At 63.4% G+C, this 96,258-nt stretch carries 93 protein-coding genes; 56 read left to right on the top strand and 37 right to left on the bottom strand.

Features of this window, described 5'->3' with window-relative positions; genetic code table 11:
* Positions 1 to 91: 91 nt before the first annotated feature.
* The 3 genes from ald to J0909_RS15620 all read right to left on the bottom strand — a co-directional run bounded on the left by ald (position 92) and on the right by J0909_RS15620 (position 3,395).
* Positions 92 to 1,204, bottom strand: coding sequence for an alanine dehydrogenase (gene ald, locus J0909_RS15630; protein ID WP_207264252.1), 1,113 nt, complete (start codon positions 1,202 to 1,204; stop codon positions 92 to 94).
* Positions 1,205 to 1,251: 47 nt separating this feature from the next.
* Positions 1,252 to 1,734, bottom strand: a complete 483-nt coding sequence (locus J0909_RS15625; protein WP_207264251.1) for an Lrp/AsnC family transcriptional regulator — start codon at positions 1,732 to 1,734, stop codon at positions 1,252 to 1,254.
* 224 nt (positions 1,735 to 1,958) lie between these two features.
* A complete protein-coding gene (locus tag J0909_RS15620; protein ID WP_207264250.1) occupies positions 1,959 to 3,395 on the bottom strand; it encodes a HoxN/HupN/NixA family nickel/cobalt transporter in 1,437 nt (478 codons plus the stop codon).
* Positions 3,396 to 3,558: 163 nt separating this feature from the next.
* On the opposite strand from J0909_RS15620, the gene J0909_RS15615 reads away from it, so the two are divergent.
* From J0909_RS15615 to J0909_RS15605, 3 genes are all read left to right on the top strand, one after another.
* Positions 3,559 to 4,251 carry a substrate-binding periplasmic protein gene (locus J0909_RS15615; RefSeq protein WP_207264249.1) on the top strand — a complete coding sequence of 231 codons (693 nt, stop codon included), beginning with the start codon at positions 3,559 to 3,561 and terminating at the stop codon, positions 4,249 to 4,251.
* A 91-nt stretch (positions 4,252 to 4,342) separates the two neighbouring features.
* Positions 4,343 to 6,277: a sensor histidine kinase gene (locus J0909_RS15610; RefSeq protein ID WP_207264248.1), complete on the top strand. Its 1,935-nt coding sequence runs from the start codon at positions 4,343 to 4,345 to the stop codon at positions 6,275 to 6,277.
* Positions 6,278 to 6,324: 47 nt separating this feature from the next.
* Entirely contained in the window at positions 6,325 to 7,452 is a 1,128-nt protein-coding gene (locus J0909_RS15605) for a glycosyltransferase family 2 protein (protein ID WP_207264247.1), read from the top strand.
* A gap of 171 nt (positions 7,453 to 7,623) precedes the next feature.
* Here the strand turns inward: J0909_RS15605 and J0909_RS15600 are convergent, their stop codons facing one another.
* Positions 7,624 to 9,090: an Rne/Rng family ribonuclease gene (locus tag J0909_RS15600; RefSeq protein ID WP_207264246.1), complete on the bottom strand. Its 1,467-nt coding sequence runs from the start codon at positions 9,088 to 9,090 to the stop codon at positions 7,624 to 7,626.
* 47 nt (positions 9,091 to 9,137) lie between these two features.
* Positions 9,138 to 10,091, bottom strand: a complete 954-nt coding sequence (locus J0909_RS15595) for a radical SAM protein (protein WP_207264244.1) — start codon at positions 10,089 to 10,091, stop codon at positions 9,138 to 9,140.
* Positions 10,092 to 10,261: 170 nt separating this feature from the next.
* Here J0909_RS15595 and J0909_RS15590 point away from each other — a divergent pair, with 170 nt between their 5' ends.
* The 11 genes from J0909_RS15590 (at position 10,262) to J0909_RS15540 (ending at position 25,014) form a co-directional block, all read left to right on the top strand.
* Positions 10,262 to 12,103: a sensor histidine kinase gene (locus J0909_RS15590; protein ID WP_207264242.1), complete on the top strand. Its 1,842-nt coding sequence runs from the start codon at positions 10,262 to 10,264 to the stop codon at positions 12,101 to 12,103.
* Positions 12,104 to 12,172: 69 nt separating this feature from the next.
* On the top strand, positions 12,173 to 13,057 hold the full coding sequence (locus J0909_RS15585; RefSeq protein ID WP_207264240.1) for a tRNA (adenine-N1)-methyltransferase: 885 nt from the start codon (positions 12,173 to 12,175) through the stop codon (positions 13,055 to 13,057).
* Positions 13,058 to 13,494: 437 nt separating this feature from the next.
* A complete protein-coding gene (locus J0909_RS15580) occupies positions 13,495 to 16,056 on the top strand; it encodes a sensor domain-containing diguanylate cyclase (protein WP_207264238.1) in 2,562 nt (853 codons plus the stop codon).
* Positions 16,057 to 16,291: 235 nt separating this feature from the next.
* Positions 16,292 to 16,819 (top strand): RsbRD N-terminal domain-containing protein, encoded by a 528-nt coding sequence (locus tag J0909_RS15575; RefSeq protein ID WP_207264236.1) that lies wholly within the window; start codon positions 16,292 to 16,294, stop codon positions 16,817 to 16,819.
* A 197-nt stretch (positions 16,820 to 17,016) separates the two neighbouring features.
* On the top strand, positions 17,017 to 18,063 hold the full coding sequence (gene dsrM, locus J0909_RS15570) for a sulfate reduction electron transfer complex DsrMKJOP subunit DsrM (RefSeq protein WP_207264234.1): 1,047 nt from the start codon (positions 17,017 to 17,019) through the stop codon (positions 18,061 to 18,063).
* A 45-nt stretch (positions 18,064 to 18,108) separates the two neighbouring features.
* Positions 18,109 to 19,779, top strand: a complete 1,671-nt coding sequence (gene dsrK / locus J0909_RS15565) for a sulfate reduction electron transfer complex DsrMKJOP subunit DsrK (RefSeq protein ID WP_207264232.1) — start codon at positions 18,109 to 18,111, stop codon at positions 19,777 to 19,779.
* Positions 19,780 to 19,785: 6 nt separating this feature from the next.
* Positions 19,786 to 20,166 carry a sulfate reduction electron transfer complex DsrMKJOP subunit DsrJ gene (gene dsrJ / locus J0909_RS15560; RefSeq protein ID WP_207264258.1) on the top strand — a complete coding sequence of 127 codons (381 nt, stop codon included), beginning with the start codon at positions 19,786 to 19,788 and terminating at the stop codon, positions 20,164 to 20,166.
* On the top strand, positions 20,166 to 20,936 hold the full coding sequence (dsrO, locus tag J0909_RS15555) for a sulfate reduction electron transfer complex DsrMKJOP subunit DsrO (RefSeq protein ID WP_207264228.1): 771 nt from the start codon (positions 20,166 to 20,168) through the stop codon (positions 20,934 to 20,936). Before dsrJ ends, dsrO begins: the two co-directional genes overlap by 1 nt.
* 11 nt (positions 20,937 to 20,947) lie before the next feature.
* Positions 20,948 to 22,177 carry a sulfate reduction electron transfer complex DsrMKJOP subunit DsrP gene (gene dsrP / locus J0909_RS15550; RefSeq protein ID WP_207264226.1) on the top strand — a complete coding sequence of 410 codons (1,230 nt, stop codon included), beginning with the start codon at positions 20,948 to 20,950 and terminating at the stop codon, positions 22,175 to 22,177.
* A 174-nt stretch (positions 22,178 to 22,351) separates the two neighbouring features.
* Positions 22,352 to 23,227 (top strand): VOC family protein, encoded by an 876-nt coding sequence (locus J0909_RS15545; RefSeq protein ID WP_207264224.1) that lies wholly within the window; start codon positions 22,352 to 22,354, stop codon positions 23,225 to 23,227.
* Between the two features lie 161 nt (positions 23,228 to 23,388).
* Positions 23,389 to 25,014 (top strand): FmdE family protein, encoded by a 1,626-nt coding sequence (locus J0909_RS15540; protein WP_207264222.1) that lies wholly within the window; start codon positions 23,389 to 23,391, stop codon positions 25,012 to 25,014.
* A 70-nt stretch (positions 25,015 to 25,084) separates the two neighbouring features.
* On the opposite strand, the gene J0909_RS15535 is transcribed toward J0909_RS15540, so the two are convergent.
* From J0909_RS15535 to J0909_RS15500, 8 genes are all read right to left on the bottom strand, one after another.
* Positions 25,085 to 25,753, bottom strand: a complete 669-nt coding sequence (locus J0909_RS15535; protein WP_207264221.1) for an ABC transporter ATP-binding protein — start codon at positions 25,751 to 25,753, stop codon at positions 25,085 to 25,087.
* An 8-nt stretch (positions 25,754 to 25,761) separates the two neighbouring features.
* The gene (locus J0909_RS15530; protein WP_207264218.1) at positions 25,762 to 26,925 is read right to left on the bottom strand and encodes an ABC transporter permease; all 1,164 of its coding nucleotides are present in this window, start codon (positions 26,923 to 26,925) and stop codon (positions 25,762 to 25,764) included.
* Position 26,926: 1 nt separating this feature from the next.
* The gene (locus tag J0909_RS15525; RefSeq protein WP_207264216.1) at positions 26,927 to 27,379 is read right to left on the bottom strand and encodes a DUF2318 domain-containing protein; all 453 of its coding nucleotides are present in this window, start codon (positions 27,377 to 27,379) and stop codon (positions 26,927 to 26,929) included.
* A gap of 245 nt (positions 27,380 to 27,624) precedes the next feature.
* Positions 27,625 to 28,347 carry a substrate-binding domain-containing protein gene (locus J0909_RS15520; protein ID WP_207264214.1) on the bottom strand — a complete coding sequence of 241 codons (723 nt, stop codon included), beginning with the start codon at positions 28,345 to 28,347 and terminating at the stop codon, positions 27,625 to 27,627.
* The gene (locus J0909_RS15515) at positions 28,344 to 29,129 is read right to left on the bottom strand and encodes an ABC transporter ATP-binding protein (protein ID WP_207264212.1); all 786 of its coding nucleotides are present in this window, start codon (positions 29,127 to 29,129) and stop codon (positions 28,344 to 28,346) included. Before J0909_RS15515 ends, J0909_RS15520 begins: the two co-directional genes overlap by 4 nt.
* Positions 29,120 to 30,163: a FecCD family ABC transporter permease gene (locus tag J0909_RS15510; RefSeq protein WP_207264211.1), complete on the bottom strand. Its 1,044-nt coding sequence runs from the start codon at positions 30,161 to 30,163 to the stop codon at positions 29,120 to 29,122. Before J0909_RS15510 ends, J0909_RS15515 begins: the two co-directional genes overlap by 10 nt.
* Entirely contained in the window at positions 30,144 to 31,187 is a 1,044-nt protein-coding gene (locus J0909_RS15505) for an ABC transporter substrate-binding protein (RefSeq protein WP_207264210.1), read from the bottom strand. Before J0909_RS15505 ends, J0909_RS15510 begins: the two co-directional genes overlap by 20 nt.
* 307 nt (positions 31,188 to 31,494) lie before the next feature.
* The gene (locus tag J0909_RS15500; RefSeq protein WP_207264209.1) at positions 31,495 to 32,166 is read right to left on the bottom strand and encodes a D-lyxose/D-mannose family sugar isomerase; all 672 of its coding nucleotides are present in this window, start codon (positions 32,164 to 32,166) and stop codon (positions 31,495 to 31,497) included.
* An 84-nt stretch (positions 32,167 to 32,250) separates the two neighbouring features.
* Here J0909_RS15500 and J0909_RS15495 point away from each other — a divergent pair, with 84 nt between their 5' ends.
* From J0909_RS15495 to J0909_RS15485, 3 genes are all read left to right on the top strand, one after another.
* Positions 32,251 to 32,685 carry a GNAT family acetyltransferase gene (locus J0909_RS15495; protein ID WP_207264208.1) on the top strand — a complete coding sequence of 145 codons (435 nt, stop codon included), beginning with the start codon at positions 32,251 to 32,253 and terminating at the stop codon, positions 32,683 to 32,685.
* A gap of 141 nt (positions 32,686 to 32,826) precedes the next feature.
* The gene (locus J0909_RS15490) at positions 32,827 to 33,297 is read left to right on the top strand and encodes a bactofilin family protein (protein WP_207264207.1); all 471 of its coding nucleotides are present in this window, start codon (positions 32,827 to 32,829) and stop codon (positions 33,295 to 33,297) included.
* Between the two features lie 12 nt (positions 33,298 to 33,309).
* The gene (locus J0909_RS15485; protein WP_207264206.1) at positions 33,310 to 33,468 is read left to right on the top strand and encodes a hypothetical protein; all 159 of its coding nucleotides are present in this window, start codon (positions 33,310 to 33,312) and stop codon (positions 33,466 to 33,468) included.
* 182 nt (positions 33,469 to 33,650) lie between these two features.
* Here J0909_RS15485 and serB read toward each other — a convergent pair whose 3' ends face one another.
* Positions 33,651 to 34,859, bottom strand: a complete 1,209-nt coding sequence (gene serB / locus J0909_RS15480; protein ID WP_207264205.1) for a phosphoserine phosphatase SerB — start codon at positions 34,857 to 34,859, stop codon at positions 33,651 to 33,653.
* A gap of 279 nt (positions 34,860 to 35,138) precedes the next feature.
* Between serB and J0909_RS15475 the strand changes: the two genes are divergently transcribed.
* Positions 35,139 to 36,272 carry an AI-2E family transporter gene (locus tag J0909_RS15475; RefSeq protein WP_207264203.1) on the top strand — a complete coding sequence of 378 codons (1,134 nt, stop codon included), beginning with the start codon at positions 35,139 to 35,141 and terminating at the stop codon, positions 36,270 to 36,272.
* A gap of 300 nt (positions 36,273 to 36,572) precedes the next feature.
* On the opposite strand, the gene J0909_RS15470 is transcribed toward J0909_RS15475, so the two are convergent.
* The 8 genes from J0909_RS15470 to hflK form a co-directional block, all read right to left on the bottom strand.
* Positions 36,573 to 37,196: a LysE family translocator gene (locus J0909_RS15470; protein WP_207264201.1), complete on the bottom strand. Its 624-nt coding sequence runs from the start codon at positions 37,194 to 37,196 to the stop codon at positions 36,573 to 36,575.
* A gap of 88 nt (positions 37,197 to 37,284) precedes the next feature.
* The gene (locus J0909_RS15465) at positions 37,285 to 38,685 is read right to left on the bottom strand and encodes a sensor histidine kinase (protein ID WP_207264200.1); all 1,401 of its coding nucleotides are present in this window, start codon (positions 38,683 to 38,685) and stop codon (positions 37,285 to 37,287) included.
* Between the two features lie 212 nt (positions 38,686 to 38,897).
* Positions 38,898 to 39,098 carry a hypothetical protein gene (locus J0909_RS15460; protein WP_207264199.1) on the bottom strand — a complete coding sequence of 67 codons (201 nt, stop codon included), beginning with the start codon at positions 39,096 to 39,098 and terminating at the stop codon, positions 38,898 to 38,900.
* 147 nt (positions 39,099 to 39,245) lie between these two features.
* Positions 39,246 to 40,304, bottom strand: a complete 1,059-nt coding sequence (locus J0909_RS15455; protein WP_207264198.1) for a hypothetical protein — start codon at positions 40,302 to 40,304, stop codon at positions 39,246 to 39,248.
* Positions 40,305 to 41,192, bottom strand: a complete 888-nt coding sequence (gene panB / locus J0909_RS15450; protein ID WP_207264197.1) for a 3-methyl-2-oxobutanoate hydroxymethyltransferase — start codon at positions 41,190 to 41,192, stop codon at positions 40,305 to 40,307.
* Between the two features lie 133 nt (positions 41,193 to 41,325).
* Positions 41,326 to 42,048 carry a LexA family transcriptional regulator gene (locus J0909_RS15445; protein ID WP_207264196.1) on the bottom strand — a complete coding sequence of 241 codons (723 nt, stop codon included), beginning with the start codon at positions 42,046 to 42,048 and terminating at the stop codon, positions 41,326 to 41,328.
* 281 nt (positions 42,049 to 42,329) lie between these two features.
* Positions 42,330 to 43,181 carry a protease modulator HflC gene (gene hflC / locus J0909_RS15440; RefSeq protein ID WP_207264195.1) on the bottom strand — a complete coding sequence of 284 codons (852 nt, stop codon included), beginning with the start codon at positions 43,179 to 43,181 and terminating at the stop codon, positions 42,330 to 42,332.
* Positions 43,182 to 43,196: 15 nt separating this feature from the next.
* Positions 43,197 to 44,267: an FtsH protease activity modulator HflK gene (gene hflK / locus J0909_RS15435; RefSeq protein WP_207264193.1), complete on the bottom strand. Its 1,071-nt coding sequence runs from the start codon at positions 44,265 to 44,267 to the stop codon at positions 43,197 to 43,199.
* A 99-nt stretch (positions 44,268 to 44,366) separates the two neighbouring features.
* Between hflK and J0909_RS15430 the strand changes: the two genes are divergently transcribed.
* The 7 genes from J0909_RS15430 (at position 44,367) to rnhA (ending at position 49,586) form a co-directional block, all read left to right on the top strand.
* Positions 44,367 to 44,867 (top strand): YkgJ family cysteine cluster protein, encoded by a 501-nt coding sequence (locus J0909_RS15430; RefSeq protein WP_353616786.1) that lies wholly within the window; start codon positions 44,367 to 44,369, stop codon positions 44,865 to 44,867.
* Complete coding sequence (locus J0909_RS15425; protein WP_207264188.1) at positions 44,864 to 45,955, top strand: efflux RND transporter periplasmic adaptor subunit; 1,092 nt, start codon at positions 44,864 to 44,866, stop codon at positions 45,953 to 45,955. Before J0909_RS15430 ends, J0909_RS15425 begins: the two co-directional genes overlap by 4 nt.
* A complete protein-coding gene (locus J0909_RS15420) occupies positions 45,952 to 46,683 on the top strand; it encodes an ABC transporter ATP-binding protein (RefSeq protein WP_207264186.1) in 732 nt (243 codons plus the stop codon). The genes J0909_RS15425 and J0909_RS15420 overlap by 4 nt, the downstream gene beginning before the upstream one ends.
* A 204-nt stretch (positions 46,684 to 46,887) precedes the next feature.
* The gene (locus J0909_RS15415) at positions 46,888 to 47,184 is read left to right on the top strand and encodes a hypothetical protein (protein WP_207264184.1); all 297 of its coding nucleotides are present in this window, start codon (positions 46,888 to 46,890) and stop codon (positions 47,182 to 47,184) included.
* Between the two features lie 135 nt (positions 47,185 to 47,319).
* The gene (locus tag J0909_RS15410; protein WP_207264182.1) at positions 47,320 to 48,549 is read left to right on the top strand and encodes an ABC transporter permease; all 1,230 of its coding nucleotides are present in this window, start codon (positions 47,320 to 47,322) and stop codon (positions 48,547 to 48,549) included.
* A gap of 46 nt (positions 48,550 to 48,595) precedes the next feature.
* Positions 48,596 to 49,108 carry a hypothetical protein gene (locus tag J0909_RS15405; RefSeq protein ID WP_207264181.1) on the top strand — a complete coding sequence of 171 codons (513 nt, stop codon included), beginning with the start codon at positions 48,596 to 48,598 and terminating at the stop codon, positions 49,106 to 49,108.
* A 10-nt stretch (positions 49,109 to 49,118) separates the two neighbouring features.
* On the top strand, positions 49,119 to 49,586 hold the full coding sequence (rnhA, locus tag J0909_RS15400) for a ribonuclease HI (RefSeq protein ID WP_207264255.1): 468 nt from the start codon (positions 49,119 to 49,121) through the stop codon (positions 49,584 to 49,586).
* Between the two features lie 391 nt (positions 49,587 to 49,977).
* Here the strand turns inward: rnhA and J0909_RS15395 are convergent, their stop codons facing one another.
* The gene (locus J0909_RS15395; protein ID WP_207264180.1) at positions 49,978 to 50,463 is read right to left on the bottom strand and encodes a CinA family protein; all 486 of its coding nucleotides are present in this window, start codon (positions 50,461 to 50,463) and stop codon (positions 49,978 to 49,980) included.
* 87 nt (positions 50,464 to 50,550) lie between these two features.
* Here J0909_RS15395 and J0909_RS15390 point away from each other — a divergent pair, with 87 nt between their 5' ends.
* Together J0909_RS15390 and J0909_RS15385 are read left to right on the top strand one after the other, a co-directional pair.
* Positions 50,551 to 50,973, top strand: a complete 423-nt coding sequence (locus J0909_RS15390) for a hypothetical protein (RefSeq protein ID WP_207264179.1) — start codon at positions 50,551 to 50,553, stop codon at positions 50,971 to 50,973.
* 66 nt (positions 50,974 to 51,039) lie between these two features.
* Positions 51,040 to 51,393 carry a DVU0772 family protein gene (locus J0909_RS15385; RefSeq protein WP_207264178.1) on the top strand — a complete coding sequence of 118 codons (354 nt, stop codon included), beginning with the start codon at positions 51,040 to 51,042 and terminating at the stop codon, positions 51,391 to 51,393.
* Here J0909_RS15385 and J0909_RS15380 read toward each other — a convergent pair.
* From J0909_RS15380 to J0909_RS15370, 3 genes are all read right to left on the bottom strand, one after another.
* The gene (locus tag J0909_RS15380) at positions 51,390 to 52,619 is read right to left on the bottom strand and encodes an MFS transporter (RefSeq protein ID WP_207264177.1); all 1,230 of its coding nucleotides are present in this window, start codon (positions 52,617 to 52,619) and stop codon (positions 51,390 to 51,392) included. The two genes, J0909_RS15385 and J0909_RS15380, sit on opposite strands and share 4 nt — an antisense overlap.
* Before the next feature lie 92 nt (positions 52,620 to 52,711).
* On the bottom strand, positions 52,712 to 53,188 hold the full coding sequence (locus J0909_RS15375) for a DUF3124 domain-containing protein (RefSeq protein ID WP_207264176.1): 477 nt from the start codon (positions 53,186 to 53,188) through the stop codon (positions 52,712 to 52,714).
* Positions 53,189 to 53,254: 66 nt separating this feature from the next.
* The gene (locus tag J0909_RS15370) at positions 53,255 to 53,989 is read right to left on the bottom strand and encodes a sulfite exporter TauE/SafE family protein (protein WP_286182071.1); all 735 of its coding nucleotides are present in this window, start codon (positions 53,987 to 53,989) and stop codon (positions 53,255 to 53,257) included.
* A 111-nt stretch (positions 53,990 to 54,100) separates the two neighbouring features.
* Here J0909_RS15370 and argJ point away from each other — a divergent pair, with 111 nt between their 5' ends.
* From argJ to truA, 19 genes are all read left to right on the top strand, one after another.
* Positions 54,101 to 55,282 carry a bifunctional glutamate N-acetyltransferase/amino-acid acetyltransferase ArgJ gene (gene argJ, locus J0909_RS15365; RefSeq protein ID WP_207264174.1) on the top strand — a complete coding sequence of 394 codons (1,182 nt, stop codon included), beginning with the start codon at positions 54,101 to 54,103 and terminating at the stop codon, positions 55,280 to 55,282.
* 91 nt (positions 55,283 to 55,373) lie between these two features.
* On the top strand, positions 55,374 to 55,988 hold the full coding sequence (locus J0909_RS15360; RefSeq protein ID WP_207264173.1) for an HD domain-containing protein: 615 nt from the start codon (positions 55,374 to 55,376) through the stop codon (positions 55,986 to 55,988).
* 197 nt (positions 55,989 to 56,185) lie between these two features.
* Positions 56,186 to 56,965, top strand: a complete 780-nt coding sequence (locus J0909_RS15355; RefSeq protein WP_502757447.1) for an MlaE family ABC transporter permease — start codon at positions 56,186 to 56,188, stop codon at positions 56,963 to 56,965.
* Positions 56,966 to 56,973: 8 nt separating this feature from the next.
* Entirely contained in the window at positions 56,974 to 57,834 is an 861-nt protein-coding gene (locus J0909_RS15350; RefSeq protein ID WP_207264171.1) for an ABC transporter ATP-binding protein, read from the top strand.
* Complete coding sequence (gene mlaD / locus J0909_RS15345) at positions 57,822 to 58,268, top strand: outer membrane lipid asymmetry maintenance protein MlaD (RefSeq protein WP_207264170.1); 447 nt, start codon at positions 57,822 to 57,824, stop codon at positions 58,266 to 58,268. Before J0909_RS15350 ends, mlaD begins: the two co-directional genes overlap by 13 nt.
* A 31-nt stretch (positions 58,269 to 58,299) precedes the next feature.
* Positions 58,300 to 58,932, top strand: a complete 633-nt coding sequence (locus tag J0909_RS15340; protein WP_207264169.1) for a Tgt2/MlaC family protein — start codon at positions 58,300 to 58,302, stop codon at positions 58,930 to 58,932.
* A 29-nt stretch (positions 58,933 to 58,961) separates the two neighbouring features.
* Positions 58,962 to 59,768 carry an MlaA family lipoprotein gene (locus J0909_RS15335; protein ID WP_286182070.1) on the top strand — a complete coding sequence of 269 codons (807 nt, stop codon included), beginning with the start codon at positions 58,962 to 58,964 and terminating at the stop codon, positions 59,766 to 59,768.
* Positions 59,769 to 59,789: 21 nt separating this feature from the next.
* Positions 59,790 to 60,269, top strand: a complete 480-nt coding sequence (locus J0909_RS15330; RefSeq protein WP_207264167.1) for a metallophosphoesterase family protein — start codon at positions 59,790 to 59,792, stop codon at positions 60,267 to 60,269.
* A gap of 133 nt (positions 60,270 to 60,402) precedes the next feature.
* Positions 60,403 to 61,653 carry an ABC transporter substrate-binding protein gene (locus J0909_RS15325; RefSeq protein ID WP_207264165.1) on the top strand — a complete coding sequence of 417 codons (1,251 nt, stop codon included), beginning with the start codon at positions 60,403 to 60,405 and terminating at the stop codon, positions 61,651 to 61,653.
* Positions 61,650 to 64,223 carry an EAL domain-containing protein gene (locus J0909_RS15320; protein WP_207264164.1) on the top strand — a complete coding sequence of 858 codons (2,574 nt, stop codon included), beginning with the start codon at positions 61,650 to 61,652 and terminating at the stop codon, positions 64,221 to 64,223. The genes J0909_RS15325 and J0909_RS15320 overlap by 4 nt, the downstream gene beginning before the upstream one ends.
* A gap of 28 nt (positions 64,224 to 64,251) precedes the next feature.
* Entirely contained in the window at positions 64,252 to 65,598 is a 1,347-nt protein-coding gene (nhaA, locus tag J0909_RS15315; RefSeq protein WP_207264163.1) for a Na+/H+ antiporter NhaA, read from the top strand.
* Between the two features lie 98 nt (positions 65,599 to 65,696).
* Entirely contained in the window at positions 65,697 to 66,431 is a 735-nt protein-coding gene (locus tag J0909_RS15310; protein ID WP_207264162.1) for a hypothetical protein, read from the top strand.
* 13 nt (positions 66,432 to 66,444) lie between these two features.
* Positions 66,445 to 67,842 (top strand): cobyrinic acid a,c-diamide synthase CobB, encoded by a 1,398-nt coding sequence (locus tag J0909_RS15305; protein WP_207264161.1) that lies wholly within the window; start codon positions 66,445 to 66,447, stop codon positions 67,840 to 67,842.
* 123 nt (positions 67,843 to 67,965) lie between these two features.
* Positions 67,966 to 69,153 (top strand): DNA polymerase IV, encoded by a 1,188-nt coding sequence (locus J0909_RS15300; protein ID WP_207264160.1) that lies wholly within the window; start codon positions 67,966 to 67,968, stop codon positions 69,151 to 69,153.
* A gap of 130 nt (positions 69,154 to 69,283) precedes the next feature.
* A complete protein-coding gene (locus tag J0909_RS15295) occupies positions 69,284 to 70,570 on the top strand; it encodes a hypothetical protein (protein ID WP_207264159.1) in 1,287 nt (428 codons plus the stop codon).
* A 98-nt stretch (positions 70,571 to 70,668) separates the two neighbouring features.
* The gene (locus J0909_RS15290) at positions 70,669 to 70,842 is read left to right on the top strand and encodes a hypothetical protein (RefSeq protein WP_207264158.1); all 174 of its coding nucleotides are present in this window, start codon (positions 70,669 to 70,671) and stop codon (positions 70,840 to 70,842) included.
* 30 nt (positions 70,843 to 70,872) lie between these two features.
* Positions 70,873 to 71,313 (top strand): flagellar export protein FliJ, encoded by a 441-nt coding sequence (gene fliJ / locus J0909_RS15285; RefSeq protein WP_207264157.1) that lies wholly within the window; start codon positions 70,873 to 70,875, stop codon positions 71,311 to 71,313.
* Positions 71,237 to 71,944, top strand: coding sequence for a MotE family protein (locus J0909_RS15280; protein ID WP_286182069.1), 708 nt, complete (start codon positions 71,237 to 71,239; stop codon positions 71,942 to 71,944). Before fliJ ends, J0909_RS15280 begins: the two co-directional genes overlap by 77 nt.
* 103 nt (positions 71,945 to 72,047) lie before the next feature.
* Complete coding sequence (truA, locus tag J0909_RS15275; RefSeq protein WP_207264155.1) at positions 72,048 to 72,797, top strand: tRNA pseudouridine(38-40) synthase TruA; 750 nt, start codon at positions 72,048 to 72,050, stop codon at positions 72,795 to 72,797.
* On the opposite strand, the gene J0909_RS15270 is transcribed toward truA, so the two are convergent.
* Both J0909_RS15270 and J0909_RS15265 read right to left on the bottom strand, forming a co-directional pair.
* Positions 72,794 to 74,692 carry a flagellar assembly protein A gene (locus tag J0909_RS15270; RefSeq protein WP_207264154.1) on the bottom strand — a complete coding sequence of 633 codons (1,899 nt, stop codon included), beginning with the start codon at positions 74,690 to 74,692 and terminating at the stop codon, positions 72,794 to 72,796. The two genes, truA and J0909_RS15270, sit on opposite strands and share 4 nt — an antisense overlap.
* Positions 74,693 to 74,837: 145 nt before the next feature.
* Positions 74,838 to 76,100 (bottom strand): BPL-N domain-containing protein, encoded by a 1,263-nt coding sequence (locus J0909_RS15265; RefSeq protein WP_207264153.1) that lies wholly within the window; start codon positions 76,098 to 76,100, stop codon positions 74,838 to 74,840.
* A 258-nt stretch (positions 76,101 to 76,358) separates the two neighbouring features.
* On the opposite strand from J0909_RS15265, the gene J0909_RS15260 reads away from it, so the two are divergent.
* Together J0909_RS15260 and cobA are read left to right on the top strand one after the other, a co-directional pair.
* Positions 76,359 to 79,025 carry a valine--tRNA ligase gene (locus J0909_RS15260; RefSeq protein ID WP_207264152.1) on the top strand — a complete coding sequence of 889 codons (2,667 nt, stop codon included), beginning with the start codon at positions 76,359 to 76,361 and terminating at the stop codon, positions 79,023 to 79,025.
* Positions 79,026 to 79,165: 140 nt separating this feature from the next.
* A complete protein-coding gene (gene cobA, locus J0909_RS15255) occupies positions 79,166 to 80,680 on the top strand; it encodes a uroporphyrinogen-III C-methyltransferase (protein WP_207264151.1) in 1,515 nt (504 codons plus the stop codon).
* Positions 80,681 to 80,939: 259 nt separating this feature from the next.
* On the opposite strand, the gene J0909_RS15250 is transcribed toward cobA, so the two are convergent.
* Positions 80,940 to 81,269 (bottom strand): YegP family protein, encoded by a 330-nt coding sequence (locus J0909_RS15250; protein WP_207264150.1) that lies wholly within the window; start codon positions 81,267 to 81,269, stop codon positions 80,940 to 80,942.
* 265 nt (positions 81,270 to 81,534) lie between these two features.
* On the opposite strand from J0909_RS15250, the gene purN reads away from it, so the two are divergent.
* The 4 genes from purN (at position 81,535) to J0909_RS15230 (ending at position 84,609) form a co-directional block, all read left to right on the top strand.
* Positions 81,535 to 82,239, top strand: coding sequence for a phosphoribosylglycinamide formyltransferase (purN, locus tag J0909_RS15245; RefSeq protein WP_207264149.1), 705 nt, complete (start codon positions 81,535 to 81,537; stop codon positions 82,237 to 82,239).
* 658 nt (positions 82,240 to 82,897) lie between these two features.
* Positions 82,898 to 83,434, top strand: a complete 537-nt coding sequence (locus J0909_RS15240) for a 3'-5' exonuclease (protein WP_207264147.1) — start codon at positions 82,898 to 82,900, stop codon at positions 83,432 to 83,434.
* Positions 83,434 to 84,195, top strand: coding sequence for a precorrin-4 C(11)-methyltransferase (cobM, locus tag J0909_RS15235; protein ID WP_207264145.1), 762 nt, complete (start codon positions 83,434 to 83,436; stop codon positions 84,193 to 84,195). Before J0909_RS15240 ends, cobM begins: the two co-directional genes overlap by 1 nt.
* A gap of 18 nt (positions 84,196 to 84,213) precedes the next feature.
* Entirely contained in the window at positions 84,214 to 84,609 is a 396-nt protein-coding gene (locus J0909_RS15230) for a secondary thiamine-phosphate synthase enzyme YjbQ (RefSeq protein ID WP_207264143.1), read from the top strand.
* Between the two features lie 247 nt (positions 84,610 to 84,856).
* On the opposite strand, the gene J0909_RS15225 is transcribed toward J0909_RS15230, so the two are convergent.
* Both J0909_RS15225 and J0909_RS15220 read right to left on the bottom strand, forming a co-directional pair.
* A complete protein-coding gene (locus J0909_RS15225) occupies positions 84,857 to 86,971 on the bottom strand; it encodes a methyl-accepting chemotaxis protein (protein WP_207264141.1) in 2,115 nt (704 codons plus the stop codon).
* Between the two features lie 149 nt (positions 86,972 to 87,120).
* A complete protein-coding gene (locus J0909_RS15220) occupies positions 87,121 to 88,017 on the bottom strand; it encodes a mechanosensitive ion channel family protein (protein ID WP_207264139.1) in 897 nt (298 codons plus the stop codon).
* A 154-nt stretch (positions 88,018 to 88,171) separates the two neighbouring features.
* On the opposite strand from J0909_RS15220, the gene J0909_RS15215 reads away from it, so the two are divergent.
* Both J0909_RS15215 and J0909_RS15210 read left to right on the top strand, forming a co-directional pair.
* Positions 88,172 to 88,489 (top strand): DUF4389 domain-containing protein, encoded by a 318-nt coding sequence (locus tag J0909_RS15215; RefSeq protein WP_207264138.1) that lies wholly within the window; start codon positions 88,172 to 88,174, stop codon positions 88,487 to 88,489.
* A 1-nt stretch (position 88,490) separates the two neighbouring features.
* On the top strand, positions 88,491 to 88,763 hold the full coding sequence (locus tag J0909_RS15210; RefSeq protein WP_207264137.1) for a cysteine-rich small domain-containing protein: 273 nt from the start codon (positions 88,491 to 88,493) through the stop codon (positions 88,761 to 88,763).
* Between the two features lie 4 nt (positions 88,764 to 88,767).
* Here J0909_RS15210 and J0909_RS15205 read toward each other — a convergent pair whose 3' ends face one another.
* The 5 genes from J0909_RS15205 to J0909_RS15185 all read right to left on the bottom strand — a co-directional run bounded on the left by J0909_RS15205 (position 88,768) and on the right by J0909_RS15185 (position 93,148).
* Positions 88,768 to 89,199, bottom strand: a complete 432-nt coding sequence (locus J0909_RS15205; protein WP_286182068.1) for a hypothetical protein — start codon at positions 89,197 to 89,199, stop codon at positions 88,768 to 88,770.
* 33 nt (positions 89,200 to 89,232) lie between these two features.
* Entirely contained in the window at positions 89,233 to 90,435 is a 1,203-nt protein-coding gene (locus tag J0909_RS15200) for an HD-GYP domain-containing protein (RefSeq protein ID WP_207264135.1), read from the bottom strand.
* A 15-nt stretch (positions 90,436 to 90,450) separates the two neighbouring features.
* On the bottom strand, positions 90,451 to 91,149 hold the full coding sequence (locus J0909_RS15195) for a flagellar brake protein (RefSeq protein ID WP_207264134.1): 699 nt from the start codon (positions 91,147 to 91,149) through the stop codon (positions 90,451 to 90,453).
* A gap of 101 nt (positions 91,150 to 91,250) precedes the next feature.
* Positions 91,251 to 91,808 carry an AmmeMemoRadiSam system protein A gene (amrA, locus tag J0909_RS15190; RefSeq protein WP_207264133.1) on the bottom strand — a complete coding sequence of 186 codons (558 nt, stop codon included), beginning with the start codon at positions 91,806 to 91,808 and terminating at the stop codon, positions 91,251 to 91,253.
* A 17-nt stretch (positions 91,809 to 91,825) separates the two neighbouring features.
* Positions 91,826 to 93,148 (bottom strand): MFS transporter, encoded by a 1,323-nt coding sequence (locus J0909_RS15185; protein WP_207264132.1) that lies wholly within the window; start codon positions 93,146 to 93,148, stop codon positions 91,826 to 91,828.
* Positions 93,149 to 93,248: 100 nt separating this feature from the next.
* On the opposite strand from J0909_RS15185, the gene J0909_RS15180 reads away from it, so the two are divergent.
* Positions 93,249 to 94,046, top strand: coding sequence for a substrate-binding periplasmic protein (locus tag J0909_RS15180; RefSeq protein WP_207264131.1), 798 nt, complete (start codon positions 93,249 to 93,251; stop codon positions 94,044 to 94,046).
* On the opposite strand, the gene cbiE is transcribed toward J0909_RS15180, so the two are convergent.
* Positions 94,043 to 95,287, bottom strand: coding sequence for a precorrin-6y C5,15-methyltransferase (decarboxylating) subunit CbiE (gene cbiE, locus J0909_RS15175; protein WP_207264129.1), 1,245 nt, complete (start codon positions 95,285 to 95,287; stop codon positions 94,043 to 94,045). The genes J0909_RS15180 and cbiE overlap by 4 nt on opposite strands.
* 148 nt (positions 95,288 to 95,435) lie before the next feature.
* Between cbiE and fsa the strand changes: the two genes are divergently transcribed.
* Positions 95,436 to 96,086, top strand: coding sequence for a fructose-6-phosphate aldolase (gene fsa / locus J0909_RS15170; protein ID WP_207264128.1), 651 nt, complete (start codon positions 95,436 to 95,438; stop codon positions 96,084 to 96,086).
* The last annotated feature ends 172 nt before the right edge of the window (positions 96,087 to 96,258 follow it).

The raw sequence follows: 96,258 nt of genomic DNA, 5'->3' as shown, positions 1-96,258 counted from the left end.
AGAAATACGGGAGTCCTTGACATGGGGCCGCATAAGAAAAAGGCCCCGGTCGTTGGACCGGGGCCTTTGTCGTGTGCGGGAGCGACGTCCGCTACATTTGGGCCAGGGCCTCTTCCGGGGTCATGGACTCGATGTTGAGCGCGGCGCCGACGGCCGGGCAGGTCAGGTGTCCGGCCCAGGTGTTCAGGCCGAGGGCCAGGCCGGGATCGGCCTTGAGGGCGTCCACGCCCTTGGCGGCCAAGCGCAGGGCGTAGGGAGCGGTCTGGTTGACCAGGGCGAAAGTGGAGGTGCGGGGTACCGCGCCGGGCATGTTGGCCACGCCGTAATGGACCACGCCGTCGATGACGTAGGTCGGGTTGTCGTGGGTGGTGGCGTGGGTGGTTTCGATACAGCCGCCCTGGTCCACGGCCACGTCCACGATGACCGCGCCTTCCTTCATCAGGGGGAGCATGTCGCGGGTGATCAGGTTCGGGGTCTTGGCGCCGGGCAGCAGGACCGCGCCGATGACGAGGTCGGCCCGCTGGATCATCTGGCGGATGTTGGGCTCGGTGGACATCATGGTGGTGATGCGGCCCTGGAACACTTCGTCCAGGTATTGGAGGCGCTGGTGGGAAAGGTCGAGGATGGTCACGCGCGCGCCCATGCCCATGGCGATGCGGGCCGCGTTGGTGCCGACCACGCCGCCGCCCAGGACAAGGACTTCGGCGGGGTACACGCCGGGCACGCCGCCGAGCAGGATGCCCCGGCCGCCCTGGGTCTTTTCCAGGTAGTGCGCGCCCACCTGGGTGGCCATGCGTCCGGCGACCTCGGACATGGGGGTCAGCAGGGGCAGGGTGCCGTCGGCGGACTTGACGGTCTCGTAGGCCACGGAAGTCGTTCCGGCGTCGAGCAGCGCCTTGGTCAGCTCGGGAGCGGCGGCCAGGTGCAGGTAGGTGAACAGGACCATGTCCTTGCGCAGGTACTTGAACTCGCTCTCCAGCGGCTCTTTGACCTTGATGACCATCTCGGCGCTCCAAGCCTCTTCGGCGGAGACCATCTTGGCTCCCGCGGCCACGTATTCCTCGTCGGCCAGGCCGCTTCCCAGGCCCGCTCCGGCCTCGACCAGCACGTCGTTGCCCTGGCGGACCAGGGATTCCACCGCGCCGGGGGTCATGGCCACGCGGTTTTCCAGCGTTTTGATTTCCTTGGGGATGCCGATAATCATCTGATGCTCCTTTGCAAAGCTCTCCGCCCTCTCCGGCGGCCTTAACGTTATTTGGTGAAGGTATCGATCACGGCGTCGGGCAACAGCAGCCACTTGCGCCGGGATTTCATGACGACAAAGGATTCCGAGGTGTTGATGCCACCCACCTGGGACAGATCCCGGTCCAGAAAATGATAAAGATCATCCATGCCTTCCTGGCAGATGATCTCCACAATGATGTCGTAGCGCCCGGTGACCACCGCCGCCCAGTTGACTCGGGGCAGGGCGCCGATCTGGTCGAGTTTCTCACCGAGCTGTTCGTGGCTCATCAGGCTGATGCCCACCAGGGCCACGGTGAGTCCCTTGACGCGCATGGGGTTGACCAGCCCCGCCACCTTGAGCGCCCCGGCGTGCATGAGGTTCTTGAGCCGTGAACGCACTGTGGGCGCGGTCACGCCCGTGGCCGCACCGATCTTGCCGGGCGACAATTGTCCGTCGCGGGTCAGTTCCGCCATCAGCCTCCGGTCTTGGGAGTCCAGCGTATTTTTCATATTTGTGAGTCCATGGTTTCGTTTTAGAAATCGTAACATGATCTTTTTACCTAAAAGTAAAAAAACATGTCAACGATTTTTTTACGAGCGCAAAGGCATGTCCCGCGCGTTGGGACCGGCATTGCCGTGGGTGGGCCGCGTAGGCGGGGCGAGGGGGCCTGGCGGCGCGGGGGCCGGGGAGAGCGATACCCGGGGGAGGCCGTGACGTGAGCCGGGAAGGGGGATCAGGCGGTCAGGGAGCCGATGAGCAGGGCTGTGCCGAACAGACAGATGGCTGCGGCCCCGCACAGGGACAGTCCGGCGTGGATCGTGTTGAACAGGCGGCGGTTGCGGCCAGACAGGGCCAGGGCGGCCTTGCGGGCCGAGACCGCGAACCAGGCGAAGAGCGTGGTGGTCAGCCCCATGCCCATAGCCATGATCACGAGGGCGGCCACTCCGGTCCAGAAGATGTTCAGTCCGATGGCGAAGGCCAGGATGACCGCCGCGCCGGGGCAGGGGATGAGCCCGGTGACGAAGGATACGGCCAGGATGGAGCGCAGGTCCTCGCCTTCGGGTTCATCGTGGGCGCAGGTGTGGGCCGCGAGGAGCCCGCCCTTGCGCAGGTCGAGCACGGCCTTGGTCAGGAGGAACAGCCCCATAAGGGCGAGCAGCCCGTAGCTCGCCGGCTGGATGGCCCGGCTGGCGGCGGCGAATCCGCCCATGCCCGATGAAAAGAGGAGATAGGCCGCGCCCACGGCCAGGGCGGCCGAGCCCATGTGTACGAAGGTGATGGCGTTGCCCATGAGCGCGCCGCTCCACAACGAGCCGGGATGGCTCAAGAACCAGGAGCAGACCACGGCCTTGCCGTGTCCCGGCCCCACGGCGTGGATCACTCCGTAGACGAAGGACAGACCCAGAAACATCCACAGGGCCGGGCCCCATGGGTCGTCCCTGAGCCGGGTGCCGAACCCGTTGAGCCGCTTGGTCAGCTCCTTCTGGGCCGACCGGACCATGCTCATCAGCCGGGTGAGCACGCCGGGGCCGTCGGCCGCTTCCCGGCGGTCCGCCGTGACCTCCGGCGATGCGCCGGGGGCGACGCTTACGGACATGTGAACGGCGTCCGGCACGATGTAGCGCCAGTAGGTCTGGTCCTTGGCGGGCCGCATGGCGTGGCTGACCGAGATCCCGCCCCTGACGTCGAAGCGCACGCCGTTCTCGGCGTAGATCATGTCCGTATAGTATTCCTTGTCGAACACGGCCATGCGGAAATCGCCGAGCCGGTCCACGGGCAGATTCAGGGGCATGTCGAAATCGTAGACGAAGCGGTTTCCGTCCAGGCTGGCCCGGAAGTGCTCCACTTTGACCGGCAGCCGTTTGCCGCCCGCCTCGACGAGGGTAAAATAATGGTAGTTGGACAGGTACTGGAACGCCCCCTCACGCACGGCCTTCTGCCCCTCGGGCGTGGCCAGGGCGGCCGCGTCCAGCCCCAGGTCGCTCAGGATGGCCCGGGTGAAGATCTCGTCGAAGAGCCAGCTTTGGTGCACGCTCGACAATCCCGCGTCGTTCAGGTGGAAAGTCAGGGAGACGTCCACGTAGACGTGCGGGTGAGCCTCGGCCCGGTGCGGCGCGAGGGCCGGACAAAGCAGCGCGGCCAGGAAGAGAAGGATGATGGTCGTACGCATGGTCGGTTCCGGCACAGATAAGGGAGAGCCGGGGATATGGCAAGGCCGATCTTCGTCGGAGGAGCCCGGCTCGCGTTGCTTTTTCAAGGAATGCAGTCTAAATTGCACCATGCTCCACGGTTCGGCACATATTCCCCGGCAATGGCTTCTGCTGGTATGCGTTTTGTTCGTTCTGTCCGCGTTCCCGGCATTGGCCCAGGCCCGGGCCCTGCGCATCGTGAGTCCTGAGTTGGGCACATGTGGGAGCCTGAAAGAGGGCCGTCCCGCCGGCTTCTGTCTGGAGCTCGGCGACGCCCTCGCGCGCACGGCCGGAATGGAGCCCGTCAACCTGTTCGTCCCCCTGGCCAGGGGCGTGGAGGAGATCCACGCAGGCACGGCGGACATGATCTTCATGCCGCAGCAAGCGGACATTGTCGAACTGGCCGAGGACATCGGGACGGTCAGGCCCCTGACCATGGTGGCCTGGGGGCGCGTGGAGACGCCCCTGCGCACCGTCCGCGATCTGGTCGGCAAGACCGTGGCCGTGGTTCGGGGCTCGCGGCGCGAACTCGACCTGGCCCGGTCGTTGAAGTTCATCCCCTTCCCGTGCAAAAATCATGAACTCGGTTTCCGGATGCTCCTGGCCGGGCGGGTGGACGCCGTGCTCGGTTCGCTCCATGGGCTGACGGGCGAGGTCCAGCGCATCGGCCTGCGCCGTCGGTTTTTGGGCGATCCTCTGGTCCTGGAGCGCAATTCCCTGCGTGCTTACGTGGCCAGGCGGCTGCCCGAGGCCGTGCGCGCCCGCCTGAAGAAGGCCCTGGCCCGGCTTGTCGGGGACGGGACCGTGGCCCGGTTGCGGAGTCGGTATCCTCTATAACTGTGATGACAGGGTGCTGGGAGTCGTGTAGAGCCTGTCGGGAGGATGCGCGATCAGGCAGTCGTCCCATATCCTTTTTTTCGGAAAACAGATGCGAGCAGACAACCCCAAGAGAAAACGGCCTCTCCTGACCAGCAGGTCCATCTCGCGGGACCTGACCTTCAGCCTGGTGGTCATCGTCATGATCATCGCCACGGGGCTCGGCGGGTTCATCTACTGGCAGCAGTCGCAAGAGATGTGGGCCTCGGCCGAGAAAAAGGGCGAGGACACTATTTCCTCGGTGGCCGAAATTCTGGCCGTGCCCATCTGGAACCTCGATTACGACAATGCCCGGCTCATCGGTTCGGTTTACACCCACGACGACATGGTCCAGGGCATCCGCATCTACGGTTCACGCAACGAGGTGGTCTTCGCCCACGAGAAATTCTCGGGCGCGACCGCGGACTTCAGCAAGGTCCGGCCCATCATCTTCGAGGGCCGCACCATCGGCCGGGCCGAGATCGACTTCACCCTGGAGCGCGAGAAGAAGCGGCTGGACGAGCAGATGTTCGTCTCGATCATCATCATCGTCGTGTCCATTTCCGTCATCCTGGCCATCACGGGCCTGCTCCTGCGCGTCTTCCTGAACAAGCCGCTCATGGTCCTTCAGTCCGGCATCGCCCGCGTGGCCAAGGGCGATTTTTCCTACGACTTCGGCGAGGTCTATCATGCCGAGCTGTTGGAAATTGCGAAACGGTTCCGGCGCATGTCCATAGAGATCGAGGGCCGCGAAAACAAGCTCCAGACCATGAACAAGACCCTCCAGGAAGCGGAGGAAAAGTACCGGTCCATTTTCGAGAACGCCATCGAGGGCATTTTCCAGGCCACCCCGGACGGCGTGCTGCGCCGGGCCAATCCGGCCATGGCTCGCATATTCGGCTACGACTCCCTGGACGAATTCCTGTCCAACGTCCGGTCCCTGAGCTCCCGGATCATGGTCAACCCGGATCACATGCTGGGGTTTTTCGACCGGGTGCGCGAGCAGGGCGAGGTCAAACGTTTCGAGGCCGAATATTACCGCCGGGACGGCAAGACCATCTGGGCCTCCCTCAACGCCCGGGCCATCCACGACGAGCAGGGCAACTTCGTCTTCGTGGACGGCATCCTGGAGGATATCACCGATCGCAAGAAGGCCGAGCAGGATCTGGCCGACCTGAACCGCCATCTGGAGCAGCTCGTCCGCGAGCGCACCGAGGATTTGGTCAACAAGGCCCGCGAATTGGAAGAGGCCAACCAGAGGCTGCGCGAACTGGACGAGATGAAGTCCGCCTTCCTCTCCTCGGTCTCCCATGAACTGCGCACGCCCCTGACCTCCATCCTGGGCTTCGCCAAGCTCCTGAACAAGGAGTTCACGCGCAATTTCCTGCCCCTGGTTAACCCGGACAGCGCCCTGGCCCGCAAGGGCAGGCGCATCCGCGAGAATCTGGCCATCATCAGCCACGAGGGTGAGCGTCTTACCCGGCTGATCAACGATGTCCTCGACCTGAACAAGATCGAGTCCGGTTCCATGGGCTGGCGCGACGAGGAACTGGACATGAACGAGGTCATCGAGGTGGCCGCCAATTCGGTTTCCGGCATGTTCGCCCAGACCGCCCTGGAGTTGCGTACCGAGGTCGAGTCCGGCCTGCCGCGCATCATCGCCGACCGCGACCGCATGCAGCAGGTCCTCATCAATCTGCTCAACAACGCCTCCAAGTTCACCGAAAAGGGCTCGGTCACCCTGCGAGCCTTTCCACGTTTCAGCCAACTTCGCGTGGAAGTGGTGGACACCGGCACCGGCATCCATCCCGAGGATCAGTCCCAGATCTTCGAGAAGTTCCATCAGACCCATACCGACGACACCATGGTCAACAAGCCCAAGGGCACCGGCCTGGGGCTGACCATCTGCCGCGAGATCATCGAGCATTACGGCGGCCGCATCTGGGTCGAATCCGAGGTCGGCGTGGGTTCCACCTTCATTTTCACTTTGCCCGCGACGGGCGAATGAACCGTCCCCGGCGCTTGCTGAAATTCAAAAAATAATAAGGAAATACAATGAATTCTGGCCTTACTATAGTTATCCCTTCCTATAACATGGCGACCTGGCTTCCCACCGCCATCGAGTCCTGCCTCGACCAGACGTGCCGGGATATCGAAGTCCTGATCGTTGACGACGGATCAACCGATGCGACCGGGCGGATAGCCGACCATTACGCCGGGCTGGACGACAGGATTCGAGTCGTGCACCAGGAGAACGCCGGGCTCGGCCCGGCGCGGGCCAAGGGACAGGAGTTGGCGAACAAGAAGTATCTCCATTTTCTTGATGCCGATGACGCTCTTTCCCGGGATGCCGCGGCCGTCCTGGTCGGCAAGGCCGAGGAGGACGGCGCCGATCTGGTCTCCGGGAACGCCATCGTCTTTTCCGACCGGACCGGCAATACGCGCAACTATTTCCCGCATCCCGAAGCCTCCAATCTCGTATTCAGGGATGCCCCGCGCTACTGGAAAAGCAAGGTCGTGTGGCGTTGGATTTTCAGAACGGAATTCGTCCGGGAGAACGAGCTCAAGCACCTCCCTTTTCGGATGGGGCAGGATGTCCTGTTCATGTACGAAGCCCTGACCAGGGCGAAGAGTTTTTCCCAGACGTCCCGCCAGATCTATTATTTCCGGCAAGAGCACAAGTCCGCCGACCTGAGCCTCGACACCTACGTCAATCATCTCATCGCCCATTATCTTGAGGCCAAACGGATCCTGTTGGATGCCGCGATGCCCGCTCCCCTGGTCAAGTATCTCAACGAGAATTATTTTCGCGACATGCGGCGGCTCATCCCCACGCTGACGGACGCGGATGAATGGGCCAGAAAGAAGGTGATCGCCGACAGCCTGAGCCTCTTCGATTCCCTGCCCGAGGAATTTTTCACCGAGGATCCTTTCAAGATGGGCATCAATCCGGAAGCTCTTCCCCTGTTTTTGGCGTTGATCAGGAAGGACCTGGAGGCGGTGGACGCGGAATTGACGCGGAGAGAGCAGGCCGGGGCGGTAAAGGACGTAAATAAGTTTACCTTGTTCCACACGGTCCGGCGGCGCATCAAGTCCATGCTCCGGCCCATGTCCATCGCCGTGCGGGGACGGCTGCGGGATCTTGAAGGGCGGGCGAGGGTCAATATGCGGGATTTTGACTAGCTGATCTTTGGCGGCCCGCCCGTTCGGGGCCGCCCTTCATCGGGCACGAGCCTTCGACAGCTCCGGCGACGGGGCGGCGGCTTAGCCCGGTACGGCCGCCATACGCAATGCAAAGGCCCCCGCCCCGAGAGTCTCGGGGCGGGGGCCTGCGATTGCGGTTCGGGAGCACGGCTATTCGTCGTACTCGTATTCGATGTCGATGTGGATGGATTTGTCGTAGCGTTTTTCCAGGTCCGCCAGGATGCCGCGCTTGTTGTTGAGCAGGTAGATGGCCAGCTCCTCCTCGCAGTCGTATTGGACCTCTTCGGAACCTGGCTGGCGCAGGTCGCGGTGGATGTCCTTGAGGGCCTGGAGGGCCTGCCATTCCATGTTCCGGCGGATGCCGGTGCCCTTGCAGCAGGGGCAGGGCTCGGTGGAGATGGCGATGGCCGAGGAGCCGAGGCGCTGGCGCACCAGTTCCATGAGCCCGAAGGAAGAGATGCGCGACACGTCGGTCCGGGCGCGGTCGTTCTTCATTTCCGCGCGCATGACCTTTTCCACTTCGCGGCAGTCCTTGGGGTTCTTCATCTCGATGAAATCGATGACCACCTGGCCGCCGATGTCCCGCAGCCTGAGCTGGCGGGCGATCTCTCGGGCGGCCTCCACGTTGGTTTTGAGGGCCATCTTCTGGAAATTCTTTTCCCCGCCGATCTTGCCGGAGTTGATGTCCACGGCGGTCAGGGCCTCGGTGGCGTCGAAGACCAGTCGTCCGCCCGAGGGCATGGACGCCTCGCGGGAGTAGATTTCTTCCACCTGCTTGACCACGTTGAACCGCTCCAGCAGGGAAAGCTCGTTGTCCTCGTGCAGCCGGACCAGATTGTTCTTGCGCGGGAAGGCCAGTTTGACGAATTGGTGGACCTGCTCATAGGTCTCTTTGTCGTCCACCCAGATTTCGCTGATATCCGTGCTCAGGTAGTCGCGCACGGCGCGGGCGGCCAGCCCGAGTTCCTGGTAGACCAGGGACGGGGCCTTGACCTTCTGGGCATTGGCCCGGATGTCGGTCCACAGCCGGTTCAGGTACTTGAAATCGCGCTCCAGGGCGGCCTTGGATTGGCCCACGGCTGCGGTGCGGGCGATGAGGCCCACGCCCTCGGCGGTTTCAAACCCCTCCAGGGCGGTCTTGAGGCGGCCTCGTTCCTTTTCGTCCTCGATCTTGCGCGAAACCCCGATCTGGCTGCGGCCCACGGTGTAGACGAAGCTACGTCCGGGCAGGGAAAGGTAGGAGGTCAGGAAGGCGCCCTTCTTGCCGGTGGGTTCCTTGACCACCTGGACCAGGACCTCCTGGCCGGGCTTGAGCACCTTCTGCATGAGCGGGAAGCGCTGGCCTTTTTTGGTGGGAACCTCGTTGACGTAGTATTCGGGGTGGACTTCGTCGATTTGCAGGAAACCGTTGCGTTCGGCGCCGTAGTTGATGAACGCGGCCTGAAGCCCGTTGTCGATGTTGTGGATGTAGCCTTTGTAGATGTTACCTTTGGTCTTGGCCTGGTGGACCATTTCAACGTAATATTCGTTGACCTTGCCCTCTTCGGCTATGACGACCTCAACCTGTTCTCCCGGCAGCACGGAGATGAACATCTTCTGCCGTTTCTTTTTGGTCATGGAAACCTCGTGACGAGAAAAGTGTGTGTCTGATCCCGGCGCGCCCATCAGTCTTCGATGACATGGCCCGTTCCGTGGTAAAATGTCTTCCCCCGGTCATCCCGGCGGGTGACGTCGCCCGTTTTTTCAAGGGCTTCCACGGCCTGGCGGACCTTGTCGGGGTCCGCTCCCAGGGCCTGGGCCAACTGTTCGGCGGTCTGGGGCCTGCGGCTCAGGGAGGCGGTCACGGCAGCGGTCATCCGCTCCAGGCTCATTTCCTTGCCCGCATGCCCCGGTCGCTTTTCCTGGCGGGTCCCCCCGCCTCCAAGCGCCAGGCGCCAACGGCTTAAAACCTCCCCGTCCACGGGGCGGACCCCCTTGACCGTGCCCGGACGGGTCAAAGTGACCACATCCACCCGGTCGGGAGCAAGCCGCTGGCAGAAAATCCGTAGCCTACCGAGGTTCTCGTCGGAATCGTTAATTCCTTCGGCAAGCAAAATTTCCAAAAATATCTTTCCCTTGAATTCTTTTTTGAATGCAAGGAGCCCTTCGGCCACGGCCTCGGGCAATATGGTCTCGTCCGGCCGGTTCACCCTGGCGAATTCTTCGTCCACCAGGGAATCCAGGCTGGGCAGGACCACGTCGGCGGCGCACAACTCGCGCCGCACTTCGGGATCGGTCATCAGGCTGGCGTTGGTCAGCACGGCCACGGGAATCCCCGGAAAGAGCCGTTTGGCTCCGAGGATAATCGCCTCCATGTCCGCGTTCAGGCACGGTTCGCCCAAGCCGCCCAGCGTGATCATATCGGGCGGCTCCAGCCCTTCTTCCTTCCACAAGGACAGTTCCTTGAGAATGTCGGCCGCCGGGACGTACACCCTGCGTTCGCAGGTCCGTTCCCTGGTGGCCCCCACCTCGCAGTAGACGCAATCCATGGAGCAGATGCGGTCGCCGAGCAGGTCGAGTCCGAGAGAACGGCCGAGCCGCCCGCTCATCACCGGGCCGAAGACGTATTTGTATGCCATGTCGCGTTGCGTTCCTTGGGAGGAGTCCCTAACTCTAGCCAGCTTATTAAGTACCGGGCCGGTTCTGTCAAGTTCGACGGGAGGTTTCCACCGGCCGGGAATTAATAATTGGAGCGGGCGGCCGGAGGGCGTAGGGTAGCTTTGAGCCCCTTTGGCCGGAGGAACCACGCGTGCTGGAAATAACTCTTGAAATTCTGAGGTTTTTTATTCTCGCCATGGCGCTGGGGCTCTTCATCCGCGCCGATCGGACCGTGAATTACGGCCGCCGGGGCTTTCTGCTCATCAAAATCGGTTTCCTGCTGATTCTCTTCGGGGTCTTCATGGAGATCATCGACATGCTCGGCATCCCGGGGTGGGGCGTGATAGGCGACGTGCGCGTGCACATCTATCTGGCCAAGCTCCTGGGGCAGTTGGCCGGGGCAAGCCTGCTCCTGGCCGGGCTGTGGTTCTGGCTGCCGTCCATGCGGACCATGGACGAGGTCCAGGAGGAGCTGGACCGCGCCCGGAGCGACCTTGAGGAACGTTTCCTGGCCCGGACTCACGACCTTGAGCAGGAAGTGGCCCGGCGGTGCAAGGCCGAGGCCGAAGGGCGCGTCGCGGACGAGCGCCGCCGCATCCTGTTCGAGAACAGTCCGGTGGGCATTACCCACGGCTTCGTGGGCGGCCGGTTCGTGGAACGCAACCTGGCTTATGCCCGCATGCTCGGCTACGAATCCCCTGCGGAAATGGCCCGGATCCAAGCCCTGGCGGGCGATACCTTCTCGCATGTGGTGGACCCGGTTGACGCGGAGCGCATCGTCTCCCTGACCCGGAGCGAGGATTGGGTCCAGGGGCTGATCGTGCGCATGCGTCGCAAGGACGGGGAACTCCGCTGGATCCGCTTGGACATGGCCATGGCCCGCGATCACCACGGACAGAACTACTATTTTTACGCCTTTGCCTTGGACGAGACCGAGAATCGGGAGCGCGCGGACCTCCTGGCTCGATCCAGGCGCCGCCTCTCGGGCATCCTCAACTCCATGCCCGTGGGAATCTTCGTGGTCGATTTCCAGACGCGCACCCTGACCGGTGCCAATCCCGAGGCCTTAAGGCTGGTCGGGTCTTCCCGGGCGGAGCTGCTCGGCTCACCCTGCCGGGAAATTCTATGCGGCGACGCCAAGTCCTGCCCCTGGCATTGCATCGATGGACACGTCAGTGTGGACGAGTGCTACCTGACCCGCAAGGACGGGAGCCGTCTGCCGGTGCTCAAGAACATGGTGGAGGCCACGGTGGACGGCAGGGAGAGCCTGGTGGTCAGCGTGCAGGACATCTCCGAGCAGAAAGGACTTGAAGAATTGCGCGCGGATGTGGACCGCATCGTGGCCCATGACCTCAGAGGGCCGATTATCGGCGTGATCAACGGCTGCCGGTACCTGCTTATCGAGGAGGAGCGCCTGGATGCCGAATTGAGCGAGATGCTGCATCTCATCGAGCACCAGGCGGAAAAGGCCCTGCGCATGATCGGCATGTCTCTGACCCTGTACAAGATCGAGGCCGGGACCTACGCCTACGAACCCGTGTCCGTGGACCTCATGGCCGTGATCCGGGAGACCCTGGGCAACCTGGCCGGGCGGATCGCGGACCGTGACCAGACCGTGACCGTGGAATTCGACGGGGTGCCGGACGACGGGCTGGCCTGCCTGACGATCCCCGCCAATGAGGCGCTGCTTGAGGCCATGGTCTCCAATCTGTTGCTCAATGCGGTGGAAGCCGCTCCGGCGGGAAGCGAGATATCTGTGCGGGCGGCGTCGGGGAAGGAGGTCGTTTTGACCATGGCCAATCCCGGAGTCGTGCCCAAGCCCCTGCGCGAGACCTTTTTCGACAAGTATTCCACCGGGGGCAAGCGGGACGGCACCGGCCTGGGAACCTATTCCGCGCGGCTGGCGGCCGGGGCCATGGGCGGGTCCATCGAGCTTGGGGTCTCGGACGCCGAGGACCGGACCACCCTGCGTGTGACCCTGCCCGGGGCGTGAGCCCTTTTTCTTGACTTCCGGCCTTGCGGACCGTACTCAGGGCCATCATTCTCAGGAGGCCCATTACCTATGATTGAACCGGGACAGCTCATTTTGCTCATCAGCCACAAGGGCAAACGCTACCTGCGCAAGCTTGAGGCAGGCGGCGAGGTCCATACCCATGACGGCAAGCTGCTCATGGACGAGGTGGCCGAGGCGGGCTACGGCCAATACGTCAAGACCCACCTCGGTAAATTGTACCTGGTGCTCAAGCCCACCCTGCACGACCTGATCAAGGGGGTGAAACGCCAGACCCAGATCATGTATCCCAAGGAGATCGGCTACCTGATGATGAAGCTGGGCATCGGCCCCGGCTCCACGGTCATCGAGTCCGGCACGGGCTCGGGCGGCCTGACCACGGCCCTGGCCTGGTTCGTGGGCGACACCGGCAAGGTCATCACCTACGAGCGGCGCGCGGACTTTTACAAGCTGGCAGGGAAGAATCTGGAGCGCGTGGGCCTGGCTCATCGCGTGGAGCAGGTCAACCGGAACATCGAGGACGGTTTCCTGCATTCGGGCGCGGACGCCCTGTTCCTGGATGTGCGCACCCCCTGGGAATACCTCCCGTCCATTCCGAGCGCGGTTATCCCCGGTGCCATGTGCGGCTTCCTGTTGCCCACGGTCAACCAGGTGTCCGACCTGTTGCGTGGCCTGGAGGACGGCCCCTTCGCCGAGATGGAGGTCCTGGAAATCCTGATCCGTCGCTGGAAGCCCGTGGCCGATCGGCTGCGCCCGGACGACCGCATGGTCGCCCACACCGGCTTTTTGGTCTTTGCCCGATACATGGAGCAGCCCGAGACCTTGCCTTTGTCCGGGAACGTGCCCGGCGACCTCCCGGAAGAGGCGACGGACGCCCCCGGCGAGGAGTTGCCCGGTGCCTCTGCGGAGGACGACCCGGACATCCTTGAAATCTAATTCGCAAGCCTTGGGGGCCCGTTCCTTTCCGGAGCGGGCCCTTTTCTTATGCGGAAAGCGGCGTGGCGGAAACGGCCACGTCGAAGACGCAAGAAATGGATACGCGGGCGTAAGCCCCTGCCCGCCGGGGGGCAAAACCGCTTGAATCCCGCCGTGAAGCGGCTTTCGGCGTCCGGGTTTCCCGTTAGGGAGTTGACGGGATATCCCCCATGGGGCCCGGCCGCGATCGGGCGGGGCGGATTCCACGGCTGTCGGCCTGGGTTCCCCGTCACCCGGCACAAGTCACCGGGTCGTGACAAATGATAAAAAACCTCCGACCGGCTCGACAACAGCGGCGCGAAGCAGTATGGTTTTCGCCCGCATCCTGCATGTCGTCCGCCCGCATCGGCGTACGCGGACTTGCTCGTGGAACAACGCCACCTACCGAGGACACGCGCTTGAAGAACCGCCGCATCATCCCTGAGGAACAACTCCGGCAACGCGCCCGGGAGCACGCCGCCCGCCTGCGCGACGGCGACGATCCCGTGGAGTTTTGGGCGTCGTTTTGCGCGGAGGTTCTGGCAGGGAATACCGGTTTCGCATCCGCCGAGGACGTGGACTGCCCTCCGGATCCCCAAGTGCCCCGGCTGTATACCCTGTTCCTGAGCTTGCGCACCCCTGTCCTGCTGCTCAACTCCGATTTCCAGGTGGAGGTCATGAATCCGGCGGCCGTGGAGTTGACCGGGGCCGAGGACTGCGGCGACTGGTGCCGGGGCGGCCATGCCCCCGTCCCCCTGGCTGATCTGGCTCCCTGGTTGGAGAGCGCCCTGGATGCCGAGAGCCTGGGCCGGGGAGCCGGAACCTGCAAGCTGGATGTGCCGGTGGCCCAAGGGCACGGCGAACGCCATTTCAATGTCTCGGTTTCCCTGACCGCCGATTTTTCCGACCGTTACGATGGATATGCCGTGGTTCTGGACGACATCACCGCCCGGGTGGAAGGCGCGCGCGAATTGGCCCGCGAACGCAACCGGGTGGCTCATTACCTGGACGTGGTCGGGGCCATGGTCTTCACCCTCGACGCCGCCGGGAAGATCGACATGGTCAACCGGACCGCCTGCCGGGTGCTCGGGTATACCGAGGCGGACCTCCTGGGCCGGGATTGGGTGAACGCGCTGGTGCCGCCGTTCGACAGGGATGAAATCCGCGACTGCCTGTGCCTGGTTCTATCCGGCCAGATGGCGGAAGGGGACGAGCGCATCTTCCGGGTGAACACCCGGGAAGGGGCCTACCGGACGGTCATGTGGCAAAGCAAGCTGTTGACCACCGAGGGCGGCCTGCCCGTGGGGATGCTGTTGTCGGGCACGGACATCACCGAGCAACGGGCCATCGAGGAGGCCCTGGCCGAAAAGGAGTTGTGGCTGCGCAGCACCTTCGTGGGGCTGGGCGAGGCGGTGCTCATCCTCACCCCGGACATGGAGATCCTGGACGCCAATCCGGCTGCGGAATCCATGTTCCAGAAGACCCAGGCCGAGTTGGCCGGGCTGCCGGTGGGCGAGCTGCACGTCAGCGCCGGCCACTATGACGATTTTCTGGCCCGTTCCCGGGCGGCCTTCGAGGCCGAGGGGCGGACGCTCTTCGAACTGCCGCTCAAGCGGCGCAACGGTGAAATCTTCCCGGCCGACCAATCCGTCTCCCTGATCAAGGGGGACGACGGCGCCACCTTGGGCGTCGTCAACGTCATCCGCGATATTTCGGACCGCAAGCACGCCGAGGCCGAGCTCAAACGCAGCGAGGAGAAGTTTCGGCGCATCTTCGAGACCATCGAGGAGGGCTACATGGTCACGGACCTGGAAGGGACCGTGCTCATGGTCAATCCGGCCACCTGCCGTCTGCTCTGTTATGAGGAGTCCGAATTGGTGGGATGTAACCTCGACACCCTGTATCGGCGGACCGATGGTGTGGAAAGCCTGCGCGATATCCTGCGCCAGAAAGGGGCCATCCGGGGACAACAGATGACCGCCCGGCGCAAGGACGGGTCGGCCATCGTCATCGAAGCCAACGCCCATCAGGTCCTCAACCACCGGGACGAACCCGTGGCCATGGAAGGGACCTTCCGCGACATCACCCGCCGCATCGAAGCCGAAAGGGTCCTGCGCGAGAGCGAGAAGCAATACCGGGCCTTTTTCGAGAACAACCACGCCATCATGCTCCTGACCGATCCCAAGTCCGAGCGGATCATCGACGCCAACCCGGCGGCCGCGGAATTCTATGGGTATCCCATCAAGACCATGCGGACCATGAACCTGAGCCAGATCAACGCCCTGGACCAGGACGAGATGTTTACCGAAATGCGCCGCTCCATGGACGAAGGCCGGGCCTATTTCATCCTCCGGCACAGGCTGGCCAGCGGCGAGATGCGCGATGTGGAGGTCTATTCCGGCCCGATCATGGTCCAGGGCGTCCAGCGCCTGTACTCGGTCATCCACGACGTGACCAAGCGCATCGAACTGGAACAGGAGATGAAGCTGCTCGCCACCATCGACGCCCTGACCGGGGCGAACAACCGGCACCAGTTCTTTTCCCTGGGCGCGGTGGAGGTCCAGCGGGCCAAGCGCTATGACCAGCCCCTGACCGTGCTCATGCTCGACATCGACTATTTCAAGTCCATCAACGACAGCTACGGCCACGCGGCCGGGGACATGGTCCTCAAGGCCCTGGCCTCCTCGGTCTCGTCCATCCTGCGCTCCTCGGACATCTTCGGCAGGCTCGGCGGCGAGGAATTCGCGGCCATCCTGCCGCAGACCGACATCGAGGAGGGAGCCGAGGCGGCGGGCCGCCTGCGGGCCGCCCTGGCCGGGCTCACGGTGGATGTGGGGGGGGACGTCGTCTCCTTCACGGTCTCGGTGGGCGTGACCCGGATGCACTCCGGGGACAGCACCGTGGAAGAGCTCCTCAACCGGGCTGACGAGGCTCTGTACAAGGCCAAGCGCATGGGCCGCAACAGGGTGGTGCGCGGCTGATGAAAAGCGTGTCCCGGCAGCCTGTTCGGCAAAGCCGTCAACCCCTGATAATCCTTTTCATTGACCGGTTTTTCCTTGAAAAAACCTTGACGTTTTCCGATGGGTTTGGAATATGGTTCTGAGTTTTACGTGATGTTTTTCACAATTTATCATAGGCCTGTCCGCGAAATGCCCGCCCGCGCCCTCCGGGCCGGGTTCGCAAGTGGTTCATTTCACGGATTGTTGCGGGTTGTTAATGACTTTTGAATCCACGTTGGCCGAACGCAAGGCCGAATTGTCGCAGAAATGGGCGGATCTGGTTCTCAAGACCTATCCCAAGGAAACCCAGAAAGTCTGGTCGCGGCAGAAGGATCGATTTCAGAACCCGGTCGGGGCGGCCATCATCGAGGCCACCGGGGAATTGATCGACCATTTGATCGAGTGGCAGGATGCGGGGCGCATCGCCGAGAGTCTGGACAAGCTCATCCGCATCCGGGCGGTGCAGGATTTCTCTCCTTCCCAGGCCATCAGCTTCGTCTTTCTACTGAAGAAACTTCTTCGCGACGAGTTCTTTCAGCCCATGAAGAAGGACGGCACCCTGGACGAGCTGCTCAGATTCGAGGCCAAGGTGGACAACCTGGCCATGATGTCCTTCGACATCTATTCCAAGAGTCGCGACGAGGTGTTCCGGTTCCGCGTGGAGGAAGTCAAGCGCGCCCAGAGCAGTCTGCTCAGGAAGGCCGGATTGGTTGCGGACGTTACGGCCGAGAAATCGGTCGATTAGGGACGCGCCGGGTGTGGCGCACGGTGTGAAGCCGGGCGAAGCATGACAAGGGGTTGGGGGTTTCGGCCTTTCGGGCGGGAATCCGTCTTCAGCGCATAGCTTCGAACATTTTTACGCCGGTCCCTCGGGGGTGTCCCGAAAATGGCAGGCCGTTCAGGTAAAACCGGCGGTCCAACCTTCAAGCGAGGTGACGGTAGATGAATGCTCTTTACTCACTTCTGTTCGTCTTTCTCCTGGTGTTGATCCCGTTGTTCGGGGTTGATGCGGCACACATGAGGACTTTCTTCGGTGTCTGCATCCCGACGACGGCGTTCATCATCTTTATTATCGGCTTTATTTATAAAGTCGTCACCTGGGGCCGGAGCGCCGTGCCGTTCCGCATCCCCACAACAGGCGGCCAGTTCCAATCCTTTGATCCCGAGCTGTTCAAGCAGAACAAGCTGGACTGTCCCCAGACCGGAGCCCAGACCTTCTTCCGCATGGTTCTGGAGGTCTTCGCCTTCCGTTCCCTGTTCAGGAACACCGCCGTGTCCCTGCACGAGGGCAAGGATCACCCCGTGGTGGCCTACAAATCGAGCAAGTGGCTGTGGCTTTTCGCCATCACCTTCCACTACTCCTTTTTCATCATCGCCCTGCGGCACCTGCGCCTGTTCCTCGAACCGATCCCGTTCCTCCCGGTGGGCGCGCTCGAGTTCGTGGACGGCATCCTGCAAATCGGCGCTCCGGTCATGTACCTGAGCGACCTCGGCCTGGTGGCGGGCGTGGTCCTGCTCCTGAGCCGCAGGCTGATCAACCCCAGGATCAACTACATCTCCTATGTCTCCGACTTCTTCCCGTTGTTCCTGATCCTGTCCATTGCCCTGTCGGGCATCTACATGCGCTACTACGCCAAGGTTGACATCATCGCCATCAAGGAGCTGACCATGGGCCTGGTGACGTTCCATTACGTCGTCCCCGAGGCCATCACCGTGTCCTTCTTCGTTCATGTCTTCCTGGTCAGCGTGCTCATGGCCTACTTCCCGTTCAGCAAGCTCATGCACATGCCGGGCGTTTTCCTGTCCCCGACGAGAAACCTGCCGAACGATTCGCGCGCAAAGCACCACGTGAACCCCTGGAACGATCCGAACATCAAGGCCCATCCCTACGCGGAATACGAAGAGGAATTCGGCGTGCCCATGGCCGAGGTCGGCCTGCCGCTCGACAATCCCGAGAACGGCGTCCCGCATGATGAGACCAAGGCCTAGGGTTCACCGCCTGGTGATACTTTCTTTATCCGAGGAGATAAGAATATGTCCGACATTCCCAAAGCAGACGAGCTCTTCAAGAGCATAGATTACAATCCGCCGCTCTCCGGCTGGATGGAAACCCCGGTGGATTTCTCGCCCGGTCATTGGTGCTACCCCGCCAAGCCCGAGAAGATCGCCTACATGGATAAGGAACTGCCCGGCCTGTGGGGCGAACCCCGCCAGTGGCTGCCCTCCGACGCGGACTGGAAGCTGCCCCCCAATTGGCGGGAGACCGTGGTCAACGGCTTCCGCGAGCGGCTCAAGAAGTTCCGTTCCCTCCAGTTGTTCATGGACATCTGCGTGCGCTGCGGCGCCTGCGCCGACAAATGCCACTACTTCATCGGCTCCGGTGATCCCAAGAACATGCCCGTGCTCCGCGCCGAATTGATGCGTTCGGTCTATCGCGGCGAGTTCACCCTGGCGGGCAAGATCCTGTCCAAGTTCACCGGCTCCCGGGTTATGGAGGAACACGTCCTCAAGGAGTGGTTCATCTACTTCTACCAGTGCACCCAGTGCCGCCGCTGTTCCCTGTTCTGCCCCTACGGCATCGACACCGCCGAGATGACCATGATGGCCCGCGAACTCATGCATCTGGTCGGCCTGAACACCAACTGGATCATGGAGCCGGTCTCCAACTGCAACATCACCGGCAACCATCTCGGCATCCAGCCCCACGCCTTCAAGGACATCGTGGACTTCATGGTGGACGACATCGAGGAAGTCACCGGCCGCCGGGTCAAGGCCCCGCTGAACGAGAAGGGCCACGAGATCCTGTTCATCACCCCCTCGGGCGACGTGTTCGCCGATCCGGGCATCTACACCTTCATGGGCTACCTGCTCCTGTTCGACTACCTCGACCTGGACTACACCATGTCCACCTACGCGTCCGAGGGCGGCAACTTCGGCTCGTTCACCAACAACGAGGTCATGAAGAAGCTCAACGCCAAGATGTACGCCGAGGCCGAACGGCTGGGCTGCAAGTGGATCCTGGGCGGCGAGTGCGGCCACATGTGGCGCGTGGTGCATCAGTACATGGACACCATGAACGGCGATACCCAGTGGTCCGGCATGACCACCCCGAAGTCGCCCATCACCGGCACCGTGTTCAACACCGCGGCCGCCACCAAGATGCTGCACATCACCGAGTTCACCGCCGACCTGATCAAGCACAACAAGCTGAAGCTCGATCCGAGCCGTAACGATCATCTGCGCGTGACCTTCCACGACTCCTGCAACCCCGCCCGGGGTATGGGCCTGCTGGAAGAGCCGCGCTACGTGCTCAAGCACGTGTGCAACAACTTCTTCGAGATGCCCCCGGCGACCATCCGCGAGCAGACCTTCTGCTGTGCGGGCGGTTCCGGCCTGAATACCGACGAGATCATGGAAATCCGCCTGCGCGGCGGCCTGCCTCGCGGCAACGCTCTTCGGTACGTACAGGAGCAGCATGGCGTGAACCTGATGGCCTGCATCTGCGCCATCGACCGCGCGACCCTGATCCCGCTGGCCGACTACTGGGCCCCCGGCGTGACCATCGCCGGCACCCATGAGCTGGTCGCCAACGCCCTGGTCCTCGAAGAGGGCGAGGTCCGCACCATGGACATGCGCCAGGAACCCCTCCCCGGCTTCGAGGACGAAGAAGACGACTGGACGCCCCCGACCAAGGAGGAAGCGTAGATGAAAATGCACAACGGATTTGCGATCGTCGCCGGACTGGTCATCTTCTTCGCGATGCTGACCGCGCCGTTTGCGCTGGGCACCATGACCAAGCAGTACAAGGAACCCGAGCTCAAGCTGCCCAAGAACGAGAAGGAGTGCATCGAATCCACCGAGTGGATGCGCAACAACCACATGCAGCTCCTGAATGAATGGCGCGACTGGGCGCTGCGCGACGGCAAGAGGACCTATACCAACCACAAGGGCAAGGAGTTCACCATCTCCCTGCAGAATACCTGCATGAAGTGCCACGAGTCCAAGGCGGACTTCTGCGACAAGTGTCACAACGACGCGGGTGTCTCGCCCTATTGCTGGGACTGCCACGTTCAGCCGGAGGGTTTGAAATAATGAAGAACAGCAGAAGAACCTTCATCAAGCTTGCCGGTATCGCTGCGGCCGGTCTGGCCGTGGCCCCGAGGAAGGTCCTGGCCTCCGGGGGCCAGGAGCCGGTCAAGGTCAACGCCACGGCCGTGCACGCCAAGCACTGGGCCATGGTCGTCGACACCACCAAGCTGCACACCGCCGAGGCCATCGACAAGCTGGCCGCGGTCTGCCACCACATCCACAACGTGCCCAAGATCGAGGGCAAGAAGGAAGTGAAGTGGCTGTGGCACGACACCTATGCGCACTCCTTCCCCGAGCAGGAAAACCCGCACCTGGCCGAAGAGGTCCACGAGCGCGTCTTCCCGCTCTTGTGCAACCACTGTGAAAATCCGCCGTGCGTGCGAGTCTGCCCGACCAAGGCGACTTTCCAGCGCCCGGACGGCATCGTGGCCATGGACTACCACCGCTGCATCGGCTGCCGCTACTGCATGGCCGGTTGTCCCTACGGCTCCCGCTCGTTCAACTGGGGCGAACCCCGGCTGAACCTGGATCTGGCCAACCTGAACCCCGAGTTCCCCACCCGCATGCGCGGCGTCGTGGAGAAGTGCAACTTCTGCGTCGAGCGCCTCGCCGTGGGCAAGATGCCCGCCTGCGTGGAGGCCTCCGAAGGGGCCATGCACTTCGGCGACCTGAAGGACCCGGATTCCGAAGTCCGCAAGGTGCTTCGCGAGAAGTTCACCATTCGTCGTAAACCCTCGGCAGGCACTGAGCCCAGTGTTTACTACATCATTTAGGAGGAATCGGAATGCTTGAATTAGCTCTGAAAGGTTCCAAGAGATACTACGGCTGGATCGCGTTCCTCCTGGTTCTCATCGGTATCGGCTCCACGGCCCTGGTCGACCAGTGGATGCACGGCCTGAAGATAACCGGCATGAGCCGCGACGTGTCCTGGGGATTCTACATCTCCCAGTTCACCTACTTGGTCGGCCTGGCCGCCTCCGGCGTCATGATCGTGCTGCCCAACTACTTCCACTCGTACAAGACCAACAAGCACATGGTCATCTTCGGTGAATTCATGGCCATCGCGGCCTGCATCATGTGCCTGCTGTTCATCGTCGTGGACATCGGGCAGCCCACCCGCATGATGAACATGATCTTCCACCCGACCCCGAACTCCATCCTGTTCTGGGACATGATCGTGCTCAACGGCTACCTGTTCCTCAACCTGCTCGTGGGCTGGACCTGCCTGCAGGCGGACCGCCAGCACCTGCCCCACCCGCAGTGGCTCAAGCCGTTCATCTACATCTCCATCATCTGGGCTTTCTCGATCCACACCGTGACCGCGTTCCTGTACCAGGGCCTGCCCGGCCGCCACTACTGGCTGACCGCCATCCTGGCCGCCCGTTTCCTGGCCAGCGCGTTCTGCTCCGGTCCCGCGATCCTGTTGCTCGTGATGATGGTCACCGAGAAGCTTACCAGCTTCAAGATGGCCAAGAACGCCGTGAAGACCCTGGTCAAGATCATCGCCTACGCCATGTGCGTGAACATGTTCTTCTTCGCCTTGGAAATCTTCACCTCGTTCTACTCGAACATCCCGGGCCATATGCACCCGATTCTGTACCTGTTCGAGCACGGCAGCACCGGACTGGTGACCCTGATGTGGACCTTCATCGCCTTTGCCGCGATCTCCATCACTCTGCTGGTCACCCCGCGCTTCCGCAACAACTACAAGCTGCTGCCCTGGACCCTGGGCATCCTTATCGTCGCCACCTGGATCGATAAGGGCCTGGGCCTGTTGATCGGCGGCTTCAACCCGACCCCGTTCGAGACCATCACGCCATACTGGCCGACGCTCAAGGAGCTCATGGTTTCGATGATGGTCTACTCCGTCGGAGCACTGATCGTGACTGTGCTCTTCAAGATCGCCACCGACGTCAAGCAGGAAGTGGGACACTCCCAGGCTCTGGCCTGCGGATGTTCCACCGAGGACGTCTGTGAGTGCACCACTGAAGAAGAGGCCCCGGCCGAGGCCTAAAACCCGGCAACAGCCTGGCCATGTAACGTCACCTCGCTAGGCTTCTAGGCTGCACCAGGGCCGCCCCGTTCTCGGGGCGGCCCTTTTTTCGTACCCTGGGCTTCGCTTTGCTTCCGGGCTGTGCTATGCAGTCCGAAAACGATTATGGCCGGATCGGCCTGGATGGAGACCATCATGTTGCGACTCGGATATTCACGCCTCATACTTATTCCCGCGCTCCTGGGACTGCTGCTCCCGGCCGCGTGTTCCACCCGCATCGCCCTGCCGTCGGTTACCCCGGACGCCGGGCGGCTGTCCTACCCCGGCAAGTTCGTTTGGTTCGATCTCCACACCACGGATATGTACAGGGTGGCGCAGTTCTACGATGCGGTCTTTGGCTGGTCCGTCGAGCGGGCCGATCCGGGCTCTCCCCGGATCAAGACCATCCTGCGCAGTGGACGCCGCATCGGGTCCATCTTCCTTCTGGACGACAAGGACCGCACCGCGCCGGGTTGGGTCCCCAACCTGGCCGTATCCGACGCGGATGCGGCCTTTGCCGGAGCCCTGGCGGCCGGAGCGAGCCCGCTTTATGCGCCCGGCGATCGGCCATACCGGGGTCGCATGGCCGGGATCCGCGATCCGCAGGGCGCCCGGCTCGTCCTCCTGGCCTCGTCCTCGGGCGATCCCCGGGATGGTCCGCCGGAGGACGGCACGTTCATGGGCGCCGAGCTGTGGACCCCGGACGTCACCGGGGCCGAAGCCTTCTACGTCGGTCTGGCGGGCTACCGGGCCGTCGAAATTGGCTCGGGCGGCGCTCCCTACGTCATGCTCCTGTCCGACGAGCGGCCGCGCGGCGGCATCACCGCACCGCCCGCCCCGGTCAAGACCCCGTTGTGGGTTCCCCAGGTGGCCGTGCGCGACGTGATGGGCGTGCTTGAGCGGGTCCGGGCCGCGGGTGGGACCGTGCTCCTCTGTCCCGTCCCGGGCGACAAGACCCATCAGACGGCGGTTTTTCTGGACCCGGCGGGGGGCGTCATGGGCGTGCGCGCGTTTGCGCCGGTGAGGAATTAACGGCTGTACGCCTGTTCAAGTGTTGTGCGGAAACGCGCGAGGTTGCTCCGTGTTGCACCCCTGACCCGGGCATGGCATGATGCCTTTCCTTTTTCCGGCGGCAAACTCGGGGAAGGGATTGGCGGTCGCATCGCGTACTTTATCGAACTGTGAGGCACAGCATGAACATCGGACAGTATACATTTGAAGAATTCAAACAAAAGGCCAAGGAATTTCACGGTTACCCCGCGCCGGGCCTGCTCATCGGCGGATACATGGTCGAGGCGGCCAAGGCCCGGTTGCCCGAGGGGACGTTGTTCGAGGCCATGGTCGAGTCCGGCAAATGCCTGCCCGACGCGGTCCAGCTTCTGACCCTGTGCTCCACGGGCAACAATTGGATGAAGGTCAAGCTCCTGGGGCGTTACGCCGTCTCCCTGTACGACAAGTTCACGGGCAAGGGCTTCCGCGTGGCCGTCGATCTGGAGAAGCTCGCGAAGTGGCCGGAGATCCGTGCCTGGTTCCTGAAGGAGAAGCCCAAGGCCGAGCAGGACACGGAGCAGCTCTTCAAGGAAATCGAGGAGGCGGGCGACACCATCTGCTCGATCCGGCCCGTGGTTATCGCCAAGCGTTATCTCGGCCACGGCCATATGACCACCATCGACGTCTGTCCGGTCTGCGGCGAGGCCTATCCCGGCTCGGACGGCTCCATCTGCCGGGGCTGTCAGGGCGAGGCCCCCTATGAATCCATCGAAGGGGCCGTCTGCTCGGACGATGCTCCGGCCCTCCGGGTCGTGCCCGTGGAACAGGCCGTGGGCAAACAGGTCGTCCACGACATGACCGGCATCGAGCCGGGCGAGTCCAAGGGGCCCATCACCAAGGCGGGCGACATCCTCGGCATTGGCGACGTCTGCCGGTTGCAGCGCATCGGCAAGTTCAACGTCTACGACGGCGAGGCCCTTCCCGGGGACGAGTGGGTTCATGAGAACGATGCGGTCAAGGCGTTTGCGAAACGCATGGCCGGGCCGGGCGTGACCTACGATCCCGATCCGGAGGAAGGAAAGATCAACTTTTTTGCCGAATATCCGGGTATGCTGTCCATCGACCTGGACGCGCTTTCCCGGTTCAACCTCAGCCCGGACGTCATGCTGGCCACCCGGCACGACGGTTCGCTCATGCCCGAGGGCAAGGGCATTGCCGGGACCAGGGCCATTCCCCTGTATATCTCCCGCGACCGGTTCAGCCGCGCCCTGACAGCGCTCGGCGAAGGCCCGGTCCTGTCCGTTCTGCCCCTCAAGCCCGCCAAGGTCGGCATCCTGGTCACCGGCACCGAGGTGTTCCAGGGGCTCATTGAGGACAAGTTCATCCCCATCGTCTCGTCCAAGGTCATCCAGCTCGGCTGCACCGTGCACCGGACCGACATCGTACCCGACGAGCGCGCGGCCATCACCAAAGCGGCCAAGGCCATGCTGGACAGCGGCTGCGATCTCATCGTGACCACGGCGGGTATGTCCGTGGACCCGGACGACGTCACCCGCGCGGCTCTGGAGGATGCGGGGCTGCATGCGGACCACTACGGCGTGCCCATGCTGCCCGGGACCATGACCCTGGTGGGCAAGCTCAGGAACGCGGCCATCATCGGCGTCCCGGCCTGCGCCCTGTTCTACAAGACCACGGCCTTTGACGTGGTCCTGCCACGCGTGCTCGCCGGACAGGAGCTGCGCCGCAAGGACCTGGCCCGCCTGGGCGAAGGCGGGTTCTGCATGAATTGCAAGACTTGCTCCTTCCCCAAGTGTCCCTTCGGGAAATAGACGTCCGCCCTTGCGAAAAAGAAAAAGCCGTCCCTCGGGGCGGCTTTTTTTATCGGCTGCCGTGCGCGTCCTATTGTCGCACGACCCGGCCGTCGGCCATTCGGACGGCTTGATCCGCCCGGGCCGCGTATTCCTCATCGTGGGTGACCATGATGACGGCCAGGCCGTCGTGCCGGAGCTCGCTCAGCAACCCCATGATGGCGTCGCCGGTTTCCTTGTCCAGATTGCCCGTGGGCTCATCCGCGAACAGAATGGCGGATTCCTTGACCAGGGCGCGGGCGATGGCCACGCGCTGCTGCTCGCCGCCGGACAGGTGTCCGGGCAGCTTGCCGCCCTTGCCGGACAATCCCACCCGTTCCAGGCAGGCGTCGGCCCGTTTGCGCACCTCGGCGGGTACGGTGCCGAGCCCCTGCATATACGGGAGCAGGACGTTTTCGCGCGCCGTGAGGTATGGCAGCAGGTGGTGGAACTGGAAGATGACCGCGAAATCCTTGCGCCTGAGTTCGTTCAGGCGCGCGCGGGACACGGTGGCCACATCCTCGCCCCGGTAGAGCAATTGTCCGGAATCAGGGGCCAGCAGGGTGGACAGAATGTTCAGGAAAGTGGTCTTGCCCGAGCCGGACCGGCCCACTATGGACACGAACCGGCCGGGCTCGACCAGCAGGTCCGCGCCGTTGAGCACAGTGGTCTCGCCGCCCTCGCCGTGGAAGGTCTTGGTGATGTTTTTCGCTTCGAACATGGTCGCTCCTAGAGTGCGATGAGGGCCTCGGACGGCTCCACGGAGGCCGCCTTCCAGGCTGGCAGGAATGCGGACAGGACCGACACGGCCACGATGAGCAGGCCGGTCAGGGCCAGGTGCGCGGGGTTGAAGGCCAGGGTCGCGTCCTTGGCCATGTCGAGCAGGGCCAGGACCTTGAGGCTCAGGGCGTAGCCCGCCGTGTAGCCGACGCTGCCTGCCGCCAGGCCGATGAGCACGGCCTCGAAGCAGAAGATGGCGAAGACGCCGCCCCGGCTGAAGCCCAGCGAGCGCATGAGCCCGATTTCCTTGATCCGTTCATTGACCGAGGCGAGCATGGTCACGCCGACCATGCAGCAGGCGATGAGCAGGATGACCAGGGACACGGTCAGAATGAGTTTCTTGACGAAGTCCACCGAGTACATGCGCTGCTTGACGATGGACTGAAGGGCCTGGATGTCGGTGCCGGGCAGGGCGGTGCGCAGCTCGGACACGATCTCTTCGATGGGACAGCCCGCGCACAGGGCGGCCACCTCCACGAAGCTGACGCGGCCGGGCTTGCCGAAGTGCGCCTGGGCGAAGTCCATGCCCGCGAACAGGACCGAATCGTCGTCCGAGCCCGTGGGCTTGAGCACTCCGGCCACGCGGACCTTGGTCCCGTCCAGGGTCAGCTCCGAGCCGGGCGCGAGCCCGAGGGCGGCCGCGGCCTTGGCCCCGGCCAGCACGCCGTCGTCCGTGGCCGGATAGGCCCCGTCCACGGCCCAGTAGCCCTTGAGGACCTTTTCGCGGTCGAAGCGCACGCCCACCACGCCCACGGCCGTGTCCCCGGCCCGGGCCATGGCCACCAGCTTGGGCGCGACCACGGCGATGCGTTCCCGAAGGGCGATGTGGCCGATTTTGTCGGCCACCCGGGCCTCGTCCAGGTCATGCGCCCCGAGGGCCATGTCGCCCAGGGCGAAGCCGCCGTAACTGACGGTCAGCTTTTCGCTCTTGGGCATGATCAGGATGTTCGCCCCGTAGGCCGAGAGCTTCTTTTCCAGGGAGCCGCCCACCACGCTGGATACGTAGTTGAGGGAGACGATGGAGGTCACCCCGAGGGTGAAGACCAGCAGCAGGAGCACGGTCTTGACCCATTTCCTGCGGGTGTTGCGCAGGGGAATGGTCAGGATGTTCATGCTAGAAATACCTCGCTCCGTCCTTGAGGTCGTTGGCCGAGATGGTCACGTTGCGCCCGTCGTCGTTGCGGTGCAGGGGCGAGGGATTGCAGCCGCCCCGGACCTCGTTGATGCGCGAGGAGTGGAACCGCTGGCCGCAGTTGTTGCAGATCATGAAGTCGCCCTCTTGGGAGTACCCCTTTTTCTCCCCGAAACAGACGTCGCAGGCGTTGAAGGCCGCCCGGATGATTCCGTCCCGGCTTTTCAGGACGAAGAATTTCACGTCCTTGCCGCCCGCGTCATAGGTGTAGAAATGCGCCTGCCCGTCGTCCACGTCGGCCACGGGGATGGTTACCGTCCCGTTCACGGCCGCGACCGTTTCGTTACCCCCGAACCCCCAAAAGGCCGACGCCGATCCGGCGAGTCCCAAAACGAACAGCATGGCAATAAAGGCGATGGATTGAATGCCTTTCATGAATTTCCTCCCTGATATAATTCCAGACTTTTGCGGTATGAAAATAGAGCGGACCGATTCCGCGCACTGTTGATGAGTCGGGTATTCATGCAATACGCGCACCAAATGTGCAAGCGAGTGTTTTCGGCAGGTTGTCGTTCATGCGGGGGGAAAACGGGTTCCCGACCGTGCGCAATTGCACATCGTGTGTGCAGTACTTGGCACATGTGGGCCGTTTGAACCCGGCGGCGGGGGTGTCTCGTCTTTTAGCGGGCTGGTGAGGGCAAGGGCGTGAATCCGCAATCCTCGGCGGCTTGACGGGCCGTGGCGGAAAGCAGGGCCACCAGGGCGGAGCGGGCCTCGTCGGTGGCGCGGGCCGCCGCGCCGTAGAGGGGCCGAACGGCGAGTTCCGGGGGGAGGTCCAGGATGGTCAGGCCGGGATGGCGGGCGGTCACGTCCAGGGCCGTGGTCCGGTAGCCGAGAAAGAGGTCCACCTTGCCCGTCCTGAACAGATCGACCACGGGCGACCCCGTTGACGCATGGTGGCCGGGCAGGTCTCCGCCAACCAGGGAGCGGGCGCGGTCGCGGAGCATGGCCCGGCTGCCCGGGCGGATGGTCTCGGCCCGGTCGAAGACCATGAGGGCGTAATCGCCGCCGGGGTCCGCACCCGGGGTGGACATGCCCAGCCTGCCGTCGGGGTCGAGCATGGCCCGCAGGGCATCGCCATCGGCCAGGAGTTCCGCGCGGCCGAACAGGCAGACCCGGTTCTCCAGGAACGGTATGGCCTCGCCGTAGTCTCCCAGCCGGGACACGGCGCGGACATGGCGCATGTTCGCGGACAGAAATAGGCTTGGCCGCAGTCCTTCCTCGATGCGGGCGCGTAGCAGCCCGGCCGGGCCGAAGCGGATGTCGAGTTTAAGGCCCGCGGCTTCGGCCATGGCGGGCAGCGCCTTGCGCAGGCTCCCGGCGGCCAATACGGTCGTGGTCATGCTTTCTCTCCACGTACGGAGCAGATGGTTTTGCCGTTGTCGAGGCGGTGGATGTCCACGTCCAGGCCGTAGAGGGCGGACAAAGCCTGTGGGGACAGGACATCCCCGGTTGCGCCCATGGCCTGGAGGCGGCCTTTGGTCAACAGGGCGGTCTGGTCGGAAATCTCGAAGGCGTGATCCGGGAAATGCGTGGTCATGACCACGGCCAGTCCCCGGTCCGCCAGGGAACGGATCAGGCCGAGCGTGCGCGCCTGGTTGCCGAAGTCCAAGTGCGAGGTGGGCTCGTCCAGCAGCAGGATTTTCGCGCCTTGGGCCAGGGAGCGGGCGAAGAGGATGAGTTGCCGCTCGCCGCCGCTGGTCTCGCTGTAGTCCTTGTTCGCCAGGTGGCCGATGCCCATGGTCTCCATGGCCGCAAGGGCTGCGTCCAGGTCCCGTTTCGACGGCGAGGCGAAGGGGCCCAGGTGGGGCGTGCGGCCCATGACCACCACGTCCAGGGCGCGGAAGGCGAAGACCGGCGAATGGGTTTGCGGGACCAGGGCGATGGCCCGTGCGGTGCGCCGACGGCCCAGGGAGGCCAGGTCGTCATCGCCCGCCAGGACCCGGCCGGTGCGGGGCATGAGCAACCCGGCCAGGCAGTGCAGCAGGGTGGATTTGCCCGTGCCGTTGGGGCCGAGGATGGACAGGACCTCGCCGGGCCGGGCATCCAGGGTCACGTCCGACCAGACCGGATTGCTCCTCGGGTAGGCGAAGCCCAGGGATTCCGCGCGCAGGATCAGGCCCATCCGGTTCGCCCTCTGCCGAGCAGCACGGCGAAAAACGGCGCGCCCACGGATGCGGTCAGGATGCCCAAGGGAATCTCGGTGGCCGTCAGGTTCCGGGCCAGGCCGTCGATGAGCACCAGGTAGCATGCGCCCAGGGCCAGGCTGGCCGGGATGAGCTTGCGGTAGTCCGGGCCGACCAGCATGCGCGCCAGGTGCGGGACCACCAGCCCCACCCAGCCGATGATGCCGCTGACCGAGACCGCGCTGGCGGTGACGACGGTCACGGCCACGATCACGCCCAGCCGCAGGCGGCCCGCCTCCACGCCCAAGGTCCGGGCTTCCTCATCGCCCAGCGACAGGACATTGAGCTGCCAGCGGATCAGGAGCAGGCCGAGCACGCACACGCCCATGGGCAGAAGCACGGTCAGCAGGCGTTCCATGGTCATGGAGGCCAGGGAGCCCATGAGCCAGTAGACGATGACCGGGAGCTTGTCGTCCGGGTCGGCCGTGTACTTGACCAGGGAGAGCAGGGATTGGAAAAACGCGCCGACCACCACGCCCGCCAGGATGATGATCATGGGGCCCGCCGAGCGGTACAGCCTGCTCATGGCCCAGGCCGCGCTCACGGCGAGCATGCCGAAAAAGAAAGCCGATCCCTGGATGAGCCAGGGGGAGTTCCACAGCAGGATGCCCAGGGCCGCGCCGAAACCGGCCCCCGAGGCCACGCCGAGGATGTACGGGGAGACGAGCGGGTTGCGGAACAGCCCCTGGAAGGCCGCGCCCGCCACGGACAACCCGCCGCCGATGAGCATGGCCGCCAGCACGCGGGGCAGGCGCACCTGGAGAACCACGGTCTCCAGCACGCCCGGCCAGTCGCGTTCCACGGGCAGCCCGGCGCCGTGGGCCAGGATGCGCAGGAGGTCCGGCAGGTGCACGGGATAGCGGCCCCAGGCGAGGCCGATGCAGAAAACAGCGGCCGTGCCGCCCCATAACGCCAGGGCGCTCAGGGACGGGCGCGGCCGCCGGGGGTAGGGTCTATTTGAAGGGAATGCCATAGAATTCATTGTAGTAGGACTGGACCATGGCGTTCAGGTCAACATCCTTGAACTTCTCGGGGTAGAGCGTCTTGGCCATCCACAGCTCGCCCAGGGCCATGGATTCGGGCAGGGCATGGCCCCACGGCTTGACGTATTCCGGGCAGATGTACAGGCGTCCGTTTTTGATGGCCGAAACCTGCTGCCAGGCTGGATTGTTGCGCAGCTCCTCGGCGGCGGAGCGGTGCCGCCATTGGATGAAGACGACCTCGGGGTTCCAGCGCAGGACGTCCTCCATGGTCACTTCCTTGAAGCCGGTGATTTCCTTGGCGACCACGTTGACGCCGCCTGCGCGCTCCATGATCACGCTGGTGTACTTGCCCGCGCCATAGGTATGCAGGTTGTTGCGGGCCATGTAGCATTTGACCCGCTTGGCCTCGGGAATGTCGCCCAGGTGCGACTTGAGAACGGCCTGGTTGGCATCGACGACCTGCATGAGCCGGGCGGCGCGTTCCTGCTTGTTGCAGATCTCGCCGATGAGCAGCACGCCGTCGCGCAACCCCTTGTCGTAGGCGGTTTGGGCGTCGGCCAGGTCGGGATTGAGCTTGGCGGCCTCGTCGCCGGCCGCATCGAACAGGGACACGGCCACCACCGGGATGCCCGCGTCGCTGATCTGCTGGATCATGTCCTTGGGCGCGTAGTGGGTAACGAAGACCAAGTCGGGGTTGAGGGCCAGTAGCGCCTCCATGTTCACGGTATCGAGTCCGCCGGGGGTGGGCATGGAGCCGATGTCGGGCATGGTCTTGGCCGCGCCGGGCAGATATTTATCCCATTTTTCGAGCACGCCCACGACTTTGTCCTGGGTGCCGAGCTGGATCATGATGTCGAGCGTCTGATGCTGGAGGACCACCACCCGCGAAACCGAGTCCGGGATGGTTACGGTCCGGCCGAGCTGATCCGTGATTGTGCGTTGGGCAAGGGCCGAAGAGAACGACAACATCACGAGAAGACAGGCGAGCAGGGACGCATGCAGAATTTTTTTCATGGACAAACCTCTCCTTGGCAGGGGTATCGCCTCGGGTCGGGGCCAACGGGGCGCCGACCCGAGGGCCTTTGAAAACAAAAACCCACCATATCAATCTGCAATGTTTTCGCAACGGAAAACCTCAACAGTCACGCGAACATCCATTCGCGTGACTGTTGCCTGGGAAAGGGCGAAACCGTGCCGTCGTCCGGCGATCCGGCCTGGTTCTTCGGCGCGGTTTGTTTGCCGCGCGACCATTGTCCATTCGATGGGGAAGCATGAAAAAAGCCGCCTGAGCGGCGGCTTTTTCTCGCGTCGGGAACGATCCCTACACGTAATCGGGATAGTCCGTGCACAGGAGATGAAGCGGGGCCTCGTCCTCCTCGATCTCGGGGAACCGGGCCTGGGGATCGAGAAAGCGGTTGTCGGTGTTGTCGTCGTTCACGGACGAGACTTCGCCGACCAGGACCTTGCCCTTGCCGGGTTCGCCGTAGAAGCGGTGGTACATGCCCTGTTCGAGAAAAATGGATTCGCCGGGACTCAGGACCACTGTGCCGCCGGGTTGGACGATGCGCGTGAAGCCGTCCACGGACACGGCCAGGGGCTCCTTGGCCAGCGCCTCGCCGGGCGTGGAACCATAGAGTTCGATGACCAGGTTGCCGCCGCCCCGGTTGATGATGTCCTCGGTCTTGGACCAGTGGAAGTGCATGGGGCAGACCTGATTCTCACGGACGATCATGATCTTTTCCGCGTACTTCTTGGGGTGGCCTGTGGCCAGGTTGCCGTTGCGGATGGTGAACAGGATCAGCCCCCGGCTGGCGAAATCACCGGCCCCGTAGTCGGTCAGGTCCCAACCGAGCTGGTTGCGGACCACTTCGCTGCCGCCCTTGCCTTTCCATTGTTCCGGAGACCAGAAGCCCCACGGCGGAAGGGCGAATCGGAAGGAATCGAAAAAAGTCTTGGCGTCTTGGATGAGGGCGTTGATCTGACTGCGTTTCATGCCACCTATCTAGGTGAGCCGCCGGGGCGCGTCAAGGGGGTGGCGGCACTGGACAGCATGTCTCGGTCAGGGCAGAGTGGAGATGTGACGAATGACATCTATATATCAACCTATGACGACGCCCGTCACCGCGACAGGGTCTCGGCCCTGTGGTGCGAGGTTTTCGGCTATCCGGCCGCCTACAACGATCCGGCCTATGTCATTGACCGAAAGATCGCAGTGGATGACCTGTTCTGGGTGGCTGAAGCGGGCGGGGCGGACGCCTCCGTGCTGGGCTCGGTCATGGCCGGGTACGATGGGCACAGGGGGTGGATCTACTCCCTGGCCGTGGCTCCGGCCGAGCGCGGGCGCGGCCTGGGCTCCCGTCTTCTGGACCATGCGCTCTCTGCTCTCAAGGGGATCGGCTGCGTCAAGGTCAATCTTCAGGTCCTGGAATCCAACGAAGCGGTCCGCCGCTTCTATGAAGCCAACGGCTTTCATGTGGAACCCCGGGTGAGCATGGGGCGTATTTTGGAGTAATTCGGGCCTTCCGGGTTGGTTGCCTTGTGGAAAAAAAGTGGCGTTCGACGGCGGCTGGGTATATAGGGGAACCCTGCGCTGTTGTTAGGATCACAATACGGGACGACTCAGGTTGCCCGGGAAACGAACGAGGAAGATGATATGGGGCTCTTTTCCAGCAAGAAGACCAAGGAAAATTCCGAACTGAACGCATTTCTGGGCGTGGGTACCGAATATAAGGGCAAGCTTGATTTTGTCGGCACGGTGCGCATAGACGGCCGGTTCGAAGGCGAGATCACCACCGAGGGCGTGCTCATCCTCGGCCGCAAGGCCTCCATCGTGGGTGTTGTGCGCGTGGGGCAGCTCAATTCCTGCGGCGAAATCCTCGGCGACGTGCACGTCAAGGAAAAGGCCGTGTTCGAAAAGACCAGCGTACTCAAGGGAAGCCTTGACACACCGGTGCTTGTTGTGGAAAAGGGCGCCTTGGTCGAAGGGACCATCTGCATGACCATGGGAGCGGCCGTTGAGACCAAGCCCAAGGTCGTGTCCGCGAATTTCGGCGGCGGCGCGGTCAAGCCCGTCGCCAGGGAACTTGAGGTCGCCAAGACCGGCTCCGACAATAACGGGGCATAACGGAGGTTTACCATGTTTGAACTGGTTATCGAAGACAATGGCAGGGAATACGTCGCGGCTACTACCGAAGACGCCCGCGAGGTCGAACTGCTTCGGCAGCGCCACATGCGCTCTCTCACCGACGGCCTGGCCTACATCCGCGAGACCAAGCCCGAAGACAAAAAGAAGTAACCGGCCCGGCCCGGTTGCCCGAAAAAAACAGCCCGTCGGCGCGATCGCNCCTGGCCTACATCCGCGAGACCAAGCCCGAAGACAAAAAGAAGTAACCGGCCCGGCCCGGTTGCCCGAAAAAAACAGCCCGTCGGCGCGATCGCGCCGACGGGCTGTTTTTTTGCGTCTGGGCGACTGGGCGCCTACACCACGTCGCGGGCGCGCATGCCGAGGAGGAAGAGGATGGCGTCGAGCCCCAGCGTGGAGATGGCCTGCCGCGCGCCCTGCTTGACCTTGGGCTTGGCGTGGAAGGCGATGCCCAGGCCCGCGAGGTTGAGCATGGGCAGGTCGTTGGCGCCATCGCCCACGGCAATGACCTGTTGCAGGGAAATACCTTCCTGGCTGGCGATGGACTGGAGCAACTCGGCCTTTTTCTGGGCGTCCACGATGTCTCCCACAGCCTTTCCGGTGAGCTTGCCGTCCTTGATTTCGAGTTCGTTGGCGTAGACGTAGTCGATGCCGTACCGCTTGCGCAGGATGTCGCCGAAATAGGTGAACCCGCCGGACAGGATGGCGATTTTGTAGCCCACGTTCTTGAGGTTGGAGATGAGTTTCTCCGCGCCTTCGGACATGGGCAGCCGGTCGGCGACCCGCTTGAGCACGGATTCGTCCAACCCTTCGAGCAGGGAGAGGCGTTTGCGCAGGGACTGCTTGAAATCGAGCTCGCCGCGCATGGCGGATTCGGTGATGGCGGCCACCTTGTCGCCCACGCCCGCTTCCTTGGCCAGTTCGTCGATGACTTCGGCCTGGATCAGGGTGGAGTCCATGTCAAAGGCCACCAGGCGCCGGTTGCGGCGGAAGATGTTGTCTTCCTGGAAACCGATGTCCACCATCAGCTCCGAGGATATCTCCAGGAACTTGGCACGCAGTCCGGCCACGTCGTTGGGGGTGCCGCGCACGGTGAACTCCACGCAGCCGCGCGAACATTCGTAGTCGTTGCAGTCGAGCGGCACGCGACCGGACAGCCGGTAGATGGTGTCGATGTTCAGCCCGGCCTCGGAAACCACCTTGGTGATGGCCGCGATCTGCGCGGACGAGACCGAGCGGGCCAGCAGGGTGATGATGTAGCGCGGCCGGTGCGCCTCGCCCACCCAGGAGGCGTACTGCCCTTCGTCCAGGGGATGCAGGCGCATGGTCACGCCGAGTTCGTGGGCCTTGAAGAGCAGGTCCTTGAGCACCGGTTGGGAATTGGCGGGCAGCCGGATGAGGATGCCGAGCGTCAGAAAGTTGTGGATGACCACTTGCCCGATGTCGAGCACGTCCACGTCGTATCCCGCCAGCACACCGGACAATTCCGCCGTCAATCCGGGCCGGTCGCCGCCCGTCACGTGCACCAATATGATCTTTTCCATGAACCCCACTCCCGTGCGAACTTTGTGCGGCCCTTCTCGCATATATCCTTCTGTCCGTAAACCTCGGGCGATGTCTCAACCTCGCAGAGGGGCTCGGGGGAGGCGGCGGCCCGCGAAGCGGCACAAACGTTTTGGGGATTCTCACGGACCTTTTTCAAATGGTTCTTGAGCCGCCGGAGACATTTCCTCTTCGTCACGCAAGAGGGCGTTGTCTAAAACGGGGCGGACTGGTAGGTAGACGATGAGATTCGAATCCTTACAGATGTTGCAGGAGGGGCCATGTTCGAGAGCGGCAAGCCGTACACGTTGGATTCCGTGGTGCGGATGGTTTTGGGAGCCGGGATTTTCATCGGCGCGATCTGGCTGCTGGGCTATCTGTCGGGCGTGCTGGTGCCGTTCGTGGCGGCTCTGCTGGTGGCCTATCTGCTCAATCCGATGACCTGCTTCATCGAGAAGCGGGTGGGCAGCCGCGGCGTGGCGGTCCTGCTGACCATATTGCTGCTGCTGGCGGCGACGGCCGGGGTCCTGCTGCTGCTGGTGCCCATGATGGTCAACGAGTTTGCGCACATGGGCCAGGTCCTTTCCAGGCTGGTCTCCAATACGGAGTTCGCGGACAAGGTTGCGGCGCATCTGCCGCCGGATATCTGGGCCTGGGTGCGCGAGACCGCGCAGTCGTCCGAGGTTCGGGACCTGTTCACGGCCCAGGGTGCGCTGAACGCGGCGAAGGCGGTGCTCGGGAATGTGGTCCCCGGCATCCGGGGCGTGGCCGTGGGCGCGATCAATGCGGCGGCCGGGTTGTTCGGGGTGTTCGTCATCCTGCTCTACGTCATTTTTCTGCTGGCCGATTTCGGGCGCATCAAGGCCGGGTGGCAGGATTACCTGCCCGCGCCGTACCGTGAGAGCGTGACCGGATTTCTGGACGAGTTCGAAAAGACCATGGGGCTGTATTTTCGGGGACAGATCATCGTCTGCCTCATCGTCGGCGTGCTCATGGCCATCGGCTTCGTGCTCATCGGCCTGCCGTTGGGGCTGGTCATGGGGCTGCTCATCGGCATTTTGAACATCGCGCCCTACCTGGGCGTGGCCGGGGCGGTGCCGGTCCTGTTCTTGGCCGGGTTGAGTTCGCTGGAGGCGGGTGAGTCCGTGTGGATGGGCATCGGCCTGGCCGTGCTGGTCATGGGCGTGGTCCAGGTCATCCAGGACGCGGTTCTGGTGCCGAAGATCCAGGGCGAGAGCCTGGGGCTGTCCCCGTGGCTCATTCTGCTGTCCCTGTCGATCTGGGGCAAGTTGCTCGGTTTTCTTGGCCTGCTCATAGCCCTGCCCATGACCTGCCTGTGTCTGTCCTATTACCGTCGTCTTCTGGCCCGGCGGGCGGGCGCTCCCGCGCCGGACCCGGTGTCGGAAGCGGACTGATCCCTTTTCCCAAAGCATCAACGCCCCGGACCGTGCGCACGGTCCGGGGCGTTTTTTTGTGGGGAACTATCCCCTTAACTCCCTGGGAAAAAACAGGTGTTGAAAGCCGCTTCGCGGCGAAAATCAAGATGATTTCGCCTCCGGCGGGCAAGGACTCGCGCCCTTGCATCCCATTTTGCGCCTCCGGCGCGATCCTTTTTCCTCCACGCGGCTTTTCGCCGACGGAAAGGGAGTTAAGTAGATAAGTCCATTTTTGGGGGGGGCGAAACAGAGGGCTGGGTGTTGTCGCGTGCTGCCTGGCTAGGCCCTTTTCAGCGCCGCCGTCAGTATCCCCGCGCCGATGAGTGCGGTGCCGCCGACCCGGTTCAGGCGTTTCATGGATCGGGGATCGGCCACGATGTGGCGGGCCTTGACCGCGAGCAGGGCGTAGAACAGGGTCACGACCATGGTCAGGATCTGGACGGTGATCTCAAGGATGAGCAGTTGGGGCAGTTGGGGGCGGTCCGGGGAGATGAACTGGGGCAGGAAGGCGCAGAGGAAGACGATGGCCTTGGGATTGGTGGCGGTGACCAGGCAGGCGTTGAGCAGATGGGTCCGCCGGCTGGCCGGGCGCACGCAATCCGGCTCGGTTCCCGCGTTGGGGTCTGCCTGCCAGGCTTTGACGCCCAGGTAGACGAGATAGGCGGCGCCCGCCCACTTGAAGATCGAGAACAGTTCGGCGGAGGTTGCCAGGAGTACGCCCAGTCCGGCCAGGGAGGCCCCGGCGGCCACGGCATTGCCGAGTCCCACGCCCAAGACCAGGGGCACGGCGGCGCGCCGTCCCTGGGATAGCGAACTGCCCACGACCATCATCACGGTGGGGCCGGGGATGAGCAATACCACCACGGTGGCGGCCAGAAAGACCAGATAGGTATCCAAATTCATGCGGGCTCCGGGAGCAAGAGAGAAATAGGATCGCCAATAGACAGGACAACGGCCTCGCTTGTCAAGGCCTGCACCGCCGGGACCGGCGCTATGCTTGTTCGAACGGGAGGACAAAGGAAAATTCGTTCCCCTGGTCGGTGTGGGCGTAGAAGACCCGACCACCATGCAGTTCGACCACCTGTCGGACGAAGTAGAGGCCCCGTCCGGTGCCGGACTTGTGGGCCACGTTGTCCGCGCGGAAGCCGGGTTTGAACACGTCCATGGGCTCGTTCAGGTCCAGGGGGCCGCCCGAGGAGGTGATCCACAGCCGGATACCGGACTTGCCCGGGCCGAAGAAGTCGTCGAGGACCTTCCAGCCGTAGGTGGCGTGTTTTTCCTTGCCGCCTTCCGGGACAGACGTCCTTTCCGTGTACTTCAAGGCGTTGGATAGGAGATTGTCCAGGACCTGGGAGATGAGGCCCCGGTCCAGGGCCAGGCGGATGACTCGGTCCTCGGGGCACTCCGGGGCCAGGGCCAGGTGGATGCGCTGTTCCTCGAAGCGGTGTCGGAAACGCTCGATGACCGGGTCTATGACTGTGGTCCGCAGGTTCACGTCCCGTTTTTCGAGCACGTAGCGGCCTTCCTCGAAGTGGCGCCGCCGGAGCAGGGTTTCCAGGAACATGGAGGTGGATTCGTAGTGGGAGTAGATCTCCTGGTACTGGCCCTCGATGCCCCCGGCGATTTCGGCCAGCCTGTTGCCTTCGCGGACCAGGTCCCGGTTCGCGTTCCGGTTCAGTTCGGTGAGGATGGCGGTGGTCGTCAGGTGAAGTTGCTCGATCTTGCGCTTGAGCCGGTTGAAATAGAGCTTGAAGTACATGTTGGGCACGATGACGTTGTGCCCGATGTCCTGAACCATGGATTTGATGAAGGCGATGTGCTCGCGGTTGCGGGCGCGGATGATCCGGTGGTGGAGCTGGTAGCCCACGCGGTTGACGTATTTTTCGAGGAAGAGGCGGGCGTGGCCGGGCAGTCCGGAGCAAGGGCGCATGACGAAGCTGCCCAGGAGGTTGTGGGGCGGCTCGAAGGCGAGCATGTCGTTGTATTCCGGGTTGCCCCGGATGGGCAGGTACATGCTTTCGCCCTGGATGGTCAGCCGGTCGTTCATGAATTCGTTCCACGGCCGGGTGGAGTCCCTGTCGCATTTGCCCGAGGAGCAGGCCGCCAGGGCGAAGGTCTCCTCGTCCTCAAGGAGGTACATGGTCGATTCCAGTCCGAACAGGGCCTTGGGGATGGCCATACAGACCGCGTAGAACATTTCGCGGCCGCGCACTTCCTGGGAGAGCTCGAAGAATATGTTCAGGGCCAGGATCTGGTGGCGTGAGAAGTCGTACCCGTCGTAGTCGAGGAATTTGGTTTCGATGCGTTCGACCACAAGGGCGATGCGCTCGTCATCGGTGAGTTCGAGCAGGCTGTCGCTAGTGAGGGCGTGGTCCTTATCGAGATCGTTCATGCGCACGTCCGGGCCGGTTGAGTATGCCGCTTTGTCGTACATATACGCCGTCGGGGCGGATATGACAAGGAATCGGCCGGAAAAGCCTGGGAAATGCGCGTCTCGGAAAAAGGGGAAAGGGCCGCTTGCGCGGCCCTTTCAGGGGTTAGAGGTCTGCTTTTGAGGAGGGGTTTGAGGTTAGAAACTGCTTTTCAAGGGAGGTATGGTATATGCTAAAAGACCTGATCCTTGCGCCGTTTTGCCCGGGCGGGATGGGGGTTTGTCGTCCGGACGGGCACGGGGACCTTGGTCGTTAAGCCGAAATCTTCCCCGACTTCCCGGACGCCGTGATCGGCGTCCGGGTCGGTGAGGAGGGGTCGTCGCAACAACACGGCGACCAGGATGATGAGAGTGACGGTAACTGCATCAATCATGATTTGCTATTAGCATAGGGTGTGCCAAAGCATGATTATCAATAATAACAGCATATTGATGTTCGTTGCATGTTCAACATTTGTGCAATGTGATGTGTATTGCACAAATGTATGTGCAGAGCTTGCACAAGCAGCAAAGACGGGGGGTCAGCGCATGAGCAGGGCGTAGACCATGCCTACGAAGGCGATGGTCAGGCTGCGGGACACCTGGTTGTAGAGGATGAGCTTGAAGGCCATGCGAGGCCGGAAGATACCCGCGTAGTAGGGAAACTGGTGGCGGAAGGCACGCACGGGCGAAGAGAGTACGTTGCCGAGCATCAGGGCCAGGATGACCTGCACCTGGGTGAGCGAGGTATCGGCGATGAGCGCGCTGGCCACGGCCAGTCCGGCGGTGAATTCGGCAGCCATGTGGAAGGCCACGATGGACAGGGCCTCGGGCGGCAGGAAGGAGAACAGGCCCGCTCCGCCCGCCATGGCCGATTGGAGCCAGGCGAACAGGCCGAGTTGCTTGAGCACGAAGAACAGGGTGTAGATGGGGCAGGTCAGGTAGAGGATCTTGGGCAGTCGTTTCTTGAACCGCTTCCAGGCCCCGGTCAGGACCCGCGACAGGGTGGCGGTCAGCCTCCGGCCGAGGATGCGCAGGGCCGGGCCGGGCCGCCGACGGAATTGGCGCAAGGGGATTTTGAATCGCGCCCGGTCCCAGCGTTCGTCGATCTCGGACAACCGGCAGGGCAGGCACCCCTCGGGCAGGGGCGGGAGCAGGAATTTGCCCGCGAAGACGATGCCCATGGTCCGCAGGATCGAGGCCAGGGCGGTCAACCCCACATAGGTGTAGGCGGCCGAGCCGATGAACGGGCTGGCTATGAAGAAGATGGTCGGCAGGTGCAGGAAATAGGTGGGCAGGGAGTTGAACAGATTGGACAGGACCAGCTCGCGGTCGGACAGCTTCCCTTTTTCATGGGCCTCGGCCAGCATGGTATTGGCCGTCAGCCCGGAGAAGAAGGCCATGGTGAAGCTGGCCGCCGAGATATCCTTGAGCCGTGCGCGGTGGGCCAGGGGCGCGGCCACCTTGGCCGCGTAGCGGGTCCAGTTCAGGGATTCGATGAGGATGCCCACCATCAGGGCCACGGAAATGAAGAAGGTCAGCCTGATGAGCGGCCAGAACAGGCCGTTCCAGAGGATCGGCCAGGAGAGGTCGAGGGTCATCTATTTCTTCTTTGGTTTGACCTTGATTTTTCGGACCTGCGCCAGCTCGGCGTCGGGCATGTAATAGGTGTTCTTTTCCCCGGGGAAACTCGTCCGCCGGACTTCGGCGCAGTATTGTTCCACAGCCTTGCGCGAGTCCTCACCCAGTTCGGCGAAACGGCGTACGAATTTGGGCGAGAAGCGGTCGAACAGGCCGAGCGCGTCGTGATAGACCAGAATCTGGCCGTCGGTCACGTTGCCCGCGCCGATGCCGATGGTCGGGATGCTCACGGCCTCGGTGATGAGCTGGGCGGCCTCCACGGGCATGGCCTCCAGGACCACGCTGAAGGCTCCCGCCTCCTCCACGGCCTGGGCGTCCTCGATGAGCGCGCGGGTGGCCTCGGCGGATTTGCCCTGGGCTTTGAAGCCGCCGAATCGGGCCACGTGCTGAGGGGTCAGCCCTATATGGGCCATGACCGGCACACCCGCTTCGGTCAGGGCGGTGATCTGTTCGACCACGGTCCGGCCGCCTTCGAGTTTGACCGCCCGGGCCCCGCCCTCGGCCATGAGCCGATGCGCGGTGGCGAGCGCCCGTTCCACCGTGGCGAACGACATGAACGGCATGTCGCTGACCAGCAGGGCGCGCTTGACGCCCTGGGCCGCGGCCCGGGTGTGGTGGACCATTTCGTCCACCGTTACGGACAGGGTATCCGCGCGGCCGAGTACGACCATGGCCAGGGAGTCGCCCACCAGCACGAGGTCCACGCCCGCCTGGTCCGCAATGATTCCGGACGGGTAGTCATAGGCGGTTATGCAGCAGATTTTCTCGCCGCCCTTCATGGCTTGGATGTCGGGTGCGGTGACGGGCTTGGCCTTAGTCTCGGTGGAAATCTTGGGGGAGGTGCTCATGGGCCGGAGAGTAGGGCCGCTTGGCGTCGCAAGTCAAGGGAACATGCGTCAGGGCAGGGCGGCGCCCCGGGCGTGAAAAAAGGGCCGCCCGGCGAACGGGCGGCCCTTCGTGATTCGGTGGGAAACGAAGCGCCTACATGGGCGCCAGGTTCTGGAGAACCCAGATGACCCGGCCCACGGTGCGGTCGTTCATTTCTTCGGCCGGGATGGTCAGGTCGGAGTACTGATCGTTGTCCGCCTTGAGCAGGAAGGTATCCCCCTGGTGGAAGACCCGGCGGATGGTCAGTCCCTGGTGGGGGAAGTGGACCGCGCACAGGTCGCCGTCGGGATGTTCGCTCTGGTCGCGGTCGATGCCGACGAAGGCGCCGCGCGTGATGACCGGGTCCATGCTTGCGGAGTCCACTTTGACCACCAGCAGCTTGGGCCGGCAGAAGGACTCGGGCACGGACAGTTCCTCGATGGACTTGGGCTCCCAGTCGGCGGCGTCCTTGTCCGCGCCGGCCATGGTGGAGACCGGCACCAGCCGGCCCCGGGAGTTCATCCGGCCGTAGGGTGCCGGGGTCTCGCGCAACAGGGTGTCGGCCGGGACCTTGGCCTTGTCGGCGTTGATGTAGACGGGCTCCACGCCTTCGGACAGCCAATCCGGGTCCAGCCCGTGGCTGCGGTACAACTTCAAAAACCAGTCTGCGGGGATCGAACAACGGCGCTTGGCGTCGGAAATGCTCGATTGGCGTACATCGAGCACCTCGGCCAGTTGGACCTGGGTCCGAGCCCCGGTCGCCTTCTTGATGCGCTCAAGGGCTTCTTCGAACCACTTGAGCTGCGCTTCGTCGCATCTCCGTTTCTTCTTGGGCATAGTCGCTCCTTAACGAGTGATGACGGCATGTAGGGAGCCCTTCCTATTATCGGAATATGGCATTCCAGGTATAACCGACATTATATTTTATCAAACAGGGGGTGATCCCCCGGACCAAACGACAGATTCCGCCGATTTTTATTTGCCGGGAAAATTTCCTAGCGACTTTGGGAGAATCTCCCGATAATGTCAATGATATCGTTTAAGGTTATTTTTGGCAAAAGGAAAAAGGATGTGGCCGCATGGCGGCCACATCCTTTTTTGACGGCAGTATTATCTTCTTATTGCAAGTGCTTGAGGAAAGGACTTTTCGGAGTCAGGATGAAGCGGGTGTTCTTTGCAAACCCCTGCTTGTAGGCTTCCAGGCTGCGGGTGAATTCGTAGAAGTCGGGATTTTGCCCCAGGGCCGTGGCATAGACCTTGGTGGCCAGGGCATCGCCCTCTCCTCGGATGATTTCAGCTTGTTTGTTGGCGTCGGCCAGGATGATGGTCCGTTCCTTGTCCGCATTGGCCTTGATCTTGGCCGAGGCCTCCTGGCCTTCGGAACGGTACTGCTTGGCTTGGCGTTCGCGTTCGGCCTTCATGCGGCCGAAGATGGACCGGGCGTTCTCGGCGGGCAGGTCCGTGCGCTTGATGCGCACGTCAAGGACCTCTATGCCGTAGGGCAGGAGCAGTTCGCGGGACCGCTTGGTCACCGCGTCCATGATCTCCTGGCGTTTGTGCGAGACCACCTCGATCAGGGTGTAGCGGCCCAGCGCCACCCGGAGTTGCGAACGAACGATGTCGTCCAGTCGGGCCCGGGCCCCCTGGATGGTGCGCACCTTGGTGTAGAAGGTCAGGGGATCGGTGATGCGCCACTTGGTGTAGGAGTCCACGTTCATGTATTTTTTGTCCGTGGTGGTGATCTCCTCGGGCTTGGCGTCGAAATCCAGGATGCGCGCGTCGAAGAAGACCACGGTCTGGACCAGGGGCAGCTTGAAGTGCAGGCCGGGGCCGAGCGCCCTGTCGCCCACGGGGCGGCCGAGTTGGATGACGATGGCCTGCTGGGTCTGGTCCACGGTGAAGGCGGCGGACGTCAGGACAAAGGCCCCGAGAATGACGACGATGGCGAGTAGGATGGTCGTTTTTTTCATATCGGAACTCCCCCTTTATTTTGCTTCCTTGGGAGCGGCCGAACGGGGCTGCTTGTCCAGGGGGAGATAGGGTATGGATTGTTTGAGGGCGTCATCGGACATGATCAGCTTCTCGGTGTCCGGGTTGGACAGAATGGTCTCCATGGCCTCCAGGTAGAGGCGGTCGCGGGTGATGTCCTTGGCCTTGTCGTACTCCTTGAGCACGGACAGGAACCGGGCGGCGTCACCCTCGGCCTTGCGGACCTTGGCTTCCTTGTAGGCCTGGGCCGCATTGGTGATGCGGGAGGCCTCGCCGCGCGCCTTGGGCAGGATGTCGCGCTGGTACGCCTCGGCCTCGTTGATGTAGCGGCTCTTGTCCTCGCGGGCGGAGGCCACATCCTTGAAGGCCTCTATGACCTCGTCCGGCGGATGCACGTTCTGCATCTGCACGGCCACTACGGACAAACCTGTCTTGTAGTCGTCCAGGATGCGCTGCATCAGGTCCCGGGTCTGGACCTGGATCTCCTGTTTGCCCGTTGTCAGGGCGTCGTCGATCTTGCCGTTGCCGATGACTTCGCGCATGGCCGCCTCGCCCGCATGGGCCAGGGTCTGCTCGGGGTCATTGACGTTGAACAGGTAGTTTTCCGCATCCTTGATCATGTACTGGACGATGAATTGCACGGAGACGATGTTCTCGTCGCCGGTGAGCATCAGGGATTCCTCCTTGACCTCGCGGCTGACCCCTTGCTGGAAGCTCTGGGTGATGGGCCTGCCCACGGACCGGAAGCCGAATTCGACGCGCCGGATCTGCGTCACCTTGGGGGTGAGCGCGCTTTCCACCGGATAGGGAATGTGGTAATTCGGACCCGCCGTGGTGATGCGGTTGAACTTGCCGAACTGTTTGACCACGCCCACCTCGTCGGGCTCCACGATGTAGAATCCGCTGGCGATCCAGAGAAGGATGAGGAGAGGAATGACGAGTTTCCAACCGGGCAACTTGAATTTCTTCAATTTGTCGAGCTGATCCTGGAAATCGTCGAAGCTCGGCGGTTTGCCGCCGGGGCGCCCCTGTTGCTGCTTTTGTAATTTTTCCCAATCCCAATTCATAATGACCCACAAGTAGGCATATTGCGGGGGTAGGTCAAGAAAAGCCGGAGGAAAATGCATGAACACGACCTCGTTGGACATAATTCGGAGCCGTCGCGCGTGAACCTTTTCGACGTTTTCAACGGCCGGGATTCCCTGACCGGCCTTTTCCGGCGTTTCCGCTCCCGCGTCCTGCGGAGCGAGGTGGAGGTGGTCGGGAAGTGCAATCGCTGTGGCCGTTGCTGCCGGTCCGTGCTCCTGTTCGACCGGGGCCGCTGGCTGCGCCGCGCGTCCCAGTTCGAGCGGCTGGTGGCCGACGCCCCGGAGCACGCCCGTTTCCGGCCCGCGGGACGCGACGCCGGCGGGTACCTGCTCTTCGACTGCGCCCTGCTCGGCCGGGACAACAATTGCACCGAGTATGGAGCCCGGCCCGCTTTATGTGGAAATTATCCGTCCAAGTCGCTATATTACCATGGCGGCAAGACGCTCAACGGTTGCGGTTACGCCTTTCGGGCCGTGACCTTCCGCGACGTGCTTTGGGGCCGCAAGCCGATCAAACCCGCCGATTTTTCCGCCGTGCTGCGCCGGGAGATCGAACAGGAACGAGACAAGCAGACATGAAGAAGCTCATATTCATCCTCGCCGCCGTGCTCCTTACCGGGGGCGGCGTCTGGTATTTCACCGCCGGGCAGTCCAAGGACAGGATCAAGGTCCTCAAGACCGCCACGGTCGCCCGCGGCAGCGTGTCCAAGGTTCTGGAGGCCACCGGCATCGTCAAGGCCCAGGTGGGCGCCCAGGTCAAGATCGGGGCCCAGGCCACCGGCGTGCTCGAATCCGTGCCCGTCAAGGTCGGCGACCACGTCCGAAAGGGCCAGCTCGTAGCCCGCATCGACGCCCGCGAGCTCAAGGCGCGTATCGCCGAGGCCCAGGCCAATCTCGACCTGGCCCAGGCCAAGCTCGAATACATGGAAAAGAACCTGCCGCGCAAACGCACCCTGGTCCAGAAGCGCCTGGAGGCCCAGGATTCCCTGGACGTGGCCACCCAGGACGCCAAGACGGCCCGTTTCGGCGTGGCCGCGGCCAGGGCCTATCTCAATACTCTCAAGGTGCAACTTTCCTACACCAGCATTTATTCTCCCATTGACGGCGTGGTCAGCCAGGTGGCCGCCCAGGAGGGCGAGACCATTGTTTCCGGCCTGTCCGTGTCCAACCTGATAACCGTGCTCAACCCGGAGAAGCTCGAAATGTGGATCTACGTGGACGAGACCGACATCGGTCGCGTCAAGCCCGGCCTGCCCGTGCGCTATACCGTGGACGCCTACCGCGACAAGGTCTTCCGGGGCTCGGTCGATCGCATCTATCCCGAGCCGGAAATCCGCGACAACATCGTCTACTACCGCACCCTGGTCACGGTCACCAGCGAACAGGCGGATTTCCTGCGTCCTGAGATGACCACCCAGTGTAAGATCGTCGTCCAGACCCGGGACGACGTGCTCACCGTGCCCAACAACGCGCTCAAGTGGGTCCGGGACCGCCAGGTCTGTTTCCGCGTGACCGACCCCGAAAAGCAACCCGAGGAGGTCACCCCCGAACTCGGCCTCGTAGGGCTGGAGACTTCCGAGGTCCTGGGCGGCCTGTCCGAAGGCGACGTGGTTGCTACCCAGCTCGTCCTGCCTGGGGCCAAGGTCGGCAAGAAGGGGCTGCAATGACCGAACCGGCCATCTCGCTGAACGGGATCATCAAGACTTTCCTCCAGGGCAAGGGCGGCGACGCCGACCCCGGCGTCGAGGTCCTCAAGGGCATCACTTTGGATGTGGCTCCCGGCGAGTTCATCGCCCTCCAGGGCACGTCCGGCTCGGGCAAGTCCACCCTGCTGCACATCATCGGCCTGCTCGACCGGCCCACTTCGGGCGTCTACCGCCTGCTCGGCCGCGACGCCTCCAATCTGGACGACGACCAGCAGTCCGACCTGCGCAACCGGGCTCTCGGCTTCGTGTTCCAGTCCTTCTACCTGATTTCCTACGCCACCGCGTTCGAGAACGTCATCCTGCCCGGCCTCTACTCCGGCAAGCCGCGTTCCGAACTGACCGCCCGCGCGGAAAATCTTCTGGAGCGGGTGGGCCTGGCCGACCGCATGCACTTCAAACCCTCGCGTCTGTCCGGCGGCCAGCAGCAGCGGGTGGCCATGGCCCGCGCCCTGCTCAACGATCCGCAGATTCTTCTGGCCGACGAGCCCACCGGCCAGCTCGACTCCAAAACCTCCGGCGAGATCATGAAGCTCTTCCACGATGTGCATCTGGCCGGGCAGACCATCGTGCTCGTCACCCACGACGAGGACGTGGCCCGCGAGGCCGACCGCATCGTCCGCCTGCACGACGGGCGCATCGCCGAGGATGTGAAAACAAATGCCTCCGGCGGCCAGGGGGGAAACTTTTGAAAAAGTTTCCCCCCTGGACCCCCCTTCCAAACTTTCTATGTGCCTGCGGCAGGGGCGTCCGGGAGCGGAAGGACGGAGATGCTGGCCGCTAATAGTACGTGGTAAGACATAGGAGAAGATATGGGGTGGGTTGATTCTTTAATAGCAATGTTTGGCGGCGGGAGTATGATAGCTGCTTTAGTAACTTAGCGCGCATCATTAAATGTGCGTAAAGAAGCGACTCGTTTGCACTACGATCAGAGAATATTTCAAGAAAAACGAGATGCGTATATTGGGCTGTTTTATTCCTTAAAAGAGTGTCTTGTTTCACGTTCTGATCGTGCGCTTAAAGGATATGGCTTGAGCCAAGCGCGAGTTGAACTCGTAGGTTCAAAAGATGTTATTAGTCTATCACGGGCTTTTAAAAACGCTGCACCAGGTTCAAATGCACAAGATGTGTTATTTGATGATATGTTAAAAGCGATGAAAACAGATTTACGAATGGATTTGGTTAGGGATTAAAATTAGTCCACCGCCCTTCGCGAAGCGATACAAAAAGTTTAGGAAGGGAAGGGGGATGGGGGTCCGGGGGAAGGGAAAGCCCTTTTCAAAGGGTTTCCCTTCCCCCTTCCCCCGGCCGCCGGAGGCGACACACGAATGATGCGGACCATAACCAGAGTAGCAAGCATGGGGTTGGAGGCCGTTTGGGCCTTCAAGTTGCGGTCCGTTTTCGTGGTCTTGGGCGTGGCCTTCGGCATCGCCTCGCTGACCCTGATCGTCACGGCGGTGGACGGGGCCAACCGCATGGCCGTGGAGATGGTGGACATGTTCGGCCCGGACGCGGCCCTGGTCTTCGGCGGCAACTTTCAGAAGCGCGCCGTGGGCATGCGCACCCTGACCCTCAGCCGCGAGGACGCCGCGCGCATTCGGGATTCTCTGCCCGGCGCATACCAGGTGCTGCCCATGCGGGCCAAGAGCGGGCAGACGGTCAAGGCGGGCAGCCGCAGCTACCATGACGTGGTCATCGTCGGCACCACCCAGGACTATTCCCGGGCCTGGAACTGGCCGCTCAGCGAGGGCCGCGACCTGTCGGCCGAGGACGAGCGCATCGGGGCCAAGGTGGCGCTTCTCGGCGACACGCCGTCGCGTGAGCTGTTCGGCGACGAGTCCCCCGTGGGCCGGGTTCTGTACATCTCGGGCATCCCTTTCCAGGTGGTCGGCAAGCTCTCCTACCGGGGCGTCACCTCGGGCGGGGGCGGGGATGTGGACAACCGCATCATCATACCCCTGTCCACCCTGGTCCAGCGCTACAACCTGGACCGCAAGTATTTCCGGGCCCTTCGGGTCAAATTCGTGGAGCCGGACTACATGGCCGCGCACACCGAGAACCTGCGCTCCCTGCTCCGCCACCTGCATCACCTCGCGCCCGAGGATGACGATGACTTTTCCATCCTGACCGCCGACGAGGTTCTCAAGTTCCTGGCCTTCTTCAAGGGCGGCCTGACCATCTTTCTGGGCGTCACTGCGGGCATCGCCGTACTGGTGGGGGGCTTTGTCCTGGCCAACCTCTTCTCCATCTCGGTCTCGGAGCGGGCCGAGGAGATCGGCTTGAAAAAAGCCATGGGCGCGCGCAACTCCGCCATCATGCTGCAATTTTTGGTCGAGGCCTGCGCCCTGACCCTGCTCGGCGGCGTGCTCGGCCTGTTCCTCGGTCTGGGGTTGGGGCAATTCCTGTCGCGTCTGGGCATCCTGACCATTCAATTCTCCTGGAAGGCCTTTTTCATGGCCCTGGCGGGTTCCCAGGCCGTGGGCCTGGTCTTCGGCCTCAAGCCCGCCCGTCAGGCCGCGTCGCTGGACCCCATCCAGGCCCTTCGGGGCGAGGGCTAGCCTCTTGGCCCTTGCCTGAAACCGGCACAGACGATAGAGAGCGGAAATGCGCATAACCATCCCCCGAGTGCACGGTTCCACGCCCAGGGAAAAACTTATTCGTTCCCTGGCGCTGTTTCTGGTTTTCGCCGTAGTCATCTGGGCGTTCATGAAGAACAACGAGCATGTGGTCGAGGTCCTCAACCAGCGGAGCGCGATCTACGATGAGACCCGCACCCTGACCAAGGATCAGAAGAATATGATCGTCTCCTTCACCCAGTCCCTGCGCGACCAATGGGGCATGGACTGCAAGATTCAGATATACGGCGGCGACTTTGTGGTCCCGGAGCTGGACGACAAGACCATGTATATGGGGCTCGCCCCGGCTATCGACGTGGTGGAGCTGCGCTTCCCCCCGCTCATGCGCACCGCGCTGGGCCCGGAATTCATCGACTCCCTCAAGACCGCCTTTCTGCTCCCCTCCTTCAAGGAGGGCGACTGGCCCATGGCCATCCAGGAGGTCCTGGTGGAAATCCTCAAAAAACTCGATTCATTGAACAAGGAGAACAAGAGTGAGTGATCGCGTGACCATGTATACGGACGGTTCCTGCCTGGGCAACCCCGGCCCCGGCGGCTACGGCGCGGTCCTTATTCACGGCGAATACAAGGGCGAGTCCGCCGCCAACTACAAGGAACTCGCCCAAGGCTACAAGCGGACCACCAACAATCGTATGGAGCTTCTCGCCGTCATCGAGGGCCTCTCCTCCCTCACCCGGCCTTGCGCCGTGGACCTTTGGACCGACTCCAAGTACGTCCAGCAGGCCATCACCCAACGCTGGCTCAAGAATTGGCAGCGCAACGGCTGGAAGACCGCCGCCAAGAAGCCGGTCAAGAACCAGGATCTCTGGCGGCGGCTCATGCCCCTCATCGAGGAACACGACGTCACCTTCCACTGGGTCAAGGGCCATGCCGGGCATCTGCTCAACGAAAGGGTGGACGACCTGGCCAGGGGCGCCGCCTCGGGCCGGGACCTGCTCGTGGACGAAGGCATGGAGTAGGGAAGACCTCCGGACGGGGGGCTCCGACGGCCAGGGCGCTGCCCTGGACCCGCTCAAGGCCGAGGGCCTTGAGAATCCCATCGCCGAGCTGGCTCGGAGGTGCGGGGGCGGAGGGCTTGGCAAGGAACGCCTTCCGTCGTCCCGATTGGCGATTCCGGGCAAAAAAACGGGTTGTTTTTGGGGGAAAGGCGAGAAACGAGTAGGGCTCCCCTGTTAGCCTTTGTCAGAAAACATCACGCTATTTCCGTTCCCACGCGAAACAAGCGACCATCCTCGTCCGTCCCTTCGCCGCAGGCAACACAAAAAGTTTGGTAGCGTCCAGAGAACCTTTTGCAAAAGGTTCTCTGGCAGGGTTGGGGCAGCGCCCCGCCCGCCGAAGGCTTTCGCCCTGTTACTTGGTCACGCCCAGCAGGCCGTTGATGGCCGTCATGACCGTTTGGCTCTTCACTTGGTCCCTGGTGCCCTGGAAGTGGTATTTGCGCGCCCGAGCGCCGTCGGGCCAGGCCCAGGCGATCCAGACGGTGCCCACGGGTTTGTCCGGGGTGCCGCCGGAGGGCCCGGCGATGCCGGAGATGGCCACGGACACGTCCGCGCCGATGGTCTTGAGCACGCCCCGGGCCATGGCCAGCACCACGGGCTCGGAGACCGCGCCGTGTTTTTCCAGGTCGGCGTCGGGCACGTCCAAGAGCTTGTTCTTGACCGTGTTTGAATAGGCGACCACGGACCCGGCGAACCATTCGGAACTGCCGGGGGTATCCGTCAGGGTGCTGGCGAGCAGCCCGCCGGTGCAGGATTCGGCGGTGGCCAGGAAATGATTTTGCGCACGCAGGCATTCGCCGATTTCGGCCACGGCCCGCGAGATGAGATAAGTATCCATGATAGTCCTCCCTGCCCTGCTTTTACAAAAACCCGTAATGGGTTGCAATGACGGTGAAGTCGTTTGTATGGTCGGGAAGGAGAAATCATGGCCGTCACGCCTTCGTCGTTGTTCGGGCTCGCGGTGTCCAGGCACCGGCAGCCGTGGAATTGGAGTCTGCATTGCACGGGCCTGAGCCTGTTTGCCCTGGCCTTGTTCACGCACGGCTATCTCGTGCTGGCCGCCTCGCTGATCCTGTTGGGCGCGGGCTTCTTCGAGCTGGATTTGGGCGCGCCGCCGGAGAACCTGTGGTTTCGGTTCGTGCACCGGGGCGTGGAGTGGGAAAGGAACTGGTCGGCCGCGCCGTGGAACCGGGGCAAGTGTTGGCGGCTGCTGATCGCGGTCGTTCTCGCCGGGGTGACGGTCTGGGCCCTGTGGGTGCGCGAATTGGCGACGCTGATGCTGCTCGTCGGATTCGCGGTGCTGATCCGGGTGAGACAGCGGAATCGCGACGCCGGCATCGACCCGTGAGAGGCTGGACAGGTTCCGGAACGATCCTTATTATCGGAAAATGACAAGAACATCTTTGGAGGAAATATGAGCGACGACACCAACGCCTGCAAGCAGTGGCTGAATGAAGTGAACTGGGACATGATCCACGAGGATGCCGTCACCCTGTACCTCGAATGGGGCAACAACAACTACCGTGACGCCATGCGGTCGCCGGTGACGACGTCCGGGGAGTATTCGATCTATTTCGCCATGGACACCTGGGCCGAGCCCAAGGTGGTCCTCATGCGCATGGACAACTACGGCTCGACTATCCTCTGTTCGAAGAAGATCCCGGACGACCTGGCCAAGCAGTTGCTTGCGGACATCAAGGGAATCAAGGGCATTCTCGAATTGACTCCGCCCATCAAGGAATGGCTGATGAAGGAGCTGGAGGCCTAGGCCTCCGCGTCCGATTTTTTGAAATTCCGCATCGGGGCGCGGGGCGGATCTTCGTGTCCGTCCCCGTCCCGGCGCAGCAGAAACGCCGCCGCCAGCGAACCCGCCAGGCCGACCAGGCCCGCCACCACAAAGGCGGGCGGAATGGCGGTCCAATCCACGATCAGTCCCAGCACCAGAGGCCCCACGACCTGTCCCAGGCTCATGGAGGAGGTCATCGCCCCGGCGGCCGCGCCCATACCGTGAATGCGCCCCCGCTCGGTCTGTATGGTTATGCAGGCGGCGCGCGATAGAGCGCTGAGCAGGCCCATGGCCAGCGAAAGCAGGAAAAACATGGTCATGCTCCGGCAGAAGGCGATGGCGCACATGGACAGGGCGGCCGACACGCCGCCCCAGAGCACGAACCGGACCTTGTGCCGGGGGAATCTGTCCACGAGCAGGCCGCAGGGGTATTGGACCAGGGAGCCGGAGAGCATGTAGCTCGACAGGACCGCTCCCACTTCGGTGACGCTGGCCCCGCTGACCTTGATCGCCAGCATCGGGAAGAACGTGTTGAATCCCCAGCGGTAGAAACCCCGCGAGCCAAAATAGACCATGATCCCCCACATGGACCGGTCGCCGAGGACCGGCGGCAGCGCTTTGACTCCGGTCCGGCGGCCTTCGGGCCGGGGCGCGGAGGCCGGTGCGTCGGGCACCAGGAACAGGATCAGCAGCAGGGCGAGAAACGACAGGACGCTCATGGCGTAGAAGGGCGCGGCCATGCCGTAGTGGTCGCAGAGCCAGCCGCCCAGGTAGGGGCCTCCGGCCATGCCTATGAACATGGACATGAAGTACAGATTGCCCAGTCTGCCTTCCTGGCCCACCGGGGTGATGTCGCCCACATAGGACTGGGCCACCGGCGTGACCAATACGCTGGCGCCGCCCTGGACCAGGCGGATGAGCAGCAGCAGGGTCGGGGAGTCCGCGGCCACATAGGCCAGGGACACGGCGATGAACAGTGTCAGGCCCGCCATGAGGATGCGTTTTTTCCTGTGCCGGTCGGCAAAGCTGCCCACCAGGGGGGCCAGGAAGAGGCGCGACAGGGCGAACCCCGAAAATATCGCGCCGACGACCAGGCCGGACGCGCCCATGTCGTGGGCGTACAGGGGCAGGATCGGGGCGATGACGCCGATGCCGAGCATGACGACCACGGTGGAGATGAACAGGCTGGTGAAGACGCCGGATTTCATGGATTGGGCCTTTGCCCCTTGTCGTCGGTTCTCGGGGCGAACGGGCCGGTCGCCCGGGGTGGTGTGGATAGGCCGCGTGCGCGGGCCGTTCGTCAGTTCTCCTCGATGGCCACGCCGTCGCAGGTGAAGGAAATGCCCTGCCCGGAGGCGGTCCCGATCATGATCGCCTGGATCACCGGCACGGCGGTGTTGTTTCCGCTCTTCCAGCGAACCGTGAAGTTGGCCCCGGACCCGCCGGACGAATCGCGCTCGGACACGTAGAATTCCTTGGTGCCCAAGGGCGGGATGGTCCCGGGTTCGGTGAGGTGGTCCTTCACCAGCTTCCCGTTGTTGTCGTAGTATTTTACCGAGGTCACCGTGATGGAGTGATTCTGGTCCACGTTGCGGATGGAAAGTAGGGCGGAGAGGTTGTACGGCTTGCCCTTGGGGCCTTGGTAGATGTGGGAGTAGATGGGCACGTACACGGTCTGTCCGTTGGAGACGTTGAGTTTGCGTCCGGCCGTGGCGGGTGCGCTCAGGAAAGCCACGGCCAGGAGGGCCGCGATCAGGCGGAAGAACGTGGTGCGCATGGAGGGGCTCCTTGGATATCCGGTTTATGGGGCAGAATACGCCGGTTTGGGCCCGGAAGGCAAGACTTAGAGGAAGGCGCGCAGGATCAGGCCCAGGCCGAGCAGGCCGATGAGGGCGAAGACCATTCGGCGGTAGGTGGGCTCGGGCAGCCAGCGCCGGACCTTGCTGCCGACGAGGATGCCCAGGAATACGGGGACGAGTCCCGCCACGGAGATGGCGAGCACCTCCATGGACACCATGCCCAGCCGGTTCAGCCCCACGAGCATGATCACCGAGGATAAGGTGAAAGAGGTGTTGATGGCCTGGACCAACTCGTCTTTTGAGATGTCCAGGGACATGAGATAGGGCAGGATGGGCATGATCTGCGAGCCGGTCAGCCCGTTGACCAGGCCGGTGACTACGCCCACGGCGATGTCCAGGAGCGGGCGCTGGACCAGTTGCAGGGTACCGCCCCACAGTCCCCATCCCCCATAGAGGAACATGGCCGTGCCCAGGACCAGGCGGGGCGTGGCCGAGGAACTGCCTCCCAGCAGCCATAGGCCGATGAGCAGGCCGGGCAGGGTGGCCAGGAACATGAATTTGAAGCGGCGCAGGATGGGCAGGAAGCCGCCCGCGTCGATCATGACCAGGGCGTTGGACAGGACGGAGGGAATGATCACCAGGGGGATGGCCTGCCGCACGTCGAGAAAGGCGGCCATGATTCCCAGGCAGGTGGTGGCGAAGCCGAGCCCGGCCGTTCCCTTGAGGAAGGCGGCGAAGAAGAACGTGGCGAACACGAGGGCGAGGGTCGACAGATCCATGGCGACAGCCATACGCCAGCCCGCGGGTCGAGGCAACCACTTCCCTCTTTTCAGCGGACCGACTCTGCGTTATGGCTGTGGTCGATTTGAAAACAGCATCCGGAGAATTCGATGAAAATACCCGTTGGATACAGCTTCGCCGCGGCGTCGGCGTCGTTCAAGAAGCCCGGCAAGCTCGACCTGGGAGCCATTGTCAGCCGGACTCCGGCAGTGGCCGCAGGCGTGTTCACCACCAATAAGTTCAAGGCCGCTCCCGTGCTCCAGTGCAAGGAGATGCTGGCCGACGGCCGGAGGATGTCCGGGTTTCTGGTCAATTCGGGCCAGGCCAACGCCTGCACCGGCGACGAGGGCAGGGCCAACTGCCGCGAGACCCTGAACCTGGCGGCCAAGGCGCTCGACGTTCCGGCGGACGAACTGCTGCCCGCCTCCACCGGCGTCATCGGCGCGCAGTTCGACATGGGCAAGTGGGCCGACGTCATGCCCGCCTTGAAGGGGAGCCTGGGAACGGCCGGCCCCGAGGACACGGCCCGGGCGATCATGACCACGGACACCGTGCACAAGCTGGCCGAAAGCTCCTTTGAACTCAAGGGCGGCGAGGTCCGCCTGCTCGGCATGTGCAAGGGCGCGGGCATGATATCCCCGAAGATGGCCACCATGCTCTGCTTCGTGGTCTGCGACGCGGACATTTCGGCCGAGGCGTGGCGGACCATGCTGGCCGACTGCGTGGACCTGACCATCAACCGGGTCACGGTGGACGGCGACATGTCCACCAACGACACCGTCCTGGCCCTGGCCAACGGCGAATCCGGCGTGGCCATCGAGTCCGAGGACGACTACGTGCTGTTGCGCAAGCATCTGCTCGCGGTGCTCGAAGATTTGGCCTATAAGATAGTCATGGACGCCGAGGGCGGCACCAAGGTGGCCTTCATCGAGGTCTCCGGGGCCCGGAACGACGCGGACGCCGAGAAGGTGGCCCGGGCCGTGGGCAATTCGCCCCTGGTCAAGACCGCGCTGTTCGGCTCGGACCCCAACTGGGGTCGGATCATCTGCGCGGCGGGTTATTCTGGCGCGGATTTCAAGCCCGAGGACCTGGTCCTCAAGATCGGCGGCGTGCTGGTCTTCCGCAACGGCACTCCGGAACCGGGCGACATGGACGATCTGTTGGGACCGATCATGAAGCAGCGGGACGTCGTCATCCACATCGCCGTGGGCGCCGGACCGGGCTCCTCCATGCTCCTGGCCAGCGACCTGACCCACGACTACATTTCCATCAACGCGGATTACCGCAGCTAACGATATAGGGCGCCGCCCTCCGTCCCCGGCCCCGCAATGCGGATGAAAAGGTTTGGGAACAACGCGGGGAGGGGGGCCGGGAGAACAATCCATGGCAGATATGAAAGCGCGGGGCAGGCTGACGAGGCTTGTTGACTTTCTCAACGAATGCGGGATGTTGCGCCGGACGCCGAGGACCGGGTACCAGTTTCTGGGCACCGGGTCGGAGAACGTGGCCGAACACTCCTTCCGCACGGCGGTCATCGGCCACGTGCTGGCCTTGATGGCCGGGGCGGACGTGGCCCGGACCACATACATGTGCCTGTTCCACGACCTGCACGAGGCGCGCACCGGGGATTTCAACTACGTGGCCCACATCTACAACAAATCCGAGCGCACGAAGGTGCTGGAGCACGCCACCGATGGCACGGGGCTGGAAGAGGACGTTCTCGGGTACTGGAAGGAGCTGGAAGAGGCCGAGACCCTGGAGGCCCGGTTGGCCCAGGACGCTGACCAGCTGGATTTCATCCTGAACCTGAAGGAAGAGCTGGACCACGGCAACCGCTATGCCGGGCAGTGGCTGGAGAGCGCGGTCGAGCGGGTGCGTACGCAATGGGGCCGGGAATTGGCCGAGACCGCCATGAAGACCGACCATAAGGACTGGTGGTTCCTGGGCCCGGATCGGGACTGGTGGGCGCGCAAGAACGGCGGGCCGGACGGGAAGTGAGGCCTGGCCGGGAACCCGGCCTGCTTCTTATGCTCGGTGTGACTAACGGCCTTGCCGTTTATGTTTATATTGGGTAGGAGTCCCAAATCGAACGCTACACGATTCGGTTCCCATCCATGGCGGGACCGTTTATCCGAGGCGGCGCGAGCCGTCTTCCAAGGGCTGGAGCTATATATATGACGGAGAAAACACGCGGGATGACGGCGCCTTTGTTCCCCTGCTGGGTCTGCCGCGCTGTGGATGAGATCGGCAATCTGACGCTCTTTCTCCTGGATTCCCTGCGCCTCGTCTTCGCGGGGTGGGGACAGTTCCCGAAGATCGTCCGCCAGATATATTTCATCGGCGTGCAGTCCGTGTCGGTCATCGCCCTGATCGGGCTGTTCACCGGCATGGTCATGGGCATGCAGCTTTACTACGCCCTGTCCGTGTTTGGCGCGGACGGCTTTCTGGGCACCGGCGTGGCCCTGTCCATGGTCCGCGAGCTGGCTCCGGTGCTGACCGCGATCATGCTCACCGGCCGGGCCGGGTCGGCCATGACCGCCGAGATCGGGGTCATGCGCATCTCCGAGCAGATCGACGCCCTGACCATCATGGACATCAACCCCATGCGTTACCTGGTGGCCCCGAAGATGGCCGCCTGCCTGATCAGCTTTCCCATACTGACGGCGTTTTTCAACCTCATCGCCCTGTGGGGCGGTTGGCTGACCGGCGTGAAGCTGCTTGGGGCCAACGCGGGCGTATACTGGTCGCGGGTGTCCGGCTCCCTGGACTGGGACGACATCGAGGGCGGCTTCGTCAAGGCCGTGGTCTTCGGTGTGCTGGTCTGCACCATCTGTTGTTTCGAGGGGTACTACACCCATCTGCGGTCCGGTCACGCCGGCCCCGAAGGCGTGAGTCAGTCCACCACCAGTGCGGTGGTCAAGTCGTGTGTCGTTATCCTGGCCGCGGACTACGTCCTGACGTCGCTGTTGTGGTAGGAGGAGACGTGAGCACGGCACCGAGCATACGACTGGAGAATCTGACCGTGGGGTACGGCGATACGCCCGTGGTCAACGATTTGAACATTGAATTTCCCGGCGGCAAGCTGTCCATGATCGTGGGCGGTTCGGGCTGTGGCAAATCCACAGTCCTCAAACATATCCTGGGCCTGCAGCCGCCCATGGGCGGGCGCATTCTGCTCGGCGGCCACGATCTGGGGGAGATGACTCCCCGACAGTCGCATTGCATGCGCCAGCGCACGGGAGTGCTTTTCCAGGACGGTGCGCTCCTCGGATCGCTCCGGCTCAAGGATAACGTGGCCCTGCCGCTGCGTGAGCACACGAGGCTCAAGGAACCGGAAATCATGCGCATTGTCCAGGACCGGCTGGACATGGTCGATCTGGGCCACGCCCTGGACCTGTTCCCCAACGAATTGTCCGGGGGCATGCGCAAGCGGGCCGGGCTGGCCCGGGCCCTGGTCATGGACCCGCAGGTGCTTTTCTGCGATGAGCCCACTTCGGGCCTGGACCCGGTGCTCTCGGCCGAGCTGGACCAGCTTCTGTTGGAAATGATGTGCCATTTCGACATGACCATGGTCGTGGTCACCCACGACCTGGCGAGCATGCGCGGCCTGGCCGATTTTGTGGTCATCCTGGGCGAGCACCGCTGCCTGTACCAGGGGACCATCGAGGAACTGGAGAAGACTACGGACCCGTATCTGCGCCGGTTCCTGGACCGGGTGGCCCCGGAGCGCTCCGCTCCGAGGCTGACCATGCCACCCATAGACCCGGCCATGATGCGGATCGACTGCACCAGCGCCTTGGGCGAGAAACTGACCATCCGGAAGGACGACCGATGTTCAAGATAAAGAAAGAAACCGCAGTGGGGATCTTCGTGATCATGGGGCTGCTGGCCGTTGTCTACATGAGCGTCAAGCTCGGCAACGTGCAGCTTTTCTCGGACAAATACTACGAAGTCAAAGCGAATTTCACGGACATCTCGGGGTTGAAAGTCAATGCCCCGGTGCAGATGTTCGGCGTGGATATAGGTTTTGTCGGCAAGATCGGCCTGGACCAGAAAAAGGACGTGGCCTCGGTGACCATGATGCTCCTCAAGGAGGTGCAGCTCACGGACGACGCCATCGCCGCCATCAAGACCAACGGGCTGATCGGCGACAAGTTTGTGAAAATCGTGCCGGGCGGACTCGGCGATCCCGTCAAGCCGGGCGATACGCTGTTCAACACGCAGCCCGCCATTAACCTTGAGGACCTGATCAGCAAGTTCGCCTTCGGCTCGGTATAGAGGACGCGGACGTACCAGGGATAGGTATAGTATGATTTGCAGAAGAATCGCATTGAGCTTTGTTCTGGCCTGCCTCATGGCCGTCGGCGCTTCCGCCGCCATGGCCGGGCAGTCCCCCACCGAACGCGTGCGTGAAGGGGTGGACCAGATCGTCAAGATGCTGTCCGACCCCGCCATGCAGGACCCCGTCCGGCATGACGAGGCCGTCGAGCGGCTGCGCGAAGCGGCCGAGCAATACATTGATTTCGGTCTGGTCACCAAGTTCGCGGTGGGACGGCCGTGGCTGGACATGTCTCCGGACCTGCGCGGCCGGCTCCAGGAGGCCTTCGTCAAGCTGCTCGAACGGTCGTATCTGAAGCGTATTCCCGCCTACGGCGGCCAGGACGTGCAGTACACGCGTGAGGATATTTCCGGCAACAACGCCAAGGTCCAAACGGAAATCATTGACAAAGACAAAAAAATAGTTGTTGAATTTCGCTTGAAAATCGTTCAGGGACAGTGGATGGTTTATGATGTCGTCGCCGAAGGCGTGAGCCTGGTGATGAATTACCGCAGCCAGTTCGCCGAAGTACTGAACAAGGGCACCGGCGAAGACTTACTGAAAACGATCCAGAATCGCATCGAGCAGATAGATCTGGGCAAAGAGGAAGAACCGGCATCGTAATGAGGGTTGAAGAAACAGGCTTTCGTTTGATGACCATAGTGCTGGCCGCCGCACTCCTGTTGGGAGCGGCGGGCATCTCCCGTGCCTCCGACTCCTCGGCGGAACCCGTCCGGGTGGCCCAATTCGGCGGCGAGCCCGCCACCACCCCCGAGTCTCGGGCCGCCATGTCCGACGACTTCGATGAATTCGACGCCGAGTATGCGAATCAGCCCCTGGTCAGCGATCCCCTGTCCGGCTGGAACCGGGTTTGGTTTCAGGTCAACGACGTCCTCTATCGGGGCGTGTTCCGGCCCATGGCTCAGGGTTATGCCTGGGTGGTCCCGCCCCGTCCCCGCACCTGGGTTTCCAATTTCTTCACCAACATGCTGTTTCCGGTCCGGTTCCTTAACGACCTCATGACCGGCAAGTGGGACGCCGCCTACATGGAGACGTCCAAATTCGTGGCCAACACCTCCTTCGGCGTGCTCGGTCTGGGCGACGTCACCGGGGGCATGCCCAAGAACTGGGAGCCCGAGCGGCCGACGGCCGACGGCTTCGACCAGACCCTGGGCAAGGCCGGGTTCGGGCCCGGCATCTACCTGGTCTGGCCTTTCATCGGCCCGAGCTCCATCCGGGGTACCGTGGGCTGGGTGGCGGACGCCTATTGCGATCCGCTAACCTACGGCCGGTTCACCTTCGTCGAGTTCATGGCCATCCGCGCCTACAAGAACCTGAACGATCTCTCCCTGCAACTTGAAGGCAACGAGTACGAGACGCTGACCGAAGGTGCGGTGGACAAGTACGCCGCGGTCCGCGACGCCTACATCCGCTATCGCGCCAAGAAGGTCTCCGAATAGTCCACCTTCTCAGCCCCGCCCATGCAGATCGCCGTTATTTCGGACACCCATATGGGTACGCCGCCCGCTTGGCTTGACGCCGTCTACGATCGCTGGCTCGGTCCGTCGGACGCGCTCATTCATTGCGGAGACATCACCTCCGTGGCCGCCTGGTCCTATTTCCTGCAACACGACAATTTCTTGTGCGTGCGCGGCAATTGCGACTGGGACCCGGAACTGGCCGGACAGCTGGATCCCATGCTTACCGCGCAGGTGGGGCCCCTGACCGTGGGCGTAACCCACGGATGGGGACCGCGTTCCCAAGTGCCGGTCAAGGTGGCCCAGGCCTTCGGGCCGGGACTCGACCTGGTCTGCTACGGCCATACCCATGCCCGCGACTGGTCCGTGGTCGAGGGCGTCCGCCTGCTCAACCCCGGCTCACTGGGCGAGAGCGGCTCCCTGGCCCTGGTCCATGTGGACGGGGAGGGCGGCCTGCGCTGCGAATTCATCGACTCGGTTTAGGTCCGGCTGGTCACCGGGCCTGGGGCCGTGTTCCATTCTCCCCCCGTTCCCGGGCCGTTTCGGGCCCGTTCTCGGAGCCGGGGAACTTTGGGTGACGGTTGCACTTTCCCGTCAGGAATGGCATGAAGCTACCGTGGATAAAATAAGGAAAATATTGCCCGTTGCGGCTCTGCTGACGCTGTTTATCGTGTTGTCGCTCACCCCCGGCCAGGCCCGGGCCGAGGAGCGCCACGAACTGGTCTTCGGCATGTCCGCCGCCTTTACCGGGGCCAACGGGGAGTTGGGCATCGAGTACTACCGCGGGCTCATGGCCTATCTCGAATACTACAACGCCCGGGTGGGCAAGGACGGCTGGACCATCCGGATCGAACCCGCCAACGACGGCTACAACCCCATCCCCTGCTTCCAGAATACGGTCAACTTCATCCTCCGGGACAAGGTCTTCGCCCTGGCCGGCTACGTGGGCACCCCCACGGCCACGCACATTCTCCCCCTGTTGCAGAAGTTCGCGGACCGCCACGTCTACATGCTTTTTCCCTTCTCCGGAGCCCAGCCCCTGCGCGCCGATCCCTTCGGCAAGTATGTCTTCAACCTGCGCGCTTCCTATTTCGACGAGACCCGCGCGCTGGTGAACCACCTTCTGGCGGTCGGCCGCAACCGTATCGGGGTCTTCTACCAGTCGGACGCCTACGGCCGCACCGGCTGGGACGGGGTGCGCCGCGCCCTGGCCGCGTACGGCCTGCGCATCGGGGCCGAGGCCGCCTACCATCGCGGAGCCGCCTTCGACCAGGACTTCACTTTCGAGGCCCGACACCTCATGGACGCGGGCGTGAACGCCATCGTCGTGGTCGGGACCTACGCCTCCCAGGCGGCCTTTATCCGCGACGCCCGCAACCAGGGATGCGATCTGCCCATTGCCGGGCTGTCCTTTACCGGCAGCGACAAGATGCTCGACTTGCTGAAAGAGGAGAGCGAGCGGGCCGGAAAGGACTACACCCACGATCTGATCCAGTCCCAGGTGGTTCCGAGCTATGAGGAGACGGACCTGCCCGGCGTGCGCTTCTATCGAGAGGTCATGGGCGGCTACAAGGGCGGCGCCATGCCTGTGGACGAGTCGTATTCCCCGCGGCGCTACAGTTTCGTCAGCCTCGAGGGGTTCCTGAACGGCCGCCTGTTGTGCGAGATGGTCCGGCGCATGGGGGAAAACCCGTCTCCCGAGCGCATCCCCGAGGTCATGGAGTCCATCCTCGACTTTGACCTGGGCATCGGGGTCGATGCGCACTTCGGCCCGGGGCGGCATCAGGGACTCGACGCCATTTATCTGACTACGGTCACGGACGGCCGGTTCCGGTCCATCGAGAGCTGGGAGAGGTGGCGCGAATGAGGGCCCCCAAGCTATTCGTCAAGCCGCTGCTGTTCATGGTCGTGATTTTCGGCATGATCGCGGCAGTCACCTCCATGACCTTCTCCGACCGGCTCCGGCGCGAGATGACCCGCGAGTACGAGTCCAAAGCCCTGGCCTTGGCCCGGTCCGTGGCCGAATCGGACATCTCCACCATCCTCAGCCAGGACGCCGGGTCCCTCCAGGGGCGCATCGACCAGTATCTGGGCATCAACGCGGTCTCCTACGTGCTCGTGGCCGACGAGAAAGGCAACGTCCTGGCCCATACCTTCGTGCCGGTTATCCCGGACCGGATTATGCGGCTGGTCGTGGAGACCTCCAAGGAGGAGTCCCGCGAGGGGCACATCCTGCGCGACGTGGTCCTGGACGGCAAACGCTACCTGCATGTGTCGAGCCCCATCCTGTCCGGGTTGGGCGGGGACGTGCATATCGGCATGGACTACGCGGTCATTGATCGGAACATCCACGAGGCCGTGCTCGAACAGCAGGTGGTCATGCTCATCCTGTTCGGGGCCAGCCTGCTTCTGGTCTTCCTGTTCGTGGTCAACATATCCAAGCCGCTCCGGCAGTTGACCGAGTATGCCGGACGGGTGGCGGTCAAGGACTTCGGCACGGTCCCGACCATTGATTCCGACGACGAGGTCGGGCAACTGGCCAAGGCCATGGAAGCCATGACCGGGCAGATATCCGAACTGGTCGGCAACCTTGAAGACCGCGTCCGGCAGAAGACCCATGAGTTGCAGGATGCCCGCGACGCCCTCAGGCAAAAGGTCGAGGAGCGTACCGGCGAGCTGATGCGTACCAACACCCAACTCAAAATCGAGATCGCCGAGCGCAAGGTCATCGGCGACGCCCTGCGCAAGGCCGAGAAAAAGTACCGAACCATTTTCGAGAACGCGGTGGAGGGCATCTACCAGTCCTCCCTCTCGGGCCGGTTTCAGGACACCAACCCGGCGCTGGCCCGCATCCTGGGCTACAAGTCGCCCGAGGACCTGATGAGCTCCATCTACGACATCGGCACCCAGATGTACGTGGACCCCGAGCGGCGCACGGAGTTCCTGCGCCTCATCGAGGAGCGCAACGAGGTCAAGAATTTCGTGTCCAAGGTGCGCAAGCGCGATGGCCGGATCATCTGGGTCGCGGAGAACGCGCGCAAACTCACGGACGACTCCGGCAACATCGTCTGTTTCGAGGGGTCCATCGAGGACATAACCATGCGCAAGAAGGCCGAGGATCAGCTCAAGCGCCAGGCCTTCCACGACCCGCTCACCGGCCTGCCCAACCGGGCTCTGTTCCTGGACCATCTGCGCATGGCCATGGAACGTTCCCGGCGGCGCAAGCACATGTTCGCGGTCCTGTACATGGACCTGGACCGCTTCAAGGTGGTCAATGACTCGCTCGGCCACGACGCGGGCGACGAACTGTTGCGCGGGGTGGCCCGGGTGCTTGAGCAGTGCGGCCGGTCCGTGGACACCATCGCCCGGTTCGGCGGCGACGAGTTTGCCATCCTCCAGGAAGAGATCTCCGCGCCCAAGGATGCCATCGCCATCGCCCGGCGTATCCTGGAGGGCGTGCGCCAGCCGTTCATCATCGGCGGCAACGAGGTCTTCACCTCGGCCAGCCTCGGCATCGTTCTCAAGACCGACGGCTACGACCGGCCCGAGGCGCTGTTGCGCGACGCGGACACGGCCATGTATCGGGCCAAGGAGCTCGGCAAGTCGCGTTTCAAGGTCTTCAACCGCAAGATGCACGATCAGGCCCTGCAACTCATGGAACTGGAGACCGACTTGCGGCGCGCCGTGGACCTGCGTGAATTCGAGGTGGTCTACCAGCCCATCGTGCAGCTGGATTCCCGGCGGGTCTGCGGGTTCGAGGCCCTGGTCCGCTGGCGCCATCCCGAACACGGCATCATCGGGCCCGGCGACTTCATCTCGCTCGCCGAGGACACCGGCCTGATCTACGCCATCGACAACCTTGTCCTGGAGGAGGCCTGCGCCCAGGTGCGGCGTTGGCAGACCTTGGCCGGGGTCACGGACGGCAGTGAACTGACCGTGAACATCAACATCTCGGGCAAGCATTTCGGCCAGTCCATGCTCGCCGGGCAGATATCCCGCGCTCTGGAGGATTCCGGGCTGTCCGCCGACTCTCTGAACATCGAGATCACCGAGTCCGCCCTCATGGACAACCCCAGCGTGGCCGAGGACATATTGCAGCAGCTCAAGGGCCTGGGGGTGCACATCTGCATCGACGACTTCGGCACGGGCTACTCGTCCCTTTCCTATCTGCAACGGTTCCCCATCGACGTGGTCAAGGTGGACCGCAGCTTCGTCGTGGCCGTGGACCAGGACCCGGACAGCCAGGCCATCGTGCGCACGGTCTTTTCCCTGGGCGAGTCCATGGGGCTCAAGATCGTGGCCGAGGGCGTGGAGACCTCGGGCCAGCTCGCGTTCCTGGAGCGCGAGGGCTGCCGTTTCGTGCAGGGATATTTCTTTTACAAACCCCTGACCGTATCCGAGGTGGACCACCTGCTGGAAGGACAGCGGCGCAGTTGAGACGCGGACCGGGGAGCGGAGGTACGGCATGGCAATACGCGACTTCGTTGCCTGCGGCGTGGAGCCCATTGAACAGGCGCTCATGCCGTTTCAGGAATTTTTTCGCTCCAAGACCACCAGCGGCGTTCTGCTCATCGTCAGTGCTCTGACCGCGCTCGTCTGGGCCAATTCGCCGTGGGCCGCGTCCTACGACGGGCTGTGGCAGACCGAGTTCACCGTGGGCTTCGGCGCGGCCGCCCTGTCCAAGCCGGTCATCCTGTGGGTCAACGACGGGCTCATGGCCCTGTTCTTTTTCGTGGTCGGCCTGGAGATCAAGCGGGAGTTCCTGGTGGGCGAGCTGTCCTCGCGCAGCCAGGCCGTGCTGCCCATAGCCGCCGCCATCGGGGGCATGGTCGTGCCCGCCTCCCTTTTCGCCCTGGTCAACCTCGGCGAACCGTCCCTCGCGGGATGGGGCATCCCCATGGCCACGGATATTGCTTTCGCTCTGGGCATTCTGGCCCTGCTCGGGGACCGCGTACCGTACCAGATCAAGATATTCCTGACCGCCGTGGCCATCGTGGATGATATCGGTTCCATTCTGGTCATCGCCCTGTTCTACACGGCGGATATCTCGTTCCCCATGCTCGGCGCGGGCGCGGCTTGCCTGGCCCTGGCCTTCGCCGCCAACCGCATGGGCGTGCGCTCCCCGGTCTTCTATGCCCTGGCGGGCTGCCTGTTGTGGTTCTTCGTGCTCAAGTCCGGGGTCCATTCCACGGTGGCGGGCGTGCTCATGGCTCTGGCCATCCCGGCCCGCACCCGGTGCGACGCCGAGGCCTTTTCCGTCAACGCCGCCCGGGTGCTCCGCGACTACCGCGATGCGGCCGGACCGGGCGAGTCGGTCCTGACCAACGGGGATATGCACTCGGCCCTGCTCTCCATGCAACGCATCGTCGCCCGGGCCCAGACCCCGCTGCAACGGCTGGTGCACGGCCTGCACCCCTTGGTGGACTACATCATCATGCCGCTCTTCGCCCTGGCCAATGCGGGCGTGGCCCTGTCCGGCGGCATTCAGGCCCCGGCCGCTCCGGCGGCCCTGGGCACGGCGCTCGGCCTGGTCCTGGGCAAGCCCGCGGGCATCGTGCTCATGGTCCTGCTGATCATCCGCTTTTCCGAGGGGTATCCGCGCGGCGTGACGCTTCGGCACTTTGTCGGCGCGGGCATGCTCGGGGGCATCGGCTTCACTATGTCCCTGTTCATCGCCACCCTGGCCTTCGGCCGCGACCCGGTCCTGTTGGCCGGGGCCAAGACTGCCGTGCTCGGGGCCTCCCTGGCGGCGGGACTGGGCGGTTTCCTGGTCCTTCGCGGCGCGCCGAGATCCAGATCGCCGAACGCGTAGAACGCTTCCTATCGGGCCCGATCCGGTGTATCGTCACCGGGTGAACGCGGCCGACCTCCTCATCAACTTCCAAGGCACCGGGCAATAACGAGCGGACAATGCAGAGCGAACAAGGACCGATAGAAGGCGTCTTTTCCATCGAGCGCATGGCCAAGATCGGCACGGGCACCACGGCCCGGCGGGTCAAGCAAACGGCCCTGTACTACGTCAGGGAGACGGAAGACGGCATAATGGAACTCCAGGGATTGAACAATAAGCACGTGCCATTCGGCCCGGTGGAGACCCTTTCCAAGGATGAACTGCTGGCCGATTACCTGCCCATGCCCCAGCTCTTCAAGGAAGTGGTCGGCAACTTGCGCATGGTCCAGAAGTCCGTGGCCCGGGGCGACAAGTTTCGCAAGCGCGGCGAGAACTTCACCGCCGAATATGAATACGCCAACGCCCTGAATCTGGACGAGCAGAACGTGCGCGCCAACTTCGGCATCGGCCTGTGCCTCCTGGCCCGGGACGAGGAGGACAAGGCAAAGAAGGTCTTCGACCGCATCCTCGGCCTGGATATGGCCTTTTCCGACGACCACAAGCACCTTTTCAACGAGTACGGCATCGCCCTGCGTAAAAAGAAACTCTTCGGTCAGGCCGTGGATTACTACCGCCGCGCCCTGGACCTTTCGCACGACGACGAGAATCTCTGGTACAATCTGGCCCGCGCCCAGTTCGAGCGCCAGGATTGGGCCGCCTGCGCCGAGGCCACGGCCAAGTGCCTGGACCTGAATCCCCTCCATGAGGAAGGGCGCAAGATAATGGAATACCTGACCAAGAAGAGCCTGGTTTAGGCCTGGGGCGGATATGAGCGCGGTCAGGGCATTCGTTATCGCCGGAACGCACAGCGGGTGCGGCAAGACCTCCATCTCCCTCGGACTGATGGCCTCCCTGGCCCGGCGGGGAAAGCGGGTTCAGCCGTTCAAATGCGGGCCGGACTTCATCGACCCCGGCCACCATGCCTTGGCCTGCGCCGTGGACGGCAACCCCGTGCCGAGCCACAATCTGGACGGCTGGATGCTCGACGAGGCCACCAACCTGGACATCTTCAACCGTTACGCGGCAGACAGCGACGTGGCCGTCATCGAGGGCGTCATGGGGCTGTTCGACGGCATCTCCGGCACGGGCGACGCCGGGTCCACGGCCCAGATGGCCAAGATCCTCGGCCTGCCGGTCATTCTGGTGGTGGATGCGCGGTCCATGGCCAGGTCCGCCGCCGCGCTGGTGGCCGGATACGCGGATTTCGATCCCGAGGTGACCCTCGCCGGAGTCATTTTCAATCGTGTGGGCAGCCCGGCCCATGCCGAATTGCTGCGCGAGGCCATGACCTTGGTGCCGGACGTACCCGTGCTCGGCTGTCTCGGCCGCGACGAGGACATAGGCACGCCCTCGCGGCATCTGGGCCTGGTCACTCCGGACCAGGACGGCCCGGACCTGGCCCGCTATCAGCGGTTGGCCGACTGGGTGGAAACCGGCCTGGATCCGGACGCCCTCCTGGCCCTGGTCCCCGAGGTGGAGGCTGTGCCGCCGTTCGAGCCCGTGCCCCAACTCCCCAGAGTGACCATCGGCCTGGCCCGGGATAACGCCTTCTGTTTCTATTACGAGGAAAATCTCCGTCTCCTGCGCGAGGCGGGCGCGCGCCTCGTGGAGTTTTCCCCCCTGGAGGACACCCGCCTGCCCGAACACCTGGACGGCCTGTATCTGGGCGGCGGCTATCCCGAGCTGTATGCCTTTGAACTGGGGCAGAACACCCGCCTGCGCCGCGAGATCAAGGAATTCTGCGAGTCGGGCCGCCCGGTTTATGCCGAATGCGGCGGGTTCATGCTGCTCATGAACGACATCGTCACCGGCCGGGGACGCTATGCCATGGCCGGGGTCTACCCGGTGCGTGCCGAGATGGGCGACAAGTTCCGCGCCTTGGGCTACCGCGAGATTACGGCCCGGGAAGACACCGTGCTCGGCCCGGCCGGGACCACGGCGCGCGGGCACGAATTCCACTACTCCTCCATCCGGGATCATGACCATGACGCCGATCCCGATGCCCTGCATCCTGTCTACACCCTTTCGGGCCGCAAAGGCCCCCTCGACATCCCCGAAGGCTTCGTTGTCGGAAAGACTCTGGGTTCCTACGTCCATCTCCATTTCGGCTCCAATAGCGCGATCCCGCGCGCCTTTGTCGCCGCATGCCTGCGCTCCGGGGACTGATCGGTTCGCTTCCCAGGACTTTCACCCAATTGCTGCCGTTTGCTGAACAGTCTGTTCTTGTTGTCTTTTTTTGCCTGATGAGGGCCCTTAACAAACGGGCTTTGTTCAGGTAAACTAAACACTATGCAGACCTGGATTCTTCATATCGACATGGATGCGTTTTATGCCTCCGTGGAACAGATGGACAACCCGGAGCTTCGAGGCAAGCCGGTGGCCGTGGGCGGGACGTCGGACCGCAGCGTGGTCTCGGCGGCCAGTTACGAGGTGCGCAAGTACGGGGTGCGTTCGGCCATGTCCGTGGTCAAGGCGCGCAAGCTGTGCCCGGAGATCATCTTGGTGCCGGGCCGCATGGGACGCTACAAGGAGGTATCGCACCAGGTCATGGGCGTATTGCGGGAATTTTCGCCCACGGTGGAGCAGGCCAGCGTGGACGAGGCCTACCTGGACGGCACCGGACTGGAGCGGCTGTTCGGGCCCATCGACGAGGTGGGGCGGCGGATCAAGGAGCGCATGCGGGAGGTCACGGGATTGACCTGTTCCGTGGGCGTGGCCCCGGTACGCTTTCTGGCCAAGATCGCCTCGGACATGGATAAGCCGGACGGCCTGTTCATCGTGCGCCACGAGGAGGTGGCGGCGTTCCTGCGCACGCTGCCCGTGGGCAAGATCCCCGGGGTGGGGGCCAAGCTGCTGGATGTCCTGAAGCGGCTCGGCGTGCGGACCTGCGGGGATATCCTGACCAAGCCCGTAGGGTACTGGGAGGGCCGGCTGGGCAAGCATGGCGCGGCATTGTACAACCGGGCCCGCGGCATCGACACCACGCCGGTCACGCCTTGCGAGGCGGCCAAGAGTTGCAGTGCGGAGAATACCTTCCATGAGGATACCACGGACCGCGCCCTGCTCAGGAAGTGGCTCCTGGTCCAGTCGGAGCGGGTGGGCGAGGACCTGCGCCGCCACGGCTATAAGGGGCGCACCGTGACGCTCAAGATCAAGTACGCGGATTTTTCCCAGATCACCCGTTCCAAAAGCCTGGACGCGCGCACGGACAACACGGCGGTCATCTACGGGATCGCCTGTGCCTTGCTCGAACAGGTCAAGCTCCCCCGGGCGGTGCGGCTCATCGGGGTGGGAGTGTCCAACTTCGGAGCCCGCGCCCGGCAGGTGACCCTGTTCGAGGAGGCCCCTCGGCAACAGGAGTCCACCAGCGAACTGGACAGGGCCGTGGACGAGGTCCGGCGCAAGTTCGGCGGCAGGGCCGTGACCCGCGTTGAACTATTGGGATTCAAGAAAAAACCAACGAATTCGGACGATTGATCGGGCGGCGGGAAAATGGCGGTTCCAGCTTGCCAAAGCCAATGAAGATTACTACATAGAAATATTACAAGAACGGATAAATGGCCCGCCTATCCGCGGGCAAAATGGGTTGCAACCTACTGTGAGTGCTATGAAAAATAAAAAACAATCCTGTTCTCTGCGGTTCCGGACCCTGGTGTTCGCGCTGTGCGCCCTGTGCCTGTTCGCTGCGCCCGCCGCGGCCGGAGACGAGCCCGAAGGGCTCATGTCCGTGGATCTGTCTTCCAAGCCTAAGCCGTTGGCCGGGGACGTGGAAAAGGGAATCGACAATCTTTTTGCCGTGCTGCAGGATCGATCCGCGATGTTGTCCGTGGCTGATTTGCAGCCCATGCTCGATTTCGTGGCCAACGTGGACGCCGATCCCAAGGACATCGAACCGGCCAAACGGTTCGGCGGACGGGGCATCTGTCTGCGTCGCGACGTGTCCTCGGATCTGGGCCGCATCCTCAAATTCTTCTACAACCCGGGCATCCCGAACTATCTGCTTTGCCCGGCGGTCCTGCGCATGTCCGGCTGGCGGGAAGGCTGTGAGTTCCTGACCCGCTCCAAGGGATTGTGGGAGGAGCTTCCCTCTCTGAGCGAGACCTCGCCCGTGATGGTCCGGGGCCGCGAATACGAGGAGACCACGCCCGATTCCTTTGCCGAGGCCTACTACGGCTACGATTTGAACCGGCTTATCATCCTGCTCAAGTACCAGGGCCGCAACGTGCTCATCTCGGTCTCGCAGCAGGACGGCAAGTCCGAAGTGGGCCGCAAGGGGGCCATTCTCGACGACACGCGTTGGGATTATTTCTATTCCGGCCAGGAAGGGCTCAACCGGGGCATGATCGGCTGGATGGACACCTTCACCTACGCCTCGGGGTCGGTGCAGATATTCGTGGAACAGGACGCGGATGCGCCGCGGAGCACGGTCTTTCTGTTCAAGTGGCTCAAGGCCGGTTGGGCGGGCATGAACGTGGTCCAGCGCTCGCACATCTATGACGGCACCCTGCGTTACGTGCGCAGCTTCGCCAAGGTGGTGGAGTCCCCTGAACTCACGCCGGAATATCTGGCCGAGGGCTTGCACAACGTCCTGACCATGCCGGAAAGCCGCGTTGACGAGCTGATTCGGGAATACGCCCGCAACTTCGAGAATCGTTTCAAGGACGATCCCAAGCTTCAGGACAGCGATTACGCCAAGGTCATCCGTGACGGCGGCTATGCCGAGGTCCTGGACACCCAGGCCCGCCGCTCGGTGCTCGCGCTGGAAAAGCTGAAGTCAATGCTCGGCATGGAGACCTTGGTCACCCTGAGCGACGAGACCCCGCACCCCGTGGCCCAGACCGTCCCGGCCGACGTCATGGCCGCGGCCCGGCACGAGGCTGTGCCCGGCAGCTAGCCAGCGGTTCGGATACACGCTATATTGACGGTGCGCCGAATGGTCGGCGCACCGTTTTTTATTGTCGCTCCAAGTCCGTCGGCCCAAGGAGGAACCCCATGCTCGTGCACGTCGATGACGCCAAATTTTTGTTCTGTCCCCTGCTCATGACCCATGACGACAAAATGAAGATGTGCCAGGTGGCCCAGTGCATGATGTGGCGCTGGGTGAACCGGGAAGAGGGGATCGGTTATTGCGGCCTGGGCGGCAAGCCCGCCGGTGTGGACGATTAGCCCGAGCCGCCCGGTACGCGCGGAAATCCCATGGCCAAGCCGTTTCATTTCAAGCTCGACAAGGTGCTCGACTATCGCGAGCAGTTGGAGGAGCAGGCCAAGGCCGCCCTGGCCCGGGCCAAGGCCGCCCGCGACGCCCAGGCCGAGAAACTGGCCGGGCTCGAAGCGCGGCTTGCGGCCCACCTGGCCAACCAGGCCGCTTCGAGCGCGTCGGCCAACGACATGTGGCTGTGGCGGCAGTACAAGGACGCCCTGTCCCAGGACCTGTCCGTCGCCCGGGTGGAGCTGAACGGTTTGGAACTCAAATTGCAAAGATGCCGCACGGAAGCCGTGGAACGGTCCAAGGACAAGAAGCTCCTGGAAAAGCTCAAGCAAACGCAAGCCAAGAGGCATCATGACCAAGAAAACGCCCGCGAAGAAAAGGAAAACGACGAAATGGCAACGATCCGGTTCGAGCCTCACGATCACTAAGGTTCTGGCCAGTCTCGTCTTCCTGGCCCTGTTGAAGCTCGCCGTGTTCGGCCTCCTGAGCGTCGATTCCCTGACGCTCAAGGCCGTGGGGACCGTGTTGCCCGACGTATTTTCCGGCGAAACGGCTGCGGCCCAGGATAATGCCGCACCGCCCACGCCCATTGCGGACAAAGCGAATTCCGAGGCCAACCGCGCGGCCAAGGCCGAGGCGGCCAAGGATCAGGCCGCCGCCGAGAGGCGCACCGAGGCGGACATGCCTTCGGAGTGGAAGGCCCTGAAGAAGAAGGAAGAGGATCTGGCCATCAAGGAACGGACCCTCAAGGAGATGGAGGCATCCATCAAGGCCGAGGCCGCCAAGGTCCAGAAGCTCCACGACGAGATCAAGTCCATGCTCGACGAGGCCAAGCAGACCAAGGATCAGCGGGTCAAGCAGTTGGTGGACATGCTTTCCAACACCAAGGCCAAGAAGGCCGCCGAGATCCTGCAATCCATGGACGAGGACCTGGCAGTCAAGGTTCTGTCCGGCATGCGCGGCAGGCAGGCGGGCGAAATCCTGTCCTTCGTGGAATCCAAAAAGGCGGCCAAGCTCTCCGAGGCCCTGACCAAGTTGCAGATTCCCTTCGAGAACTAGCCCCGACTTCATCACGAATCCCACGGGCGGGCGGTCTTCGAGCCGTCCGCCCGTGCTTTTCTCCGGCGTTGAACTGCGCACCGTGTTCACGTATAGCAGCCCCATGACGCGCATTCGACTGATTTTGGCCTACGAGGGCACGGCCTTTAGCGGCTGGCAGATACAGCCCGTTGCGCGCACTGTGCAGGGCGAGGTGGAGCGGGCCCTGGCGACCATTCTCGGTAGCGCGGTCCGGGTGCACGGTTCGGGCCGTACCGACGCCGGGGTCCACGCCCTGGGGCAGACGGCCCATTTCGATTGCCCGGACGGCCGGACCGGATTCCCTTGGCGGCGCAGCCTGAACGCCATCCTGCCCCGGGACGTGCGCGTGCTCGACGCGGTCGAGGTCTCCGGCGACTTTCACGCCCGGTACGGGGCGGTTTCCAAGACCTACGAATACCGCCTGTGGCACGAGCGGGAGTTCTGCCTGCCCCAGCGCCGCCGCTTCGTCTGGAATTGCGGCCCGGTGGATTTCGCGCGCATGGAGGCGGCCGCCGCCGTCCTCCTGGGCGAACACGATTTCGCCGCGTTTCAGAACGTGGGCACGGATGTGGGGTCCACGGTACGGACCATCACGGATATTTCGCGCCATCCCGGCGAGACCGGGCATGAATCGGTCTGGCGGTTCACGGCGGACGGGTTCCTCAAGCAGATGGTCCGCAATCTGGTGGGGTGTCTGGTGGCCTGCGGACGGGGCAAGCTGGATGTGGAGACGGTCGGGGCCATCCTCGCGTCCGGGGACCGGACCTCGGCGCCGGCCACGGTGCCGCCCCAGGGGCTGACCCTGATCCGGGTGGAGTACGGGGACCGCTAGCGGCAGACGATGTCGCGCTTTTCCGCGTCCCAATAGAAGGTCGAGGCTTCGAGCCGTTTCTCGATCTTTTTTCTGGTCTTGCCGAATGTGATCACCGTGCCGGGGTGGACGAACTTTTTCACCTTTACGGTCACGCCCTGCATCTCCTCCTGGTGGCGCAACTGCAAGCGGTGGATCCTGCCGCTGAGGGCTTCGCGCCGTTTGGCGAGGGCCTGGTGGTGTTTGATAACCTCGACAAGGGCCGGGCGTTTGGCCTTGGGCGTGCGGGCCAGGAGCGTCTCCGGCGGCTCGGTGCCCAGGGTGGCCTCGATCTTTCTGATGGCCTTGACCACTCGGGCGCGTTCCTCGCGCAGCTTTTCGTCTTCGGCCTCCTCGACGATGATCCCCACCGTGGTGGTCACGCCCAGTTCGGAGCCGAGTTCGTTGACCTCGATGCCCTTGCGGGCCAGGATCACGCCGCCCTGGACCGTGCCCTTGCCGGACAGGGCCTCCAGCCTGCCGCCCGTGCGGATGACCGAATTCTGGATTTCGTTGGCGATGATCACATCGTGCCTAGCCCGGATGCGCGCACCTACGGCGTAGTTGGCGATGACCCGGCCGTCGCTGACGATCTCGCCGCCATCGGGCATGAGGATGCCGCCCCTGACCTCCACCAGGCCACCCGCGTATACGGTAGCGCTTTCGATGGAGTCATCGACCAGGACGTGCACGGGAGCCGACACCGAGAAGCCCGCCTGGATCGACCCTTGGATCTTGATCGAACCATGCTCCACCTTGACGTTCCCGGAGTTCAGATCCACGTTGCCCCGGACCGTCAGGCATTCGGTCACGGACAGGGTATTCCGCTCCATGACCGCCACGCCCTGGGCTTTGGAGGCATAGGTTGCGTCGTTCTGCAACAGGACGTTTTCGCCCAATTGGATCTTGAGCTCCCTGCCCGCGCTGGCCGGGATGGTCTTGCCGTAGATGTCGATGCCGCCTTCGCCCGCAGTGGGTGGGTGCAGTCTGGCGATGATCTGTCCGGTGACGACCATGGGGTAGAACCCCCGGTCGCGAAAGTCGAGCCGACCCGTGGCGTCCTCGGTGCCGGTCTCGTCGCGGGTGGCCACCAGGGATTCCAGCCAGCCGTCGCGGCCTGGAACGGGGTGCGCGCCCTTGACCAGGATCTGGTTGGGCAGGGACATGTTCATGTCCTCGGCCTGCCGGAGTTTGGACAGCAGCGCTTCCAGGTCCACGGGGATGAGTACGCCCATGTCGCGCAATTCTTTTTCGATGCGTTCGGGGGTGATGGGGGCTCCCCGGAAATCCTTGTGGAAGATGGTCCCGACGACTTCGACCTCATCGTCAGTGATATGGGCCACGGGGGCCACGGAGATTTGGTTGTCCTGAATCCGGGCCATGCCCCAGACCTGAGAGTAGTAGGCCTCGGCGGCCGTGTCCCAGGCCACGTTTTCGCCCATCTCGATCTTGACGGGCTTGGGGGTGAGGGTTCCCTTGGGCTCGAGCGCGCGTCCGTCGATGGTTTCGCCCATGGCCGCCTTGGCCGGCGGGCGGAAGCGCAGGAAGCGGTCGTCCGGGAAGACCGGGTATTCCAGGTCGCCCAGGGGCTTCAGGACGGCTTCCCTCGGCTCCTGCGGCGGGATGCCCCGGACCAGGGTGATGCCCCGGAACTCGCGTCCCTCGATGATGGCGTCGACAATGCGTTTCGCGGCGTCCTCGTCCACGGGAAGGCGGACTCCGCAGCCCGCCACCTGGGCCTTGAGCAGGGAAACGCTCGGCTCCTTGCCGCCGTTTGGGGGGAAGTACCGGTTGACGCCGAGCTTCATGCCGTCCTCGGATAGGCAGAAGCGGAATTTCGCGTCGGGGTTGTTTCGTAGAGCCTTTTCATCCGCCATGGCACACACCGCGTTTGCAGGAGGAATGGAAAAAGGCGGTTGCCCCAGCCGTTCCGTCACGGCCAGGCTCGCACCCTTGACGCCAACCTAGCACGGGATAAGACGCCTGGCAATCGGCTGAAAAAAACGGTGGCTTCAGGAATTGTTACAGGGATGTGGGCAGAGTCAGCCGCCAGTAGAGCTCTTCAAGCATCCCGGCCAGGTCCGCGTAGATGCCGCCCGGCTCCGGGGGCAGGCCGAACAGGGCGCGGCGCTGTTCCCGCAAGCCCTCCTTGGAGACCGCGCCGGAGTCCGAGTGGAACACGGTCATGGCCAGCCGTTCGGCCAGGAGGTAGCCGGTCAGTCCGTTGCCGAGCAGGTCCATGAGCATCTTGAAGCGATTGCGGTGTTCCTGCCAGAAGGTCAACGCCCCGTCGTTCGGCTCGACGGCCAGCGACTCGCAGATCAGCGAGTACAGGGTGTTGACGCCTGCGCCCGGGATGCCGCGCCGCCAGCCCAACAGCCATGGATTGCGCCAGAAGAGCAGGAAGTGGTCGGACCCGGTGTGGATGATTTCCTCCATGGTCCGGCGGGCGCGGATGAGCACGGCGTCCTCCCAGAGGACCGGCCGGGCGGCTACGTCCCAGGCCGGGACCGGGCCGCGCGTATCGGCCGCCTGCTCCGGCTCGTCGAGGATGCGGCTCAGGAGGTGGGAGAGCCAGCGGTTGGCCTGGTTGGAGGCGGGAGTCTCCAGGTGGGCGTAGCTCAGGATGACCCGGCCTTGCCCGAAATCGTTGGCGGCCACCACGGGCGCGTCCTTCATGAAGTCCGGGCTCAGGTTTACGCCATATAGGGCTTCCCAGTCGGCCATGGTCCCCCGGGGCAGGGTGGCCAGGTTGAGGTCCGCCACCCAGAAGTCCGGGCCGGGCTCGCCGTAGCGGGCCAGGACCGTCACCGACGGGTCCACGGGGTCGAACCGGCCCGGCCACCAGACCGGCAGCAGGACCTCGTCCATGCCGTCCGGGACCAGGTCGTCGCCGCCGTTGAGCCGGGCATGCACATGGCCCGACAGGAAATGGTGCAGCCGGTTGCGGTATCCCTTGCGCGTCCAGGGCGACAGCCCCAGCCCGTAGGGGCCGGAAAGGGCCAAGCCTGCCCCGCCGCAGAAGCCGAGGTAGGTCCCGCCGCCGTGAACGTATTCACGGATCGCGTCCATGCCCCGCGCGCCCAGCCGGTCCGCCTTGCCCTTGGCCCGTCCCCCGGGCACGAGCAGGGCGGCCGGGACTTCGCCGAGCTTGCCAGCAAGCGCGCCATCGGCTATTTCTGAGCCGCGCACCAGCCGATGGGGAATGGACCAGGCCGACAAGGCCCGGTCGGCCAGCAGCCCCCAGAAGTGCGATTCGTCCCAATATATATGTATGCTTGACATATGCGGCGCTCTTGACAAGTGTAGTCCGACGCTATCAAGCGCGGGCGTTGACCGCAAGAAAATACGGAATGATACTGCGGTGTTTCCGACACCGCCCAAATACGCAACCAGACCCCCCGCATCTCGTCCGAACTTCGTCGCAGCCGCGACGGAAAGTTGAGGAAGGGAGAAGGGTTGGGGGTCGGGGAAAGGGAAGAGGGAAAGCCCTTTTCAGAGGGGGTCTCTCTTCCCTATTCCCCGACCGCCGGAGACAACGACATGGCCCGGAAAGAGTTAGCCAAAGCCTACGAACCGTGGGATGTGGAAGAGAAATGGGAATCCCATTGGGAAGCGGACAAGACCTTCACCCCGGACCCGGACGGGCCGGGCGACCCCTATTCCATCGTCATCCCGCCGCCCAACGTCACCGGTGTCCTGCACATGGGCCACGCCTTGAACCTGACCCTGATGGACATTCTCTGCCGGTTCAACCGCCAGCAGGGTAAAAACGTGCTCTGGGTGCCCGGTACCGATCATGCGGGCATCGCCACCCAGAACGTGGTTGAGCGTCAGCTCAAGGCCGAGGGGCTGACCCGCGACGACCTGGGCCGCGAGAAGTTCATCGAGCGCGTCTGGGAATGGCGCAAGGAGAAGGGCGACCACATCCAGAGCCAGATCCGGCGCATCGGTGCCTCCGTGGACTGGACCCGCGAGTGTTTCACCTTCGACGACCAGCGCGCCAAGGCCGTGCGCAAGGTCTTTGTTGATCTCTACAATCAGGGGCTGGTCTACAAGGGCGACTACATCATCAACTGGTGCAACCGCTGCCACACCGCCCTGGCCGACGACGAAGTCGAGCACGAGAACAAGCCGGGCCATCTGCATCACATCAAATATTCCCTGGCCGACGGTTCCGGCGACCTGATTATCGCCACGACCCGCCCCGAGACCATGCTGGGCGATACCGCCATCGCCGTGAACCCGGACGACGAGCGGTTCAACCACCTGATCGGCAAGACCGCCATCCTGCCCCTGGTGGGCAAGGAACTGCCCATCATCGGCGACAACTACGTGGACGTCGAATTCGGCACCGGCTGCCTCAAGGTCACTCCGGCGCACGACATGAACGACTGGGAGTTGGGCCGCAAGCACAACCTGGAAGTCATCTCCGTGCTGACCGAGGAGGGGCTGATCAATGAGAATGCGCCCGAGAAGTACCGGGGCATGACCGTGCTGGAGGCCCGCGCGGCGGTCATGGCCGACCTGGAGGCCGAGGGCCGTGTGGTGGAGGTCGCCGAACACGAGCATTCCGTGGGCGTCTGTTACCGCTGCAAGTCCGTGATCGAGCCGCACGTCTCCACCCAATGGTTCGTGTCCATGAAGCCGCTGGCCGAGAAGGCGCGCGCCGCCGTGCCCTCCCGGACGCAGATTTTCCCGGAGCACTGGACCAAGACCTACTACGATTGGCTGGACAACATCCGCGACTGGTGCATCTCCCGCCAGATATGGTGGGGGCACCGCATCCCGGCCTGGACCTGCGAGGAGTGCGGCGAGATCGTCGTGGCCATGGATGATCCGACCACGTGCACCAAGTGCGGCTCCTCCCGGCTCGTCCAGGAAGAGGACGTGCTGGACACCTGGTTTTCCTCGGCCCTGTGGCCGTTCTCGACCATGGGCTGGCCCGACGAGACCAAGGAACTGGCCAAATATTACCCGACCTCCTGCCTGGTCACCGGCTTCGACATCCTCTTCTTCTGGGTGGCCCGCATGATGATGATGGGCCTTCAGTTCATGGGCGAGATCCCGTTTCACCATGTCTACATCCACGCCTTGGTCCGCGACGAGCAGGGCAAGAAGATGTCCAAGTCCACGGGCAACGTCATCGACCCCCTGGACATGATCGGGAAATACGGGGCCGACGCCCTGCGCTTCACCCTGACGAGCTTCGCGGCCATGGGCCGGGACATCAAGCTCTCGGAACAGCGCATCGAAGGCTACAAGCATTTCATGAACAAGGTCTGGAACGCCACCCGGTTCGCCATGATGAACCTGCCTGACGAGATCCCCGACGCCGATGTGCTTGATGCCTCGGACCTGGCCGACCGCTGGATTCTGCATCGCCTGGAGGAGGTCAAGGCGTCCATCGCCACGGCCACCGAGGAGTACCGCTTCAACGAGATCGCCCAGATCCTGTACAAGTTCATCTGGTCCGAGTTCTGCGACTGGTACCTGGAGATGATCAAACCCTCCCTGTACGGCGAGGACGAGCGGGCCAAGGCGGCCACGCAGCGGGTCCTGTGGACCGTGCTGTCCGAGATCATGATCCTGCTTCATCCGGTGACCCCGTTCATCACCCAGGAAATCTGGTCTGTCCTGCCCCGCCCGGCGGGCGACGACCGGAGCGACGACATCGCCACCCTGCCCTTCCCGGAAAAGCGGCCCGACTGCCTGGACCCCAAGGCCGTGGCGGAGATGGAGCTGTTCATGGGCGTGGTCTCCGGCACCCGGAACATCCGCACCGAACTGCTCATCGAACCGGCCAAGAAACTCGACCTGCTCATCCGGACCGTCAGCGACGAAGACAAGGCGGTGCTCGAGGCCAACCGTGACCTGATCAAGGCCCTGGCCCGCATCGAGAACCTGACCATCGGCCCGGACGCCAAGGGCCCCAAGGCCTCGGGCGCGGCCGTGGTCCAGGGCAACGAACTGTCCGTGCCGCTGGAGGGCGTGGTCGATTTCGACGCCGAACTGGCCCGGCTGGACAAGAACCTGGCCAAGCTCGAAAAGACCATGAAGGGCGTGTCCGGCAAGCTCAAGAATCCCGGCTTCGTCAACAACGCCCCGGCCGAGGTGGTCGAGGGCGAAAAGACCAAGCTGGCCGAAATGGAAGAGGAAAAGACCAAGCTGACCCAGCTCAAGGCGCGGCTCGAGTCCGTGATGGGTTAGCATCCCGGGCAATGAACAGGCCCTAAACGGCGCATCCGGGCATGCGGATTCCGTACCGTTACCCCGCGCCGCGATACAAAGTTTTGGAGGGTCCAGGGAACCTGTTTCAAAAGGTTCCCTGGCCGCCGGAGGCAAATCATATGGCAAACGTATTCCTCGTCGGCGCGGGCCCCGGTGATCCGGGCATGCTCACATTGCGGGCCAAGGAGATCATCGAGTCGTGCGACGTGATGATCTACGACTATCTGGCCAACGCTGAATTCTTGAAGTGGTGCAAGCCCGATTGCGAAGTCCTGTACGTGGGCAAGAAGGGCGGCGAGCACACCCTGCCCCAGGACAAGATCAACGATCTGATCGTGGAGAAGGCCCGGTCCGGCAAGATCATCTGTCGGCTCAAGGGCGGCGACCCCTACGTTTTCGGGCGCGGCGGCGAAGAGGGCGAGGAGCTTGTGGAAGCGGGTATCGACTTCGAGGTCGTGCCCGGCATCACCGCGGGCGTGGCCGCGGCCGCTTACGCGGGCATCCCGGTGACCCATCGCGACTTCACCACTTCGGTCTGCTTCATCACCGGCCACGAGGACCCGACGAAAAGCGAATCGGGCCACAACTGGGCCGTGTACGGGCAGTCCACCTCCACGCTCGTCTTCTACATGGGCGTGGGCAACCTGCCCATGATCGCCAAGAATCTCATGGACAACGGCCGGGCGGCCGACACCCCGGTGGCGCTGGTCCGCTGGGGTACGCGCTGCAACCAGACCTCGTTCGTGTCCACCCTGGACCGTGTGGCGGCGGACGCGCAGGCGCGCAATTGGAAGGCCCCGTCCATCATTATCGTGGGCGGCGTTTGCTCCCTGCACGACAAGCTCGGCTGGTTCGAAAAGAAGCCCCTGCTCGGGCAAGGCGTTATTGTCACCCGCGCCCGGGAACAGGCCTCGGGCCTGGTGGGCGTGTTGCGCGGGCATGGCGCGTGCGTGCGCGAGTTCCCGACCATCTCGGTGGAGCCGCTGGACGACTACGCCGAGGTCGAGACCGCCATCCTGCAACTGGCCCGCTACCAGTGGGTGATCTTCACCTCGGTCAACGGCGTCAAATATTTCTGGCGGCAGCTTCGGGCCATCGGCCTGGATGCGCGCATCTTCGGCGGCATGCAGATCGCGGCCATCGGCCCGGCCACGGCGGACGAGCTGCGGGCGCGCGGCATCGAGCCGGACTTCATTCCTGAAAAATACGTGGCCGAACATGTGGTCAAAGGGCTGCTTGAACGCGGCGTCCAAGGGTCGGACGTGCTTATCCCCCGCGCCAAGGAGGCCCGCGAGGTCCTGCCTCGCGAACTCAAGGCGGCTGGTTGCAACGTCACGGTCCTGCCGGTCTACGAAACTCGGTTGGGCCAGGCCTCCGGCGACGAAATCATGGAGGCGCTCGGCGCGGGCGATATCCGCTATGTGACCTTCACCTCGTCGAGTACGGTGGAGAACTTCTTCGAACTGGTCCCGGCGGATGCCTTTAAAGCCTACCCGGATGTGCGGATCGCTTCCATCGGCCCGATCACTTCCGACACGGTCCGGCGGTTCGGCCTGACCCCGGCCATCGAGCCCGAGGACTACACCATCCCCGGCCTGGTGGACGCGCTGCTCAAGGACGCTGGCGGCCGCTAGCCGCGCAACACGACCAAAAAGGACCGACGCGTTATTGCGTGTCGGTCCTTTTTTTTGGGCAACGAGCCGTGAGCTCCCTGAAGATACCTCAGACGTTGAAAGCCGCTTCCTGACGAAAATCAGGTGATTTTGCCTCCGGCGGACAAGGGCTCGCCCCCTTGCATCCCCTTTTGCGCCTGCGGCGCGGTCTTCCCCCGCTACGCGGCGTTTCGTCTGCGAAAAGGGCGCTGGGCATAGCGGCTCCCTTTGGGGAGAACGGTTAAACGTCCACGATGTCCGAGGTCTGGCCGTTGATCTTGACCGATTCTATGCCGTTTTCCATGGCCGATTTGGAAGAATACATCTCGCTCACGCCGATAATCTGATGGTTGGCGGCCTTGAGCACGAAGTAGGGTTGAGCGCTCTTCGACTCCTTGCGCTCGTAGCGTTCGTCCAGGGGGCTGTTCGTCCGCACGCTGGCGATGCCGTTGTCGCAGGCCGCCTTGGTGGTGTAGAGTTCGCTGGTCAGAATGACCTGTCCGTTGCCCGCTTTGAGGTTGAACATCCACTGCCCGTCCTTTGCCTGTTTTCGTTCGAACTTGCCTGCCATGGCTGCCCTCCTGGGGTATGTGAGGCGGTTCCCTCCAAGGCTTCGGCCTCGAAAGCAACGTCGCGTCGGTAATACTATTTGCAAATTTGTACCGCATGGCGAATTTTTTTGCCATGCTTTTTGGGCAAGCGGTAAAGGGGACACCGCTTCGTCTCCGGGACCGGCCCCGCCCGGAGCGGAAATACGGCCTTGAAAAAGCGCGCGCTTTGGGCCAAGTTCGGGGGCGGGGAAACCCCGCCGTTTTCAACCATCCAAGGGAGCTTCCATGCCAATGCCCATCGCCGTCCTCGTGTCCGGGGGCGGGTCCAACCTGCAATCCATCATCGACCGCATCGAAGCGGGCATGCTCGACGCCGAGATCAAAGTGGTGGTGTCCAACAAGGCCGACGCCGTCGGCCTGACCCGGGCGCGCGACCACGATATTCCCACTCGCGTGCTGCTGCATACGGATTTCAGTTCCCGCGAGGCGTTCGATGAGGAAATGGTCCGGGCCATCCGCGAATCGGGCGTGAACGAGACCGGCGTGGTGGTCATGGCCGGGTTTATGCGCATCGTCACCCCGGTTTTCCTGGAGCCGTTCCGGGGTCGCGTGGTCAACATCCATCCGGCTTTGCTGCCCAGTTTCCCCGGCGTGCACGGCCAGGCCGACGCCGCCGACTACGGGGTCAAGATTTCCGGCTGCACCGTGCACTTTGTGGACGAGCAGATGGACCACGGGCCGGTCATTATCCAGGCCGCCGTGCCGAGCCTGGCGGGCGAGGACGGAAACGCGCTGGGGGCGCGCATCCTCAAGCTGGAACACCGCATCTACCCCCAGGCCCTGCAATGGCTGGCCGAAGGCCGATTGGAAATGCGCGGCCGGTTCGTGCATCTCAAACCGGCCTGCCGCAAACTGGCCGTTCAGCCCCCGGCCGGTGCGGACGTGGATACCCAGGCCTTGGTCTGGCCGCCGCTGGAAGACGGTTTTTAGAGAAGAATGCCTCCGGCGGCCAGGGGGAAACTTTTGAAAAAGTTTCCCCCCTGGACCCCCCTTCCAAACTTTTTGTGTGCCTTCGGCAGGTTCGTGCGGGCGCAGGAGGGTGCGGCATGAACGATATTTTGACATAACCTGAGAAACTGACCCACCCCCGAGTTCCCTCCCCGCCGTCGGCGGGCGATAAAAAGTTTAGGAAAAGGAGGGGATGGGGGTCCGGGGGAAGGGGAGGGAAGAACCCTTTTCAAAGGGTTTTCCCTCCCCTTCCCCCGGNCCTGCCGCAAACTGGCCGTTCAGCCCCCGGCCGGTGCGGACGTGGATACCCAGGCCTTGGTCTGGCCGCCGCTGGAAGACGGTTTTTAGAGAAGAATGCCTCCGGCGGCCAGGGGGAAACTTTTGAAAAAGTTTCCCCCCTGGACCCCCCTTCCAAACTTTTTGTGTGCCTTCGGCAGGTTCGTGCGGGCGCAGGAGGGTGCGGCATGAACGATATTTTGACATAACCTGAGAAACTGACCCACCCCCGAGTTCCCTCCCCGCCGTCGGCGGGCGATAAAAAGTTTAGGAAAAGGAGGGGATGGGGGTCCGGGGGAAGGGGAGGGAAGAACCCTTTTCAAAGGGTTTTCCCTCCCCTTCCCCCGGCCGCCGGAGGCGCTTTATGCCCACATTGGACGACGTGCGGTTTGTGGCCATTGATTTCGAGACGGCGGATCCCAAGCGGGATTCGGCTTGCGCATTGGGCATCGTGGTGGTGGATCGGGGCGAGATCGTGGCCCGGGACTACCGCTTGATCCGCCCGCCCAGGGCCAAGTTCAACCCCTTTTGCGTCCGGGTGCACGGCATCCACTGGTCGGACGTTTGTGACGAGCCGAGTTTCGGCGACCTGTGGCCCGAACTGGAGCCGTTCTTTGCGGGCGCGGACTTCATCGTAGCCCACAACGCGGCCTTCGATAAGTCGGTGCTGTACACCTGCTGCCGGGAATCCGGCAGGGCCGCGCCGGAACAGCCGTTCTTGTGCACGGTGCAACTGGCGCGCAAGACCTGGGAACTGGCCTCGAACAAGCTGCCCAGCGTGTGCGAGTTCCTGGGCATCGAATTGAATCATCACAACGCGGCCTCGGACGCCGAGGCGTGCGCGCTCATCGCGGTGAACGGTCTGCGCCAGAACCCCGACTACCTGTGCAGGGTGCTGTGATGGCGGACGTCTATTTCATCGGGGCCGGGCCGGGCGATCCGGAGCTGTTGACCGTGAAGGGGCGGCGGCTCATCGCCGAAGCCGACCTGGTGCTCTATGCCGGGTCCCTGGTGCCCGCCGAAGTGGTGGCCGGAGCCGGGGACGGGGCGCGGGTGGCCGATTCCGCGCCCATGACCCTGGCGCAGACCCACGCGATCATGGCCGAGACCGTGGCCGCGGGCGGCACGGTGGCCCGGGTGCACACCGGCGACCCGTCGCTGTACGGGGCCATCCGCGAGCAGATGGCCCTGCTGGACGCGGCCGGAATTTCTTACGAGGTGGTGCCGGGCGTGACCTCCGGGTTCGCGGCGGCGGCCGCCGCCAAGCGCTCGTATACCGTGCCCGAGGTGACCCAGACGCTGATCTTCACTCGGCTGGCGGGCAAGACGCCGGTGCCCGAGGGCGAAGCCCTGCGCGACCTCGCGGCCCATGGTGCGGCCATGTGCATCTACCTGTCGGCGGGTGACCCCGAGGGGGTGCAGCGGGAACTGCTGGCCGGGGGATTGGACGCGGCCACCTTGGTGGTCATGGCTTTTCGCGTTGGCTGGCCCGACGAGAAGGTGGTCGAGACCGAACTGGGCGTACTGGCCGAGACCGCCCGGGGCAACGCTTTCACCCGCCAGACCGTGTTCCTGGTCCTGCCCGGCCAGGGCCGCGAGGACACGGGCAAAGCCCGGTCCCTGCTCTACGACGAAAATTTTCGGCACATGTACCGCGCCTGACGCGCCGGGAGGGAACCCATGCACATTCTGGAAGTGGACACGCACGACCGCGAGGAGCTCCTGGACATCACCCCGGCCGTGCGCCGGATGCTCCGTGAAAACGCCTGGACGGACGGGGCCCTGCTCCTCTACTGCCCGCATACCACGGGCGCCGTGACGGTCAATGAGGGGGCGGATCCGGACGTGGTCCGCGACATCCTGGTGAACATGGACAAGCTTGTGCCCCGCAACGGCGACTACCGTCATGCCGAAGGCAACTCGGATGCGCACATCAAGTCCTCGCTGTTCGGCTGCGACCAGCTTGTCATCGTGGAGGACGGCGACATCCGGCTCGGGACCTGGCAGAAGATCTATTTCTGCGAATTCGACGGCCCGAGGTCCCGCAAGCTGTGGGTCCAGTGGCTGGGCGTCTGACCCGTCGGGGCCGTCCCGGGCGCGAGCGGCCCAAAAAAACGGTGAGATGGCCGATCCGACTCCCCGTCCGCAAGCAATGAATCGCGTGGCGGGACGAGGCTGTGCCAGCGGTAAAGTCGTCGGGAATCCCGACGCAAAGCGGCTTTCAGCGCCCGATTTTTCCCTTTAGGGAGCAAGGGACACTTCCTAGAAAAACACCCCCGTCGTTTCCGGCGGGGGTGTCTTTTTGTATTTTGTGTCTCAGGACTCAGGCGACCATTTGCTGGATGAGTTCGTCGAGTTGGATGACCATGCGCTGGAGGTCGCCCACGGAGGCGGCGGCGTGGGTCATGGACTGGCTGGTCTCGTTGGAGACGCGGTTGATGTCCTCGGTGGCCCGGTTGATCTCCTCGGCCGCGGCGGACTGCTCCTCGGAGGCTGCGGCGATGGACTGGACCTGTTCCGAGGAGTCGTCGGAGTAGGCCACGATCTCGTCAAGCATGGCCAGGGCCCGGTCGGCCAGCTTGGTGCTTTCGCCCACGGCCTGGGCCGCCGTTTCCGTGGAGGCGATGTTCGTCCGGCTGGCTTTCTGGATGGCGCTGATGGCGTTGTTCACCTCGGTGGTGGCGGTCATGGTCTTTTCGGCCAGCTTGCGGACTTCGTCGGCGACCACGGCGAAGCCTCGGCCCGCCTCGCCTGCGCGGGCCGCTTCGATGGCCGCGTTGAGCGCCAGCAGGTTGGTCTGGTCCGCGATGTCCGAGATGACCTCGATGATGCTTCCGATGGAGTCCGTCTGCCGGCCCAGGTCAGTCATGTCCGTCTTGAGCCGGTCGGCGTGCTCCTGCAGTTCGCGGATGGCCGTGACCACATGGTTGACCACTTCGGCCCCCTCGCCAGCCTTGATCCGGGTCTGGGAGGTGTTCTCGGCGGCCCGGCTTGCGTTGCGGGCAACTTCGAGGACCGTGGCGTTCATCTGTTCCATGGCCGTGGCCGTCTCGGTGGTTCGGTCGCTCTGCACCTGGGTGCCCTGGCTGGCCTGTTCCACCTGGCTCCCGAGGGTGGAGGACGCCTCGGCCAGAGTGTGGGAGATGCCCGCCGCCTGGCGGGCCAGGTGCGCATTCTTGCGTTGCAGGGTCATTATCCCGGTTTGATCGACCACGATTTCCACCGCGCCGACCACATGGCCTTGGGCGTCGAGGATGGGCTTGCCCGTGTACTTGATGTCCAGGTTCATGTCCTGGGGATGGGCGTCGGTTTCCGAGGTCTCCATCTTGCCGGTACGCATGCAGGTGGTGCTGGCGCAGTTCTCGGTATGGCAGTCCGAGGTCTTGAAAATGTCGTGGCACTTGACCGTGCGGTAGGCGGTGTGGTCCGCAAAGCCGCCCAGGGTCCGGCCGGTCTCGTTCAGAAAGAGGACGTTCAGGTCCGTGTCCATGGTCATGACCGGAAGGGGGATCGTGTCCAGGTAGCGAACCAGTGCCTCGGCGATCTCGTTGCTTCGGCCCAGGATGCGCGCGTAGTCGCCCGAGAGGCCGTCGGCGGGGGCCGTGGTCCGCAATTTGCCGACCACGATGGCCTCGGCGGTCTCCTCGAAGCGGCGGGACATGTCCTTGAGCGCGTCGGTGACGCTGACCAGGGACGCGCACAGCCGTCCGATCTCGTCATTCTGATGGACGTCGAGTTTGGCCTGGAAGTTGCCCTTGGCTATCTCCCGGGCGTAGGCCAGGGCTTTGTTGGCCGGGCGCGAGATGCCCAGCCCCATGATCAGCGACAGGATGATGGCCGCGCCCACCCCGACTGCGGCGGACAGGAGGGTGCCTCGGCGCAATTCGCTCCGGGTGCTTTTGAACTGGGCATGCCGTTCCTCAATCTGTGTGCTCAATTCCTTGAGCAGGGCGTCCACTTCGTCCATGGCCGCCCGGAAGAGCTTGTCCATGCGCCCGCCCATGGAGTAGAGGCGCAACCGGCTCGTGTCGTTGCCTTCAAGCAGGGTGACGAGGTCCTTTTCCATCAGGCGGAGGAGGCTTTCATAGGACGCGGACAGGCGGTCCACGTTCTCCCGCATGCCGAGCGCCGCGCCCAGGGATTCCACCAGCTTGAGATCCTGTTCGGCCTGGGCGCGCATGCCCGCCACCTCTTTTCGGGTCGCGGCGGCGTCCTGGTGGAGCAAGGCGTGGGCGAAATAGCCGTTGATGGCTTCCAGGCGGGAATCCAGCTCGAGAAGGGCGGTCATTTCCTCCGTGCTCGCCGTCTCGATCTCTTGCAGCCGGGCCAGGTTGTCCACGGCCCGGTTCTGGAACAGCGCGAAGGCGATGAAGATCAGGGACAGGAGGGAGAAGCCGATGGCCAGGCGGACTTTGACCGATAGGTTGTTGAATCGCATAGTTATCATTACCGGTTAATGGTGAGCCGCTTCGGGTGTGAGTGCGGATGTCTGCTCGGATGCCTGGAAAATGAGATTCTGCGTGAGCCAGCCCATCTTGTCCAGCCCTGTATTGCAAGAAAGGTTGGGATTCCTGGAATCCCGCACGGTCAGGCCGGGGCCGGAACGGTGTTCAGGTGGACCTGGTTCATGTGGGTGGGGATGCCGCGTTTGCGGAATTCCCGGATGAGTTGGATCGCGATGTCGCTCTTGAGATTCCAGGCCTCGGACGGGGAGTCGGCCCAGGCGGCCACCCAGCAGGTCACGCTCTCCTGGTCCATGCGCATGACCCAGAATTGCGGCGGTTCCTGGGCGTTGTGGTGTTGGCTCTCCCCGGCCACGCGGGTGGCGATATCGCTGACTTCCTCCAGGTCCGCGTCGTAGGAGACGGAGAATTCCAGGTAGGCCCAGAGCAGGGAGTCGTTCAGGGTCAGGTTGATGAACTCCTTGTTGAGCATGCGGCTGTTGGGGATGACATACCGCTTCCAGTCCCAGGTCTTGATCTTGGTGTGGGTGATGGAGATGTCCTCCACCGTGCCGTATTGGCCGTCCATCATCAGGGTGTCGCCCACGCGCAGTTGTTTGGAGAAGCTGATGACGATGCCGGAGATCATGTTCTCCACCAGGGGGCGGGCCGCGATGCCGACCACGGCCGTGGTCACGGCGATGAGGATGGACAACATGGTGCTCGGCAGCTTGCCGATGAACGGGAAGGTCAGGGCCACGCCCCAGGCCGCGAACACACACAGGATCAATGTCCTGCGGATGATGGTGAATCGGGACTGGACGCCTTTGATGATGTCGCGCCGGTCCTGCCGCTCTTCCTGGTCGGACAAAACCTCGGTGGGCATGGCCGCTCGGGTCTCCGGGTCTTTGAGCAAGTGTTTGATGCGGCGGACGCGGCTTTCCTTGAAGGAGGTCACCCTGATGTGCAGCCAAAGATAGACCAGCAGAGCCAGCAGGGTGATGCCGGAAATGTATATGGCCAGGTTCGTATCTTCGATCATGGAACTCCTTTTTGGGTTGCGGTTGTTCTTTTAGCCTACGGATAAAGCGCGGTTTTGAAAAGGGAAGGAGCCGGGGCCGGCGTTCGGGCGATTGTACAGAACGGCCGGGATGGGGTAGGGTTCATGGCAACGAACCGCAACCGGAGGGTAAGATATGTCCACGGAAACCCGCGTTACCACCGTCGGCAGGGGCGATATTCTGAAGCGTTTCATCATCACCCTGGTCTGCCTCGTCTTTTTCGAGGTCCTGACCCTGATAGTCGAGGTGTCCACCCTGTTCCAGTACGGCTACCTGCTCGCGGTCCGGAAGCGCAGCGAGCCGCTTCGCCGCTTTTGCAACGGCCTTTCGCAGTATGGCTACCGGATCATGCGCTACGCCACCCTGAACGACAACCAGCGGCCCTTCCCCTTCGCCGAGTTCCCGGGCGATGAGGATTGCGAGCCGCCCGCCAAGCAGGTACAGTTCCGCTGATATGAAGAACAGCCATCGTTTTTTCCGCAATACGGACTGCGAGTATTTTCCCTGCCACAAGACCAGGAGTCCGGAGCGGTTCAACTGCCTGTTCTGCTTCTGCCCACTTTATTTCCTGGAGGAGTGCGGCGGCAACTACGTGATTCTCGATTCCGGGGTCAAGGACTGCACCACTTGCCTGATCCCGCATACGCCCGAAGGGTACGACTACATCCTGGGTCGGCTCAAGGAACGCTTCGCTGAGATTCGCGCGGGCTCGCCGCGGGAGGACTGACCGCCTAGACGCGCCGGGCGCTGAAGGGCGAGTGGGTCATGTAGAAATTGAGTTCGCGTTCGAGCCGGACGTGCTCCCGGGCGGCCCGCCGTTCCTGGGACTCCAGGTCCAGGGAGGCGTCCTGGAATCGGGACAGGGCCACGAAGCAGTGCTTGACCCGCGCCAGCTCTTCCGCGCGGCGTTTTTTCCAGAAATAGTAGGCCATGATCTTGGCCGCGCTCTTGATGTCTTCCTTGGTATAGGCGAGCCGACTTTCGTCCAGGGGATAGCTCTCGCCGTCCTCCACCAGGAGCAGGACGGAGAGGACTACCGTTTTGGCCCGTTTCAAGGACTCCGGAGAGATGCGGTAGACTTTCACCTTGCGGCCGCGGCCATGCCACCATTTGGTTCCGTAGAGTAGGATAGTCAACGCGATCACGCCAAGCCATATGTTCATGTCCAGCATCGGGGGGGCTCCATTTGGTGTGGGTCAGCGGGCGGTCAGGTAGTTTATGAGGTCCTTGCGGTAGGATGAGGGATCGGCGCATTCCAGTATCTCAATGGCCCCGCCGTCCCCGGGCTGGGTGGTCAGGTCCACGTCCCGTGTGCGGATGGGCTTCATCTCCGCGTCCATGATGATTCGGATTTTCGGGTGAAGAGGTTCGCGCGAGTTGGCCTCGAAGACCAGGGCGTATTCGCCCGTGTTCAGGCGGACAAAACTGCCCGCCGGGAAAATACCCAGACACTTGATGAACAATTGGACCTCGGTGGGATCGAAGTCCTGGTCGCGCATGCCGTACATGATGCCGAGCGCCTTGTTGGGCAGGATGGCGTTCTTGTAGCAACGGTCCGAGGTCAGGGCGTCGTACACGTCGGCCAGGCAGAGAATGCGGGCAAAGGCCGGGATGTCCTTGCGGGCCAGGCCCACCGGGTAGCCCGAACCGTTGTGGCGTTCGTGGTGGTGCATGACCCCCCGCATGACCTTGGCCGGAATTTCGCTGTTGCGTTGCAGGATCCGGCAGCCATATTCGGGGTGGCGGCGGATTTCCTCGCGTTCGATCGGAGTCAGGGGCCCGGGCTTGTTGATGATCCGGGCCGGGACCGTGGTCTTGCCCAGGTCGTGCATCATCCCGGCCACGCCGAGCAGGACAAGCTCTTCGCGGGGCATGCCGATGTACTCCCCGAAGACCACGCTGATGGCGGCCACATTGATGCAGTGGGTGTAGGTATAGTTGTCGAATTCGGATAATTTGGCCAGACAGACCAGGGTGTCGGGATTGGATACGGCCGACTCGACGATGGCGCTGGCCGTCTCCAGCGAGGCGCCGTAGTCCATCTTGCGCCCGAGCTTGGCGTCCTGGACGATCTGCATGGCGTGGGTCATGGCGTCCTCGTAGGTGACCATGGCCGAGGAGATGGCTTCCCGGAACGGGACGCGCTCGGGACGTTCGCGGTCATGCTTCCGCTCGGCGACGACCCGGGCCAGAGGGGTTTCTTCGGACATGCCCTCTTGGTCTCCGGTGTCCACGAAGGCTTCCTGGTAGCCCAGCTCCAGCAGACGGGCCACGTCCTGTTCGGATTCGATGATGCCGGGTTCCGAGTACAGATAGGGCAGATGGTGCCACTGGTCACTGGCCACCTTGACCACATTCATGCCGGGCCTCAGCGCCGTGATGGGGATTTTCTTTATCATGTCGGGTCCGGTCGGTTAGCAGGTCAGTCTGCGCATTCTTTCCAGATAGATGCCGATGCGTTCCTCTTCGATCTCGTTCGGGTCGAGGAACATGGTCCCGAGGGTGTACAAGCCGCGTTCCCGTTGGATGTTCCGAACAACGATGGGCAGCTTGAGGGGGCCCTCGGTACCCAGATTGACGAGGATCACCAGTGTGTCGCCCACTTCGAGCCGGGCGAGGGGGTCCCGCGCCCGGGCGCGGACCGAGGCCTTGCAGCCCATGGCGCTGATGTTGACGACCATGCATTCGTACTCACCGTTCTCGGTTTGGATCTTGCCGTCGAGGTTGCATTTGGTCCGGGGGTCCCTTCGCAGTTCCATCTTTTCGATGACCGTGGGGTAGGCGAAGATGATCAGCGAGGTGGGTGATGTGACGGTATTGTACGTCGTTGTCTTGAAGCCGTAGACCGTGCCCTGGTGGATGTACTTGACGATGAGCTGGCCGCCCAGGCTCAACTGCCGACGGATGCGGCCGGGCAGGCGGACCGAGGCGATGAGGTATTCATAGGGATCGAAGCCCACAATGCGCCCTTGGTAGGGCTGCTCCGCGCCCGGCACCCGGATGACCACGTCCTTTCCCAAAGCGACGCGCAACTGCACGCCGGGCATCTTCAGGACTTTGGTTGCGGGAGGGGCGATGGTATTGTTTGTTTCCTTGTCGGCCGTGTCGGGCATGACGGTCCTGCCTGGGGGGCTACAATTACATCCTTAATGATTCTATACACGACAACAACTACCGCTGTCGATGAGAGAATTCCCCGCGTTGCGCCATTACGTCAGAAGACTTCGGCCTCGAACCAGAAAATGGTGGTGTCCGGGTCCTTCCAGGCGTTGCTCGGCAACCCGGCCTTGACGCAAGTCTGGGCCAGGAAGGTCTCCCGGTTCCATTGCCATTCCACCGGCACCTGGGGCAGGAGCAGGCCGGACTGCATCCCCCGGCTCATGATCAGCCCGTGGCGGCCGACCTCGACCAGCTCCGGGTCCGGGCACGGCTCGATGGGGCTGAGGATGGATATCTCGTATTCCAGCGCGTGGAATTCATCCTCGGTCACGGCCGGGAAGCGCGGGTCGCGGAAGGCCGCCGAACGGGCCATTTCCCAGACCGTGCGGTACAGCTCGCCCGATCCCCGGACGTTGCCGATGCAGCCGCGCAGCCTGTCGTGGAGCTTGAGGGTGACAAAGGCCCCCAGGTGCTCGCGCAGCTTGTCCGTGGGCGGATCGGGCGGAGCGGACGGGCCGTCGCCCAGGCCGAGGCCAGAGGCGATGGATTGGACCACCAGGTCCTTGAGGTACCGCTTCTCGCCGTCGGTCAATTCAAAACGGAAATTCGACATGATGCACTCCTTGTTGTTCACGCCCGGTCTTGTTCGCGCCCGTGCGCGGTCGCCTCGGGCACGAAGAGCATGCCCGCCAGGCCGACGGCCAGCAGCCCGATCACGGCGGACATGCCCAGCCGCTGGCTGTTCGTGGCCAGGGTCAGCCAGCCCACCAGAAATGGCCCGAGAAACGAAGTCAGTTTGCCGGACAGGGCCATGAGCCCGAACATTTCGGTGCGTACCTCCGCCGGGGCCGCGTGGGCCAGCCAGGACCGGCTCGAAGCCTGGACCGGCCCTACGAATATACCGATGGCCAGTCCGAAAATCCAGAACAGGGTTTTGCTTTTGACCAGCAGAATGGCCGTGCCCGGGACCACCAGTCCCATGAGGGAGAGCAGTATGGTCCGCCGGGACCCCAGCCGGTCGTCCAGCCAGGCGAAGGCAGCCGCGCCCAGTCCGGCGGTGACGTTCAGGCCGATGCCGAAGACGATGACCTCGCTTGAATCCATGCCGAAGGTCGCAGCCGCATAGATGCCGCCGAAGGCGAACATGGTGGTCAGCCCGTCGTTGTAGAACATGCGGGCCAGGAGAAACAGGGCTATGTGCCGGTGGTTGCGCAGGTCCCTGAGCGAACCGCGCAGCCGGGCCGCGGCCCCGGCAACGGCGCGGGAGAGAGGAACGCGCGCGGACGGCGTGTCCGGGGTGAACAGGAAGAGGGGCAGGCAGAAGACCAGGTACCACAGGGCGGTCAGGGGCATGACCGCGCGCACGTTCAGGGCGTCATGATGCGGTATGCCGAACCAGCCGGGCGCCCGGACCAGACCATACAGGGCGAGGACCAGCAGGACCAGCCCGCCCGCGTAGCCCAACCCCCAGCCCCAGCCGGACCAGCGGCCGATGCGCGTCCTTTCGGCCAGGTCGGGGAGCATGGAGTTGTAGAAGATCATGGCGTACTCGCTGCCGATGGTCCCGATCCCGGCCAGGACCAGGGCGGGCAGGACAAAGGCGGGGTCCGGCCGGACGAACCACAGCAGCGCCGTGGCCGCGATGCACAGCGTGGTGAAGACGGCCAGCCACGGCTTACGCCTGCCCGTGTGGTCGGCCACGGCCCCGAGCACGGGCCCGCCCAGGCCGATGACCAGCCCGGCCACGCCCATCATGTTTCCCCACCATGCCGTGCCCAGGGTCTCGTTCCCGGCCACGGCCCGGGCGAAGTAGGCGGCGAAGACGAAGGTTTGGACCAGGGCCGCAAAGCCCGAGTTGGCCCAGTCGTACAGGGCCCAGGAGACCAGCGCCCGGAGCGGTGCGCTCGGCGGTCCGTCGGGTGGGGTGCGGGATGGTGGACGGGCAGGGGGCATGGGAGGCAGGGTAATACATGCGCCCCAGGTCCGCCAGCGCCGAGGTGCCAACCCTGTAAAAAACAGCGGAAAAAAACGCGCGGGCATGGTAGCGTGACCCATGACTTGTCGATCCATCCTTCTTGCCGCGTTCTTCTTCTTCCTGCTTCCGGTCCTGGCTGCGGCCCCGGCCGGGGCCGGGGAACCCGTCGTGCTGGTTACCGGCGACTACCCGCCCTACATCGTGACCGACGGAACCCGGCCAGGTCTGCTGACCGAGATCGTTCAGGCCGCTTTTGCCCAGGTCGGGGTGGAGACGAGGATATTGTTCCGCCCTTGGCGGCGGTGCGCCCTGATGGTCCGCGAGGGCGAGGCCTTTGGGACCTATCCATACGGGCGCACCGCCCAGCGCGCCGAGTATGCCTGGTTCAGCGATACCATCTGGGTCTGCCGCAACGTCTTCTTCTATCTCAAAGGGCGGCTCGGCCAATTCGACTACACCACTCTTGAGGCCCTGCGCGGTTACGTCATCGCCGGGACCTCGGGCCACTACTATGAGGAGACGTTCAAGGAAAAGGGCCTTACCGTGGATTACGCCCCCGGCGAGGCTTCGGGCGTGCGCAGACTGTGGGAGTTGCGCGCCGCCCTGTTCGCCGAGGACGAACTGGTGGGGTGGACCCTGATTCGTCGCATTTTCCCCTCCCGGGCTCACGTCTTCGGCTCCACGCCCACGCCGTGGAACCTCAATCCGCAGCACCTCATGGTTTCCAAGGCCTATCCCGGCGCGCGGAAACTCCTGGCCCGGTTCAACAAAGGGCTGGCGGCCATCCGTGCGAACGGCACCTACGACAGGCTGGTTGGGAGCTATTTCGGCCCGGGCCGGCAACCTTTCGGAAAATCGGGAAGCAAGGCTCCCTAAGGTTTTTCGGCCCAAAGCACGAAGACCGGATTCTGCGCCTTGAAGCGCAGGTCCCCGGCCAGGGAGTCCGTTGCCGAGGCCTGAAGCTGGGTCACGCCGAAGTGCCAGCCCTGGGCCTGGAAGTGGTCCTTGGCCGTGTGCAGGGAATCGAGCAGGATGCAGTGGACCACGATGCGGCCGCGCGGTCTGAGCTTGCGGCAGGCGGTGTCGAGCAGGGCGGTGTCCTGATTGGATTCGCCGCCCAGGCCCCCGCCGATGAAGATGCGGTCCGGCTCGGGCAGGTCCTTGAGCGCCTCGGGCATGTCGCCGAGGATCACGTCCACCAGCCATGCCCCGGTGCGCCGGATGTTTTCGCGGATCATGGCCGCCCGGGTCTTGTTCCGTTCCACGGCGAAGACCCTGCCCCGCCTCGCCAGGTGCGACGCTTCGATGGCCACGGATCCGCAACCCGCGCCCAGGTCCCAGACCGTGGAATCCGGGGCCACGCCCAGATGGGCCAGCCCGGCCGCGCGCACGGGCAGCTTGGTGATCAGGTTCTTCTGGTGCAGGTAGAAATGGTCCGGGATGCCGAGCGACAGAGGAATTTCCGGCGGATATTGCCGTTCCAGGATGACCATGTTGAGTGGCGCGAATTCCATGCCCCAGGTTTCCCACAGGGTCAGGGGCCGGATGAGTTCGTCCGGCGCGCCCAGGTTTTCGAGCACGGTCATGGTGAAGCAGTCCGCGCCGCGTTCCTGCAGGGCGCGGGCCACTTCGGCCGGCGTGTTCACCGCATCGGTGAAGACCGCGATCAGGTCCGCGCGGACCAATGCCGCGTAAAGCGGCGCATAGTCGTCACGCCCGTGCAGGGAGACGAAATCCATGTCCTGCCATGGCAGGGCCAGCTTGGCGGCGGCCAACTGCACCGTGGACAGGCTCGGCTCGATGATCAGGTTTTCCCTGCCCAGCTCCTCGCCCAGCCGTTTGCCGATGCCGTAGAAGAGCGGGTCGCCGTCGGCCAGGACCACGACCTTGCGCCCTTTGTTGGCGGTCTTGCGCACGGTTTCGATGATCGGTTTGAGCGGGCCGGTGATGGCCAGCCTGTGGGCGTGCGCCGGGATCAGTTCGTTCGGGCAGGCCGAGAGCAGTCGTTTGCCGCCTACCACCAGGTCGGCCCCGGCCAGGGCCGCCGAGGCGGAACCGGACGGGACGAGGGAGCCGGGCGGCAGCCCGATGATGCGGACGGGTTCCATCTTGGTCATTGGGGCAATGTAAACGAAACCGGGCCGGGGGGGAAGGAGAATGCGCACGTGGTGAAAACGTTTGCAGGAGGTTTTCACTTTATTTTGTTTATGTTATGCCTCTTCATCACAACCGGAACGTCCTGTCCGGTCACCTAGGAGGAACCCAATGCAGTTTTTTCTCGATACCGCCAACCTGGATCAGATCCGCGAAGTGGGCGAACTCGGCCTGCTCGACGGCGTGACCACCAACCCCACCCTCATGTCCCGTGAGGGCGGCGACTGGCGCAGGCAGGCCGCGCGCATCTGCGAGATGGTGGACGGCCCGGTCTCGCTGGAGGTCATCGGCACCGCCCATGAGGAGATGATCAAGGAAGCCAAGGACCTGGTCTCCTTCGGCACCAACGTGGTGGTCAAGATTCCCATGATCCCCGAGGGGCTCAAGGCCCTCAGGGAACTGACCGAGCGCGGCATCCGGACCAACGTAACCCTGGTCTTCTCGCCCACCCAGGCCCTGCTGGCGGCCAAGCTCGGGGCCACCTACGTGTCGCCCTTCGTGGGGCGGCTCGACGGTCTGAGCCAGTCCGGCATGCAGGCCGTGGAGCAGATGCGGACCATCTTCGACAATTACGCCTTCGACACCAAGATCCTGGTCGCCTCGGTGCGCCACCCCATGCATGTGCTCGAAGCCGGGTTGGTCGGCGCGGACGTCATCACCCTGCCGTATTCGACAATCATGCAGCTTATGCAGCATCCCCTGACCGACAAGGGGCTGGCCGCGTTCCTGGCCGACTGGGAGGCATTCCAGAAAGGCGCATAGAAAAGGAAAGGCCGCCTTTCGAGCCAGGCGTTCAGCATAGGTGCGGTTTTTTTACCCATACCCATGTAGTCTGTGGCAAAAAAAATTACCGCATGAAAATGAATTATAAGCCCCCAAAACGGGGGCTTTTCTCTTATGCGGCCCCATGTCAAGGACTCCCGTATTTCTTGAG

It is taken from the genome of Desulfovibrio sp. Huiquan2017, assembly GCF_017351175.1.
Taxonomy (GTDB): domain Bacteria; phylum Desulfobacterota; class Desulfovibrionia; order Desulfovibrionales; family Desulfovibrionaceae; genus Pseudodesulfovibrio.
This window is presented reverse-complemented; position numbering and strand designations above follow the sequence as displayed.

Bases quoted from the DNA above. Each gene is read 5' to 3' on its own strand.
- mlaD (WP_207264170.1), top strand. From the start codon at position 57,822: ATGTTCAAGATAAAGAAAGAAACCGCAGTGGGGATCTTCGTGATCATG.
- J0909_RS15620 (WP_207264250.1), bottom strand. From the start codon at position 3,395: ATGCGTACGACCATCATCCTTCTCTTCCTGGCCGCGCTGCTTTGTCCG.
- J0909_RS15490 (WP_207264207.1), top strand. From the start codon at position 32,827: ATGGGGCTCTTTTCCAGCAAGAAGACCAAGGAAAATTCCGAACTGAAC.
- J0909_RS15585 (WP_207264240.1), top strand. From the start codon at position 12,173: ATGATTGAACCGGGACAGCTCATTTTGCTCATCAGCCACAAGGGCAAA.
- argJ (WP_207264174.1), top strand. From the start codon at position 54,101: ATGAAAATACCCGTTGGATACAGCTTCGCCGCGGCGTCGGCGTCGTTC.
- J0909_RS15540 (WP_207264222.1), top strand. From the start codon at position 23,389: ATGAACATCGGACAGTATACATTTGAAGAATTCAAACAAAAGGCCAAG.
- dsrM (WP_207264234.1), top strand. From the start codon at position 17,017: ATGAATGCTCTTTACTCACTTCTGTTCGTCTTTCTCCTGGTGTTGATC.
- J0909_RS15215 (WP_207264138.1), top strand. From the start codon at position 88,172: ATGTCCACGGAAACCCGCGTTACCACCGTCGGCAGGGGCGATATTCTG.
- J0909_RS15370 (WP_286182071.1), bottom strand. From the start codon at position 53,989: ATGGATCTGTCGACCCTCGCCCTCGTGTTCGCCACGTTCTTCTTCGCC.
- J0909_RS15465 (WP_207264200.1), bottom strand. From the start codon at position 38,685: ATGAACGATCTCGATAAGGACCACGCCCTCACTAGCGACAGCCTGCTC.
- J0909_RS15200 (WP_207264135.1), bottom strand. From the start codon at position 90,435: ATGATAAAGAAAATCCCCATCACGGCGCTGAGGCCCGGCATGAATGTG.
- J0909_RS15535 (WP_207264221.1), bottom strand. From the start codon at position 25,753: ATGTTCGAAGCGAAAAACATCACCAAGACCTTCCACGGCGAGGGCGGC.
- J0909_RS15425 (WP_207264188.1), top strand. From the start codon at position 44,864: ATGAAGAAGCTCATATTCATCCTCGCCGCCGTGCTCCTTACCGGGGGC.
- J0909_RS15510 (WP_207264211.1), bottom strand. From the start codon at position 30,163: ATGGCATTCCCTTCAAATAGACCCTACCCCCGGCGGCCGCGCCCGTCC.
- truA (WP_207264155.1), top strand. From the start codon at position 72,048: ATGACGCGCATTCGACTGATTTTGGCCTACGAGGGCACGGCCTTTAGC.
- J0909_RS15375 (WP_207264176.1), bottom strand. From the start codon at position 53,188: ATGCGCACCACGTTCTTCCGCCTGATCGCGGCCCTCCTGGCCGTGGCT.
- J0909_RS15455 (WP_207264198.1), bottom strand. From the start codon at position 40,304: ATGACCCTCGACCTCTCCTGGCCGATCCTCTGGAACGGCCTGTTCTGG.
- purN (WP_207264149.1), top strand. From the start codon at position 81,535: ATGCCAATGCCCATCGCCGTCCTCGTGTCCGGGGGCGGGTCCAACCTG.
- J0909_RS15290 (WP_207264158.1), top strand. From the start codon at position 70,669: ATGCTCGTGCACGTCGATGACGCCAAATTTTTGTTCTGTCCCCTGCTC.
- J0909_RS15475 (WP_207264203.1), top strand. From the start codon at position 35,139: ATGTTCGAGAGCGGCAAGCCGTACACGTTGGATTCCGTGGTGCGGATG.
- J0909_RS15605 (WP_207264247.1), top strand. From the start codon at position 6,325: ATGAATTCTGGCCTTACTATAGTTATCCCTTCCTATAACATGGCGACC.
- J0909_RS15295 (WP_207264159.1), top strand. From the start codon at position 69,284: ATGAAAAATAAAAAACAATCCTGTTCTCTGCGGTTCCGGACCCTGGTG.
- amrA (WP_207264133.1), bottom strand. From the start codon at position 91,808: ATGTCGAATTTCCGTTTTGAATTGACCGACGGCGAGAAGCGGTACCTC.
- J0909_RS15225 (WP_207264141.1), bottom strand. From the start codon at position 86,971: ATGCGATTCAACAACCTATCGGTCAAAGTCCGCCTGGCCATCGGCTTC.
- J0909_RS15250 (WP_207264150.1), bottom strand. From the start codon at position 81,269: ATGGCAGGCAAGTTCGAACGAAAACAGGCAAAGGACGGGCAGTGGATG.
- J0909_RS15470 (WP_207264201.1), bottom strand. From the start codon at position 37,196: ATGAATTTGGATACCTATCTGGTCTTTCTGGCCGCCACCGTGGTGGTA.
- J0909_RS15505 (WP_207264210.1), bottom strand. From the start codon at position 31,187: ATGAAAAAAATTCTGCATGCGTCCCTGCTCGCCTGTCTTCTCGTGATG.
- dsrP (WP_207264226.1), top strand. From the start codon at position 20,948: ATGCTTGAATTAGCTCTGAAAGGTTCCAAGAGATACTACGGCTGGATC.
- J0909_RS15385 (WP_207264178.1), top strand. From the start codon at position 51,040: ATGAGCGACGACACCAACGCCTGCAAGCAGTGGCTGAATGAAGTGAAC.
- J0909_RS15330 (WP_207264167.1), top strand. From the start codon at position 59,790: ATGCAGATCGCCGTTATTTCGGACACCCATATGGGTACGCCGCCCGCT.
- J0909_RS15360 (WP_207264173.1), top strand. From the start codon at position 55,374: ATGGCAGATATGAAAGCGCGGGGCAGGCTGACGAGGCTTGTTGACTTT.
- dsrJ (WP_207264258.1), top strand. From the start codon at position 19,786: ATGCACAACGGATTTGCGATCGTCGCCGGACTGGTCATCTTCTTCGCG.
- J0909_RS15220 (WP_207264139.1), bottom strand. From the start codon at position 88,017: ATGATCGAAGATACGAACCTGGCCATATACATTTCCGGCATCACCCTG.
- J0909_RS15525 (WP_207264216.1), bottom strand. From the start codon at position 27,379: ATGAAAGGCATTCAATCCATCGCCTTTATTGCCATGCTGTTCGTTTTG.
- J0909_RS15445 (WP_207264196.1), bottom strand. From the start codon at position 42,048: ATGCCCAAGAAGAAACGGAGATGCGACGAAGCGCAGCTCAAGTGGTTC.
- J0909_RS15280 (WP_286182069.1), top strand. From the start codon at position 71,237: ATGACCAAGAAAACGCCCGCGAAGAAAAGGAAAACGACGAAATGGCAA.
- J0909_RS15610 (WP_207264248.1), top strand. From the start codon at position 4,343: ATGCGAGCAGACAACCCCAAGAGAAAACGGCCTCTCCTGACCAGCAGG.
- fsa (WP_207264128.1), top strand. From the start codon at position 95,436: ATGCAGTTTTTTCTCGATACCGCCAACCTGGATCAGATCCGCGAAGTG.
- panB (WP_207264197.1), bottom strand. From the start codon at position 41,192: ATGAGCACCTCCCCCAAGATTTCCACCGAGACTAAGGCCAAGCCCGTC.
- J0909_RS15460 (WP_207264199.1), bottom strand. From the start codon at position 39,098: ATGATTGATGCAGTTACCGTCACTCTCATCATCCTGGTCGCCGTGTTG.
- J0909_RS15380 (WP_207264177.1), bottom strand. From the start codon at position 52,619: ATGAAATCCGGCGTCTTCACCAGCCTGTTCATCTCCACCGTGGTCGTC.
- J0909_RS15390 (WP_207264179.1), top strand. From the start codon at position 50,551: ATGGCCGTCACGCCTTCGTCGTTGTTCGGGCTCGCGGTGTCCAGGCAC.
- J0909_RS15305 (WP_207264161.1), top strand. From the start codon at position 66,445: ATGAGCGCGGTCAGGGCATTCGTTATCGCCGGAACGCACAGCGGGTGC.
- J0909_RS15270 (WP_207264154.1), bottom strand. From the start codon at position 74,692: ATGGCGGATGAAAAGGCTCTACGAAACAACCCCGACGCGAAATTCCGC.
- cbiE (WP_207264129.1), bottom strand. From the start codon at position 95,287: ATGACCAAGATGGAACCCGTCCGCATCATCGGGCTGCCGCCCGGCTCC.
- J0909_RS15575 (WP_207264236.1), top strand. From the start codon at position 16,292: ATGACTTTTGAATCCACGTTGGCCGAACGCAAGGCCGAATTGTCGCAG.
- J0909_RS15180 (WP_207264131.1), top strand. From the start codon at position 93,249: ATGACTTGTCGATCCATCCTTCTTGCCGCGTTCTTCTTCTTCCTGCTT.
- dsrK (WP_207264232.1), top strand. From the start codon at position 18,109: ATGTCCGACATTCCCAAAGCAGACGAGCTCTTCAAGAGCATAGATTAC.
- J0909_RS15310 (WP_207264162.1), top strand. From the start codon at position 65,697: ATGCAGAGCGAACAAGGACCGATAGAAGGCGTCTTTTCCATCGAGCGC.
- rnhA (WP_207264255.1), top strand. From the start codon at position 49,119: ATGTATACGGACGGTTCCTGCCTGGGCAACCCCGGCCCCGGCGGCTAC.
- hflC (WP_207264195.1), bottom strand. From the start codon at position 43,181: ATGAAAAAAACGACCATCCTACTCGCCATCGTCGTCATTCTCGGGGCC.
- J0909_RS15205 (WP_286182068.1), bottom strand. From the start codon at position 89,199: ATGAACATATGGCTTGGCGTGATCGCGTTGACTATCCTACTCTACGGA.
- hflK (WP_207264193.1), bottom strand. From the start codon at position 44,267: ATGAATTGGGATTGGGAAAAATTACAAAAGCAGCAACAGGGGCGCCCC.
- J0909_RS15185 (WP_207264132.1), bottom strand. From the start codon at position 93,148: ATGCCCCCTGCCCGTCCACCATCCCGCACCCCACCCGACGGACCGCCG.
- J0909_RS15500 (WP_207264209.1), bottom strand. From the start codon at position 32,166: ATGAAACGCAGTCAGATCAACGCCCTCATCCAAGACGCCAAGACTTTT.
- cobM (WP_207264145.1), top strand. From the start codon at position 83,434: ATGGCGGACGTCTATTTCATCGGGGCCGGGCCGGGCGATCCGGAGCTG.
- J0909_RS15515 (WP_207264212.1), bottom strand. From the start codon at position 29,129: ATGGGCCTGATCCTGCGCGCGGAATCCCTGGGCTTCGCCTACCCGAGG.
- J0909_RS15260 (WP_207264152.1), top strand. From the start codon at position 76,359: ATGGCCCGGAAAGAGTTAGCCAAAGCCTACGAACCGTGGGATGTGGAA.
- J0909_RS15395 (WP_207264180.1), bottom strand. From the start codon at position 50,463: ATGGATACTTATCTCATCTCGCGGGCCGTGGCCGAAATCGGCGAATGC.
- cobA (WP_207264151.1), top strand. From the start codon at position 79,166: ATGGCAAACGTATTCCTCGTCGGCGCGGGCCCCGGTGATCCGGGCATG.
- J0909_RS15530 (WP_207264218.1), bottom strand. From the start codon at position 26,925: ATGAACATCCTGACCATTCCCCTGCGCAACACCCGCAGGAAATGGGTC.
- J0909_RS15195 (WP_207264134.1), bottom strand. From the start codon at position 91,149: ATGCCCGACACGGCCGACAAGGAAACAAACAATACCATCGCCCCTCCC.
- J0909_RS15600 (WP_207264246.1), bottom strand. From the start codon at position 9,090: ATGACCAAAAAGAAACGGCAGAAGATGTTCATCTCCGTGCTGCCGGGA.
- J0909_RS15410 (WP_207264182.1), top strand. From the start codon at position 47,320: ATGATGCGGACCATAACCAGAGTAGCAAGCATGGGGTTGGAGGCCGTT.
- J0909_RS15485 (WP_207264206.1), top strand. From the start codon at position 33,310: ATGTTTGAACTGGTTATCGAAGACAATGGCAGGGAATACGTCGCGGCT.
- J0909_RS15210 (WP_207264137.1), top strand. From the start codon at position 88,491: ATGAAGAACAGCCATCGTTTTTTCCGCAATACGGACTGCGAGTATTTT.
- J0909_RS15405 (WP_207264181.1), top strand. From the start codon at position 48,596: ATGCGCATAACCATCCCCCGAGTGCACGGTTCCACGCCCAGGGAAAAA.
- J0909_RS15320 (WP_207264164.1), top strand. From the start codon at position 61,650: ATGAGGGCCCCCAAGCTATTCGTCAAGCCGCTGCTGTTCATGGTCGTG.
- J0909_RS15230 (WP_207264143.1), top strand. From the start codon at position 84,214: ATGCACATTCTGGAAGTGGACACGCACGACCGCGAGGAGCTCCTGGAC.
- J0909_RS15335 (WP_286182070.1), top strand. From the start codon at position 58,962: ATGACCATAGTGCTGGCCGCCGCACTCCTGTTGGGAGCGGCGGGCATC.
- J0909_RS15300 (WP_207264160.1), top strand. From the start codon at position 67,966: ATGCAGACCTGGATTCTTCATATCGACATGGATGCGTTTTATGCCTCC.
- ald (WP_207264252.1), bottom strand. From the start codon at position 1,204: ATGATTATCGGCATCCCCAAGGAAATCAAAACGCTGGAAAACCGCGTG.
- dsrO (WP_207264228.1), top strand. From the start codon at position 20,166: ATGAAGAACAGCAGAAGAACCTTCATCAAGCTTGCCGGTATCGCTGCG.
- serB (WP_207264205.1), bottom strand. From the start codon at position 34,859: ATGGAAAAGATCATATTGGTGCACGTGACGGGCGGCGACCGGCCCGGA.
- J0909_RS15595 (WP_207264244.1), bottom strand. From the start codon at position 10,091: ATGGCATACAAATACGTCTTCGGCCCGGTGATGAGCGGGCGGCTCGGC.
- nhaA (WP_207264163.1), top strand. From the start codon at position 64,252: ATGGCAATACGCGACTTCGTTGCCTGCGGCGTGGAGCCCATTGAACAG.
- J0909_RS15265 (WP_207264153.1), bottom strand. From the start codon at position 76,100: ATGTCAAGCATACATATATATTGGGACGAATCGCACTTCTGGGGGCTG.
- J0909_RS15340 (WP_207264169.1), top strand. From the start codon at position 58,300: ATGATTTGCAGAAGAATCGCATTGAGCTTTGTTCTGGCCTGCCTCATG.
- J0909_RS15625 (WP_207264251.1), bottom strand. From the start codon at position 1,734: ATGAAAAATACGCTGGACTCCCAAGACCGGAGGCTGATGGCGGAACTG.
- J0909_RS15520 (WP_207264214.1), bottom strand. From the start codon at position 28,347: ATGACCACGACCGTATTGGCCGCCGGGAGCCTGCGCAAGGCGCTGCCC.
- J0909_RS15240 (WP_207264147.1), top strand. From the start codon at position 82,898: ATGCCCACATTGGACGACGTGCGGTTTGTGGCCATTGATTTCGAGACG.
- fliJ (WP_207264157.1), top strand. From the start codon at position 70,873: ATGGCCAAGCCGTTTCATTTCAAGCTCGACAAGGTGCTCGACTATCGC.
- J0909_RS15420 (WP_207264186.1), top strand. From the start codon at position 45,952: ATGACCGAACCGGCCATCTCGCTGAACGGGATCATCAAGACTTTCCTC.
- J0909_RS15355 (WP_502757447.1), top strand. From the start codon at position 56,186: ATGACGGCGCCTTTGTTCCCCTGCTGGGTCTGCCGCGCTGTGGATGAG.
- J0909_RS15545 (WP_207264224.1), top strand. From the start codon at position 22,352: ATGTTGCGACTCGGATATTCACGCCTCATACTTATTCCCGCGCTCCTG.